Below are 112,710 nucleotides of genomic sequence, written 5' to 3' on the forward strand. Positions count from 1 at the left end.
AGATCACAACTGTAGGGCGTTGCGGACGGGCATAACCCCGACCGTTCACAACAACGTCCGCGCTAACCGAAGAATGCATGTTCATCGCTGCCTCCCTCACGCCGCCGACCTGAGGCCGACGCCCATCTCGTCGAGAACCGACGAAACGGTGGCGACGAAGTTGCGCATGTCCTGCGCACCCAGCGCCCCGATGCAGCCGATACGGAAGCTGTCGGCCACGGTGAGCTTGCCGGGGTAGATGACGTAGCCGGCATCCTTCAGCGCGTCGTAGAAGCGCTGGAAGACGAAGCGCTCATCCTCCGGCATATGGAAGGTGACGATGATCGGGGCCTGCCGGGCCGCGGGGAGCAGCGTGCGGAAGCCGAGGGCCTCCATGCCCTCGATCAGGATCCGAGCGTTCTCGGCGTAGCGGTCGCCGCGCCCGGCGACGCCGCCTTCCGCCCAGAACTCCTGAAGCGCCGCGTGGAACGCCACGATGACGTGGATCGGCGGCGTGAAGCGGTATTGGCCGGTGCGCTCGAAGGTGGCGTGCTGATCATGCAGGTCGAGGACGAGGGTCGTGGCATTGCCCTTGGTCTGCGCGAGTGCGCTCTTGCGGGCGATGACGAAGCCGAGGCCGGGCACGCCCTGGATGCACTTGTTCGAGGAGGCCGCGACCGCATCGAAATGGACGTCGCGGCTGTCGAGCGGCAGCGCACCGAAGGCGCTCATCGAGTCGACCAGCAGGCGCCGGCCGTGCCGCTTCACCAGTGTGGCGATCGCCTCGATCGGATTGCGAATTCCGCTGGTCGTCTCGCAGTGGACCGCGAAGACATGCGAGATACCGGCATCCCCGCCGAGCAGCGTGTCGACCTCGGTCAGGTCCGGCGGCATGTCCTCGGCCGTCTCATGGACGATCACGCTACGCCCGGCGATCTCCAGGATCCGCCTGGCGCGCTGACCATAGGCGCCGTTGATCAGGACGAGCACCGTGCCGTCGCGCGGGACGAAGGTCGTCAGCATGGCCTCGACGGCGAAGGTGCCGGAGCCCTGCATGGGAACGGTGACGAACTCCGATCCGCCGTGGATGACCTTCGGCAATTCGTCCATGACGGCCTTGTTGATGCCGACGAAGGTTGCGTCGCGCGACCCCCAATCGTGGATCATGGCCTCCTTGATGGCCTTGCTGGTGGTCAACGGCCCGGGTGTCAGGAGAAGCGGATCACCGGTTTCGGAAACGGCGGGGCGGCGGGGGGCAACCATGGCGCGGTCTCGCTCTTTGCGTGTCAGCGGATGACCAGACGCTAGGCGGCCTCGACCTATCGATCCAATACGTTCTTTCCATCTATCATATTGATGAAACCTATAGATCTCAGGCCGCGGTGGGGACTGTGTCGAACAGCGATGCTGCCAGACCGGCTGGCCCGAGGGGCGGGCTGCGGTGCCGAGGCTGGGTGATCCTGCGCAGAGCCGAGCCGGCCCAGCGCGGGGGCTGGTTTCTCCGAGCGACGCCTTGTGATGAAAGTGACGTAAAGGAAGTGCTATTTTCCTTGCGGAATGATAGGAAATAATTTCTTTATCGTATACCCCCATTTGGGGAGTTTACCCTTGGTTAGAATCAGGAATAATCCCGCCGCGGCGTTGGTGATCGGCGAGCTTAATGAGCAATAAGAGTACCATCTGGGCCCAGCCGGCGATCCGCCTCCTGAATCTCACAGTTCAGAGCAAGAACATCGGCCGAAGTACGCGGTCGGCCGCTCCTGTGAGCCATGTCCTTCAAGATTCGTGCGGAATCTCCAAAACTAGAATCACGATAGAAGACTAAAAAGCGTCACGCACGATCGCGATGTGCAATTCTTGAGAATACAGCAGCCGAAATCAGAATATCTGCCGCCGCGTGCGGCCCACGGGAGCTTCCTCTGATGTCCACGATCACCGTCGATTTCTCGGCTGCCACTTTCGGCCAGGTCTTCAACCCTGGGACCCTCATCGAGGCCTTCACCGTCGATGGCAACGGTGCGCGGCCCGTGAGCCCGCTCGACGCGGTTTCACAGACCGTGACGGCGACGATCGACGGCGGGCCCGCTGAGCTGTCCTTCACCTTCAACGGTTTGAATGGCAGCCTGCCGGCCTGGGCGGCGGCGCCGACCAGCAATGATGTCTACCTGCTCGGGGGCTCGAGCTACGGCTTTCACCTGAATTCGCCCGGCAGCGTGCCTAGTTTTTCGAGCGTTCTGGCGGCTATCAATGCCATCAACAACAACGACTACCCGACGCCGCAGGCCTTCTATCAGGCGATCCTCGCGGCCCAGAACGCGTTTGCGAGCTGGGTCGCGCAGGTGCGCGATCTGACGTTCACCGACCTTACCCTGTATTCGGGGACGGAGCAGGTCGGGACACTCCAGCTCAGCGAACCCAGGTCCTTCGACCCGGGCGACGCCGTGAATGGCGTGACGCCCGCCTATCTGCTCAATCCAGCGAACAGTTTTGTCATCACCGGCGCGGCTTTCGATGACGATCTGATGGGGGGCGCCGGCAACGACACCATTTCCGGCGGCGACGGTGACGACCGCCTGACCGGTGGCGCAGGCGCCGACGTCATCGACGGCGGGAGTGACAATCTCGGCACCAGCGGGATCGGCGATACAGCTTCTTATGCGAGCTCCGCCGCCGGCGTGACCGTAGACCTGTCCCTGGCTGGTCCGCAGGTCTCGGCAGGCGATGCGGCCGGCGACACCCTGACGAATATCGAGAACATCGACGGCTCGGCCTTCAACGATTCTCTGAAGGGCGATAGCGGCAGCAACCTGATTGTCGGCGGGGACGGCAACGACCTCATCGAGGGCGGAGCCGGAGCCGACGAGCTGATCGGCGGGGCCGGGGCCGATACGCTGAGCTATGCGGGGTCGAGCGGGGCGGTCACCGTCAACCTCGCCACGTCGACGGCGACAGGCGGGGACGCGACCGGGGATACTTTCGGGGGCTTTGAAAACCTGATCGGTTCGGCTCACGACGATACCCTCACCGGCGATGCCGGCGCCAACACCATCGAAGGCGGTGCCGGGGCCGACACATTGAGCGGCGCGGTTGGGAATGACACGCTGAGCTATGCCGGTTCGAGCGGCGGGGTCACCGTCGACCTCGCCGTGCCGGCCGCGACGACTGGCGGCGACGCGACCGGCGATGTGATCAGCGGTTTTGAGAACCTGCTCGGTTCGGCCCAGGGAGATACCCTCTCCGGCGATGCCGGCATCAACATCATCGACGGCGGCGACGGCGACGACACCGTCCGCGGCGCAGCCGGCGCCGACGTGCTGCGTGGCGGGGCGGGCAGCGATACGCTCAGCTATGTCGGCTCGATCGCGGCAGTGACCGTCAACCTCGCCTTGCAGACTGCGACCGGCGGCCACGCCACCGGCGACACGATCAGCGGCTTCGAGAACCTCACGGGATCGAGCTTCGCCGACATCATCACCGCGAGCAATGCCGCCAACGCAATCGATGGCGGGGACGGCATCGACACCGTCAGCTATGCCAGTGCCACGACCGAGGTCATGATCGGCCTGATCGGTAGTGGAGGGGCCGGAGCGGCCGGGGACGTCCTGACCAATGTCGAGAACCTCATCGGTTCGGCGTTCGATGACTTCCTCGCCGGCTCCAACGGCGCGAACGTCATCGACGGTGGCGCCGGCGACGACCTCATTGTGGGCGGCGCGGGCGCTGACCGCCTGACCGGCGGCGCAAACACGGCGTTCGGCGATACCGCCGGCTACTTTAGCAGCACGGCCGGCGTCACGGTGAACCTCGCTCTGGCCACGGCACAGGTCAGCGCAGGCGATGCGAGCGGCGACATCCTGTCGGGCATCGAGAACGTCGTCGGCTCGGGCCATGCCGATACGCTGCTGGGCAGCGCCGGAAACAGCCGCCTCGAGGGGGCGGCCGGTAACGACATCATCGAAGGCGGAGCGGGCGCCGACTATCTCGACGGCGGGGCCGATATCGACACCTTGCGCTACGCCGCCTCGAACGTGGCCGTGCAGGTCAATCTCGCCGCGAATACCGCGACGGGCGGCCACGCGGCCGGCGACACGATCCTGAATTTCGAGAACGTCACCGGTTCCGGCTTCAACGACGACCTGACCGGCAACGCCGGCGTGAACATCCTCGAGGGCGGGGCCGGCAACGACATCCTGGAGGGCGGTGTCGGCGCTGACACGCTGAACGGCGGCGCGGGCGCCGATACGGCGCGCTATGCGGCGTCGGCTGCCGGTGTCACGATTGAACTTAACCTGAGCGGTCCGCAGGTCAGCGGTGGCGATGCTGCGGGCGACATCTTCATCGGGATCGAGAACGTCATCGGCTCGAATTTCAACGACAATCTGTTGGGCAGCGCGGCGGCCAACAACCTGGCCGGTGGCGATGGCAACGATTACATTGACGGTCGCGGCGGCGCTGACGTGCTCAACGGCGGCAACGGCACCGACACCCTTTCCTATGTGGGCTCCGTGGCGGGCGTCACGGTCAATCTCACGGCCAATACGGCGACCGGCGGCGACGCCACCGGTGACATCATCTCGAATTTCGAGAACGTTCTCGGCTCCAACGCCGCCGACACCATCACCGGCTCTGCCGGGAACAATATGCTGATGGGACAGGCCGGCAACGACATGCTCTCGGGCATGGCGGGAGACGATACGCTCTACGGCGGCAACGGTGCCGACACGCTCAACGGCGGCGACGGTGCCGACACGGTCCGCTACCTCGACGAACGCCTAAGCGGCGAGGGCGCCGGGCAGCGCGTGATCGTCAACCTCTCCGCGGTGGCGATCACCGTCCCCAGCGGCCCGGGAGCCGGCACGGTCGCGGCCGGCAAGGCGATCGACACTTACGGTCTGACCGACACGCTCATCGGCATCGAGCGGGTGGTGGGCACCAATGCGGCTGTCGGCGACATCATCTACGGCAATGACGCCGACAATGATTTCGTCGGCCTGGTCGGCGACGATGAGCTTGTCGGCGGCGCCGGCAGCGACACCTTTGTCGGTGGCGCCGGTACAGACAAGTTGGATGGAGGTCCAAACTACCGTGCCGGCTTCTACGATGACGATTTCGACTTTGTCGACTATCGCCGCGAAGCGAATGAAGGCGGTCGCGACTATGGTGCCGCTCCCGTGCAGGGCATCACCGTCAATCTCGACGCGGGCACCGCGACCGACACCTACGGCAATGCCGAACAACTCGTGGACATCGAAGGTGTCCGCGGGACGCAGCTCGATGACAGCTTCATGGGCTCCTCCCAGAACGATGACTTTGTCGGCTTCAAGGGCTCGGACAGCTTCAATGGCGGCGCCGGCAACGACACCGTCTATTACAACCTGGATGCCTCGGGTAACCGCAACTCCGATAATACTGCCGATGACAATGGAACGCGCGGCGTTGTGGTGAACCTCGGTAACACCAACATTGCCGATCTGCAGGGCTATCTGACCGGAATGGGGACGACGGTCACGACGTCCTATACCGACATCTTCGCCTTCCGCGCCTATGATGGCTGGGGCGATACCGATGCGTTGGTCGGCATCGAGCGTATCCGCGGCACCGACCAGAGCGACATCGTCATCGGCAGCAGCGCCAGCAACCGGGCCCGGTTGGGGGCTGGGGCGGATTTCTTCGACGGCGCCGGCGGCACCAATGACATGATCGATTTCCGGTCGAACGGTGGCACTCTCACGCTTGGGACGGTGGCCAATTTGAACGCCGGGGCGTTCACGCTGACGGCGCAGATGCTCTCCTTCGTGACCGGTGGCTATGCTCCAACGACGATCGCCGGCCAGTCCGCCCGCGACTTCTCCAACGCGATCGACGAGTTCCGCAATGTCGAGAGCATGCGCGGCTCGCAGGTCGGCGACGTTCTGATCGGCAATGGGCTCGCCAACGAGCTGCATGGCGAGGCCGGCAACGACTATCTCCTCGGCGGCCTCGGCGAGGACAGGTTCATCGGTGGGCTGGGCAACGATGTCCTCGACGGCCGCCCGATCAATGGCTCGGGCAACCTGGTCAGCGATGTCGACGACTATGACCGCGCGAACTACGGCGACGAGCAGTCGTTCGCCGGTCTCACCGGTGCGATCCTGCCGGTCGCCGTCAACCTGTCAGGCGTCGCCAGGTCGGTGACCCTTGCCGGCGTCGGCACCTTCACGCTCGCTGCGGGCACGGCGCGCGACATCTTCGGCGGTACCGATACGCTGATCGACATCGAGGAAGCCGTCGGCACGAACGGCAACGACGTCCTGATCGGCAGCAGCACCGAGAACCTGGACTATGAGGGCTTCTTCGGCCTTGCCGGCAACGACGTGATCGAGGGCGGCGCGGGCGGCTTCGACCAGGTCCGCTACGACCTGGATTGGAGTATGCGGCCGCAGAATTTGCTGAACGCGGCCCTGCCTACGGTCGGCGCGATCGTGAACCTCTCCGCGGTTTCGGTTACGGCAGGCGGCTTCACCGTCGCGGCCGGGCGGGCGCGCGACGTGACCGGGGGCACCGATACCCTCTCTGGTATCGAGGGTATCCGCGGTTCCGAGTTGGACGACTTTTTATTCGGCGGAGCGGCGGACGAATACTTCCGTGCGATGAGAGGCGCCGATCTGATCAATGGCGGCGCCGGCTTCGATTATGCCGACTACCGCTCCGAGGTGGCGAACGGCGGTACACTGGGCCTCATCGCCAACCTGTCCGCTAATGCGATCACGGTCGGGTCGGACATTGTCGGGAGCAACTTCGCTCGCGATACCTTCAACTCCTTCGATACGCTGGTCGGCATCGAAGGCATCGTCGGTAGCGACAACAACGACTTCGTCGTCGGCAGCGAGGCGGTCAACGAGCTGCGGGGGCGCAATGGCGACGACATTCTGCTCGGCATGGGTGGCGATGACCGTCTCTTCGGCGATGGCGGCAACGATACGCTGGAGGGCGGCGCCGGCCTGGATTGGCTGTATGGCGGTGGGGGCGATGATATCCTCCGCGGTGGTGCTGCTTACGACGTCATGATCGGTGGCTCCGGCTTCGACGTGTTCGACGGGACGTCCGCCGGACCGAGCGATCCCGAAGACTTCGACGCCGTCCGATACGACCTCGAGGGCGGGTCACAGGGCGTGACCGTCAACCTGCTCACCGGTGTCGCGACCGACTCCTTCGGCAATACCGATCTGCTGATCGACATCGAGGAGGTGTGGGGCACGGCCTTCGCCGACCGGTTGACCGGAGGCAATGCGGCCAACAACAACGACTGGGAGATGTTCTTCGGCTTGGCGGGCGCCGACCGGATCGACGGCGGAGTCGGCTTCGACGAGGTGCGCTACGACAAGGATGCCGTCAATGGCGGCACCAGCGGCATCGTTGCCGATCTTCAGGTCGGCACGATCAAGGACGGTTTCGGTCACATCGACATCGTCCGCAACGTCGAGGGCATCCGTGGCACCCAGTTCGTCGACACCCTGAACGGAGACGGCGGCGACAACCGCTTCCGCGGCCTTGCCGGAGCCGACGTCATCGACGGCCGCGGCGGCGTCGATACCATCGACTACGGCCGCGACGCGGCGAATGGCGGTGCTCAGGGCGTCACCGTCAATCTGGCGACGGGGATCGGCAAGGACGGCTTCGGCCATCAGGATCTGATCTTCAACGTCGAGAACGTGATTGGCACCGAGGTTGCTGATCAACTGACGGGTTCGAGCGGCGTCAACAAACTCGACGGCCGGGGTGGAAATGACACCCTGGTCGGCGGCCTGGGTGCGGACACGCTGATCGGCGGCGCCGGCAACGACGTCTTCCGCTTCACCAACGTTGCCGATGGCGGCGATTTCATCTGGGATTTCGCCAAGGGCCAGGATCGAGTCCAGATCTCCGCCTCGGGCTTCGCCGGAGCCGGCCTCGTCGGCTCGGCCGCCGGGACCATGGTGACGGCGGCGCAGTTCCTGGCCGCCGGCTCCGGCCACGTTGCGACCACCGCGGCGCAGCGTTTCATCTACGACCAGTCGACCGACCAGCTCTGGTTCGACAGCAACGGCACCGGTGCCGGCGGAGATGTGCTGATCGGGACGTTCACCAACAACCCGAACATCACCAATACGGACCTGTTCCTGATCCTCTAAAGACCCACCCGATCAGCTGGCAGCGCCGGCTGATCGACAAAATCGTCGCCACCCAAAAGCGAAAGCCGGGTCCGATTGGATTCGGCTTTCGCGCGTCTGGTGACGTGCAATCTGTCCTGCGATCCTTCCTCGCTTTACGCATCTCTTACGATTTAAACGCATAGGTTGCATATAACGAGATGATGCGCTCCATTGGACATGGCTTCTCCCGGTCCTTCAGGCGCGACGCATCGGCTCCATGACGAGGTAAGGCCACGATGCCCGGTAGCCGGATTCCCATGTCGAGCCCGCTTCGCAGCCTGAGCCTCACAAGCGCGACCTAGATGTCGCAGCTCGCAATCGAAACGCGCGCTGCGCGCAAGGGCATGGTCAGGCCGATGCGACCGTCGGATGTGCCTGCCGTCGCCCAGCTGTTCCTGAAGATATTCAGGGAAGCCGACAAGCCGGCCGATGCCGACCTGCAGGACTACCTGGCAACCTTGACCCTGGCGTCACCGTCCCATGACGACATGACAGGCACACAGGTCTACGAACAGCAGGACGGGCGCATCCGTAGCGTGCTTCTCGCCGTGCCGATGCGTTTCGTCGCCGGCGGGACCGTCCTGCCCGGGCGCCTGCTCGGCGCCTTCATGACCGATGCCGACAAGGAAGCGGCCGGAGCGGCGCAACTCATCCTCGCCCTGCGGCCTCGGCGCGCCGATTTCGCCTTTTGCGACAGCGCCTCGCCGACGAGCCGCAACCATCTTCTCGCCATTGGCGGTAAGCCGATCCCTGCGCAGAATCTCGAATGGGCCCGCAGCTTCCGCCCGATTGAGGCTCTCGCCGGACGCTTCGCCGAGCGCTTGCTTGGCGGCAAGGGGGTCGGCCTCTCCATCCTCGCGCGCCCGCTCGACGGCCTGCTGCGGCGCCTGCGGCCGGAACAGGACGCGGCGGAGCCCGGCGCTGCGAGCGTCATGAAGATGCCCGTTTCGAGCTTCCTCGAGCATGCGCCGCGGCTCATTGCCCATTATGCGGTACGGCCTCTCTGGGATGAGGCGGAGCTCTCCTGGCTGGTGTCGCTGGCGGCGCGGAACACTCGGTTGGGCGCGTTCACCATCCGCGCCGTCGCCGACCGCCTCGGGGCGATCATCGGCAGCTTCGTCTACTATGCGGCGCCGGGGCGAACCGCGCATGTCCTCAACGTGCTGTCGCTTCCCGGGCGCGAGCCTGCCGTCCTCGACGCGATGTTCCGTCATCTCGACGAGACCGGCCATGTCGAGGCGCGCGGCCGGACGCAGCCGGCCCTGATGGCCGGGCTCTCGTTGCAGCGCTGGCTCGTCTTCCGGCATCGGGCCTTCGCCTTCGTGCTGACGCGGGTTCCCGAGATCAACGACGCCGTGGCGCGTGGCGATGTCTATGTCGGCGGCCTTGCCGGCGAGGACTGGAGCAGGCTCCTCACCGATTTTCACTGAGGCAGATGCGATGACGGTGTCGGTCATCCTCAAGACGCTCAACGAGGAGGCGAGGATCGGCGCCGCGATCGAGAGCGTACTGGCGGCCCTGGGCGGGATCGGCGGCGAGATCATCGTGGCCGATGGCGGTTCGCGCGACCGCACGCTCGCCATTGCCGCGACCTATCCCGTCCGCGTCGTCCAGCTCGAACCAGCCATCCGCCCGAGTTGCGGGATCGGCCCCCAGCTCGGCTTCCAGTACAGCCGCGAGCCGTTCATCTGCCTGATGGATGGCGACATGCTGGTCGATCCTGGCTTCCTGCCCGAAGCCCTCGCCTATCTCGCCGCCAATCCCCGCGCCGCCGGCGTGACCGGCCATGTCGAGGAGATGAACGACACCAGCCTCGAATATGTCAGGCGCGGGCGCCGGGTCTCGCCGGAGAACCGGACGGGCCCGATCGATCGCATGAACGGTGGCGGCCTTTATCGCAGGGAGGCGATCGAGCAGGCCGGATACCTGTCGGACCGCAATCTGCACGGCTATGAGGAATTCGACCTCGGCCTGAGATTGCGGGCGCGCGGCTGGACCCTGCATCGTCTCGACCGCCGCTTCGTCCGGCATTTCGGCCATGCGATCAACGCCTACGCGCTGCTCCTGCGCCGTTGGAAATCGGGCTATCTGCGCGGGATCGGGGAACTGCTGCGGGCCGCGCTCGGAAAGCCGCAGGGGCGGCGGCTGTTGCAGGACCTGCCCGAGCTGAAGCTCTGGGCAGTCGTCTATGCTTGGCTGATCGCGATGATCGCGCTGCCCTTCGCGCTGCCGAGCCCGGCTTTGGGGCTCGCGATCGACGCCGTCCTGACGGCCGGCATCATCGGCATGATGAGCCTGCGTCAGCGCAGCCTGTCGCTCGGCCTCTATGGGGTTGTCGCCTGGCTGTTCCACGCCACTGCCTTGCCGCTCGGCTTCTTCCAGAGGCGCGACGCCCCGGAGGCCTGGATCGAGAGCCGGGTCGTCAGCGACGGATCATGAAGGTGCGGGACTTGCCCGGGCGGGCTCGGCCGCATGCAGGCGGCTGCGCCCGGCGAAGCGAAGCAGCACCAGCCATGCGGCCAGGACGATGGCACCGTCGATGACGTAGAGTGCGATGACGGTGCCGATCGGGGCTGCCAGCCAGGTCGCCACCGCGATCAGGGCGCTGCCCGCAAGGTTGGCGCTGTTCAGGATCCAGGCCCGCGCATCGTGCCGCCCGGAGGCACCGAGCAGGTCGACCGCGGCTGCCCAGGCGCCGACGAGGACGATGGTGCCCGAGAGACAGCGCACGAAGAACGGAAGGTCGTGATAGTCGCGGCCGAACAGGGCGGGAAGCTTGGGCGCCAGCAGGAACAGGACGAGGGAGGTCGCGACGCCCAAGGCGAGCGCCGCCGCCAGAGCCCGCTTGGCGGTGGGCAAGGCGAGATGCAGGCCGTCGCGGCTCTCGCGCGCCAGGCGCGGATAGAGCAGCCGGTTGAGGGCATCGATCGCAAGATAGCTGCTGTCCATGATCCGCCTGGCGACGCCGTAGCTGCCGACCGTCTCGATCGGGGCGAACAGGCCGATCACCAGCAGATCGACATTCGAGCGCACGGCCCGCGCGACGAATTGCGAGCAGAACAGCAGGCCGGCACGCAGTTCCTCGCGCAGGATCGCGAGCCGAGGCCGGCCGAGGGGCGAAAGCCATGCCGCTCCGACCAGCGCATAGAGAAGATTGCCGCCGCACTGCCAGAGCGCCCATTCCGCCAGGCTCGAGACCCTGAACGCCAGGCAGGCGAGAGCCGCCGTAACGGTGCGTGCGACAGCGAAGCCGACGACCGCGCGGTTGGCGGCATGAATCCGGCCGAGGGCGAGGAAGGCGGTCTCGACGAGAAGGATCACGCGCACAAGAACGACGTTGCCGAAGAACAGCAGCGCCAGGGTCGTGATGCCGACGGAAGGGCCGGAACTCATGCGGGTCCAGGACGACATCGCCGCAACCCCGCCGACGACGAGCAAGGCTCCGCTCAGGCCGATCAGGAGAAGATTGTGACCGAGCAGGCTCGGATAACTCGCGGGCTGGCGTGAGACCCTGCGCAGCAGGCAGTCGGACGCGCCGAGGCCGCAGAGCTGCACTGCGATGGCGGTCACGGCCGAAATCTGCACGAACAGGCCGAACTCGGTCGGTCCGAGCGCGCGCGCCAGAATGGCGAAGGTCACGAGCTGCGAAAGGGCCGCCGCCGCCAGGGACCCGCTCGACAGCAAATAGCTGGCGAGGATTGGGCAGGCGAGTCGAATTTTCCGGCCGAAACCTGTCAGGCCTTCTCTCAAGCAACGCTCCTATTCGTATCTAGTGGTGGAATTGAGGTGTAGGGCTACTTTGGTCGCTCTGAGTAATGTATATGAGTAAATTATACTTAGAAGACGCAATTAAATACGATTTATCTTGATAAGATAATCTTTAACTACTCCGTAGTTGCCCGGCGAGTGCTCCAGAGCCGCCACGATCGCCTGCGCGTTAAGGTAAACGCTTAATTGAAAAATATACCTAAGGTTGTGTTTCTTTAACGAAGCCGGATTATCACAACCTATAGGTGTAATCACGGAAATTCGCGAGCACGGGGAGACAGATGATCACGATTGCGGCGCCTGCCTTGTTCCGAGCCCCAGCGCGCGAGGTGACGCAAGCTCACCAGGATCGATGCGCCCCATCGGCCGCTTCCCGCCACGTCGAGCGACGGCCACCTGTCTTCTCGGGTTTCGGGCTCTGGCCTGCACGGCCCGCACAGGGCTCCGCGATGCCCGTGACAAACGCGCACTCACACTGACGCAGGCCGAGATGTACCTCACAACCGACAGCAGCAAGATGCGGCGCGAGGACGAGGCTCCTTTTCGACGAGCTGTCGACCTGGTGTCTCCGCCCATCCGCGCGGTCAGCGCCACCCATGTTCTGCGATGGCTGCTGCGTGGCTGGCTCTGGATGCCGGTCGCAGCGTTCGTCGGCGCCGTCGCGGCTGTCGGCGTCACATTTGTGCTGACGCCGCGCTTCACGGCGACGACGGAGCTGACGATCGCGCCGTCCAACCTGCTGATCGCTCCGAACGATCTCTACGCGACGAACATCCAGAGCGACAGCCAGATCCTGGATGTCGAGAGCAAGATGAGGATGATCTCCTCGGGCAACGTCCTGCGCCGGGTCGTCGACGAACTCGCCCTGAAGACCGATCCCGAATTCGCGGGCCAGCCGTCGCTGTTCAGTCTCTGGGGAGCTTTCGATCAACCCCAGTCGTACGCCGGCGGACCCGATCTCGCCGCCGTGCTGGCCAGGCGCATCAAGGTTGCCCGGCAGGAACGCTCCTATGTCGTGTCCCTGTCGGTCTGGGCAAGCGAGGCGGCCTGGGCGGCCCGGCTCGCCAATGCTGTTGCCGAGACCTTCCGCGACGAGGTCGTGCGGGCCGATGCGGAGCGGGTCGGGCGTGCGGCGCAAGGGCTGACCGCCCGGCTCGGCGAGATCAAGGCCGCCGCGACCGAGGCGGAAGACCGGGTCGAAGTCTTCCGCCGCGCCAACGGTCTGCAGCAGGGGCCTTCCCGGCAGCCGCTCAGTGCGGAGGCGCTGGAGCGTATGAGCGGCAAGCTGACCGACGCCAAGGCGCGGCTGGCCGAGGCGGAGGCGCGCTACAACGAGGTCTCGCGTGCGGTCTCGCAGCATGGCGTGCAGGGCGGCGGTCTCCAGTCGCAGACCCTGGCCGGATTGCTCGCCGACGAGGCGGCCCTGCGCCGGCAGGTCGCGGTGCTGTCCAAGACCCTGGGGCCGCGCCATCCCTCGCTGGGCAACGTGCTGACCGAGGCCGATGCCCTGGCCAAGGCGATCAGATCCGAGACCGAGCGGCTTCGGCGCACGGCGCGTATCGAGGTCGATCAGGCCAGGAAGTCGCTCGACGCGCTGACCGGAGAGACGCGCCTGCTGCGCGGGAGCGTCTCCATCGACGACCAGGCCCAGGTGAAGCTGCGCGAGCTTGAGCGCGAGGCGAGCGCCAAGACTGCGCTCTACCAGACTTTCCTGACCCGGGCAGGCGAGGCCGCCCAGCGACAGCAGATCGACGCGACAGATGTCCGGGTGATCACGGCCGCGGCTGCTCCGTCACGTGCGACCTGGCCGCCACGCCCGATCATCGCGGCCGCGGCCGGCATGGTGCTGGGACTGCTTCTCGCGGCTGGTGCGCTGCTGGGGCGCGGCTATCTCGGCGAATTTCGGTCCGGCAGGAGCGCAGCCCCATGACGCGGACGCACGATAGGCGAGGCAACGCGACTGCCGGCAGCCTGGGAGCGCTGCTCTTCACGGCAACGCTGCTGTTCTACCTGGTCACGCTGACGCCATTCATCGACCTGTCGGCAGCCGACGCGAACGCCGCTGCGGCGGCCAAGTCGAACACGATCAACCAGATCATCTATCTTGGGCTGACAGCCGCGTTGTGGCTGACCGTCTTCGCCTCGCCCGCACGCCATCTGGTGGCGCGGCCGCGCGGCATCCTGATCGTGCTGCTGCTCTGGTTCGGGCTCGCATCGGCGCTCTCGGCGCAACCCGACCTCGCGCTCAAGCGCGTCTTCCTGGCGATGCTCACCATCGTGAACGGCAGCATCCTGCTGCTGCTGCCGCGCTCCGAGCGCCAGTTCGCGGGCATGGTCGCGCTCTGCTGCCTCGGCGCGCTCGGGCTCGCCTATGGCGGCGTCGCCCTGATGCCGCAGCTTGCGGTCCATCATGCCGGCGAGGTCCGCGAGCCGATGAATGCCGGGCTCTGGCGCGGCCATTTCGCCCACAAGAACGTGGCGGCCGCGGCGATGGTGATCATCAGCTTCGCCGGGCTCTATTTGTTCAGCACCGGCCGCCGGATCGTCGGCGCGGTGATGGTGCTGCTGGCGATCGTCTTCCTGACCCGCACCGGCGGAAAATCCGCCGCTCTGGCGTTACCAGGCATCCTTGCCATCGCCTGGGTCTTCGAGCGCTGGCGCTCCGTCCGGATCCCGATGGTCGTCCTGGGGATCGCCGCGGTCAACATCCTGACGATCGGCTGCTCGGTGTCACCAGCCATGCGCGAGCTGGTCGCACAGCTCGGCATCGACCCGACCTTCACCAACCGGACCGACATCTGGAAGGTCGGCGCCGCCGCAGCCATGGACAATCCGCTGACCGGCTACGGCTTCCAGCTGTTCTGGCAGACCGACGAGATGGTCCACAAGGGCGGCGCGGCGGCGAGCTGGGCCTTCGCTGCCTTCAATGGCCACAACGCCTATCTCGACATGGCGATCACGACAGGCCTTCCCGGCCTCGTCCTGACCCTGGTCCTGCTGGTCTGGCTGCCGCTGCGCGACATCGCCCGGGCCGAGGCCACGCCGAACGATCCCGCCTTGACGCGCTTCTTCGTGCGCATCTGGCTCTACGGAATCCTGGTCGCCTGCGTCGAGAGCCTGTTTTTCCAGTCCGGCAGCCTGATCTGGTTCATGCTGGTCGTGGCGATCTTTGGCCTCCACCTCCAGGCGAACGCGCACGAGATCCGGGAACCGGCCCAGCATCGGCGCAGCATGGAGCCGGCTCATGCGTAGCGCGGCCACGTTTTCTACCCCGCCCGAGCGCCTCGCTCGCCTGCCGGCGCTGATCGACCAGTACGCCAGCCGTCTGGAGAACCGGCTGATCCGGGCCGCGCCGTGGCTGGTCATGCAGGTCCCGGCACGGGAGCCGATCGTCTCCTTTACCTTCGACGACGTCCCCGCATCGGCTCTCGATGTCGGCGCAGCGATCCTCGAGGGGGATGGCGTACGCGGCACCTTCTACATTTCCGGCGGACTGGCCGGACGGGTCGAGCCGAGGCGCGCCCTGATCGATCTTGCCGGCTGCAAGGAACTCGCGGTGCGTGGCCACGAGATCGGCTGCCATAGCCATGCGCACCGCGACCTGCGGCATGTCGACGGCAATGTCCTGATCGAGGATCTGGCCCGGAATGCGCGCTATCTCGACGCGATCGACCCGAGGTCGGGCCGGCGCAATTTCGCCTACCCCTACAATAGCGGCTCCTTCGGGAAACGAGCCATCCTCGCGGGCGCCTTCCGCACCTGCCGCGCAGCAGGCGAGGGGATCAATCGCGGCCCGACCGACCCGACCTTCCTGCGCGCGGTCGAGATCCGGCAGCCGCAGCAGCATGTGCTGGGGCTGGCGCGCTGGATCGACGCGTTGGTCGCCAATCCAGGCTGGCTGATCTTCTTCACGCACGACATCTCGCCGCGGCCGACGCCTCATGGCTGCACCGCGCCCAGCTTCCGGCTGCTCGTCGGCTATGCGCTCGCGCGCGGCTGCCAGGTGCTGACCGTCGATGCGGCGCTCGACCGCATGGGCTTGCGGGAGCAGGCGAGATGACGCGCGCTCGGCGGCTCCTGGCCATCAACAACTACTTCTATCGGCGCGGCGGAGCCGAGAGCGTCTTCCTCGACCATATCGACCTGTTCGCGGCGGCCGGCTGGGAGGTCGTGCCCTTCGCGATGCGCCATCCCGCCAACCTGCCAAGCGCCTGGTCCGAGTATTTCGTCTCGCAGATCGAATATGGCGAGGCGGGCGGGCCGATCACCAAGGCGAGGCAGGCCGCCAAGGTCGTGTTCTCGCTGGAGGCGCGCCGGAAGATCCGCGCCCTGATCGGTCGGGCGCCGCCGACGATCGCGCACGCCCACAATGTCTACCACCATATCTCGCCGTCGATCTTCGGAGCGCTCAAGGCGGAGGGCGTGCCGCTGGTGATGACGGCGCACGATCTGAAGATCGCTTGCCCGGCCTACAAGATGCTGAGCCGGGGCCGCGTCTGCGAGCGCTGCCATGGCGGGCGCATCCACAACGTGCTGCTCCATCGCTGCGTCAAGGAGTCGGCTGTCGTCAGCGGGCTGGTCTTCCTTGAGACGCTGGTTCACCGCAGCTTCGGCCTCTACCGCGACACGATCGATCGCCTGGTCGCCCCGAGCCGCTTCTATCGCGACAAGCTGGTGGAGTGGGGCTGGGACGCAGGCCGCATCGCCTACATCCCGAACTGCATCGACACCGGCCAGTACTCGCCGACGCTCCATGAAGGCGACTACTTCGCCTACGCTGGGCGGTTGGCGCCCGAGAAGGGGCTGGCGACGCTGGTGCGCGCCGCGGGCCTGTCGCGCCAGCGGCTTGTGCTGGCCGGCAGCGGCCCCGAAGAGCCCGCCCTGCGCCGTCTCGCGCAGGATCTCGGCGCCGACGTCGCCTTCACCGGCCATCTCGACAAGCCGGAACTGAAGCGGCTGATCGGCGAGGCGCGGGCGTTGGTTCTCCCCTCCGAATGGTACGAGAACGCGCCTATCAGCATCCTAGAGGCCTACGCGCTCGGGCGCCCGGTCATCGGCACGCGGATCGGCGGCATTCCGGAGCTGGTCGCCCACGACGAGACCGGCCTCCTGGTCGAGCCGGGCAGTCCGGCAATGCTGGCCGAGGCGCTCATCGCCCTTGCCGGCCTTTCGCCCACTGCGCGCGCCCGGCTGGGCGCGGCCGGCCGCGCTTGGATCAGCCGGGAATTCTCGCCCGACCGATATCGTGACCGCACCATGGCTCTCTACGAGGCGCTCGGCTGATGTACACCTTGATCCCGCCGATCGGCGCAAAGCCGCCCGAACGCACAGTGATCTTCGTCGGCTTGCGCGGCGTCCCCGAGGTCCAGGGCGGGGTCGAAACCCATGTCGCGGCGATCTCGGCGCGGCTGGCGGAGCGCGGCTGGCGGGTCGAGGTGCTCGGCCGGGCGCCCTACCTTCCCTCGCAACGGCCCTATACCTGGAAGGGCGTCACCGTCACGCCGGTCTGGGCGCCGCGCTCGCGCAGCTTCGAGGCGCTGGCGCATACGGCTTTGGGCCTCATGGTTGCCGCTGGGCGCAACCCGGACCTGGTGCATATCCATGCGATCGGGCCGGCGCTGCTGACCCCCTTCGCGCGCCTGCTCGGCCTCCATGTCGTGGTGACGCATCACGGCTTCGACTATGAACGCCAGAAATGGGGCCCCCTCGCCAGGTCGATCCTGCGGACCGGCGAGGCGATGGGAATGCTGTTCTCCCATGCCAATATCGGCGTGTCGAAGGTGATCGTCGACAGCGTCCGTAACAAGTTCAGCGTTGGCGCGACCTTCATCCCGAACGGCGTCGAGAACCCGTTCCCGAGGCTGGATACGTCCTATCTCGACCGTATCGAGGTCACGCCGCGCCGCTATGTCCTGAGCGTCGGCAGGACCGTCGAGGAGAAACGGCATCTCGACCTGATCAAGGCGTTCGCACGCCTCAGCGATCCCGGCCTCAAGCTCGTCATCGCCGGCACGGCCGACCATGCCGGGCGCTATCAGCGCGAGGTCGAGGCGGCAGCTACAGCAACGCCCCGCGTGGTGATGGCGGGTTTCCAGCGTGGCGAAGCCTTGTCCCAGCTCTACCGGCATGCGGCGCTCTTCGTGCTGCCCTCAAGCCATGAGGGCATGCCGATGGTGCTGCTCGAAGCCCTCAGCTACGGCGCGCCGTGCCTGGCCAGCGACATCGACGCCAATCTTGCGCTCGACCTCGGGACGGACTGCTACTTCCCCTTGGGCGAGGTCGAGGCGCTCGCCGACGCGATGCGGCTGAAACTCGCCGCGCCCAACCACGCCGAGAGTGCCGAGCGCGCCGCCCGGGTGCTGGATTCCTTCGGCTGGGGCGCGATCGTCGATCGCACCATGGATGTCTACGAGAGCGCGCTGCTCGGCTGGAGAGCGCGCAGGGTGCGCCATGGCGGTCCCGGCCTGCGGACCCACATCGAATTCGGAGGCCGGTGATGCCGCTCGCCCTGCGAAGCCTCGACATGACGATCCTCGGCCTCGGCTTCCTCGGCCTGGCCTGGGGCAAGAGCGGACTGCACGGCTACGCCACGCCGAATCGTGTGGCGACCTCGGATGAGGCGGGCAAGATCGCCTATCTCCTCGACATCTTTGCCGCGCTCCGCCGCTTCATGCCGCCGCAATTCGACCTGCGCGGGCGCGATGTGCTGGAGCTCAGCCCCGGCGCGTCGCGCGGCAATGGCGTGCTCTTCCTCGCGCTCGGCGCGCGCTCCTATCACGCCATCGACGTGTTCGACCTTGCTGGCGATGAGGACCCGGCCTTCTATGAGCGATTGCTCGACTGCTTCTCCGAAGGCCGCGAGGCCGACCGGGAGCGTGCGCGAGCCATCGCTCGCACCGCCAGCACACGTGAATTCGGCTATGCCGTCGGGCGCGATTTCGACATCTCACGCCTAGCGCAGGGGCGGAGTTTCGACCTGATCGTCAGTTGCGCCGCATTCGAGCACTATGACAGCCCTGCCGAAGCCATTGCGAACCTGACGCGGGTCGCCCGGCCCGGCAGCGAAAGCATCCACATCATCGACCTGCAGACGCATTCGCGCTGGATCCGCGAGCGCGACCCGAACAATATCTATCGCTATCCTGAAGCCATCTACCGGCTCTTCCGCTTTCCCGGACAACCGAACCGGCAGCGTCCCGCCGATTACATCAGCAGCTTTTCGGCCGAGGGCTGGAGCGATGTCCGCTTCGTGCCGTCGCGAACGATCGATCCCGCGCTTCGCGAGGCCTCGCTGCGGGGCCTCGCCGCGCCCTTCGCCGGCCGCGACGACATGAGCATCCTCGATGGCGCCCTGACGGCGCGCTATCCTGGACCGGACGGTGATTGGGGGATGGCGTCGTGACCAGCCGCCGCTCCGTTCTTGGTGGCCTCGCCGGCATCGCGACGCTAGCCCCCTTCGGGCCGTTGCCAGCAGCGGCTAAGTCCGGCAGCGACATTCCGCTGTTCCGCCGCGGCATCGGCGTCTCGCACGCACTGGGCTGGGCCGAGGTCGAGCCCGACGGCTCCTATGGCGCTGCGCCGTTCTCCAGCCCGCGCTTTCGCTTCGATCAGGTGCAGCGGCAGTCGATCCGGGCCGCGGGCTTCGATTTCGTGCGCCTCGCCGTCGATGTCGGCCCCTTCCTGGCCTTCTCCGGGGCGGCTCGCGACCGGCTCGATGAGTTCCTGATCGGCACGGTGCGCGACCTCATCGATGCCGATCTCGGCGTGATCGTCGACCTGCATCCGAGCGCGATGAATCCGGCCTACCGGCCGGCGGCGCTGACCGAGGGCGTCGAGACGCCGAAGTTTCGGGCCGTGCTCGCCCTGCTGCAGCGCCTGGCCGCTCGCTTGGATCGGCTCGCACAGGATAGGACAGCCAGGCTCGCGCTCGAGCTGATGAACGAGCCGGAGCTGCCGCAGGCGGCCTGGCAACCCATGCTCGAAGCCGCCTACCGCGCTGCTCGCAGCGGCTCGGCGACGCTGCCGCTCGTGCTGGGCGGTGGCTCGATTAATGCGGCCGCGGGGCTGGCTGCGCTCGACATGCGCCTGTTCGCCGGCGATCCGCGCCTGATCTACACCTATCACGACTACTCGCCCTGGCAGTTCACCCATCAGGGGGTGCGCGGCAATCCCGCTTTCGCCCTGGACGCGATCGCCTACCCGGCGCCGTCCTCGGCCGAGGCGATGATCGCAGCGGCTCGGCAGCGCATGGTCGGCCTCGCGCTAGACGGCTCGGCAGTGGAGCAGGCGAAGGCGGCGCAACAAACCCTCCCGCGCTATGCCGGCTTCGATCGCTCCGCCCTTGAAAGAACCTTCCGGCAGGTGAGCGCCTGGCGGATGGCGCAACGATTGCCGGCCCATGCCGTCCTGCTCGGTGAGTTCGGGGTCCACAGGACGCCTTATCTGCGCACCCCCGAGGGATCGACCGCCCGCGAGCACTGGCTGCGCGACATGCGCGAGCTTGCCGAGGCGCATGGTTTCGCCTGGGCCTGCTGGACCTATGCGGGGGCGGGCGGCTTTGCGCTCGCCGAGAACGAGACCGGTCCGGGTTTCGACACGGCGACCCGCCGGGCGCTGGGGCTCCTCTCCCCATGACCCCAGCCATGACGCGACGGCGCTATGCCCATCTCGACGGGTTGCGGGCGGTTGCGGCGCTTGCCGTGATGGTCGAGCACATGTTTGGCGATCTCATCAGGCAGGCCCCTTCCGCGGTGGGCTCGATGAGCACGCTCGCCCAATCCGTGGTCCAGAATGTCAGTCTCGGCCGGTTCGGCGTGGCGCTGTTCTTCCTGATCAGCGGCTTCGTCGTGCCGTTCAGCATCGATGGCGAGCGGCCGCTCCGGCATTTCGCGATTGCGCGGCTGTTCCGGCTCTATCCAGCGCTGTGGCTGGCGCTGGCGGTGCTCATTGCGGTCGCCTGGTTCGCAGGAGAGACGCCGCGGACCGCGACCGTGCTGGCCAACATGACCATGGCGCCGCCGCTCTTCGGCCAGCCCTGGCTCTCGCCGATCCACTGGACCCTGTTCATCGAGCTGCTGTTCTATGTCCTCGTCGCGCTGCTGTTCGCGGCGGGGAGGCTGAGACATATCGGCGTCCTGCTTGCCTTGAGCCTGGCCCTGATCGCCGCGACGGTCGTGCCGGTCCAGTTGCGCATGCACGGCGTCGTCAACCTGCCGGTCCAGTATCTCGGCCTACACCTGTCCTTCCTGTTCCTCGGCCTGCTGCTGCGGCTCTGGCTGGTCGAGCGGAGGCGGGGAGGATGTCTCGCGGCGCTGGTTCTCGGGCTCGCGCAATTCGCAGCGCTCCTGTCGGTCGCGCAGTTCTCCCTGGCGCGCGGCGACAATTTCGTCATGGAGGGGCTGAGGCCCGTTCTGAGCGCCTATGTGCTCGCCTTCGTGGTCTTCCTCGTCGCGATCAGGCTGGAGCGGCCGCGCTCGCATTTCCTCGCGCGGATCGGGCTGATCAGCTACTCGATGTATCTGTTTCACGGGGTGGTCAACGCGCTGGTCTATCGCGTCCTGCCGCTGACCGGGCAACCTAGCGATATCGCCACGATGCTGGCCTGCACCGGCCTGACGCTGGCGCTGTCCTGGCTGGTCTATCTGACGGTCGAGCGCCCGATGATCAGGCTCGGGCGCAGAATCTCGTCGAAGCGCAGCGCTCCGCTCGCCGAGTCCTTGTCGCGTTCAGACACGTTCAATAGACAGGCGGACCGGAGCGGCCCGCTCGCTACCTCCGATACCCGCACCGGGGCGCTGGCGCTGCCAGCGTCGGACTATCGCGCCGTTCCGACGCAGTCGGAGATCGTCGTCGAAGCCGCCTCCGAAACCCAGGCGAGCGACAGGCTCGTCGGCGCGATCCTCGGGACTGCGATCGCCGCCGTCACTTTGAGCTGGTTCGCGCTGCTCGGTTATGTCGGCTGGGCGATCGTCGAGGCGTTGTGACCGTGCAAGGCGGTCAGCCCGGAGATTGCGGCGTCATGAATTCCGCGAAGAAGGCGGCGAGGGCCACGTGATCGTCGAGTGGCAGCACGTTGGCGACGTATTGGTCGGGCCGCACGATCACCAGGCAACCACGCTCCCGATCGATGCCGCGCAGGTCGAAAATGTCCTGACCGCTGCGAAGATCGGGGCAGAACACCTTCTCATAGTCGACCAGGCCGAGGCGGCCCTTGCGCGGCAGGAGCAGCTTCGGCAAGGCCTCGACCGCAACGTCGCGATGGGGCTGCTGAAGGATCGCGCGCAGGTCGATGACCGCGTCGATATCGGCTCCCGGCCGGGTGCAACGGCGCAGGGGCGACGAGGGGGAATCCGCCAGGGCATCGCAAAGCGCACGCAGGCGTGATGATGCCGAGGACGGGTCTGTCTTGTCGGCGAAGGCGTAGAGGCGCCAGCGGCCATCGGCCTGCGCGACATGGCCGAGCTCGACGGGCTTGGCGTCGCCGAGGCGGATCACCGGCGCCGAATGGAAGCGCGCGCCGATCGGCAGCCCTGTCGCGAGGCCGGCATGGGTCGAGTGGCCTGTCAGGGGAGACGGCGCGTAGCGGGTCGCGGTGCCCGCCGTGTAGCGGCCATGCCTGACGAAATAGGCCTCGACCTCCTTGGGATCGACGCCGTCGCCGGTCTCCGAGGTCTTCAGGGGGGCGCTCAGCAGCTTCGCCCAGTCGCGATCGAAATCGATCAGCTCCCTGGCGATCGCCTGGCGCTCGGCCGAGTAGCTGTGCAGCAGCTCGGGAGGGCATTGCCCGCGCAGGACCGCCGCCAGCTTCCAGCCCAGGTTGAAGGCATCCTGCATCGAGACGTTCATGCCCTGGCCGGCCTTCGGGCTATGGGTATGGCAGGCATCGCCGGCGATGAAGACGGCCGGCAGGCGCTGCTCGACCTCATCCGCCGGTACGTCGTCGAACTTGTCGCAGAGACGCTGGCCGATCTCGTAGACCGACCACCAGGCGACCTCCTTCACCTCGAATGTGTAGGGGCGCAGGATGCGCTGCGCCGCGGCGATCAGGTGCTCCACGCCGATATTGCGGCCCGCGACCCGCTCGTTCTCACTGAGCTTGTCGAGCTCGACATAGATCCGGATCAGATAGCCGCCCTCGCGGGGTATGATGATGATCGTGCCTTCGCCGGCGGACTGGATCAGCGCCTTCAGCCGCACATCCGGGAAATCGGTGACGGCGAGGACATCCATGACGCCCCAGGCCTGGTTGGCGGAATCCCCGTGCAGCGTGCGCCCGATCGACTTGCGCACGGCGCTGCGCGCGCCGTCGCAGCCGACGACATAGCGGGCCCTGACGGTCTCGATCTCGCCCTCATGCGTGGGATCGACACGTTCCAGCTTTACGCTCACCGGGTGCGACGAGGTGTTGTCGATCTGGAGATCGAGCAGGCGCCGGGAATAATCCGGCTCCAGCCGGCTCGGCGAGCGCCGCATCACGTCGAGGAAGAAGTCGTGGATCCGCGCCTGGTTCAGGATCACATGCGGGAATTCGGAAAGCCCGTCCTCGACATCCTGGATGCGGCCGCTGCGGGTGATCGCCTCCGGCCGCGTCGCGTCGGGTTTCCAGAAGACGGTCTCGTTGACCCAGTAGCTCTCCTTCAGTACCCGCTCGGAGAAGCCGAAGGCATCGAACATCTCGATGGTGCGGCAGGCGATGCCGTCGGCCTGGCCCAGCTCCAGCGGCCCGGGCTTCTGCTCGACGATCCGCGTCGTGATCTCGGGAAAGGCCGCGAGCTGCGCCGCCAGCGTCAGGCCTGCGGGGCCGCAGCCGACGATCAGGACATCGACCTCTTGCGGCAGCGAGCCACCCGTTGAGGAAGCGGCGAGATCGGTGGCAGGCTGGGAGATAGCGGGATCGCCCGTCCGAAAACCGTTGAGATGGAATTGCATGGCGGCCACCTTCGGTGAGGCAGAGCGTTGAGGTGGTTGTCGTCGTGCCGGGCGCTGTCAGCGCCGGCGGGCACGGGCCTGTTCGAGCCACATCTCCCAGGGGCGATGGACCTGCGCTTCGATGCTCGCGACGCAGGCGCGGCTTTCGCCCTCGGTCAGATAGGTGACTTCGCCGAGCTGCATCGCCTGGAGCTGGTAGCGCGCATTGAGTTCGGCATAGACGGCGCGGTAGACCGCCTGCTTGATCGAATAGCCGACCACGGTCGAGCCATGGCCGCGCATCAGCACGATGTCGTGCCCGTCGAAATGCTCGGCGAGGGCGCGGCCGAGATGATTGTTGCTGATCAAGAGGTCGGTCGCGTCGCCGCCGGCCTCGCGAATCTCGAAGACCGGGGCGCCCTGGCCGACGAAGCCGGCCATGTGGAACATTGCCTTGAGCCGCGTGCCCTTGACGACGCTGAGCGGCACGATCGAATGCGAATGGCTGTGAATGATGGCCATCACGTCGGGGCGCTTGCGGAAGATCTCGGCGTGGATGAAGCGCTCGAGATAGACTTTGCGTCCGTTGGCATTCACCGCTTCGCCATCGAGCGTGAACTCGACGATGTCCTCGGCCGCGACCCGGCTCGGCGCCATGTTGCGCGCCAGCAGGAAACGGTCGGGCCGCTTGTCATGGCGCACGCTGATATGGCCGAAGGCATCGACGACGCCCTGGTCGAAGAGGATGTGATTGGCGGCGACGAGGTCCCCGACGATCTCAGGCGAGGGAGCGACCGAGGCGGCGGCCGTATCGGCCACGTCGACGGCGATGGGGTGGTTACCATGGTCCGAAGTGCACATTGCTCGCTCTTTCCAAAGTCGCCTTGATCGAAATTCTACAGGCCAGGCCTTGCCGACAGGGCGGTCTCGCCGCCGAACCGGGCAGATGATCAGAGCGGCAGACGGGCGCGTGAGCCGCTTTCGGCCGCGCGAGCGACGCCCGGATTCCAGCAACTGGAACCGCTGGGGCCAACCTCCCATCCGGCGATCCCTGACAGATCGTCCGTATACTGATTAACAGAATACGCCCAGATTTTTGACTGTCAACCACGCGGCGAAAAATTCGGTCACGGCGATGCTCCGCTTGAACGGAGCGGGGGAGAATGGAGGAGGGAGGACGAGCCGCGTCCGGCCCGCAGGGGAGCGGCAAGCGCTGCCGCATGCGGCCTTGACCGGGCCTCGGGGAGGTCATGCAGGCTGAGGTCTGCGATAATTTGACAGTCTACAGAATGAAAGTATACAATCTATAGTCGAAGATCGGCTGTATCGGCCTGGTAGTATTCAGCTGGGCCGGCATATGAAGAATGGGCGTTGCCTCTGTTCAAGCGGCGAGATCTGCCCGCCCTATCACCAAGGCAAAGCGACGATGGCGATGGACGATATCTATCATATGCCCGGCCATCTCATCCGGCGCGCGCAGCAGATAGCCGTCTCGCTCTTTCTCGAGGAATGCGCGCCGGTCGATCTTACGCCCGTCCAATATGCGGCGCTGGTGACGGTGCGCGATAATCCCGGCATCGACGCGACCCGCCTGTCGGCCCTCGTCGCCTTCGATCGCTCGACGCTCGGCAATGTGCTCGAGCGGATGGAGGCGAAGGAGCTGATCCAGCGCTCGGGCAGCAAGGACGACAAGCGTATCAAGGTGTTGCACCTGTCGCCGAAGGGCGAGCGTATCCTGCAGGAGGCCGGGCCGCTGGCGCAGCGGGCCCAGGAGCGCATCCTCGCCCCGCTGACGCCGGACGACCGAGAGGTCTTCATGCGCATGCTGGCGCAGCTGGTCGAGCTCAACAACGACGCCTCGCGCGTGCCGCTGCGGCTTGCGGCCGGGCGCTCGACCGAAGCGGCCTGACCCACTCCGACATTCCCCGGATGGCTGTGATCGAGGCAGCCGCGCGAGTTCCGAGCGATCGGCATTCGTGCGGCTGGTCCCGCTCGGCGTTCGCCCGGTTCAGTCCGGGCAAAGCTGCCGTTCGCCGCGGCGGCATTTGACAGCTCCAAAATGTAATGCATACTGATAATAAGTATGCGTTCTTATTCCGAGGCATGCGCGGAACAAGCGCCCGGCGGCATCCCGTCGCCGCGCCGTGCTCCGCTGCAAGCCGCGATCGGGGAGCGCGGACGGCCTTTCGAAGCAAATCCAAGAACCGCACCAACGCGGCCCTATCCGGAGGACAATCAGATGATCATCACACGACGTGCCGCCTTGATCGGGCTCGCTGGCGCAGCGCTCGCGCCCCGTGCCGCCCTGGCCCAACGCAAGATCGTCAGGTTGATCGTGCCCGCCGCGGCGGGCGGTGCGATCGACGTCATCGGGCGGCTCTACGCCCAGCGCATCGCGCCGGCGCTCGACGAATCCTGGGTGGTCGAGAACAAGGCCGGCGCCAGCAATACGCTGGGCGCAGCCGACGTCGCGAGGTCCGCGCCCGACGGCACGACCTACCTCACCAATGCCGACATCCACATCATGGCGAAGCACGTCATGCGCAGCGTGTCCTATGATCCGCTGACGGATTTCACGCCGATCTCGCGCTTCGCGACCTCGCCGATGGTGCTGATCGGCTCGAGCAAGACCCCTGCCACCATGCCGGCGCTGATCGCCGACATGAAGGCGAAGCCCACCGAGTACACCTTCGCCAATTCGGCGCTGGGCAGCATGGGCCATCTCGCCACCGAGAGCTTCAAGCGCCGCACCGGCACGAGCGCGGAACTGGTCAATTATCGCGGCACTGCTCCGGCGATCACGGATGTGGTCGCCGCCCAGGTCCCGCTGATGGTCGCCCCGCTCGGCTCGGCCCTGTCGTTCATCGCCGACGGCAAGGTGCGCGCCTTCGCGATCATGGGCGCGCAGCGCAGCAAGCTCCTGCCGAACGTGCCGACCGCGGGCGAACTCGGACTGGCGGATATCGACTTCACGCTCTGGTACGGGCTGTGGGGGCCGAAGGGCCTGCCGGCCGAAACCGTGCAGCGCGTCAATGCCACGGTGCAGGCCGCCTCGAAGGATCGCGAGATCGTCGAGAAGCTGACGGCGCTCGGCGCCGAAGCCGTGACCGAGGACCCCGCGAGCTTCGCCAAGTTCATCGAGGCCGAGATCCAGCGCGCCAACCGCGTGGTCGAGGAAGCCGGCATCAAGCCGGGCTGACCGGGCGGCTTGGCCGACGGCGCAAGCCTAACAGGCTCGGCATGTCCACACACGGCATGGTCCACGCGACAGGGAGTTGAAAACAGCCGATCACGCTTCGCATCGGGCCCGCGATCGACTAGGTTGTCTAAAATCTGAGATTCAGATGATGCGGCAGATGAGGTCGGCTTGATGGCAATCCGGTTCAATGAAATCGGTGAGCGGCTGAAAGCCTACCGTCTGGGGCGTGGGCTTCAGGCTGAGGACGTCGCCGAACAGCTCGGGATTTCGCGGGCCGCGGTCTACCGGATCGAGGCCGGAGGCGTCGTCAAGATCGAGACCCTGGAGCGGCTGGCGACGCTGCTGGAGACAACCGTCGCATCGCTGCTCGGGGCGGGGGTCGAGTATTATTCCAGCCCGGTCAGCTATTTCGAGCGCATGCGGCAGATCGAGGAGCAGGCCGACCAGGTCGTCGCGCATTTCCCGCCACTGTCCTATCTGCTGACCTCGGACGACTACTCCGCCTCCCTGCGGCAGACGCTGGTGGAGGCGTTGCCGGCCCATATCGCCCGCGAGCAGGCCGTGGCGGAGATCGATGCGATCATCGCGATCCTCGACGAGCGCAAGAAGGCCCGCAAGCGCCGCCGCTTGAGCGTCGTCAACTTCGTCAACGTCCTGGAGATCGAGCGCTGGCTCAAGCTCGGCGTCGTCGGCCGCTTCAACCTGCCGCCGGCCGAACTGGCCCAGCGCCGGCTGGCGGCGCGCGTAGAGGTCGAGCATCTGATCGGGCTGATCGAGAGCGAGCCGATGGGCGTGCAGATTGGCCTGATCGAGGAGACGCTGCCGAACATCACGTTCCAGCTCTTCCGGACCGCCGAGAAGACGCTGCTGGGCCTGAGCCCGTTCCGGCTGGGCGGCGAATTGCCGAATGTCCGATCCGGCATCGCCATGCTGACCGCCGACGAGGAGCCCGTGCGCCTCTATGAGGAGATCGCCGACGGCCTCTGGCGCCGCGCCCTCAAGGGCAGTGACGCCGGAGCGGTCCTGCGGGCCGCCCTCGACCGCTCGGGGATCGCGCAGCCGCCGATGAAAGAGCCGTCTTCGGAGCTGGTCTGACGTCCGCTCGGCATTTCGATCATCGCGGCTTTGCCTGAGCATTGTCGCAGGAAAGAGCCTGTTCGGTTGTTGGTCGCAAAATTGAGATTTAATATTGCAATTGAGATTTCAGCGTGACATAAAGTGATCGAGGGATAGCGTCGGGGTTCTCCGATGATATCGCGAATTTCTCGCGGCCGAGCCTGATGCCCTGCCGCCAAGTGGCGCGTAAAGCGCTCTGAGAAAGCGGGCCAGCGCCCAAACTCCGACGATATCAAACCGGCCGGCAGCCGCGCGCGGAAGCGCGCGCTGGTGCTTTGGCGTTTCGATACGCATCGCAAAGAAAAGCAGAACGGGGGAATTCGCCGTGAGTGACAACCAGGCAGCCGTCAGCGGCTCCATCGCCATATCCTCTCCGACCGAGGTCGACAGCAAGGCCCGCAAGGCGCTTTGGGGCGCCGCCATCGGCTATGCCATGGACGGCTTCGACTTGCTGATCCTCGGCTTCATGCTGCGGACGATCTCGGCCGACCTGCAGCTGACGCAGGGCCAGGCCGCCTCGCTCGTCACCGCCACGCTGATCGGCGCCGTGCTCGGCGGCATCGGCTTCGGCATGCTGTCGGACCGCATCGGCCGCGTCCGCGTCCTGACCTGGACGATCGTCCTCTTCGCCGTGTTCACCGGCATGTGCGCTCTGGCGCAAGGCTATTGGGACCTGCTGATCTACCGCACCATCGCCGGGCTCGGCCTCGGCGGTGAATTCGGCATCGGCATGGCGCTGGTGGCGGAAGCCTGGCCGGCCTCGAAGCGGGCGCGCGCCTCGTCCTATGTCGGCCTCGGCTGGCAGGTCGGCGTGCTCGCGGCCGCGATCGCCACCCCGATCCTGCTGCCGACGATCGGCTGGCGCGGCATGTTCGCCATCGGCATCCTGCCGGCGGTCGCAGCCTATTTCATCCGCCATTCGCTGCATGAGCCCGAGGTGTTCGTTGCCCGCAGCAAGGACCGCCCGAAGGAATCGGCGCTGCGCCTGCTGGTCAAGGATTGGGACACCACCAAGCTCAGCCTCGGCATGGTCGTGCTCTGCTCGGTCCAGAATTTCGGCTATTACGGCGTGATGATCTGGTTGCCGAACTATCTGGCGACCCGTTTCGGCTTCGCCCTGACGCAGTCCGCCGTCTGGACCTCGGTCACCATCGCCGGCATGGCGGTCGGCATCTACGCCTTCGGTCATATCGCCGACCGGATCGGGCGCCGCCCGGCCTTCTTCGGCTACATGCTCGGCGCCGCCGTGATGGTCATCGTCTATTCGCGGCTGACCGACCCGCTCCAGCTCCTGGTCGCGGGCGCGGTGATGGGCTTCTTCGTCAACGGCATGCTCGGCGGCTATGGCGCGCTGATCAGCGAGCTCTTTCCGACATCCGCCCGGGCGACGGCGCAGAACGTCCTGTTCAATATCGGGCGCGGCGTCGGCGGCTTCGGTCCGCTCGTCGTCGGGACGATCGCGGCGGCCTACAGCTTCGAGATGGCGATCGCCTTGCTGGCGACGCTCTATCTGCTCGACATCCTCGCCATGTGGTTCCTGATCCCGGAGCGGCGTGGCGCTGAGCTCTCCTGAGCGCGAGGGGATGATCATGTCAGCCCAACACGATCAGTCCCAGGCGGCCGCGCGCTTCGGCGCGGCCATCGGCGGAAGCTGCCCTTCTGCGCCGTGGAAGGCGAGCATCGTCGCCGAGCTCGCCGAGGTCGTCCGCAACGAGGCGGTGAACGCCGAGTACCGGCACCTTGTGGTCAATTGCAGCGAGGAGGCCGCCGCGGCCCAGCCGGGGCAGTTCTTCCAGCTGCTCTGCCCGCAGCCGGCGGGCGAGCAGCCCTTCCTGCGCCGGCCGATGAGTCTCTACGGCGCCGATCCCGACAAGCGCCAGGTCGAGTTCCTCTACAAGGTGACGGGCGCCGGCACGCGCGGGCTCGATACGCTGAAGCCGGGTGACCGGCTCGACATCATGGGCCCGCTCGGCGTCGGTTTCACGCTGGATCCGGGCTGGCGCCACATCGTCGCCGTCGGGCGCGGAGCGGGGCTGGCGACGCTCGCTCCGCTCGCCAGGGCCGCGAAGGCCAATGGCACGCAGGTGACCGCGGTCTTCAGCGCGAGGCGGCCGGAGCTGCTCGTCTCGGTCGAGCTCTTCCACCGCCATGGTGCCGACGTCATCGCCGTCACCGATTCCGAAGCGACCAGCGGGCCGGCCAATGTCGAGCGCATCCTGCGCCGTCATATCGCCGAGGGTCGCTGCGATGCCTTCTTCACCTGTGGCTCGAGCCGGCTGATGCGGGTGCAGCAGCGCCTGGCACGCGAGTTCGGGCTGCCTGGCCAGGTCGCGATGGAGCAGCAAATGGCTTGCGGAATCGGCCTTTGCTACTGCTGCGTGCGCGACTTCAACGTCAATGGCGAGATCGTCAACCGGCGCGTCTGCTGGGACGGCCCGGTCTTCAACCTGATGGAGGCGCTGCCATGAATGCTGCGGTGAACTCCGGCATCCGTGCCGTCACACATGTCGACCTCTCCGTCGCCATTGGCGGGCTAACCTTGCGCAATCCGGTCATGCCGGCCTCCGGCACCTTCGCCGAAGGGCTGGAAAAGGTGATGGACTTCAACCGGCTCGGCGCCTTCGTCACCAAGACGATCACGCGCGAACTGCGCGCCGGCAATCCGCTGCCGCGCGTGGTCGAGCGGCCGGGCGGGCTGATCAACGCCATCGGCATCCCGTCCAGGGGCGTGCCCTATTTCGTCGAGACAACCATGCCGCATTATGCGGCCTATGATACGCCGCTGGTGGTGAGCATCTCGGCGCCGACGGCGGAAGGCTTCGCCAGCCTCGCGGCGGAGCTCTCGATCCCCGGCATCGCCGCGATCGAGGCCAACATCTCCTGTCCGAACATCGAGGAGGACGGCAAGGCCTTCGCGATGCGCGCGGAGTCCACCGAGAAGGTGACGCGCGAGCTGCGCAAGGCGACGAGGCTGCCGCTCTGGGTCAAGCTCACGCCCAATACCGGCGACGTGCCCGAGGTCGCGCGCGCTGCCGAGGCCGCCGGCGCCGACGCGGTCGTTGTCGCCAACACCATCCTGTCGATGGCGATCGACCTGAAGACCTTCAAGCCCTGCCTCGGCAACATCATGGGCGGGCTGTCGGGGCCGGCGATCAAGCCGATCGTGCTGCGCCAGGTCTTCCAATGCGCCAAGGCGGTGAAGATCCCGGTGATCGGCTGCGGCGGCATCTCCACCGCCGAGGACGCGATCGAGTACATGCTCGCCGGGGCGAGCGCCGTGCAGGTCGGCACGGCGACCTTCCTGCAGCCGGCGGCGATGACGACGATCATCGACGGGCTCGAGGCCTTCTGCCTGCGCCGCGAGATCCCGCGCGTCGCCGATCTGATCCATGGCGTCGTGATCGAGGAGGCCGACGAGCCCGATCTTGCCTGGCTGGACCCGGTCTCGTGACCGCGCAACCGGCCGAGATGCGCAACGTCTTCAGCGGCGACGAGGGCGACCGGGTCCTCGCCGAAGCCCTGTTCGGCTCCTTGCGCGAGGCGACGGGCGACGGTGTCGGCATCACCCGCGAAGCCTATAGCGAGCGCGAGTCGCTGGCGCTCGACCTGGTCGAGGCGAAGGCGCGCGAGCTCGGCCTCGCGACGGAGCGCGACGCCGGCGCCAATCTCGTCGTCACATTGGCGGGCCGCGAGCCGGAGCTGCCCTTCCTCGCTTGCGGCTCGCATCTCGATTCCGTGCCGCAAGGCGGGAACTTCGACGGCGCGGCCGGTGTCATCGCCGGGCTCGCCATCATCGCCCGCTTCAAGGAGGAGGGCTTCGTCCCGCGCCGGACGATCAAGGTCTACGCGCTGCGCGGCGAGGAGAGTGCCCGCTTCGGCAAGGCCTATATGGGCTCCAGCGCCCTGTTCGGGAAACTCTCGACCGCCGATCTTTCCGTGCGCGATCATGCGAGCGGCCAGGCTCTCTCGGAGTGCATGCGCGCTGTCGGCGTCGACATGGCCCGCGTCGAGAGGGCTGAGCCGCTGCTCGACCCCGCCACCGTCGCGGCCTGGATCGAGCTGCATATCGAGCAGGGACCGGTGCTGGTGGCGCGGGATTTGCCAATTGGCATCGTCACTGGCATCAGGGGCAATATCCGGCATCGCGAGGTCGAATGCCTTGGCGAGGCCGGCCATTCCGGCGCGGTGCCGCGCTGGCTCAGGCGCGACGCGGTCTTCGCCACCGCCGAGCTGATCACCCATCTCGACCGGCACTGGCGCACATTGCTGGAGCGCGGCCGCGACGTGGTCATAACGGCGGGCGTGCTCGGCACCGATCCGCAGGAGCATGCCATCGCGCGCATTCCCGGTACGGTGCGCTTCTCCTTTGAGGTGCGCAGCCAGAATCGCGAGACGCTGGAGGCCTTCTACGACCTCTTCCTCTCGGAATGCGGCCTGGTCGGCGAGGAGAGGGGGGTCGAATTCCGCGTCGACCGCCGGCTCGAATCCGCTCCTGCCGTGATGGATGCCGGCTGGATCGCCAGGCTCAAGGCCGCGGCGCGCAATCTCGGCCTGCCCGACGAGGACATCCCGAGCGGGGCGGGCCATGATGCGGCTGTTTTCGCCAATGCCGGCATCCCCAGCGCGATGATCTTCGTGCGCAACCAGAACGGTTCGCATAATCCACAAGAGGCCATGGCGATCGACGATTTCCTCGCCGGGATCGCGGTGATGCGGGACGCCATCAGGGAGGCGGTGCGATGAGCGCGAACGAGACGGGCCGCGAGGTCGCGCAGCTGCTGTTCAGGGCGGGCGCCATCCATGTCAGCCGCCAGCAGCCCTTCATCCTGGCCGCCGGCTGGGCCAGCCCCGTCTATGTCGATGTCCGCCTGCTGCTTGGCGATCCGCAACTGCGCCAGGCGGTCAGCGATCTTGCCGCCCGCTATGCCGGCGCGGCCTTTCCGCCCGGCAGCCTCGACGCGATCGCCGGCGCCGAGACGGCCGGCATTCCCTTCGCGGCCTGGCTCGCCGACAGGTTGGCCCTGAAGCTGCGCTATGTCCGCAAGCGCCCGCTCGGCATCGGCCGCAACGCCCAGGTCGAGGGCGGGTCGGTCGAGGGCCTGCGCGTGCTGCTGATGGACGACCTGACCACGGATGGTGGCAGCAAGCTCAACTTCGCCCGAGGCCTGCGCGCGGCGGGGGCTGTGGTCGAGCATGTCCTGACGATCTTCTACCACGACGCCTTCCCCGGCGCCGATGCCCGGCTGCGGGAGGCAGGCCTGACGCTCCATGCCCTCGCGAACTGGGGCGATGTCCTCCGCGCCGAGGCCGGCAGCGGGCTTTCGCCAGAGGATCGCGCCGAGATCGAGCGCTTCCTGGCCGATCCCGTGTCCTGGTCGACCCGCCATGGCGGCCGCGCCAGTCTTGCTCCCAGGACCTGAAGCCGGAAGGATCGGGTGATCGCGCGAGATGAAAAAAGGACTCCGACATGGCCGATGATGCCCCCCGCCCGGACAGCGTGCAGCTCGCCACGACGCAGACCATTGCGCTGGCCGAGATCTCGACCCGCCGCGAGCATGATCTGCTCGGCGAGGCCGATGTGCCCGCCGACGCCTATTGGGGCATCCATACCTTGCGGGCGGTCGAGAATTTCCCGATCACCGGCGTCCCGGTCGGCCATTTCCCCGAGCTGGTGCGCTCGCTCGCCTTGGTCAAGCAAGCTGCGGCCCGCGCCAACCGGCGCCTCGGCAACCTGCCGGCGGCCAAGGCCGAGGTGATCGACCGCGCCTGCGATCTCATCGCCAGGGACAACCGGTACCACGACCAGTTCGTCGTCGACGCCGTGCAGGGCGGAGCCGGGACCTCGACCAACATGAACGCCAACGAGGTCGTGGCCAATGTCGCGTTGGAGCTGATGGGGCGGCCGAAGGGCGATTATGGCGCGCTCCACCCCAATGACGACGTCAACATGGCCCAGTCGACCAACGACGCCTATCCGACGGCGCTGCGCCTGGCGGTGATCTTCGCGACCGAGCCGATGATCGCAGCGCTCGACGAGCTCGCCTTCGCCTTCAAGGCAAAGGCGGTCGAGTTCGCCGATGTGCTCAAGATCGGCCGGACTCAGCTCCAGGATGCCGTGCCGATGACGCTCGGCCAGGAGTTCGACGCCTATTTCGCGACGATCAAGGAGGACGTCTCGCGCCTGCGGGAAGCGGCTGCCCTGTTCCGCGAGATCAATCTCGGCGCGACCGCGATCGGCACCGGCATCACCGCCGACGCGCGCTATGCGGCGCTCGCCATCGAGGAGCTGGCACGCTCGGCGCGCCTGCCGCTGGTGCCGGCGACGAACCTGATCGAGGCGACCTCGGACATGGGCGCGTTCGTGCTGTTCTCGGGCGTGCTCAAGCGTGTCGCGGTCAAGCTCTCGAAGATCTGCAACGACCTGCGGCTCCTTTCGAGCGGGCCGCGGGCAGGCCTCAGCGAGATCCGCCTGCCGGCGGTCCAGGCGGGCTCCTCGATCATGCCGGGCAAGGTCAACCCGGTCATTCCGGAAGTGGTCAACCAAGTCGCCTATCTCGTCATCGGCCACGACCTGACCGTCACCATGTGCGCCGAGGGCGGGCAGCTCCAGCTCAACGCCTTCGAGCCGACCATCGGCTATTGTCTGCTTTCCTCGCTGCGCCATCTCACCGCCGCGGTGACGACGCTGACGACGCGCTGCGTCAACGGCATCGAGGCGGATCGCGAACGTTGTCGGGCGCTGGTCGAGGATTCAATCGGGCTGGTCACGGCGCTGGGCCCGGCGATCGGCTACGAGGCCTCCTCGCGTGTCGCCAAGCGCGCGCTCGCCGAGAAGCGCAAGGTCGCCGAGATCGTGCTCGAGGAAGGGCTGCTCACGCTCGCCGAGCTCGACGAATTGCTGCGCATCGAGGCGATGACCGCCCCTTCGCGCGCCAAGCCGCCGACCCCGTCGCGCGCCTGAGCGCGACATCCCGCCGACCCATCGCGGTCATGATCGCAATTTCGCGGAGAGATGATGAACGAGCTTTTGAACTGGCTGCAGCAGCAGAAGGGCAGCCTGCGCACCTATGTCGAATTCCAGGATCGGGCGCTGGCCCTGCGCGCCGACGCGCCGGAACAAGCCGCTCTGCTTCGCCTGCTCGCCGATCTCACCGGCCGCTTCGTCGAGGCCTATGACCGCCAACCGCTCTCCGCCGAGATCGCGGCGCGGGCGCTGGATCAGCTCACCGAGTTTCTCGGCAAGGCCGTTGGCGGACGCACCGCGGGGCCGGCCGACCAGCTCGCCCTGCTCAACCAGATCGGGGCCAGCGAGCTCGCCTGACGGGGAACGGAGGGAGGCCGGCTTTCGCGCCGGCGCGACCCGGCTCAGCCCGCCACGCCGGCCAGTTCCTTCTGGCGGATGCAGGCGACGCTGTGGCCGGAGCCGACCTCCTCGATGGGGGGAATCGCGCTGGCGCAGGCGTCGATGACATGCGGGCAGCGCGTGCGGAAAACGCAGCCCGAGGGCGGGTTCAGCGGGCTCGGAATATCTCCCTTGAGGATCACGCGCTCGCGCCTGACGCTGGGATCGGGCACCGGCGCCGCCGAGAGCAGCACCTTGGTGTAGGGGTGGCGCGGATTGGCGTAGACCTCCTGCGCCGGGCCCTTCTCCATGATCCGGCCGAGATAGAGCACGACGATGTCGTCGCAGAGATACTCGACGACCGAAAGGTCATGGCTGATGAAGACCATGGTCAGGCCGAGCTCGCGCTGCAGCTCCTGGATCAGGTTGAGCACCTGCGCCTGGACCGAGACGTCGAGCGCCGAGACCGGCTCGTCGGCGATGATCAATTCCGGCTCGACCACGAGCGCGCGGGCGATGCCGATGCGCTGGCGCTGGCCGCCGGAGAATTCGTGCGGGTAGCGCCTTGCATGGTCGGGATTGAGCCCGACCCGGCCAAGCAGTTCGGCGATGCGCGCCTCGCGGGCCTTGCCGCGAGCGAGCCCGTGCGTGTCGATCGCCTCGCCGATGATCTCGCCGACGCGCATGCGCGGGTTGAGGCTGGAATACGGGTCCTGGAAGATGATCTGCAGGCGGCGGCGATAGCCGCGCAGCGCCTTCTCTGACAGCCCGAACAGATCGATGCCGTCGAAGACAGCCTCGCCGCCGGACGGTTCGACGAGACGCAGGATGCAGCGCCCGACCGTGGTCTTGCCCGAGCCGGATTCGCCGACGATGCCGACGATGCTGCCGCGGCGGACATCGAAGGAGACGTCCGAGACGGCGCGAACCTCGCCACCGCGCGTCGGGAAGATCTTCTGGAGATTGCGGACGGAGAGCAGCGGCGCTTCCGTCTTGTCCGCATGGGCGGGCGTGCTTGCAGCGGTCACAGCGCGTCGTGCCTCCAGCAGCGGGTGAGATGGGCGGCGGCGACGTCGATCAGCGGCGGCGCGTCCTGCGTGCAGCGCTCCTCCACCAGCGGACAGCGCGGCGCATAGCTGCAGCCGGGCGGCAGCGCGAGCGGGCTCGGGACATTGCCCGGAATGGCGTTGAGCAGGGCCCGACCCTGGCCGGGAATACGGTCGCGCCGGGCATCGGGGATGCAGGCGAGCAGGCCGCGCGTATAGGGATGGCGCTGCCGCGCGAATAGTCCGCCGACCGGCCCCTGCTCGACGACGCGCCCGGCATACATCACCGCGACCTCATGGGCGATTTCGGCGACGACGCCGAGATTATGGGTGATGAACAGGATGCTCATGCCGATCTCGGCCTGGAGCCGGCGCAGCAGATCGAGGATCTGCGCCTGGATGGTGACGTCGAGCGCCGTGGTCGGCTCGTCGGCGATCAGCAGCGATGGGTTGCAGGACAAGGCCAGCGCGATCATCACGCGCTGACGCATGCCGCCGGACATCTCGTGCGGATACTGCGCGAGGCGTCGCTCGGCCGCGGGTATCTCGACCAGCTCGAGCATCTGCTTGGCCCGCGCCCGCGCCTGGCTGCGCGACATCTTCTCGTGCAGCAGGATCATCTCCATGATCTGGTCGCCGATGGTGAAGAGCGGGTTGAGGCTCGTCATCGGCTCCTGGAAGATCATCGCGATCTCGCTGCCGCGGATGGCACGCATCCGCTTCAGTGGGACCTGCGCAAGATCGATGACCTCGCCGCTGCGCAGGCGGTAGAGGATGCGCCCGCCGACGATGCGGCCGGGATCGGCGAGCAGCCGCATGATGGTGAGGCTGGTCACCGACTTGCCGGAGCCGGATTCACCGACCACCGCCAGCGTCTGGCCGCGACGCAGCGAGAAGCTGACGCCGTCGACCGACTTGATCGCCTGCGAGCCGATGAGGAAGTGGGTCTGCAGGTCCTCGACCTTGAGCAGGATGTCGTCGCCGGCCCGGGATGCGGCGACGGGGGCGAGTTCCATGGTCGCCATCGTCACAGGTCCTTTCGCAGGCGCGGATCGAGCAGATCGCGCAGGCCGTCGCCGACCAGCTGCAGCGACAGCACGGTCAGCACGATCGCGGCACCGGGGAACAGCATCATCCAGTCGGCCTGGCCGATGTATTGGCGCCCGCCGGCGATCATCGTGCCCCAGGTCGGGACCTCCGGGCTGACGCCGACGCCGAGGAAGGACAAGCTCGCTTCGGCCAGCATCGCATAGGCGAAGATGAAGCTGGCCTGGACCAGGATCGGCGAGACGAGGTTGCGCAGGACATGGCGCGTCATGATCCGCCAGGTCGGCACGCCGAGCGCGCGTGCCGCCTCGACATAGGGCAATTCGCGGATGATCAGCGTCGAGGCGCGCACGATGCGGGCAAGGCGCGGCGCATAGACGATCCCGAGCGCAACGATCACGGTCGCGAGCGAAGGGCCGAGCGCCGCGACCAGCGAGATCGCCAGCAGGATGTCGGGGAAGGCCATCATCGCGTCGATGATGCGGGCGATGACGCTGTCCAGCTTGCGGAAGAAGCCGGCCATCAGGCCGAGCGTGATGCCGAGCACGGCGGCGAGCGCGGTCGCGGCCGCGCCCACCAGCAGCGAGAGCTGGCCGGCATAGATCGTGCGGCTGAAGATGTCGCGGCCGAACTCGTCGGTGCCGAAGAACCAGCGCTCGCTCGGCGGTTTCAGGCGGTTCACCACCGAAAGCCGGCTCGGCGAATAGGGCGCGATCAGCGGCGCGAGGATCGCCAGCAACGCGATGATGGTGAGGACGATGAGGCCGATCACCAGCGTCTTGCGCTGCAGGATCAGGCTGGCGAGCCGCGGACGGCCGGCGGGAGCGGAGGAGGCGGCCATCAGTAGCGCACCCTTGGATCGATTGCGAGGTAGAGCATGTCGATCAGGAAGTTGATCAGCACATAGAGGGCGGCAATGACGAGGAGCGCGCCCTGGATGACCGGATAGTCGCGGCGCAGCACCGCCGAGACGACGAGATTGCCGATGCCCGGCAGGCTGAACACGGTCTCCGTCACCACCGCGCCCGAGACCAGCAGCGCCGCAGTCAGGCCGACCACGGTCAGCACCGGGATCAGCGCGTTCTTGAAGGCGTGCTTCATCACCACGCCCCACTCGCCCATGCCCTTCGAGCGGGCGGTGCGGACATAGTCGTCGTTCAGCACGTCGAGCATCGAGGCGCGGGTGAAGCGGGTGATCAGCGCTGAGGAGACGATGCCGAGCGCCAGCGCCGGCAGGACGAGATGGCGCAGCCGCTCGATGAAGGAGGCGTCCGGGCCGCCATAGCCGGAGGCCGGCATCCAGCCATAGCGCACGGCGAAGACCTGTATCAGGATCAGGCCGAGCCAGAAGCTCGGAATGCTCGCGGCGAACATGGCGAAGGTGGTGGCGAGCTGGTCGAACAGCGAGCCGCGCTTATAGGCCGAGAGAATGCCGACCGGCAGCGCGATCGCACTGGCGATCAGGATCGAGAACAGGGTGAGGAAGAAGGTCGGCTCGGCCCGCTCGGCAAGCGCGCTCAGCACCGGCATGTTGAGGAAGATCGACTGGCCGAGGTCGCCGCGCAGCATCTGGCCGAGGAACAGCACATATTGCGTCAGCAGCGACTGATCGAGCCCGAGCCTGCTGCGCAGGCCGGCGATGTCGGCGGCCGTCGCATCGGGTCCGAGCATGACCGCCGCCGGGTCGCCAGGGGCGACGCGGACGATGATGAAGACGATCGTCACGACGGTGAACATCACCGCCAGCATGCCGAGGATGCGCTGCATCACATATCGCGTCATCGCGTGCCGGTTCCCCATTGCTTCATCGAGGCTTCGCCCCGGTCATGAACGCAGGCCCGTGGCCGTGCGCAGGGCACGGTCACGGGCGTCTCAGAGGTGGCCCAAAGGCCGCCTCAGCCGGTCACGGCTTGAGCGAGGCGTTCCAGAAATACGGCCAGGGCGAGGCCGTGTAGCCGGCAAGGCGCGGGGCCTTGGCGCTGAGGGCGGCGAAGTCACCGACCTTGTAGAACGGCGCTTCGTCGAAGATCAGCTTCTGCAGGTCGGCGAAGATGGCGACGCGCTTCTTCTCGTCCGACTCGGCATTGAGGGCCGAGAGCAGCTTGTTCTTGGCTTCGCTCGCCCACCAGCCGGGATAGCTGTCCGGCAGCGGTGCGATCAAAGCCGGCTCGGCCAGGAACGGGCTGTGGGTGATGAAGATGTCCCACAGGGCCGGCTCGGCCCGGCGCTGCACCAGGGTCGCCCAGTCGACGACCTGCAGGTCGACCTTGAGGCCGGCGGCCTTGAGATACTCGGCGGCGACCTGCGCCATCTTGTAGTGGAACTCGTATTGCCGGCTGGTCAGGATCCGGATCGGCGCGCCGTCATACTTGGCGGTCTTCGCCAGGGCCTTGGCCTTGTCGGCATCGCCCTGATTGTAGGCCTTGATGCCGGCGTCGCTGCGCCAGGCATAGCCTTCCGGATACATGGCGCCGTCGACCTTGTAGAATTCGGGCTTGCCGAAGGCCGCGGCCAGCATGTCCTCGGCATTGAGCGCCGCCTGGACAGCCTTGCGCATGTCCTTGGACGTCATCATGCCCTGCTTGCTGTTCATGATGAACATCGGCCAGCCGAAGCCCTGCATCAGCAACGGCTCGGTCTTGGCCTGGCCCTTCAGCCGATCATAGGCCTCGACCGGGATCAGGTCGGCGAAGTCGAACTGGCCGGCGAGTGCGCCCTCGACGCGGGTGTTGGCATCCGGCACCGGCACGAAGCGGATCTCGTCGAGATACTGCTTGCGCGCGCCGCCGAAGCCGTCGGGCTCGCCCTGGCGCTGCTTGTAGCCGTCGAAGCGGGTCAGCTGGATGTACTGGTCGGGCTTGCGCTCCTTGAGCTGGTAAGGCCCGGTGCCGATCACCTCCTTGATCGGGTTCTCCATCTTGTCCGCCGGCATGATCACCGCGGCCGAGTTGTTGAAGGCGAGCAGCGCGGTCAGCGGCGCGAACGGGGCCTTCAGCGTGATCTTGACCGTCTTCTCGTGGGACGCCTCGATTGCGGCGATGTTGTCGGCGACGAGCTTGCCGCGCGAGGCCAATTCGGTCCAGCGCTTCAGCGAGGCGACGACGTCCTGCGCGGTCATCGCCTTGCCGTTGTGGAAGGTGACGCCCTGGCGCAGCGGGATGGTGTAGACCTTGCCGCCGTCGCTGATCTGCGGAAGCGTCTCGGCCAAGAGCGGCGTCAGCGCCCAGTTCTTGTCGAAGGTGTAGAGCGTCTCGTAGAAATGCTGGGTGATCATTCCCAGCAGGTCGCCGGCCGCGACCATCGGGTCGAGCGTGTTGGGCTCGCCGATCGTGGCGACGTTAATCACTCCGCCCTTCTGCTGGGCGAGAGCCGGCGCCCCCGCGCCTACCGCAACGGCGAGTGCCGCCGCGCCGATCCGGGTCAATTTCTGCAACATTTGTCGTCCCTCCCTGTTGTTTCTTGCCTGTTGGTCTTCAAAAAAACTGCGCGCGCCGTCAGCGCAGGCGGATCGTCTCCACCACATGGGCGAGCTGCGCGGTCACGGCGGCGGTGATGGCCTCGCCCTTCTCGCGCGTGGCCAAAGACGGGTCGCCGACGACCCCGGTGCCACCGGACATTTCGTGCATCGAGCGGAACAGCGCGCCCCGCGCCGGCAGGATCATGTCGGCATTGGCCCAGTCATGGGTCTCGACATAGCTCATGCCGGAGACCAGCGCGGTGCGGACGCGATCGGGTGCGCCGAGCAGCATCAGCGAGGTCTCGAACTCGCAGGCATGGTTGACGCCGGCGAAGGCGCTTTCGCGGATCGTGCCGAGCTCCTTCGAAGCCAGTCGCCACCAGGTCAGGAAGGCGACGCGGCAGTCGCGGTGTTTCGTGCCGAAGCTCTCCAGCAGCACCTGGCCGATCGCCTGGTTGCCGCCATGGCTGTTGAAGACCACGATGTTGCGGAAGCCGTGGCGCACGACGCTGTCGAGGATATCGCCGACATAGGCCAGGAAGGTCTCGTGGCGGACGCTGAGCGTGCCGGCGAAGTCCATATGATGCTCGGAGCAGCAGATCTTCACCTGCGGCAGGATCAAGACACCGTCGCCGAGGCGCTGCTCAAGCGCCTGCAGGAAATGGTCGCCGATGACGGCGTCGGTCTCGAGCGGCAGATGCGGGCCGTGCTGCTCGATCGCGGCGACGTTCAGCACGACCGGGATGTCGCGATCGAGCGCGGCGACCTCATTGGTCGTCAGGGTTTCCCAACGCATGGATGTGAGCTCGTCTCTTTTAGGAAATCGTGCGGCCGCCGACGCGGAAGCGGGCGATGGCGGCTTCGTCGAGGACGATGCCGAGGCCCGGCCCCTCGTCGGGGATGCGCACATGCGGCGGCTCGAAGGCCAGCGGCCTGGTGAGCAGGTCGTGGCTGCGGATCATCCGGCCGAAGATGTCGCTCGGCCAGACGCAGCTCTTCGCCGCCGCGGCCTGATGGACATACATCGCCTCGAGGATGCCGAGATCGACCTCTGATCCGTGCCAGCAATAGACGCCGGCGGTCGAAGCGATGTGGTCGAGCGTCTGGAACTTGGCGAGGCCGCAATTGAAGTTGAAGCCGTCGACCGCGCCATGGGCGATAGCGTTGATCGCGTCATGCGCGCGCTGGCCCTGATAGACGTAAGGCAGCGAGACGTGCAGCACGATCGGGATCGAGGAGAAGCGGCGCAGTTCCGCGAAATCCTGCAGCATCCAGCGCGGCAGCGGGTCCTCGAGCAAGAGGACGTTGCCGACCTTCTCCAGTTCCCGGATGATCGGGCGGGCATTGCCGGAATTCTCCCAGCGCTGGTTGGGATCAAAGATCACCTTCATGCCGGGCGCATGCTGCTTGATCTGTGCGCACCAGCCGGCGACGTCGTCCTCAAGGTCGCATTTGAACTTGATGACCTTGTAGCCCTGCTCGAAATAGCGCTTCACCCAGGGGCCAACCTCCTCCTGCGTGCGATGGCTCGACCAGGCGCTGACATTGACCCGGTCGCGGATGGCGCCGCCGAGCAGCCGGTGCATCGGCACGCCGAGCGTCTTGGCATAGGCGTCCCAGATCACGCATTCGAAGCCGTCATATTCGCGGCAGAGCGGCAGCGGCAGGTCCTGCAGCGGCAGGTCGAACACCGACTGGCCGATCAGGTTGGCGCAGATCGCCTCGATGCGCGGCCACTCATGGTCGCGATAGAACTCGCCGATGCCGACGACGCCGTTCTTCAGCGTCATCCGGACGATGAGCTTGGGCAGTTCGTCGAACTGCACGCTCCAGCCAGCCTTGCCGCCGACCGGCAGCATGTGGAGCGGCTTGGCCAGGGTCTCGGAGTTGATCACGCCGGGATGGGCGGGGACGACGACCTCGTCGAACTGGAAGGAAACGATCGTCCCGTCGGCTGGCTGCATTGGCTCGGCTCGTCTTTTGGCTGGCGCATGGCGCGACGGGCCGGGAATGTAGCTAGATTACATTTACTGTCAATCTAGTCGAAGCCGTTCGCTTGGGTGACTTGCGGTATCGTCCCGAAATGATGCATGGCCCGACTGCGGACACCGAGCCGGAGCGCCCCTGCGGTCGGCGATAAATTCCAAAATATCTCATTGAGATAATCGACTTGGCCGGCATGGCCGCGCGTCGATCCGCCGCGCCCGGCGGGGCGAGCTTCCTGTTGAAATCAAAAATGTAGCAAAATTACCAACTGGCCCGCTCAGTCACCGATCGGCTGACCCTCGGTGCTGCCGTGGAGGGCGATCAGGGTCGCGCGGGCGCGCCAGAGCTTCTTCGAGACGATCTTCATGCGGCGGGCCCCGAGCAGCGTCGCCATGCAGTCGAGCAGGAAGAGCTGCCCGTAGCGGCCGCGGTTGGGCATGTAGAAGAACTTCTCCTCGTCGAATGCCTGCAGCGGCACCAGCACGCTGGCGAGCCCGGCGAGCGGGCTCGCCGGATGAGTGACGGCGATGACCCCGGCTTCCTGGCTGCGGGCGATCTCGGCACTGTCGAGCAGCGAGCGTGGCTTGCCGGTGACCGAGAAGATCAACAGCACATCCTCCGGGCCGCAGGTCGCGGCCATGACGCGTTGCTGATAGGGATCGGCCGTCGAGGATGCCGCGACATCGAGGCGGAAGAGCCGGTTCTCCGCTTCGGTCGCGACATTGGCCGAGCTGCCGCCGACGCCGAAGCAGAACACCCGTCGCGCCTTGTCGAGCACATCGACGGCCGCTTCGATCGCCTTCGGATCATGCTGGCTGAAGGCCATCGCCAATGCCTGCACGGTCGCGTTGTAGACGTGCTCGGCGACCTCGTTGCCGGTGTTGGCCGGCTGCTGGCGTTCCGCCGCGAGATACATCCGGCCGATCGCATATTCCTGCGCCAGGCGGATCTTGAAGTCGGTGAAGCCATTACAGCCCATGCGGCGGGCAAAGCGGACCACGGTCGGCTCGCTGACCTGCGCCTGCGTGGAAAGATCCCTGGTGCTGATCCGCGTTGCACCGTCGATGTCCGCCAGAATGATCTCGGCGACGCTGCGCTCGGCCCGGTTCATCTCGGGCGCGTCATGCCGCATGCGGTCGATCAGGCTGGTCACGTGGCGCATCGTCCTGTTCCCGCGCGCGCTGCTGCGCCGCCGCGCATGTCTTGGCATGTGCGGATGGATTTGGCCAAGCCAAGGTCTTCCATCCCGTGCACGGCTCTCGCGCCATTGCGGACGCTTCGGAACAAGGCCGGATGCGACGCGAAGCCCTCGGGCGCCCGACCGGCCGTATCCACAGCGCGATGACAGAGATCGTCACCTTGCTGGTCAGGGAGCGTTATTTCCTGCAGCTTGCGCAGCCGTCAGCGGAGACAGATCAGCCATGGCAATATCGAGCCTCTCGCCTGAGCTGGCGGCGAGATTCGCCGGCATCGCCCTCGGGCATGTCGGGCGCGAATATCCGAACAAGCCCGACCACACTTTGGCCGGGCCGGAGGACGCCCAGACCCCGCGCCAGCTCCATCCGGTGTTCTACGGCAGCTATGACTGGCATTCCTGCGTCCACAGCTACTGGATGCTGGCGCGGCTGCTGCGGCGCTTCCCGGAGATGCCCGTCGCCGCCGAGATCCGCGCCTTGTTCGACGCGCAGCTCGTTCCCGACAAGATCGCGGCCGAATGCGCCTATCTGGCCGCGCCGACGGCGCGCGGCTTCAAGCGCCCCTATGGCTGGGGCTGGCTGCTCAAGCTGGCCGAGGAACTTAGCCTCCAGGACGACCGGCGCTGGTCGGATCTGCTAAAGCCGCTGGCGGAGATCTTCGCCCAGCGGTTTCGCGACTTCCTGCCGCTCGCGACCTATCCGGTACGGGTCGGCACCCATTTCAACACGGCCTTCGGCCTGCGCATGGCGATGGACTATGCCGCCGCCACGGGCGACCGGGCTTTCGCGGCACTGCTCACCGAGACCGGCCTGCGCTGGTATGGCGAGGATGTCGACTGCCCGGCCTGGGGCGAGCCGAGCGGCGACGATTTTCAGTCCTCCGCGCTGATCGAGGCCGAATGCATGCGCCGCCTCCTGCCGGCGGAGGCGTTCCTGCCCTGGCTCGATCGCTTCCTGCCCCGGATCGAGCGGCATGAGCCGGCGACCTTGTTTCGGCCGGCGAGCGTCACCGATCGCTCCGACGGCAAGATCGCGCATCTCGACGGCCTCAACCTCAGCCGGGCATGGTGCTGGCGCGCGATCGCCGCTGCGTTGCCGCCGGGCGATGCGCGTCGCGGACTGGTGCAGGAGACGGCGGAGCAACACCTGGCGGCCGGCCTGCCGCATATCGCCGGCGACTATATGGGCGAGCATTGGCTCGCGAGCTTTGCGGTGCTGGCGCTGGAAGCCTGAGGCTGCCGCTTCAGATCACGAAGTCGATCGCGGGCTTGTAGGCGGCGGCGCGGCTGGCGAGATCGGCGATGGTGGTGTTGTCGACCACCGCCGCCATCGCGTCGCGCACCTCCCGCATCACCGAGCGGACGACGCAAGCCTCGACGTCGCCGCAGTCCTGGCACGGCTTGAAGGCCGACTGGCTGGCGCAGTCGATCGGCGCGATCGGTCCTTCCAGAGCGCGAATGACGGCTCCGACCTCGATGGTCCGGGCCGGCCTCGCGAGCGCGTAGCCGCCTCCCGGCCCCTTCTTGCTGCGCAGCATGCCGGCATTGCGCAGGTCCAGCAGGATCGCGTCGAGGAACTTCTTCGAGATGTTGTTGCGCTGGGCGATCTCGGCGATCTGGGCGGTTTCGCCGACCTCGAGCCTGGCGAGATGCACCATCGCCTTGATGCCGTATTTGCCCTTGCTGGTCAGCACGGCCGGTCCTCCCCGCAGAGAGGTCCACTCTATCGATCTATTTTATCGCGATTGCAAAGTGGCCGCCCGTCAGCTCGCCCGCGTCCCGTCCGATCCGGTTCTGATCGCATAGGCCACCGCCCCGGCGCTCATCAGCGCGAGACAGAACCAGGTCAGCGCGTAGATCAGATGGGTGTTGTGGAAGGCGACCTGGGTCATGCCGCCCTGCGGCAGCGGGCCGGGTTCGGTGGCGGCGTCGGCATCGATGAAATAGGGCGCGACCGCGCCGAGCTGCCGCGCCTGCGCGATCGCTGCCACATCGCGTGAATACCAGCGGCCGGCGGCGGGATCGTTGGCGCGCAGAAAACCGCCGACCGGTTCGTCCGGCCGCAGCAGCCCGACCACCACCGCCTCGCTACCAGCGACCTTGCGCCGATCCTGCGGCGCACGCCGGTCCTCCGGCACGAAGCCGCGATTGACGAGGACGGTGAAGCCGGCATCGGCCCGGAACGGCGCCAGCACCCAGAAGCCGGGGCCGCGCTCCGTCACCGCCATCGTCAGCGTCTCCGGCGCATCGAGATAGCGGCCCTGCAGGGCGATGCGGCGATATTCGTCCGCTGTGGCCGTGATCCCGGGCCATTCAGCCGGTCCGGGCGCTACGACAGGCGGCGCCTTCAGGCGCGCCTCGACGCGGGCGATCAGGTCGAGCTTCCAACTCCGCCGCTGGACCTGCCAGACGCCGAGGCCGGCGCAGACCAGCGTGACCAGGCAAAGCCCTGCGATGAAAACCGTCCGGACGATGCCGCCGCGTCGCCGTCTCTCCGCGTCCGGCGACACGGGTCCTTGCCTCACATCTTGTGCAGGTCGGGCATCATGTTGGCGTTGAGGTGGAACATCACCCAGAGCGAGCCGGCGAGCGCGATCGCCACGATGATGATCGTGAAGATCAGCGCCATCATCGTCCAGCCGCCCTCCGAGCGGCCGTTCATGTGCAGGAAATAGACCATGTGGACGACGATCTGCGTGGCGGCGAAGAGCATGATCACGATCGCTGTCAGCGTCGAGTTGCCCAGCACGTCGTTCATGACGAGCCAGAACGGGATCCCGGTCAGGACGACGGAGAGCAGGAAGCCGGTGACGTAGCCGCGCGGGCTGCCATGCGAGGCGCCGTGGGAATCGTGCCCGTCATGGTGATCGTGGCCATGGGCCTCGGCGTGGTTCTGGCTCATTTCAGCACGCCCATCAGGTAGACGAAGGTGAAGACGCCGATCCAGACGACGTCGAGGAAGTGCCAGAACATGGAGAGGCACATCAGGCGGCGGCGGTTGGCCGGGATCAGCCCGCGCCGCGAGACCTGCACCATCAGCACCGTGAGCCAGATCAGGCCGAAGGTGACGTGCAGCCCGTGCGTCCCGACCAGCACGAAGAAGGAGGACAGGAAGGCGCTGCGCATCGGCGTCGCGCCCTCGTGGATCAGGTGCGCGAACTCGTAGAGCTCGATGCCGAGGAAGGCGAGACCGAACAGCGCGGTGACCACGAGCCAGCCCTGCATCGCCGCCTGCCGGCCCTTGTCCATCGCCAGCATGGCGAAGCCATAGGTGATCGAGGAGAACAGCAGCATGGCTGTGTTGACCGCCACCAGCCTCAGGTCGAACAGGTCGGCGCCGGAAGGCCCCGCCGCGTAGTTGCGCCCGAGCACGCCATAGATCGCGAAGAGGACTGCGAAGACCAGGCAGTCGCTCATCAGATAGAGCCAGAAGCCGAGCATCGTCGAGCCGCCGGGGTGGGCGTGCTCTTCCTCGGTGACGTAGAACGCCGGGGCGGTGCCTGCGGCCTGCGCTGTCGCCTTCGCCATCATCCGCCCCTCAGGCCCGACCGAGCAGTTGCGTGCGCGCATCTTCCGCCTGAACGACCTCTTCGGCCGGAATGTGGAAGTCGCGGTCGTAGTTGAAGGTATGGATGATCACGGCCGCAATCACGCTGACGAAGGCGAGCGCCGCCAGCCACCAGATGTACCAGATCAGCGCGAAGCCGCAGATCGTCGCCAGTCCGGCGATGATCAGGCCGGCGCCGGTATTCCTCGGCATGTGGATCGGCCGATAGCCCGTGAGTGGGCGCTGGTAACCGCGCTTCTTCATATCGGCCCACGCATCGAGGTCATGCGCGATCGGCGTGAAAGCGAAGTTGTAGGCCGGCGGCGGCGAGGAGGTCGACCATTCCAGCGTGCGCCCGTCCCACGGGTCGCCGGTCGTGTCGCGCAATTGCTCGCGGCGCAGGATGCTGACGCCGATCTGGATCAGGAAGCACAGGATGCCGAGCGCGATCAGCACGGCGCCGAACGCGGCGATCACGAACCAGATCTGCAGCGAAGGATCCTCGAAGCGGCTGAGGCGCCGCGTCACGCCCATCAGGCCGAGGATGTAGAGCGGCATGAAGGCGACGTAGAAGCCGATCACCCAGAACCAGAAGGAGAGATGGCCCCAGAACGGATCGAGCCTGAAGCCGAAGGCCTTGGGGAACCAATAGGCGATGCCGGCGAAGACGCCGAAGACCACGCCGCCGATGATGACGTTGTGGAAATGGGCGATCAGGAACAGGCTGTTGTGCAGCACGAAGTCGGCGGGCGGCACCGCGAGCATGACGCCGGTCATGCCGCCGATGACGAAGGTGATCATGAAGGCAAGCAGCCACATCATCGGCAATTCGAAGCGGATGCGGCCGCGATACATCGTGAACAGCCAGTTGAAGATCTTCGCCCCGGTCGGGATCGAGATGATCATCGTCGTGATGCCGAAGAAGGAGTTCACGCTGGCGCCCGAGCCCATCGTGAAGAAGTGGTGCAGCCAGACCAGGTAGGACAGGATGGTGATGACCACCGTCGCATAGACCATCGAGGCGTAGCCGAAGAGGCGCTTGCCGCAGAAGGTCGAGGCCACCTCCGAATAGACGCCGAAGATCGGCAGGATCAGGATGTAGACCTCCGGGTGGCCCCAAATCCAGATCAGGTTCACGTACATCATCGGGTTGCCGCCGAGATCGTTCGTGAAGAAGTTGGTGCCGACATAGCGGTCGAGCGTCAGCAGAGCGAGCGTCGCCGCCAGGATGGGGAAGGTCGCGACGATCAGCACGTTGGTGCATAGCGACGTCCAGGTGAAGACCGGCATCTTCATCAGATCCATGCCGGGCGCGCGCATCTTGACGATGGTCGCGATCAGGTTGACGCCCGACAGGGTCGTGCCGATGCCTGCGATCTGCAGACCCCAGAGGTAGTAGTCCATGCCCACCCCGGGCGAGTAGGCGGCCCCCGAGAGCGGCGGATAGGCGAGCCAGCCGACCTTGGCGAACTCGCCGATGAAGAGCGAGGCCATGATCAGCACGGCGCCGCCGACGGTCATCCAGAAGCTGAAATTGTTGAGGAAGGGGAAGGCGACGTCGCGCGCGCCGATCTGCAGCGGCACGACATAGTTCATCAGGCCGGTGACGAAGGGCATCGCCACGAAGAAGATCATGATCACGCCATGGGCGGTGAAGATCTGGTCATAATGGTGCGGCGGCAGGTAGCCCTCGTTGCCGGCGAAGGCGATCGCCTGCTGGCCGCGCATCATCAGCGCATCGGCGAAGCCGCGCAGCAGCATGATCACGCCGAGGATCATGTACATGATCCCGATCTTCTTGTGGTCCACGCTGGTGAACCAGTCGTGCCAGAGATAGCCCCAGAGCTTGAAGCGGGTGATCAGGGCGACGAGCACGAGCCCGCCGAGCGCCACGGCCGCGAAGGTCGCGATCAGGATCGGCTCGTGATAGGGGATCGCTTCGAGGGTGAAGCGTCCGAAGAGAAGCTTCCACCAGTCAGGATAGGAAGTCATCGGTCCCTCGGCTCGCAGCTGCGGCTCAGTTGACGGCGCGGGCGGATAGGCCCGCGGCGCCGTAGACATCGGTCGGCGTGCAGATCGCCATCACGAAAGGACGTGGCGGCAGCGGCTGCCCGCCGCGGCGTACGCTCTTGTCGTATTCAAGTGCTGCGACGGTATGAATGCCCTCCTTGCCGCCGCCGCCCTTGGCGTCCATCGCCATCATGTCGCGCGTGCACATCTTGGCGCGGTCGACGCACATGTTGAGGATGGCCGTGAAGAGGTCGGACGGGATGTCGCGGAAATAGCGGACCGTCTCGCGCTCGCTCGGCCGCTCCAGCACGAGATATTCGTCGCGCCCGAGCGTGCTGCCATCGCGGATCGCGCCCTGCACCCAGTCGCCGAAGGCCTTGTCGTCGACGCCGCGGAAGCGGAAGCGCATGTCGGAGAAGCCGGCCCCGCTGTAATTGGCCGAGAAGCCCTCGAACTCGCCTTGGTGGTTGATCACGGCGTTGAGCTTCGTCTGCATGCCGGGCATGGCGTAGATCTGGCCGGCGAGAGCGGGGATGAAGAGCGAATTCATCACGGCGGAGGAGGTGATACGGAACTCGATCGGCTGGTCGACCGGCGCCACCACCTCGTTGAGCGAGGCGATGCCCTGGGCCGGGTAGAGGAACAGCCATTTCCAGTCGAGCGCCACGACCTGGATCACCATGGGCTGCTTCTTGATCCCGTTGCCACCTGCCTTCGCCTCGACCAGTGGCTTGCCGGCGCTGATGCGGTTGAGCGGCCGATAGGGGTCGAGCAGATGCGTGCCCATCCAGGTCATCGCGCCGATGACGATGACGATCAGCAGCGGCACCGACCAGATCACCACCTCGAGCGGCAGCGAATGGTTCCAGTCCGGATCATACTCCGCCTTGGCCGAGGCGCGGTAGCGCCAGGCGAAGAAGATCGTCAGCGCCATCACCGGGATGATGACGAGCAGCATCAGCGCGGTGGAGGCGAGCAGGAGGTTTCGCTGCTGCAGCGCGATGTCGCCGGACGGCGAGAGCAGCACCCACTGGCAGCCGCCGAGCAGGGCTACGAGCGGCAAGACCGTTGCAAGTCGAAAGATCCGCAAGAGAGTCGAAGCCTCCCCGATCAGGAATAGCGGTTCTCTAGGTCCATTCTTTCGCGCCGCACATCGGACAATCTGTCCCAGCGCGACAGTTTGACGGGTTGCTTCCATCCACCGTATCCATTTGTCAGAGGTGCGGGCAAGTCCGGTCTCTCCGGGCGCCCGCCAGCTTAGGAATCCGCGGTCATGAGCGCTGACGCGACGGTCCAATCACCGGCCCATCTGGCGGAGGATCACGGGCGGGATCACGTCAGCCCCGCCGATATCGCGCTCGGCGTCATCATCGGGCGAACGTCCGAGTATTTCGACTTCTTCGTCTTCGGCCTCGGCTGCGTGCTGGTCTTCCCAGAGCTGGTCTTCCCTTTCGTCGACCGACTCACCGGCACGCTCTACAGCTTCGGTATCTTCGCATTGGCGTTCGTGACGCGCCCGATCGGCTCGGTGCTGTTCTTCGCGATCGACCGCAATTACGGCCGGGCGACCAAGCTCACCGTCGCGCTCTTCCTCCTCGGCGGATCGACGGCGGCCATCGCCTTCCTGCCGGGCTATGCCACGATCGGCATCTGGTCCTGCGTCATCCTCGCCGCCTTCCGTCTGCTTCAGGGCATCGCCCTTGGCGGCGCCTGGGACGGGCTGTCCTCGCTGCTGGCGCTGAACGCCCCCGCCAACCGGCGCGGCTGGTACGCCATGCTGCCGCAGCTCGGCGCGCCCTTCGGCTTCATCCTCGCCGCCGGGCTCTTCGCCTATTTCGAGGGGGCGCTCGGGAAGGAGGACTTCCTCGGTTGGGGCTGGCGCTATCCCTTCTTCGTGGCGCTGACGATCAATGTCGTCGCGCTGTTCGCGCGCTTGCGCATGGTCGCGACCCATGAATTCGCCCAGCTGATGGAAACGCGCGAGCTGGTGCCGATGCCGGTATCGGAGCTCATCCGCGCCCATGGCCGCACGATCGTCCTCGGCGCCTTCGTACCGCTGGCGAGTTTCGCGCTCTTCCACCTCGTCACCATCTTCCCGGTCAGCTGGATCAATCTCTTCACCGACCGCTCGGTCTCGGAGTTCCTGCTGGTGCAGGCGGCCGGCGGCGTGGTCGGGGCCGGCGCGATCGTCACCTCCGGCCTGATCGCCGACCAGATCGGCCGCCGCAACACATTGCTCTTGTCCGGCGGAATGATCGCCCTGTTCAGCCTGTCGAGCGTGGTCGCACCGCTGCTCTTCGGCGACAGCCTCGCCGGTCAGACGATCTATGTGATCCTCGGCTTCGGCTTGCTCGGCCTGTCCTATGGCCAGACGGCAGGGGCGGTCGCCTCGAGCTTCGGCCCGCAATACCGCTACACCGGCGCGGCGCTCACCTCCGACCTCGCCTGGCTGCTCGGCGCGGGTTTCGCCCCGCTGGTGGCGCTGACGGTGTCGAGCACCTTCGGCCTCGCCTGGGTCGGCATCTACCTGCTTTCCGGCGCGCTCTGCACGCTGGCGGCGCTGGCGGTCGATCGGCGCTCGGAAGCGCGCTACGAGTGAGGCGATAGCCCCGCAGGGAAAGCGGGTGGCCGGTCCGTCACCCGGTCCTGCTCAGGAAGAGCCCGATCTCGTCGGCCAGCCAGTCGCGGACCGCGCGGAGCTTGGGGTTGTCCTGGCTGCCGGCGCGATAGACCAGATCGTAGCCGCGCTCCGCCGCGAGCTTCAGCTCAGGGAAGGGCGCGACGAGGCGGCCGGCGGCGAGATCCTCCGCCACGAGCACGCTGCGGCCCAGCACCACGCCTTCGCCGCGCAGGGCGGCTTCGATCGCGAGGCTGCCATGACTATAGGCGGGGCCGCGGCTGCGGAGCTTCGCCAGGCCTGCCAGCGCAAACCAGCGTTCCCAGTTCGCCAGCATGCGGTCCTCGTGCAGCAGGGTGCACCCCGCCAGCTCCACCGGCGACGACCAGGCGCCGGTCTTGGTCCAGTAGGCCGGGCTGCAGACGGGCGTGACGGTCTCGTCGAGGATCCGTTCCGCGACCGCGTTGGGATATGGCCCGATGCCGTAGCGGACGGCGGCGTCGATGCGTCCGTCGGCCAGATCGACATTGATGTCGGTGACGTCGAGATGGACGTCGTAGTCCGGGAGACGGACCATCAGCCGGTGCAGGCGCGGCGCCAGCCATTTGCTGGCCAGCGATACGCTCGTGCTGAGCGTCAGGCGCGTCGCCGCATTCAGGCTGCGCAGGCGTTCGGCCTCTCTGGTGAGCTCCGCAAGGTTGCGGGCGACGACCGTGAGAAACTCCGCCCCGGCCTCAGTCAGCACGATCCGCCGGGTCAGGCGCTCGAACAAGGCGACACCCAGATGCGTTTCCAGCGTCTTGACGTGGCGGCTCACCGCGCCATGGGTGACGTTGAGCTCCTCCGCCGCCAGCGTCATGCTCGAGAGTCGTCCGGCCGCTTCGAAGGCGCGGAGCGTCTGCAGGGGCGGAAGGCGGTCGAGCGGCGACATCACGCGTGAGTTTGGCTCACTCATGATGTGACGACAAATGGTTTGTCGGAAGCAGGCGGAAGACCTACAGGCTGCGATTGCGCAGTTCCCTCGCCGCGACGAATGAAGACCGTCCCATGAGCCAAACGGCCCTGGCCACCCGTTACAGCCCATCCGTCGGCAGCTTCGCGGCGATGCTGCTGCTCGCTTTGATGTGGGGCGTCTCGATTCCGATCACCAAACTCGGCCTGCTCACCCTGCCGCCGCTGACCTTGACCGCGCTGCGCTTCGCCATCGCCTTGCCACTGATGTTCCTCCTCGTCGTCGGCAAGCAGCGCCTGCCGCGCCGCGCGCTGCCCCGCGTCGCCGCGCTCGGCGTCCTCGGCATCGGCATCGGCCAGGTGGCGCAGACCTTCGGCGTCGTCGGCACCTCGGCCTCGGTCGCCACCATCATCTCCGCGACCATTCCGATCTTCGTCGTCGTCTTCGCGGCGGCGCGGCTGCGGCAATCGGTGTCAGGCTTGCAGGCCCTGGGGTTGCTCGCCGCCTTTGCCGGTATTGCCCTGGTCGCCTCGGGCCGCGGCGATGCGGCTGTCGCGACATCGCAGACCACGCTCAGCGGCGCGGCGCTGGTGCTGCTCTCGGCGCTGACGATCGCCTTCTACTATGTCTGGAGCGTCGAGCTGACCGAGCAGTACGGCACTGCGACCGTCGCCGCCTGGAGCACCGTCTTCGGCTTCCTCGCGCTCTTGCCCTGGGCGGCCTGGGAGATGTGGCATGTGCCGTTCCAGGTGACGGCGGTGGGGCTCGCGACCGCCGTCTATCTCGGGCTCGTGGTGACGGTGGCGGGCCTGTTCCTCTGGCTCCATCTGCTGCGAACGGTGCCGGCGCGCATCGCCGCAGGCATCCAATATCTCCAGCCGGTCGTCGGCGTCGCCACAGCCTCCGTCATGTTCGGCGACGAGCTGGGCCTGTTCTTCGTGCTCGGCGTCCTGCTCGTGCTCGGCGGCCTTGCGCTCACCGTCACGGAGCGGCGCAAGGCGGCGGCCTAGCCGGCTGCCTCAGCCCCCGAAATAGGCGGTGTTGCGCCCGCCGATGACGATGTCCCAGCGATAGAGCGCTTCGCCGTTCGGGCCTTGCCCGGTGAGGCTGCCGAAATGGCGGGCTTGCGCCTCGCCCAGCAGGATGAACATCGGGTCGCGGGCAAGATGTGGATCGCCCGCGAAATACATCTGGGCGATCAGCCTGGCCGAGCCGCCGCGGATCGAGACATGGACATGGGCCGGGCGCCAGCGGTCGATGTCGGGCCGCGCCAGATAGGAGCCGGGCATGATGGTGCGGAAGCGATAGCGTCCGGCTTTATCGGTCATCGTCCGGCCGAAGCCGAGGAAGTTCGGATCGAGCCGCTCGCGCACCGGGTCCTTCACATGGGTGTAGCGCCCCCATTTGTTGGCGTTCCAGACCTCGACCAGCGTGTTGCGGACCGGGCGGCCGAACTCGTCGAGGACATGGCCGGAAATCTCGATGACCTCGCCTTGCGCCTGCGGGCGGCCTGGCGCGATCCGGGTCAGGTCGTTCTCGCCGAGCTTGAGGCCGGGCAGATCACTCACCCAGGGCACGAAGCTGCGCCGCGCCGCCTCAGGGATCAGGTGCAATCGCTTGCTCGGGACGCGCCGCTCGGCTGCGCCGTCGGTCGGGCCCGGCAGCATCAGGCGGCCGCGGTCGATGATCAGGGACATCGCTTGCCCTCCGCTCAGCTCGAAAGATCGTCGAAGAAGGGCGTCTCGCCCGGGCCGCGCATCACGATCGCGATCTCGTAGACCGCCGGGCCATCCTCGGGCGCTGCAATACGTCTGGCGACGAGACGCTCGCGCAGCTCGGCCGGCAGGCTGGCGAGCAGGGGGTCCTCTCCGTTTGCCTCCGGTTCGTCGTCGAAGAAGATCTGCGTGACCAGCCGGGTGATCCCGTCGGAGAACATCGTCATGGTGATATGCGGCGCGCGCGCCGCCATGCCGCCCTCGGCGGGGAGCGCGCCGGGCTTGATCGTCCTGAAGGCGAAGGGCTCGGTCGTGGTGATCAGCCGGCCGAAGCCGTCGAAGAACGGGTCGAGCAGCGGGTGGCCGTCATTGCCGGGCGTGCGCAGGACGCCGGCGGCGTTGGCCTGCCAGAACTCGATCAGCGCGTCGTCGACGATCGCGCCGTCGCTGTCGAGCAGCCGGCCGCGCAGGATGATCTGCCGCCCTTGCGGCCCGACGCTCAGCCCGTAATGCAGGCGCGTCAGGTCGCTGCGGTCGCCGTCGATGAAGGAGTAGGGGTAGTAGGGGCCGACCGTGTCCTCGGCGAGCGGCGCGAGCCGATTGGTCGTGACAGGCGCAGCGCTCATCGCGCTACCCCGAAGGGCGATCTCTGCGGCATGCCATCCTCCCTGGTTCAAATTCGTTTATATGCAAAACTTTGTTTAATCAACGCGGCGAGCATTAGGCCTCCGAGGCTGTGCTCGCGAAGCGGCCGGGATCGAAGAGCGGCAGTTCCGGCTCGCGGCCGAGGATGAGGTCGCCCATCAGCGCGCCGATATATGGGCCGATCGTGTAGCCGCCGCGCACGCAGCCGAGCAGGAAGGCATTGTCGACTCCGGGCGCCGCGCCCGCGAGCGGATAGAAATCCGGCACATTGGCCTCGAAGCCGGTCCAGGACCGTACCACCCGGAAGCGGTCGAGGCCGGGCACGGCAAACAGGGCGAGCCGCAGGTTCGGCAGCAGGGTCGCTGGATCGACCGAGCCGCGGCCCTGTTCCGGCGAGCCGGTGCCCTGCCAGCCGCCGCCGATCAGCACGCTGCCATTGGGCTTCTGCTTCAGCGTGAGCAGGCCGGTAGCGTGTCCGATGACGGTACCGACCAGCGCCGGGCCGCGCTCGGTGACCGATACGGTGTTGACGCGGGCGCGGACCGGCAGGTCGAGGCCGATCATCGCCCCGGCGCCCTTGAGCCAGGCGCCGCAGGCGAGCAGCAGCCGGGTCGCCCGGATGGGACCCGCCGGCGTCGCGAGCTCGAAGGCGCCGCCGCTGCGGTCGATCGCCGTGACCGGCGTGCGCTCGCGGATGTCGACGCCGGCGGCTTCGAGCAAGGTGCGGTAATACGCGCCGGACAGGCTGGCATTGGCGTAGCCGTCCTCGCCGCACCAGCTCGCCGCCACGACCTTGCGCGACAGATTGGGCTCGAGCTTGGCGACCCGTGCCGGCGTGATCAGTTCGACCGGTGCGCCGGCCTCGCTCTTCAGCGCCATGCGCTCGTGCAGGAGCTCGGCCTCGCGCTGGTTGAAGGCGAGTGTGATGCCGCCGGTCTTGTGGAAGCCGACGTGTTCGCCGGCTTGTTCCCAGAGCTCATGGCCCTTGATCGCATAGGGCATCAGCTTGACCCGCTTGATCTGCAGCGAAAGCGTGCCGGCATTGACGCCCGAGGCGCCGCTGCCGAGCGTCTGCTGCTCGATGACGATCGTGCGCATCCCGCCTGCGGCAGCACGGCAGGCGGCGGCGCTACCCATAATGCCGCCGCCGATGACGGCGAGGTCGTAGAGGGCGCTCATAGCGGGGCCGGGGCGGGGATGGGTAATTCGTCGTAGTCGAAGGCGGCGGCGATCGCGGCGAGCGGCACCGGGCGTAAGGGGGGCCGGGCGCTCGGCTGGCCGATCGTCTGGCGATCCCAGCCGGTCGCGGCCGCGATCAGCATCGCCGCCGCCTCGCCGCAGACGCGGCCGCCGCAGGGGCCCATGCCGCAGCGCGTCGTCGCCTTGAGGTCGGCGAGCGTCCTGGCGCCGGCCGCGATTGCGCTGTCGAGCGTCGCGCGGGAGAGGCCCTCGCAGCGGCAGACGGTCGCCCCAGCATCGATCATCGCGGCGGCGCCGGGCGGCGGCATGGCGAGCCCCGACATCGCTGCGCCGAAGCGTCCCGATCTGCGCCAGTCGGCCGCGATCGTCGCGGCCTGGCTCGCAAGATCGCCGGCGTGCCCGAGCCGGCGGGCAACGCCGAGAGCCGCAAGCTCGCCCGAGAGCGGGGCGGTATCGGCCCCGCGCACGCCGGCGCCATCGCCGGCGACGAACAATCCAGGCACGGATGTCTGCAGCGCGGCATCGACGGCGGGGACCCAGCCGCCCAGCTCCGGCTCGTAGCGATGCTCGGCACCGAGCAGCCGCGTCACCTCCGTCGAGGGTAGCAGGCCGAAGCCGAGGCAGACGGCATCGGCCGCGATCGTCGGCTCGGTACCGTCAACCGGCCGCCAGTTGCGATCGACGGGACCGATCGTGACGGTTTCGACCCCGTCCGTGCCATCGACCCTGCGGATGGCCGCGCCGGAGTGGATCGGAACCCGCGCCTTCAGCAGCGTGAGCAGCCAGCCAGCCCCCTTGGCCATCAGATCGGGCCGCGCCAGCATGGCGCCGGCCCCAGCAAGCCAGCCGGCGCGCGGCGCGGCATCGACCACGGCGGCAACCTCGCCGCCTGCGGCGATGATCTTGCTGGCGACGAGCAGGAGCAGCGGGCCGGACCCGGCGACGACGACGCGGCGCCCCGGCAGCACGCCATGGGCCTTGAGCAGGATGGTCGCGCCGGCCAGCCCGATCACGCCGGGCAAGGTCCAACCGGTCACGGGGATATGGCGCTCGACCGCGCCGGCAGCGACGATGAGATTGGGTGCTTCGAGCGTCAGCGGGCCGTCGGGGCCGATCGCGATGACGGAAAAGCCTGATGTCAGCGACCAGACGCGGTGGTTGGCGTAGAGCACGGCGCCGCTGGTGGCGAGCTTTGCCCGCAATGCGTCGCCTTTGCGTTGGTCGGCCTCGGGCTGCGTCGTGGTCCGCGCGGGAGAGGGGGCGCGGTAGACCTGGCCGCCGGCTGCCGACGCCTCGTCGAATACGGCGACGCGGAGGCCGAGGCTGCGGGCCTTGATCGCCGCGGTGGCTCCGGCCGGGCCGGCACCGAGCACGATGAGATCGTAATCACTCACCGCACCGACTCCACGACCAGCCCTTCATGCACTGGCGTGCGGCAGGCTTCGGTCAGCCTGCCGTCGATCGAGACGACGCATTCCTGGCAGACGCCCATGAAGCAGAAGGCGCCGCGCGGGCCGTCATCGTCACGGCTGGTGCGCAGCGTCCGCCGCCCCTGCGCATAGAGCGCGGCGGCGAGCGTCTCGCCTTCGGACGCGGTCAGCATCTCGCCGTCGAAGCGGAAGCTGACTTTCCGCGTCCAGGCCGAACCGATGCGCAGGTCGCCGTCCATCTCAGCGGCCGGGCAGCAGGCCGAGCTCGTCCAGCGTCGCGCGGAGCTTGTCGAGCTGGGCTCCGCCGAGCGGTAGCAGCGGGTCGCGCGGCACGCCGGCGGGCAGGCCCTGCAGGTTGAGCGCCGCCTTGAAGGAGGAGGGCCAGGTGCCGAGTGACATCAGCGTCTCGTAGACGATGGTCAGCTTGTGATGGGCGTCGACATAGTCGGCATCGGGCGCCTTGCGGCCGATCTCCATCAGCATCCCGGCCGTCTTGCCGAGCAGTTCGGGGCCGGTGGCGATGAAGCCGGGCGCGCCGAGCGCGCTGCCGACCAGGATGTAATAGGCCGGGCCGACCATCACGGCGATCCGGTCGCCCATGCGGCGGATCAGCCGGGTCAGGTGGCCGATGTCGCGGTTGGATTCCTTGATGCCGACGACGGGGGCGACGCCGGCGATCGTCTCGACATCGTCGATCGAGAGCTCGATCACGGCGCGGCGCGGCGAGTTGTAGAGCACGATCGGCATGTCGACCGCCTTGCCCAGCAGCTCGAAGCGCCGCAGCAATTCCTCGCGCGTCGCCTTCAGCACATAGGTCTGCGGCATGACCAGGATGCCACTGGCGCCGGCCTCTTTTGCCGCCTGCGCATACTGGATTGTCTGCTTCGAGCCCGGCGCGGTGCAGCCCATCATCACCGGCACGCGGCCGGCGCTGCGCTCGACGGCGACGCGGGTCAGGCGGGCGCGTTCGTCGCGATCGAGCGCCCAGCTCTCACCATTGTCGCCGGCGACGCAGATGCCCTGCGCGCCGATGCCGATCAGATGCTCGACGATGTCAGAGAATGCGTCGACCATGATCTCGCCGCGCGCGTCGAAGGGCGTGACGATGGCCGGCACGAAACCCTTGAGCGTGTCCTTCGTCAACATGGTCATGAGCGATGTCCTGAAGCAGAGCCCGCAAGAAGCGTGGCCATGGGAATGCGGAAGATGCTGCCCGTCTGCGCCTCGACGATGAACAGGACAGACTGGTCCGGCGAGAAGGCGCAGGAGGTCGTCCAGAGCCCGCCCGGCGTGTGCACCACCGCGACTGGGTCGCCGAGGGCATCGACGAGATAGAGCCGCCCCGCCTGCGCCTGGGCGATGGCGAGGCGGCCGGACGCATCGACCGCCAGCCCGTCCGGGCCGAGGCCGCCGGAGAGCTGGAGGAAAGTGCCGACCATGGGCCAGGCCGGATCGGGGGCCTCGGCCATGAAACGCCAGACGGCATTGGCGCGCGTCGCGGCGAGATAGACCAGCTTGCCGTCGGGCGAGAGCGCGATCCCGTTCGGATAGGGCACGTTCGCCAGGATCAGCTCCGGCACCGTCGCGCCCTGCCGCAGCCGATAAACCCGGCCGGTCGGGTCCGACAGGCTGGAGCGGCCGGAATCGGTGAACCAGACATCGCCGTTCGGCGCGATGGTGAGATCGCTGAGGCCGCGGAACGGCTCGGTGTTCACTCGTGCGCAGAGCGTCGTCACCGTCTTCGCCGCAGGATCGAAGGCGAGCAGGCCATGGCGGTAATCGACGATCAGCCAGCTGCCGTCACCGCGCGGGCGTAAGCCGTGCGGCTCGCCGTCATACTGGAAGGCGAGCTGCCAGCTGCCGTCCGGCGCGATCCTGAACAGGCGGCCATAGGGCACGTCGGCAAGCCAGAGATGCCCGTCCGCGTCGAAGCAGGGTCCTTCCATGAAGGAGTGCAGGCGCTGGCCCGGCCGCGTTGTGCGCACCCAGTCGGTCGGCTCGCCGGTCCAATGCAGGGCCTGCGGCAGGCGGGTGAACAGCTCGGCCTCGTGCCGGGGGAATGAGGCGCCGATCATGCGACCACGCCTCGCGCCTTCAGGGCCTCGACCTCAGCCGGCGAGCGCCCGATCTCGTGGAGGATCTCGGCGCTGTGCTCGCCGAGCCGCGGCGGGGGCCGGTCGATCGCCGGGCCGGCGGCGGCGAAGGTGAAGGGAGCGAGCGGGACAGCGACGGAGGCTGCGCCCGGCACCGCGGCATCAAGCGCGTGAAAGAAGCCACGCTCGCGCAGATGCGGCAGGCGGGCGGCTTCGTCGAGCGTGCGCACGCGTTCGGCCGGGATGCCGATCGCGTGAAGCCAGTTCTCCCACTCCGCCGCGGTGCGGGTGCGCATGATCGGTATCAGCGCCTCGCGCATCGCCTGCGCTGCGTCCCACAGCGCCGGCCAGCCATCGAGCGCGGCGAAGTCGGGCCGGCCTAGCGTCTCCCACAGGCGCCTGTTCTGTCTGACATTGAAGGCGCCAAGCATCAGGAGGCCGTCCGCTGTCTCATAGGTGCCGAGCCCGGCCTCCTTCGGGCGCGGCTGCGCGGGGCCTTCATAGAGCGCGGCGGCGGCCTCCGGCGCCATCAGCGTCAGCGCGGTGTCAAACATCGCGCAGTCGATGACCTGGCCCGTGCCGCTGGCCTGGCGCTGGAACAGCGCGGCCGAGATCGCGAACGCAGCGGCGTAGCCGGTGGCGTAGTCGATGAAGGAGGCGCCCGATTTCACCGGCTCGCCCGAGCGCCCGGTGGTGCGGGCCATCACGCCCGAGGCGGCCTGGATGATGTTGTCATAGGCGTTGACCGCCTCGCGCTCATGGCCGCGGGCGAAGCCAGTGATCGAGCAGTGGATAAGCCGGGGATTGCGGGTGCTGAGCGCCTGCGCCCCGAGGCCGAGAGCCTCCAATGCCCCGGCGCGATAGTTCTCGACCAGCACGTCGGCGCCATCGACGAGATCGAGCAGGATCGATCGGCCTTCCGCCGTGGCGAGGTCGAGCGCGAGCGAGCGTTTGTTCGAGCCCTGCACGAGATAGTTGATGCCGAGGCCGGCAGCGTTGAGGGCGTCGTCGGGCCCGCGTCCGCGCGCCGTGTCCGGCATCTGCGGCGGCTCGATCTTGACGACATCGGCGCCGAGCAAAGCGAGCTGATAGGCGCAAAACGGTCCGGCAAGCACATGGGTGAGGTCGAGAACCCTTATGCCGTGAAAGGGACGCTGCTCTGACGGGTTCAAGGCTCGGCCACTCCGTTCTTGTTTCTCATACGAAAATGTGTTTTGCATATCAACACAATTCTTCCGGTTGCGGAGAGCGGCATGTCACAACCCAGCCCCCGGGCGAGCGCATCTGCGGTCCTCCATCGCAACCTCCGCAGCACGCCGCAGCTCGCTCTAGCCGGAGACGGCGTCCACCTCGTCGATGCCGACGGCAGGCGCTATCTCGACGCCAGCGGCGGCGCGGCGGTGTCCTGCCTCGGCCATGGCCATCCGCGCGTCACCGCGGCGATCATCGCGCAGCTCGGCAAGCTTGAATACGCCCACACCTCCTTCTTCACGAATGAGCCGAGCGAGAGGCTGGCGCAGATGCTGATCGAGCGCGCGCCGCCCGGCTTCGGCCAGGGCCGCGTCGCCTTCCTCGGCAGCGGCTCGGAGGCGATGGAAGCAGCGCTGAAGCTGGCGCGGCAGTATTTCGTCGAGATCGGCCAGCCCAGGCGGAGCCGCTTCATCTCGCGGCGGATGAGCTATCACGGCAACACGCTGGGGGCGCTCGCGGTCGGCGGCCATGCCGGCCGGCGGGCGCTGTACCAGCCGATCCTGATCGAGACCTCGCAGATCTCGCCCTGCTATGCCTATCGCGACCAGCGCGAGGACGAGACGGCCGAGGCCTATGGGCTGCGCGTCGCCGACGAGCTCGATGCCGAGATCCGGCGCCTCGGCCCGGAGACTGTCGCGGCCTTCCTCGCCGAGCCGATCGTCGGGGCGACGCTCGGCAGCGTCACCGCCGTTCCCGGCTATTTCGCCCGCATCCGCGAGATCTGCGACCGCCATGGCGTGCTCTTCATCGCCGACGAGGTGATGTGCGGCATGGGCCGCGCCGGCGCGATGTTCGTGAGCGCGCAGGAGGGCGTCAGGCCCGACCTCATCACCATCGCCAAGGGGCTGGGGGCCGGCTACCAGCCGATCGCCGCGACCATGGCGAGCGAGCGCGTCGCCGGGGCGATCGAGGCCGGCTCCGGCCTGCTCGCCAATGGCCACACCTATATGAGCCATGCCGTCGCCTGCGCCGCTTCGATCGCCGTGATCGAGACGATCGAGGAGGAGGGTCTGCTCGACAATGTCGCGCGCATGGGCGCCCTGCTTTCGCGCCGGCTGGGCGAGGCCTTCGGCCAGCATCCGCATGTCGGCGACATCCGGGGCAGGGGCCTGCTCCAATCGCTCGAACTCGTCGCCGACCGGGACAGCAAGCAGCCCTTCGTCGCGAAAGAGGGGCTTGCCGCCCGGATCAAGCAGACGGCTCAGGCGCTCGGCCTGATCTGCTATCCGTCGAGCGGCACGGCCGATGGCGTCAATGGCGACCATGTCCTGCTGGCGCCGCCCTTCACCATCGATGCCGGCCATGTCGACGAGATCGTCGAGAAGCTCGGAGCAGCGCTGGCCGCGACCTTGCCTGCCGCCCGCAGCGCCGCCTGAGGAGACGCAGCCTTGTCGCGCAAGACCATCCTGACCTGCGCCGTCACCGGCAACCTGACGACGCGTGAGCAGCATCCCGGCCTGCCGGTGACGCCGGCCGAGATCGCCGCCGCCGCCATCGCGGCCGGCAAGGCCGGTGCGGCGGTGGTGCACCTGCATGCCCGCGACCCTGCCACGACGAAGGGCACGATGGACCTTCCCCTCTTCACCGAGATCGTCGACCGCATCAGGCAGTCCGGCTCCGAGGTCATCCTCAACCTCTCGACCGGGGAGGGCGGGCGCTTCGTGCCGGGCATCGACGATCCCGCGGTCGCGGCCCCGGGGACGACGCTGACCAGGCCGGAACGCCGCGTCGCGCATGTCGAGGCGCTGAAGCCGGAGATCTGCACGCTCGACCTCAACACCATGTTCTCGGGCAGCGCGGTGGTGATCAACACGCCGCGCAACGTCACCGAGATGGCGAGGCGCATCTACGCGGCCGGCGTTCTGCCCGAGCTGGAATTGTTCGACGGCGGCGACCTGCAGCTCGCCAGGGCGTTGCAGGCTGATGGGGTGCTGCGCAATCCGCTGCTGATCCAGATCGTGCTCGGCGTGCGCTATGGCGCGATCCCGAACCCGCAGACGCTGGTCTACTTCGTCTCGCAATTGCCGCCGGACTGCATCTGGGCCGCCTTCGGCATCGGCCGGCACGAATTCCCGCTGCTGGCGCAGGCCTTCCTGCTCGGCGGCCATGTCCGGGTCGGGCTCGAGGACAACGTCTACATCCGCAAGGGCGTGCTGGCGCGCGACAATGCCGAGTTGGTCGAGAAGGCCGGCACGATCATCGAGAATCTCGGCGGCGCGCTGGCGACGCCGGCCGAGGCGCGGGCGATGCTTGGCCTTTAACCCAGCCGCTCGGAAATCCGCTTGGCGGCGGCCCTGACCGCCGCGAGGTAGCGGCCGTCGATCTGGTCGAGGTCGAAGGCCGAGTCGGGGCCGGAGATGTCGATCGCCGCGACGACCGTGCCGCGCCGGTCGATGATCGGCGCCGAGATCGAGCTGCCGGCCGCCTCCATCACGCCGCGGCTGACGACGTGGCCGCGCGCTGCCGCCGCCTCTACCGTCGCGATCAGCTCCGGCGTCGAGGTCGGCGTCTGGCTGGTCAGCGGCACGAAGCGCTCCTTCCGGAAGAGCTCCTCCAGCTCCGGTTGCGGCAGGCTGGCGAGCAGGAGCCAGCCCATGGGCGAGGCGTAGGCCGGGACGCGCGAGCCGACATTCATGTTGCTGAGGAAACCCGAGCGGGTCTGCACGCAGCTCAGATAGAGCACGTCGCGCTCGTCGCGGATCGCCAGATGTGCCGAGACCAGCGTCTCGTCGCGCAGGGCCTCCAGCTCGGGGCGGGCGATCTCGATGATGTCCTTCGAGGCGAGGAAGGCGAAGCCGATATTGAGGACGCGCGGCCCGAGCGCGAACTGCTTCGACTGCTCCTCCTCGAGGAAGCCCATGTGCCGGAGCGTATAGATCAGGCGGAAGACCGAGGAGCGCGTCAGGCCGAGCTCCGAGGCGATCTCGGTGATGCTCAGGGGACGGCGCGCCGCCGCGACGATTTCGAGGACACGCAGGCCGCGATGCAGGCCGGGCACGAAATAGACCGCGTGGTTCTTGTGCTGCGTTTCCGCATCCGCCGCGTCGTCCATGCGCTGTCGACTCGCCTCAGGGGTCACCGTTCCATTTGCATGTAAAACAGTTGGGCGCTGCGGTCACGCCCGCGGCCGAGGCTGTAGCGAGCGTGATGTGCGATCGGCTGATCCTTTCGGGGCGTCAGTCCGGCAGCACCTTGCCGGGATTCATGATGTTGTCGGGGTCGAGGCTTGCTTTGAGCGTGCGCATCACCTCGACTGCAGCGTCGCCGTGCTCCTTGCGCAGGAACTTCGCCTTGCCGTAGCCGACGCCGTGCTCGCCGGTGCAGGTGCCGCCGAGTTCGATCGCGCGGTTGACCAGGAGGCCGTTCAGCCGCTCGGCCTCGCGGGTCTCCTCGGGCGAATCCATCCTGATCAGGAAGCCCATGTGGAAATTGCCGTCGCCGACATGGCCGAGGGCCGTCACCGGGAAGGGCGCGTCCTTGGCGTGCTCCCTGATCTCGGTGATGCAGGTGGCGAGCTCAGAGATCGGCACGCAGGTGTCGGTGCCCCAGCTGCTGGCGCCGGGGCGCAAGGCGAGCAGCGCGTAATGCAGGTTGTGCCTCGCTTGCCAGAGCTTGCTGCGTTCCTCGGCGCTGGTGGCAAAGCGCCAGCCCTCGCCGCCATGGCCTTCGGCGAGCATCTGCACGGTCTCTGCCTGCGAGACCACGGCCGCCTCCGTGCCGTGGAATTCGAGGAAGAGCGCCACCGTCTCGGGATAGTTCAGATTGTTGTGGCGGTTGATCGCGCGCATGCAGGTTTCGTCGAGCAGTTCGACGCGGGCGACCTGGATGCCGCACTGGATGGTCTCGATCGCGCAATTGACGGCGCTGGCGATGTCGGGGAAGGAGCAGACCGCGACCGAGCTCGCCTCGGGGATACCGTAGAGCTTCAGCGTGATCTCGGTGATGACGCAAAGCGTGCCTTCCGAGCCGACGAAGAGGCGGGTGAGATCATAGCCGGCCGAGGATTTGCGGGCTCGGCCGCCGGTCTTCAGGATGGTGCCGTCGGCGAGCACGACGGTGAGCGCCAATACATTGTCCTTCATCGTGCCGTAGCGCACTGCGTTGGTGCCCGAGGCGCGCGTCGCGGCCATGCCGCCGAGCGTGGCGTCGGCACCGGGATCGACCGGGAAGAACAGGCCGGTGTCGCGCAAGTGCTCGTTGAGCTGCTTGCGGGTGACGCCGGCCTCGACCGTGCAGTCGAGATCCTCGGCATTGACCGCGACGATGCCGTTCATGCGCGAGAGGTCGATGCAGACGCCGCCATGCAGCGCGACGACATGGCCTTCGAGCGAGGTGCCGGCGCCGAACGGGATGACCGGCACCTTCGCCTGATGACAGAGCTTCACGATCTGGCTGACCTCCTGCGTGGTCTGCGGATAGCAGACGACATCGGGCGCCTTGGTCGGGTGATAGGATTCGCCATGGCCGTGATGCTCGCGCTCGCTGTCCGAGGTCGAGCAGCGCGGGCCGAGCAGCTCGCGCAAGGAGGCGGTCAGGCCGTCGAGGGCGGTGTGCCGGGACGGCGCTGTCAGTGTGGCGGTCATTGTCATGAATATTGCGATCCCGGTCCTGGCCCTGTGCCTTCCGCCGACGCACTCTTCAGCGACAGCGCGCGTCCGGCCACGCCTTCGCTAGCATGACGGCATTGCACGCGACAGGACGCGGCGGGCGAGCGACGCCTTCTCAATCACGGAGCGGCGTCCTCGCTGAGGAAGCCACTGAGTTCGCTCGTCAACTGTCGCCAGGCCGGCTCATGCGAGAGGATGACGTGATTCCTGCTTTCGAGCGCGACGAAACGAGCATTCGCAATGCCGCGCGCCAGTGCCAGCCCCTGAGCGAATGGAACGCGGGCGTCGCCGCGTGAATGCAGGACGAGCGTCGGCATGGTGATCTTCGCCAGAAGCTCGGTGACGTCGATGTCCGCGGTTGCCCGGAATATTCGCAAGGCATTCTCCGGCGAGGTCGAAACCCGCTGCAGGTCGTTGAACCAGCCCATCTGCTCCAGCGTTCCGTCGGGGATCATCAGCGAGGTGAACACCTGGCGAAAAGCCGGGTTGTCCTGTCCCCAGCCGAGCCGGATCAGGCTTTCGAGCGCCTCGCGCTGGGTGAGCTGGCCCGGATTGCTGTAGCGGCGCCAGCCGACCGGAAAACCGCCCATCAGGATGAGCTTCGAGACACGCTGCGGATAGCGGGCTGCGTAGGCGATCGAGACGGCCGCGCCCTGGGACATGCCCAGCAGGGCGAAGCGCTCGAGTCCCGCCGCCTCGACGACGGTTTCGAGGTCGTGAACGAAGCCCTCGAAGGAAATGTCTTCCACGTCCCAGTCGGAAAGTCCGTTGCCGCGGGCGTCGTAGCGGATGAACCGGACCTGCCCGGACAGCATGTCGATGAAGGGCGCCCAGACCGGGCTCTGACGATCGAATTCGACGTGGTTCAGCCAGTTCCCGGCCTTGACCATGGGCGGACCGTTTCCGCTTGCAGCCATGGCGAGATGAACTCCGTCGCTGCTCCGGCAGAACGTAACGGTTTGCGGATGGGACTGCGCCGGCGGCGAGGTGCCTGCGGCAGCCAAATCGACCAGCAGTTCGTGGACATCGCCGATGAAACGTATGCCCCGGCGGGCGATCGTCCGGATCAAGCGTTGGGAGTGGCCGTCATCGCAGATCGCATGGCGCGCGGCGTTGATGCGGCTCGCCAGCGTCGATTCCGAAACGATCCGGCCGTTCCAGACAGTATCGATCATGTCGTCGCGGCTGACGACGCGATGGCGGTTCTCGACCAGATAGACGAGCAGATCGAACACCTGCGGCTCGACGCGGATGACCTCGCCCGCGCGCCGCAGTTCCCGGCGAGGCACATCGACAGCGAAGTCCTCGAACTGGAACAGCATGACCGCTCCGACACGACCCGGCTCCGGTGGGATTAGCAGGGCTCTCGCGGTCAAAATCAAGGTTTTCTCAAGGGCCGGTCAAAGCCGCCTCAAAGCGCGCCGGGCTTCGCAGGCGCATGGTCGCCATGCCGGGCAATGACGCCAGGCGAATGGCAGGGAGCCGGCGATGAACCCCGATCACGACCTCGTCCCCCTCGAGCCCGTCCCGCGCGAGGACGCATTCGCGACCGTGCGGCAGGATGGAAGGATCGATTTCGATTTCTACCGGGCGCAGGCGCGCGCGCTTCGCAACCAGGCTCGCTCGGATCTGCTGCGCCGAGGACTACGCCTGCCAATGGCCGGGCTCGGCCTCATCGCGCTGGTGGCCTCGCTCGTCCTGCTGCCCGCGACGCTTTGATCGTCGGCACGGCTTTGCGCCTCGCCCACCCAGCTCGCGCTGCCCATGCGGCGGCCATGTCTCGGGAGAAGGTCATGACACGATTTGCATCCGTCTTTTACGGCGTCGCCAGCTATCTGTTCTTCCTCGTCACCTTTCTTTATGCGATCGGCTTCGTCTCGGGCCTCGTCGTTCCCAAGACGCTCGACAGCGGACCCTCGACCGTCCTCACCGAAGCCATCCTGATCAATCTCGCTGTCCTTGCGGTCTTCGCCATCCAGCACAGCCTGATGGCCAGGCCGCAGTTCAAGCGTTGGTGGACGACGATCGTTCCCCCGTCAGTGGAGCGGCCGACTTACGTCCTGTTCGCGACCGCGGCTCTCGCCCTGCTGATCTGGCAATGGCGGGCGATGCCGGAGATCGTCTGGCAGGTCACGAACCCCATCCTGGCGACTGCGCTGGTCGCGTTGTCATTGCTGGGTTGGCTGATTGTCCTTCTGTCGACGTTCATGATCAGCCATTTCGAACTTTTCGGCCTGAAGCAGGTCCTGCTGCACTTCAGAGGGCGTCAGCTTCCGGCAGCGGAGTTCAAGACGCCCGGTTTCTATCGCTTCGTCCGTCACCCGATCTATTTCGGCTTCCTGGTCGCCTTCTGGTCGACGCCGGTCATGACCCAGGGACATCTGCTCTTCGCCTTCGCGACGACGGCCTACATCCTGATCGGCATCATGCTGGAAGAGCGCGACCTGGTCGGCCTGTTCGGCGATGAGTATCGGCGCTATCGCGAGCGCGTCTCGATGCTGTTGCCGTTCTGGCGGCGGAGCTAGTCCCAACCGAAGCGCGCCGAGCCAGAGGTCATGGGCTCGGCTCTCGCCCGGCGACGCCGAGCAAATACTGGCCATAGCCGCTCTTCGAGAGGGCCTGGCCGAGCGCCTGCAATTGCTCGCGGTCGATCCAGCCGTTCTCGAAGGCGATCTCCTCGGGGCAGGCGATGCGGAAGCCCTGGCGGCGCTCCAGCGTGCGCACGAACTCCGAGGCCTCGACGAGGGAATCCGGCGTGCCGGTGTCGAGCCAGGCATAGCCGCGCCCGAGCCGCTCGACGCTGAGCGCGCCGCGTTCGAGATAGGCGAGGTTGACGTCGGTGATCTCGAGCTCGCCGCGGGCCGAGGGCTTCAGCTTGCGGGCGATCTCGACCACCTCGGCGTCATAGAAATAAAGGCCGGTCACGGCCCAGTGCGAGCGCGGGACCTTGGGCTTCTCCTCGATCGAGAGCGCCTTGCCGGCGGCATCGAAGGAGACGACGCCATAGCGCTCGGGATCGCTGACGCGATAGGCGAAGACGGTGGCGCCGCTGGTCCGCGCCGCGGCGCGGTGCAGCACATCGGTGAGGCCATCGCCGTAATAGAGATTGTCGCCGAGGATCAGCGCGGACGGGCTGCCGGCGACGAAATCGGCGCCGATATGATAGGCCTGCGCCAGGCCTTCGGGCTTGCGCTGCACTGCATAGGAGAGCTTCAGACCCCAGCGCTCGCCAGTGCCGAACAGAGCCTCGAAGCGCGGCGCGTCCTCCGGCGTCGAGATGATCAGGATCTCGTTGATGCCGGCGAGCATCAGCGTCGAGAGCGGGTAGTAGATCATCGGCTTGTCGTAGATCGGCAGAAGCTGCTTCGACGTCACCATGGTCATCGGGTGAAGCCGGGTGCCGCTGCCGCCGGCGAGGATGATCCCCTTCATCGATAGCTCCTTCAGCTTCGCGGCTGCGCGAGCAGCGTGGCGACGCAGGTTTGCACGGATTCCTGCCAGGGCGGCAGGCGCAGGCCGTGGCGAGCGGCGAGCAGACTGCAGTCGAGCCTGGAATTGCTCGGCCGGCGGGCGGGGGTGGGGTAGTCGCTCGTGGCGATGCGCCTGACAGTGGCGCTCGGCCCGCCCAGTGCCGCCGAGGCGGCAAAGACGGTCTCGGCGAGGTCGGCCCAGCTTGCCTCGCCGGTGCCGGCGGCATGGAAGATGCCGCGGAGCGAGGCATCACCGGGGCGGGCGGCCAGTGCCTTCGCCATCGCCATGATGGTGTCGGCGAGGTCGAACGCGCTGGTCGGCGAACCCAGCTGGTCGGAGACGACGCCGATCTCGTCGCGGGTCTCGGCGAGGCGCAGCATGGTCTTCACGAAGTTGCCGCCATAGGGGCTGTAGACCCAGGCGGTGCGCAGGATCACCCAGTCGGAGCCGGAAGCCATGACCGCGTCCTCGCCGGCCAGCTTGGACCGGCCATAGGCGCCGAGTGGCGCCGTCGGATCGTCTTCGCGCCAGGGCCGCGACGCCATGCCGTCGAAGACATAGTCGGTGGAGATCTGGGTCAGCGGCACGCTTAGGGCCGCAGCCGCTGCGGCCACGGCACCGGCGCCAGCGCCGTTGATCCGCATGGCGAGCTCCGGTTCGGTCTCGGCCTTGTCGACGGCGGTGTAGGCGGCGGCGTTGACGATGCAATCGGGCTTGGTTGCGGCGAGGGCCTGCCTAACGCCCTCCAACTGCGCCATGTCGAGCTCGGGCCGGCCGACCGGGATGACGGTCACGCCGGCCGTCTCGGCGCGGGCGAGAAGGGATTGGACGACCTGCCCGGTCCGTCCGGTCACGGCTATGCGCATCGGGCCTTCGCCATCGGAAGCATGGCGGCCGGTCTAGAGCATGCGCCTTGTGGGCTCAACCCGCGGCCTCGAAGCGGCGGGCCTCCTCGCAGAGCCAGGCGATCAGGGTATCGAGCGCCGGGCTGCGCTCGCTCTGCGGATTGACCGTCAGCCAGCAGCCGGTCGCGCTGTCGAAATCGAGGCCGAGCGGATTGACAAGAGCGCCCGAGGCCAGCTCCTCGGCGACATAGCAGCGGGGCGCGAGCGCGACGCCGAGCCCGGCGACGGCGGCGCGGATGATCACGGAATAATAGCCGTAGCGCACGGTATGGGCCGGCACCGCGCCGCGCAGGCCATGCGCCTCGGTGAATTCGGCCCAGAAGGCCGGCATCTGGAAATGCTGCAGCAGCGTCATCTTCTGGATGTCGGCGGCGCGGGCGAAGCCTCCCAGGCGTTCGAGCGCCGCGGGTGCGGCGACGAGCGCGACCCGGCGACCGAAGAGATAATGCGATTCGAGGTCCGGCCAGGGGCCGAAGCCATGGACGATCTCGAGATCGGCCTCCTCGATCTCGTTCTCGCTGACGAAATTGGTGAACTGGACGTCGATTTCGGGATGCGCCTGGGCGAAGTCCGGGAAGCGCTCCATCAGCCAGCGCTCGCCGGCGATGGCGATCATGTGCAGGCGGATCGGCCGGCCGATCGCGGCGCGCTCGGCGAGGCGGCGGGCGCCGCGCTCCATCTGCTCGATCGCGGCCTCGGCATAGGGGCGATAGATCGTGCCGGCCTCGGTCGGTTTCAGCCCGGCGGGGCTGCGCTCGAACAGCTCCGTGCCGAGATGCTCCTCCAGCGCCTGGATCTGCTTGGAGACGGCGCTCTGGGTCAGGTGCACCTCGCCCGCCGCCTTCGCCGTCGAGCCGAGGCGGGCGACGGCGAGGAAGACCCGAAGCGCCGTGGTCGACGGCGGGAGGTTGCGACCGGCCAAACAGATATTCCTTCAGCGACTACCCTTGAGGAGATCGTTTCGTTTGCCGGTTGCGCGGTCAAGAGGGCAGTGTTTTCGATAGGGGAGAAGAACATCATGAACCAGACCACGCGTCTCTGGGGCGGCCGTTTCCGCAAGCCGCCGGATCCGCGCATGATGAAATTGTCGAGCGCGGCCGGCGCCCATGCCCGGCTGGCGCCGCAGGACATCGCCGGCGGCAAGGCCCATGCGGCCGAACTGGAGCGCGCCGGACTGCTCAGCCAAGACGAGTTCAAGATGATCGTCGTCGCTCTCGAAGCCATCGCCCGCGATCTCGCCGCCGGGACGCTCGCGCCGGAGGAGGGCGACGAGGACGTCCATACCTTCATCGAGCGCGTACTGACTACCCGCATCGGCGCGACCGGTGCCAAGCTCAGGGCCGGGCGCTCGCGCAACGACCAAGCCGCCAACAACCTGAAGCTCTATCTGCGCGCCGAGGCGCGGACCATCGGCGCGATGTTGGCCGAGCTACTCGACGCGATTGCAGGACAGGCTGAGCAGCACGCAGCCTCGGTCTGCCCGGGCTTCACCCATCTGCAGAGCGCCCAGCCTGTCACCTTCGGCCATTGGCTGATGGCGCATGGCCAGGCGCTGTCGCGCGATGCCAGCCGGTTGCAGGATTGGGAGAAGCGCTCCTCGCTCTCGCCGCTCGGCGCCGCCGCGCTCGCCGGCTCGGCGATCGCGCTGACGCCGGAATTGAGCGCCAGGGCGCTCGGCTATGATGGCCCCTGCGAGAACTCGGTCGATGCTGTCGGTGCGCGCGACCATGTCGCGGAATTCCTGTTCGTTGCGGCGATGTTGGCGACGAACCTGTCGCGGCTGGCGGAGGAGGTGACGCTCTGGACCTCGCGCCAGTTCGGCTGGGTCGTGCTCGACGATGCCTTCGCGACGGGATCCTCGATCATGCCGCAGAAGAAGAACCCGGATATCGCCGAGATATCGCGCGGCCGGGCGGCACGCCTCACCGGCGACCTCGTCGCCATGCTGGGCGCGCTGAAGGGTCTGCCGCTCGCCTATAACCGCGACCTCGCCGAGGACAAGCGCGCCGCCTTCGACGCGGTCGATGTGCTCGGCGAAGTGCTGCCGGCCTTCGCCGGGCTGGTTGCGACAATGGAGGCACGCACCGACGTGATGCGGGCGCAGGCCGGCGCCGGCTTTGCGCTCGCGACCGAAGTCGCAGATCATCTCGCCCGCAAAGGCGTGCCCTTCGCCGAGGCGCATGAGATCAGCGGCGCGCTGGTGCGCTATTGCGAGGAGATGGGCCGCGAGCTCGAAGGGCTGGAACCGGTGGAATTGCGCGCGATCGATCCGCGTCTCGACGAGAGCGTGCTGAAGGTCTTGACGCTCGATGCAGCAGTCGCGGCACGCAGCGGCCATGGCGGCACGGCCCCGGCCAGGGTCATCGAGCAGATCGGCCGCTTCCGCACCTGGCTCGCCGGCTTCTCGCAATGGACGAGGGAGGGCGGGGCATGAGCAGTGCAACCCAGACCATGCCGGATCGCGGCCTTGCCGAGATCGCCGGCCTGACCATCGTCCCCAAGCGCTTCTACGGGCGCTGGGTCGCCGCGGCGGCGATCTTGTTCGTGCTGGCCTGGATCGTGAAGGCGTTCGCGCAGGGGCAGATCGCCTGGCCGGTGGTGGCGCAATTCTTCACCGCGCCGGCGATCCTCGCCGGTCTCGTCAACACGCTGATCATGACCGCCTGCGCCATGGGGCTCGGCATCGTGCTCGGCGTCGTGTTCGCGATCATGTACATGTCGCCGAACCCGGTGCTGCGCGGCGTCGCGCTGTTCTACATCTGGTTCTTCCGCGGCACGCCGCTGCTGCTGCAATTGCTGCTCTGGTTCAACCTGGCGCTGGTCTTCCCGACGATTGGCATTCCCGGTGTGATCGAGTGGCGAACCATCGATGTGATCGGCCCGTTCATGGCGACGCTGCTCGGCCTCGGCATGAACCAGGGCGCCTATACCGCCGAGGTCGTCCGCTCCGGCATCCTCTCGGTCGATGTCGGGCAGACCGAGGCGGCCAAGGCGATCGGCATGACCCGGCTGACGACGTTGCGCCGGATCGTGCTGCCGCAGGCGATGCGGGTGATCATCCCGCCTGTCGGCAACGAGGTGATCAGCATGGTCAAGCTGACCTCGGTCGCCAGCGTGATCCAGTTCTCCGAGATCCTGCGCAATGCGCAGAATGTCTATTATGCCAATGCCCGCGTCATCGAATTGCTGATCGTCGCTGCCGGCTGGTACCTGCTCGTCGTCACCCTCCTGCAGATCGGCCAGTTCTTCCTCGAACGCGCCTTCTCGAAGGGCAGGGGCGAACGCCGCGCCAAGCCTCAAATCGCCGAGGAGGCCGCTGCGTGACCGCCTTGTCCCCGATCGTCGTCGCCGCCAGCGTCACCAAGCAGTTCGGCCGACTGAAGGCGCTGAACAATGTCTCGCTCTCGGTGATGCCGGGCGCGGTGCAATGCATCATCGGCCCGTCCGGCTCGGGCAAGTCGACGCTGCTGCGCTGCATCAACCAGCTCGAGAAGATCGATGCCGGCGCGATCACGGTCGCTGGCGAGCTGATCGGCTATCGCCGCGTCGGCAACGAGCTGCACGAGCTCAGCGACGTCGAGATCGCGCGCCAGCGCCTCAAGACCGGCATGGTCTTCCAGCGCTTCAACCTGTTCAACCACATGACCGTGCTGCAGAACATCATCGAGGGGCCGCTCACGGTGCTGAAACGGCCGCGGCGCGAGATCATCGCCGAGGGCATGGCGCTGCTCGAGCGCGTCGGCCTCGCCGAAAAGCGCGATTCCTATCCGATCGAGCTCTCCGGCGGCCAGCAGCAGCGCATCGCCATCGCCCGTGCATTGGCGATGAAGCCGCAGCTGATGCTGTTCGACGAGCCGACCTCGGCGCTCGACCCCGAGCTGGTCGGCGAGGTGCTGAACGTGATGCGCGATCTCGCCGCCTCCGGCATGACCATGATCGTCGTCACCCACGAGCTCGGCTTCGCTCGCGAGGTCGCGAACGACGTCGTCTTCATGGACAAGGGCGAGATCGTCGAGCAGGGGCCGCCGCAGCAGGTGCTGGTCGCGCCGAGCCAGGGCCGCACCCGCGACTTCATCGCTGCCGTCCTCAAGTGAATCCAAGCCTATTGAAGCCAAGCAAAGACAAGAGGGAGACCACCATGCTTCGCCTTTCGCTCGCCGCCGCGCTGCTCGCCGGCACCGCGCTCGCCGCCCAGGCCCAGGCCCTGCCGGACCGGATCAAGACCGCCGGCAAGATCGTCATCGCGACCCAGCCGAACTATGCGCCGATCGTCTACAAGGACCCGGCGACCAATACGATGGCCGGCTTCGACTACGAGCTCGGCGAGGCGATCGCCAAGGAGCTCGGCGTCAAGGCCGAGTGGCAGGACACCGCCTTCGCCCAGATGCTGCCCTCGCTGACGACCGGCCGCGTCGACATGGTGATGGCCGGGATGAGCGACCTGCCGGCACGGCGCGAGACGGTCGATTTCGTCGACTACATGGTCTCGGGCGCGCAGTTCTACACGGTCACCGCCTTCGCCTCGACGATCAAGTCGGTCGAGGATTTGTGCGGCAAGAGCGTCGGCGCCAGCCGCTCGACCAACTGGCCAAAGCAGATCGGCGAGTGGAGCGACGCCAACTGCGTCGCGAAAGGCAAGCCGGCGATCACCGTGGTCGGCACCGAAGGGTCGGTCGACGCCCGCACCCAACTCAAGACGCAGCGCCTGCAGGGCGGCGTCCAAGGCAGCGAGACGATGACGCATTTCCAGAAGCTGGAGCCCAACACCTATATCGCGCTCGGCGAGCCCTTCACCCGCTCGCTCACCGGCATCCCGTTCCCGAAGACGGCCGAGGGCGGCCAGCTGCGCGATGCGGTCAAGGGCGCGCTGGAGCGGCTGCAGGCGAACGGCACCTATGACGCGCTGGTCGCCAAGTACGTCCAGCCGAGCAACGTGCTGAAGCCGATCTCGGTCAACAAGGGCGAGTGAGGCGGAATGCCATAGGATGGCCTTCCGTTCCAGGGAGGCCGGTCGCCGGTGTCGGGTGATGTAGGCTGACTGCCGGACGCTTGTCTGTTATACATTCCGTACAACAGACAAGCTCCGGAGCGCGCCATGAACAAGCCCGAGAAGCCTGCCGGCGAACAGGCCATGGTCCTGCAGGTCCGCAAGATCGGCAATTCGGTCGGCATCATCTTGCCGAAGGAATTGCTGGCGCGGCTGAAGTTGGCGGAAGGCGACAAGCTGACGGTGGTCGAGCAGCCGGAGCTCGGCCTGAAGCTGACGCGCTATGACGATACCCACGCGCGCGGGCTCGAAATTGCCCGGCGCTCGTTCAAGACCTACGCCAACACCTACCGCGCCCTGGCGAAATGACCGAGCCCGTCTGGGTCAGCGTCGAGCTGGTCGTCGATATTCATGCCGAGCAGCTCGCGCTGTTCGGGGGGCCGGCCGGCATTCGCGATCACGGGCTTCTGGAATCGGCGCTGGCGCGTGCGCCGAACAAATATGCCTATGGCGAAGACGATCTCGCCGCCCTCTCTGCGGCCTATGCGTTCGGCGTTGCGCGTAATCACCCCTTTGTCGACGGCAACAAGCGGGCTGCCTTCGCCTCTATGATCGTCTTCCTCGGCCTCAACGGCATCGACTTCCTCGTGCCCGAACCGGAAGCGACTGCTGCCATCCTCGCGCTCGCCGCCGGCGAGGTCGAGGAGGAGGGGCTGACGCGCTGGATCCGCGATAACTGGCCGAAGGACGCGCCCGCATGACGACGCCGATCTGGATCGAGGCTGCGATCAACGGCTCCTGAGACAGCGTGCCTGCTGGCTTTCCCCGGTAGAGCGCCTACATCCGGTAGCAGCCCGTCATGAGCCGCGCGAGCCTCAATGTCCGAACGCGATAGCGAAGCCAATCGATTCTCCGCCCGCGCGGCGCGCTATGCCCGCGTCGGCGCCAATGTCGGAGGGGTGGCGGCGCGGATAGCCGGTACAAAGCTGTTCGGGCTGGAGGGCCGCAACGCCACCAATGCCGAGGCGCTGGCCAAGGCGCTCGGCGGGCTGAAAGGCCCGTTGATGAAGGTGGCGCAGCTCGTCGCCACCATTCCCGACGTGGTGCCGCCGGAATACGCCGCCGAACTGCAGAAGCTGCAATCGGAGGCGCCGCCGATGGGCGCGGCCTTCGTCAAGCGCCGCATGCAGGCCGAGCTCGGCGCGAATTGGCGCGAGCGCTTCAGCGAATTCGATCTCAAGCCGGCGGCCGCGGCCTCGCTCGGGCAGGTGCATCGGGCGGTATCGCTGGACGGTGCGCCGCTCGCCTGCAAGCTGCAATACCCCGACATGGAATCGGCCGTCGAAGCCGACATCTCCCAGCTCGAGATCCTGTTCGGGCTGCATCGGCGCATGGGCGCGGTGATCGACACCAGCGAGATCGCCAAGGAGATCAGCGCCCGCGTCCGCGAGGAGCTCGACTATCGCCGCGAGGCCAAGCATGTCGCGCTCTACCAGCAGATGCTGGCTGCCACGCCTGAGGTGCGCGTGCCGGATGTCGTGCCGGAGCTGTCGACGCGCCGGCTGCTGAGCATGGGCTGGCTCGACGGCGACAAGATCCTGAACCACAAGCAGGCGAGCCAGCAGATCCGCGACCGGATCTCGACCGCGATGTTCCGGGCCTGGTGGCGTCCGTTCAGCCATCACGGCGTCATCCATGGCGATCCGCATCTCGGGAACTACACGGTCTTTCAGGACGGCGGCGAACCGCAAGGTATCAATCTGCTCGACTATGGCTGCATTCGGATCTTCCCGCCGAGCTTCGTCGGCGGCGTCGTCGATCTCTATCGTGGCCTGCTTGAGGGCGAGGAGGCCCGCGTCGTCCACGCCTATGAGGTCTGGGGCTTCAAGGGGCTCAACAAAGAGCTGATCGACACCCTCAACATCTGGGCGAAGTTCATCTACGGCCCGCTGCTGGAGGATCGCACGCGCCGGATCGCCGAGGACGTCAAACCGTCGGAGTACGGGCGCAAGCAGGCCTTCCAGGTCCATTCGGCGCTGAAGGCGCGCGGGCCGGTGACGGTGCCGCGCGAGTTCGTCTTCATGGATCGCGCCGCGATCGGCCTGGGCGGCGTCTTCCTGCATCTCGACGCCGAGCTCAATTTTCACCGGCTGTTCGAGCAGGAGATCGAGGCTTTCAGCGTCGCAGGCGTGGCAAGCGAGCAGAATGTAGCACTGGCGGCGGCCGGGCTCGCAGCTCACTGATCGCCGGCATCGTCAATTTCGCGCCTGCACGGCACAATCCCTCGGTGGAGGGATGCCATGCAGGACGCGAGCAAGGACGATGCATCGCGGCGCGATTACGGCCTGTTCGTGCGGCGCAATCCCGGCGGGCTCGCGCTCAAGCTGTCGGATGAGGGCGTGGCGATCGCGGGTGATCGCCTGGTCTGGACGACCGCGACCGGCGAAGATTCACGGCTGCTCTCCGATATCAGCGCCGTGCATCTTTCGGTCGCTCACATCACCCGGCATGGCGATTTCGGCAGCTGTATCATCCACTTTGGCGGGGCTGCGCCATTGCAGGTGGTCGGCAGCAGCGCCTTCGGCTTTCCGGATGAGGAGCGCGACCCGGTCTATGCCGGCTTCGTTCGCGACCTGCACAAAACCCTCGCGACGAGGCCCACGGGTGTCGTGCGCTTCTCGGCCGGAGTGAGCGAGGGGCGGCTGCAGGTCATGCAGGTGATGCTCGTCATCGCCGGCTTGCTCTTCGCCGCGTTGCCGTTGATCCTGCTGCTGCTCACCGGTGACCTCGGCATGCTGGCCGTCGCTGTGGCGGGCGGCCTCTTCGTCGCCGGTCTCTATGGCTGGACGCAAAAGAATCGGCCGCGCGGCTATGATCCGCACCATGTTCCGCCGGAGCTGCTGCCATAAGTCGCGCCGTCTATTTTCGTGACCTGATCGCGCATTAATCGGCCGCGGCTGCGCATTTTCCCTCTGTTGTGCTGCTATCGTCCAGAAAATGGTCGTCGCAGCTCCGGCGCTCCGTTGCCGACCCTTTTCAGGTGCGCTACAGGGCGTCACGACAGGGTTTGAACTCGGGACTTTCTTCATGGCCGACCACGGACACGCCGCCGACGCTCCGCAGATGGATTATCCGGAGCATGAGCGCACCTATGTGGGCTTCGTTCACTTCGCCGAAGTCGGCACGCTCGCCTGCCTCGCCATCGTCGCGGCGCTCGCCGTCGGCGGCACCAAGCATGCCTGGGGCACCGCCATTATCGGCACCCTGTTGACCCTGGTCGGCACCGGCGTCGGCATCGCCGCCCCGTCGATCGGCTGGCGCGCCACGTTCGTGCCCTTCGCCCTGATGCTGCTGGCGCTCCTGCTCTACTGAGTCCGGAAAGTCTGGCACTGACGGAATCGTCGAGGCGCTGGCCCATCCGGGCCGGAGCCTTCCGTCATCGGAACGTCGTAAAGGGTCGGCTCGATGCCGGCCCTTTTTCGCTTTGGGCGGCGGCCGAAGGTAGCGGGTGATGCGCAGGATCCTGAAGTTTCTCGCCGTCGGCGCGCTCTGCGCCTATGGCGCCGTGCTGGCGCTGCTCTACGTCAAGCAGCGCGAGATGATGTATCCGCGCAATCCGGCCAGGGCCGAGATCGCCAGCGCCAACCTGCCCGGCGTCGAGGAAGCCACGCTCACCGCTGCCGACGGCGAGAGGCTGGTCGCCTGGGTGGTGCCGCCGCGCGAGGGCAAGCCGGTGCTATTGTTCTTCCACGGCAATGCCGGCAATTTCGGCCGCCCGATCCGGCAGACGCGCTTCCGCGCCCTGACGCAGGACGGCACCGGCCTGTTCGCCGTCAATTATCGCGGCTATGGCGGTTCGACCGGTTCACCGACCGAGGACGGGCTGGCGCTGGACGCACGCGCCGCCTATGCCGCGGCCGTAGCGCGTTTCGGTGCGGAGAGGCTGGTGGGCTATGGCGAGTCGCTCGGCACCGGCGTGGTGCTGAAGCTAGCCGCGGACGCCCCGCTCAAGGCCGTAATCCTCGAAGCGCCTTATCTTTCGACCGCCGCCGTGGCGCAGCAACTTTATCCCTTCATCCCGGTTGGCCTGGTCATGCACGACCAGTTCCACTCCGACCGGGTGATCGGCAAGGTCAAGGCGCCGCTGCTGGTGCTGCATGGCCAGCGCGACGGCGTCATCCCGTTCAGCCAGGGCGAGGCGTTGTTTGCGCTCGCCAATCCGCCGAAGCGCTTCATCCGCTTCCCGGAGGGCAATCACGAGAACCTGCCGGCGCATGGCTCGGTGCCGGAGATCAGGCGCTTCCTCGCCGATCTCAATACGAGCCGCCTGGCCGGGAGCCAGACGGTGACCGCCGCGGCGGGGCGGTAGGCGAGGTGCGTCAGAGGCGGAACATGCCGCCACCGCCGCCGAGGCGGGCGGAGCCGGAGCGGGCGATCTGATTGTTGCCGTCGAGGCCGAGAGCGCGCTGATAGGCTTCGCTCGCTTCGGTCTTCTTGCCTTGCTTCTCGAAGGCGAGGCCGCGGCCGGCCCAGGCGGCGGCATTGCGGTTGTCGACATTGAGCGCGGCGGTGAAGTCCTCGAGCGCCGAGTCGTATCTGCCGAGGGCGTTGAGGCTCTCGCCACGGGCGATATAGGGCGGGGCGGTATAGGGATTGCGGTCGATCACCGAGTCGAAATCGGTGACGGCCTGCTGGTGCTGGCCTTCCTTCTGGTAGACCAGCCCGCGGGCGTGGAAGGCTTCCGCCGATTCCGGGTTGAGGCGGATCGCGGTGTTGAGGTCGGCCAGCGCCTGCTGGCTGTTGCCCTGCAGGCGCAACAGGTTGGCGCGGGCGACGAAGGCCGGGGCGTAGCTCGGATTGGCGGTGGCGGCGCGGTTGAAGTCCTGCAATGCCGCGTCGTTGCGCCCGCTCTGGCGCAGCGCCAGGCCGCGATTGGTGTAGGCCGGCGCGAAATTGGCGTCGATCTGCACCGCCTTGGTGAAATCGGAGATGGCGTCGGAATAGCGGCCGACGCGGGCATAGGCGGCGCCGCGCGTGTTGTAGGCCTGCGGATCGTTCGGGTTGCGGCTCACCACTTCGCTGAGCGAGCCGATGTTGACGCTCGCGGCCTCGGCGTTCTCGGTCTGGAGTTCGGCGACGCCGGCCCCGGAGCTCATGCTCACCGTGTCGCAGCCTGCGAGCGCGAGCGCGAGGCCCGTCGCGATCAGCCAGTTCCTGCCCGTGAACATGCTCTTATCCATTGCCTCGAACTCTCGCCTGCCATGCGCTACGCCCGCTCCGGTGCGCGGCCCATCCTCCAAAACGCCCAACCCCTCACAAGGTTTGGTTAACAAGTCTACAAAAACAACTGCGCCCGGAGAAGCTCCAGGCGCAGATATCAGAATGGCACTGGGGCGGCGGTCGCCGAGCCTCTTGCGCGGTCAGACAGCCGCCGGGCGGGCGGGCCGCTCGGGGCGCTTCGGCTTCACCGGCGCCGGCAGCAGGCCTTCGCGCTGCAGCTTCTTGCGGATCAGCTTGCGGGCGCGGCGGACGGCCTCGGCCTTCTCGCGCGCCTTCTTCTCGGACGGCTTCTCGTAATGGCCCCGGAGCTTCATCTCACGGAAGACGCCCTCGCGCTGCAGCTTCTTCTTCAGCGCCCGCAGCGCCTGGTCGACATTGTTGTCGCGAACGAGAACCTGCACGGGATTGTCCGTCGTTGTGGGTGGCTCAGAATCCGGGCGGCGACCTGCCGTTCTGAAGACCGCCGCGAAGGCCGTGCGGATACCAGAATTCGCTCGGGCTGTCCACGCTGCAGCGCGGCAAAACCCGCGTAAATACGCGGTTTTCGGGGCTGCTACAGCGCTGTGCGGCTCACCCGGCCTCGGGGAGCACGCGGGTGACATGGCCCATCTTGCGGCCGGGTCTTGCGTCGCGCTTGCCATAGAGGTGCAGATGCGTGCCCGGCTCGGCCAGGATGGCGCGCCAGTCATTCGCCTGATCGCCGATCAGGTTCTGCATGGTGACGTGGCCGCGCCGCGTCGTCGCACCGAGCGGGAAGCCGCAGACGGCGCGGACATGCTGGTGGAACTGCGAGGTCTGCGCCCCTTCGCTGGTCCAGTGTCCGGAGTTGTGGACGCGGGGGGCGATCTCGTTGACGACGACCTGCTCGCCGCTCGTACCTTCGACCAGGAAGAACTCGACGGCGAAGACGCCGACATAACCGAGCGCCTCGCCGATCCGGCGTGCGGCCTCGACGGCAGCTTCCGCAGCAGCCGGGGCGATGCGCGCAGGCACCTGCGTCAGTGCCAGGATGTGGTCGCGATGCTCGTTCTCGCAGACGTCGAAGGCGGCGAAGGAACCGTCGACGGCGCGGGCGGCGACGACAGAGACCTCGCGCGCGAAAGTGACGAAACCTTCGAGGATCGCCGGGAAATGCCCGATCTCGTCCCAGGCCTGGGCGAGATCGACGCCGTCGGCGATCTTGACCTGGCCCTTGCCGTCATAGCCGAAGCGCCGCGTCTTCAGCACGGCGGGACGGCCGAGCCTGGCGACCGCCTTTTCCAGGTCGGCGAGCGAGTCGACCGGCTCGAACGGCGCCACGGCAAGGCCGAGATCGGCGACGAAGCGCTTCTCGGTGAGGCGGTCCTGCGTCACTGCGAGCGCTCGCGCTCCCGGGTACAGCGGGGTGCGGGCGGCGAGGAAGGCCGCCGTCGCGGCCGGGACGTTCTCGAACTCGTAGGTCACGACATCGACGGCGTCGGCGAAGCTGGCGAGCGCCGCCTCGTCTTCATAGGCGCCGATGGTGTGGCGGGCGGCGACCTCATAGGCCGGGCTGTCGGCGTCCGGCGCGAAGATGTGCACGCGCACGCCGAGATCGGCCGCGGCCAGCGCCAGCATGCGGGCGAGCTGGCCGCCACCGAGGATGCCGAGGACGGCGCCGGGACCGAGGCCGCGTGGATCGGGCTGGCTCATGCCTCGTCCTTCGGGCGTTCGGCGACGGCGTTGCTCAGCCGGGTGCGCCAGGCGTCGAGGCGTTCGGCGAGATCGGAGTCGGAGAGGGCGAGCACGGCGGCGGCGAGCAGGGCTGCGTTGATCGCGCCGGCCTTGCCGATGGCGAGCGTGCCGACCGGAATGCCGCCCGGCATCTGCACGATCGAGAGCAGGCTGTCCTGACCGGAGAGCGCCTTGGATTCGACGGGGACGCCGAAGACGGGAAGGGGGGTGAGCGAGGCCGTCATGCCCGGCAGATGCGCGGCGCCGCCGGCGCCGGCGATGATGACCTTGAAGCCTTCCGCCCGGGCGCCCTTGGCGAAGGCGTACATCCGGTCCGGCGTGCGATGGGCCGACATGATGCGCGCATCGAAGGGGATGCCGAGCTCGCCCAGCGTATCTGCAGCGTGACGCATCGTCGCCCAGTCGGACTGGCTGCCCATGATGATGGCGACGGGAGGAGTCGGCTCGGCCATGAAATGCGCGCTTCCCGGCAGGAGGGAGGAAGCGCGCGATCTAGACCGGCCGCAACGTCACAGGCAAGCGCGGAATCGGGATTTGCTCGGAATTCCGGTAGCCTAGGCGATAATATCAGGCGTTAGCTGGTCTTCGAGATAGGAGATGCGGTCGCGCAGATAGAGTTTGCGCTTCTTCAGGCGCTGGATCTGGATCTGGTTGACCGGGCCGAGCCGCTCGAGTGCGTCGATGGCGCTGTCGAGATCGCGATGCTCTTCGCGCAACCGCGCCAGCTCCGCCTCCAGGACCTCGATTTCCTCCTGGCTCAGTTCGAATCCCATGAAGCCGTCTCATCATCGCCGCGATCGGGCGCGACTATGCGCAGGCACGGGCGGCGCGGCAAGGGTGTCGCCCGGGCGAATGCAGGGCTGGCTTGCTCGCATTCATGCGCCTCGGGAAAGGTCTCGGAAGGGATCACAGAAACTCATGGTGCAGTGCACGTCTGCCCCGCAGACGCAAAGCCGGCTCTGTGTCAGACTTTACCTTGCCAGAACGCTCATCAGGAGGATCCAGATGTCGCTGCAGACACATCTCGCCGAGCTTGAACGCAAGCATCGCCAACTCGAGGACGCTATCGCTCAGGCGGTATCAAGCCCCTCGTCGAACGATCTCAGCGTGGCCGAGCTGAAGCGAAAGAAGCTGCTGCTGAAGGATGAGATCGAACGCGTGCGGCTGACCATGCCGTCACCGACATTGCACTGAGATGACAGGCGGGCCGCGGCGGCCCGTGACGATTTCGCGCAAGGCGCGACGCCGGCCCCGAAAGGGGCCGGCTTTTTATTGTGTGGTTCGCGTCTTGCCGGCCGCCCGCTTCGAGATCGAGCGGAAGTGATCGACGAACCGCCCGAGGGACCTCATGATGGAGAGCAGATGGGTCGAGGGAACTGCGTGATGGCGCGCATCGATATGCGCAACAGGAGCCGATATTGGAACGCACCCGGCGTCGACGGCCTCAGCTGCCTTCACGCCGACTTCACGACGCATGACTACGCGCCGCATCAGCACGACGCCTTCGTCATTGCCGTGACAGAAAGCGGGGGCTCCGAATTCAAGAGCCGCGGCCGCAGCGACGAAGCCCGTGAGAGTGTCCTTCTGGTCTTCAATCCAGCCGAGCCGCATTCCGGCCGGATGGGCTGGAGCAAAGGCTGGCGCTACCGCTCGATCTATCTGACGCAGCCTGCCATCGACCAGGTGACGGCCGATCTCGGGATCGCCCGGCCGGCCTATTTCATGCGCAATGTCCTCGGCGATGCCGATCTGATCGCGGCCTTCACGCGGCTGCACCGCAGCCTCGACGATGGCCGGGATCCGCTCGAAGAGCGTGAACTCCTCGTCGCCAGCTTCGGTCAGCTCTTCGCCCGCCATGGCGACGGTGCCCGGTCGATCCCGATCGCGCCTCGGGACGAGGCCGCGGTTTCGCGCGTTGCGAAGCGGATGGCTTCGCGGCATGCCGAGAGTCGGCTCAGCCTGAACGAGATGGGGCTTTGGGTCGACATGACCCCGTTCCAGCTCATCGGTCTGTTCAAGCGTACGGTCGGGCTGACGCCTCACGCCTATCTGACCCAACTCCGCTTGAAGGCGGCAATCCGACAGCTGAAAGCAGGCGCGCCTATCGCAGACGCGGCTCTGGCCAGTGGTTTCTACGACCAGAGCGCGCTGACCAGGCACTTCAAGCGCTCGTTCGGGATCACGCCGCTTCAGTACCAACGGGCCGGCTCTGCCAGCTGAGCGATCAATTTCCGCCAATACCGTGCTGAAGCAGCTCGCCAGGCTCCTTGTCGAAAAGGAGCCTTCGCGTGACGCGTTATTTCTGTCTGGACGAGCCGGAGGTGTTCGACCTCGAAACCGCGGTCGTGGCTGCCGAGCCGGGCCGCGTCCGGCTCGATCGCTCGCCGTTCTATCCTGGCGGTGGCGGCCAGCTCGCCGACAGGGGAACATTGCACTGGTCCGGCGGCGAGGTCCCGATCGCCGGCTTCGAGATTCTAGGCGACGGCATCTGGCACCTGCTTGCCGCGCCGGTGATGCTTTCGGGCGCCGTCGCTGCGCAGGTCGACCGCCCGTTCCGGCAGCTGATGCGCGAACTCCATACCGATCTGCACATCGTCAATGCGCTGGTCTACCAGCGCTTCGACGGCGCGCTCGTGACCGGCGTCCAGATGAACGAGGACGGCACGGCGCGGATCGATTTCGACTTAGCCGAAGCCGACAATGAGCGCCTGCGCAGCCTCGAAGGCGCCATCAACGACGTGATCAGGCAGGACCTGCCGGTCGGCGAAACCTATGTCGGTGAAGACGAAGCGTTCGACGAGCCTGGCCTGATCCGCTCGCGCTCGGTCACGCCGCCGCCGACGGCCGATGGCAAGATCAGGGTCGTCGAGATCGTCGGGCTCGATCGCCAGGCCTGCGGCGGCACGCATCTGGCGTCGACGGGAGCGTCGCGCCCGCTGCGGATCCTGAAGATCGACAACAAGGGCCGCCATAACCGGCGCCTTCGCATCGGCCTCGACGGCGTGTGAGGCCGGCGATGTCAGCGCTGTTGAAAGGGTTTTGGGCGCGTCCGCTTCTGCTGCTCTGGCTGCCGCCGCTGTTCTGGGCAGGCAATCTCGTTCTCGGCCGCGCGCTCGGGCCAAGCTTTCCGCCAGTCTCGCTCGCCGTCGGGCGCTGGCTCGTCGCGCTGGCCTGCCTTGCCCCCTTCATCGGCCGGCAGGCCTGGCGTGAGCGCGGGCTGCTGCGGCAGCATCTTGCCCTGATCGTCGCCTGTGGCGCCTTCGGTGTCGCCGGCTACAATGCGCTGGGTTACCTCGCGCTGCGGACGACGCCCGCCGCCAGCGTCGCCTTCCTGAACTCGACCTTGCCGCTGATGGTGCCGCTCGCGGCCTTCGCACTCGGGGTCGAGCGCGTTTCCGGCCGGACGCTTGCGGGCATCGCGCTGTCCTTTGCTGGGGTGATCTGGATCGTCGCACGCGGCGACCTGCAGCAGCTGCGCGGATTGCGGGCCGATGGCGGCGAGTTGCTCGTGCTCATCGCCGTCGCAAACTACGCGGTCTACTCCGTCCTGCTGCGGCGTAAGCCGGCAGCCTTGAGCCCGCTCGTCTTTCTGGCGGCAACGATGGCGGCCGGCCTGTTGGTGCTGGCGCCGTTCTGGGCCTTCGAGCTGGCGCAAGGCGCGCGCATTCCGACCGATGCGGGCTCGGTCGCGGCGGTTCTCTATATCGGCGTGTTCGCCTCGCTCATCGCCTTCATCCTCTGGGGGCACTGCGTGGCGACGCTCGGGCCCAGCGTCACCGGGGTGTCGTTCCATCTGGTGGCGCTGTTCACGGCCTTGCTTGCGGTCGCGGTTCTGGGCGAGCCGGTGCACGGCTTCCACCTTGTCGGGATGGCTCTGATCCTCGCCGGATTCTTCCTCCCGACCGGGACCTGGGGGAGCGCTCGACTACGACCAGCACGGCAACCCGGCACATCCCGGCTCTGAGAAGCGCCATGGATACGATCGAGATTCTGCAAAAGCTCGTGGCCTTCGACACCACCTCGCAGCGCTCCAATCTCGATCTGGTCCACTGGGCCGCCGATTACCTCGAGAGCGCTGGCGCGCGGGTGCGCCTGACCAGCGACGCCTCGGGCGAAAAGGCCAACATCCTGGCGACGATCGGGCCGGATCAGCCGGGAGGCATCGTCCTCTCCGGGCATACCGATGTCGTCACCGTCGACGACCAGGATTGGGCGAGCGATCCGTTCGCGCTCGCCGGCCGGGATGGGCGCCTGCATGGCCGCGGCGCCGTCGACATGAAGGGCTTCGTCGCGGCCTGCCTCGCAGCTGTCCCGGGCTGGCGGGCCAGCGAGCTGCGGCGGCCGATCCATCTTGCCCTGTCCTATGACGAGGAGGTCGGCTGCCTTGGCGTGCCGCTGTTGATCGCCGACATGCTGGCGCATGGCCCGCTGCCGGCGCTCGCCATCATCGGGGAGCCGACGCAGATGCACATCGGGCTCAGCCATCGCGGCTTCTATGGCTATCGCAGCGTCTTCCATGGCCGCGCCGCCCATTCGAGCGACCCCCTTCTCGGCGCCAGCGCGATCGAGCCGGCGGCGGCACTCGTGGCCAGCCTTACCGCCCTCGGGGGAGGGCAGAGCAGCGGTCGAACAACTGTCAACATCGGCAGGATCGAGGGCGGGAATGCCATCAACATCATTCCCGAACGCTGCGAGGTCGTCTGGGAGTTCCGGCCGCCCGATGAAGCTGCGGCACGGGCCGTGCTCGCCGCCGTCGAAGACCTGGCGGCTGGGCTGGCTGCCGGGGTGAGCGTCGAAACGGCCTCGCTAGCGAGCGTGCCGCCGCTCGACTGCGCGGCGGGCAGTCCGGCTGCCGGAGTGGTACGCGAGCTCGGGGGCTTGTGGCCGCCGATCGCGATGCCGTTCGGGACCGAGGCAGGCTTCTTCCAGCAGGCGGGCATCCCGGCTTTGGTCTGCGGTCCGGGCTCGATCGCACAGGCGCATCAGCCGAATGAGTGGATCGCCATGACTGAACTCGACGCGGCGGACCAACTTCTGACGCGCGTCGGTGCCTGGGCGGCCGCAGAGAGTTGAGATCGGTCAGGCGGGCGCTCCTTGTCTCAAGGCGCAGCGGAGAAGGAAATCTCACCGCGTCACGGGGCGAAACTGACCACCGGAGCTTCGACGCGGCAGGTTTCTTCGACCGATGGTTTGGTGGCGGTTCTCGTCAGTTCGAATCTGGAGCACAGATTGCCGTAGCCGGGTGTTGCCACCGTGCCCGACATGTTGGTGCCGCCTTGCCCGACCCGCCCGTGCAGGTCGACGGTGATGTAGCCGGCCGGTCGCTTGATCCAGGTGGAGCCGATGATGTCGACCGCGCCGCCACTCCTGATGCGGCCTGAGACCGTGAAGCAGCCATCAGGCACGGTGATGTTCTCGCGCACGGCGTAGAACTGGAACACGCCGGAAAATTCGCGGCCATCTTGCGGGTCGATCGTTAGGGTCAGCCCGGTCTTCCCCTGCGCGCAGACATAGGTGCCTTGCCAGTTTCCGGTGAGTGCGGCGGAGGCGTCCTGGGCCCGAACCGACGGTGCCAGCATGGCCATGAGCGCCAGCGCCGGAGCCGTGATCACATAAGCAACCGCCGGCCTGCCCCAGCGGGCCGTGAAGGGAGCCGTTTGCCTCCGCGCTATCACAATGCCCGCGCCATCTCGCGCAGCTTGAACTTCTGGATCTTGCCGGTCGAGGTCTTGGGCACCTCGGTGAAGACCACCGTCCGCGGGCATTTGAACGAGGCGAGCAGGGTCTTGCACCAGGCGATGATCTCGTCCTGCGTGGCGCTCTGACCGGGCTTCAATTCGACGAAGGCGCAGGGGGTCTCGCCCCATTTCTCGTCGGGGCGGGCGACGACAGCGGCGGCCTGCACCGCCGGGTGCTTGTAGAGCGCATCCTCGACCTCGATCGAGGAGATGTTCTCGCCGCCGGAGATGATGATGTCCTTGGAGCGGTCCTTGAGCTGGATGTAACCGTCGGGATGCATCACGCCGAGATCGCCGGAGTGGAACCAGCCGCCCGCGAAGGCGGCCTTGGTCGATTTCGGGTTCTTGAGATAGCCCTTCATCACGACATTGCCGCGGAACATCACCTCGCCGAGCGTCTGGCCGTCATGCGGCACGGGCTCCAGCGTCTCGGGGTCGCGGACATCGAGCCCTTCCAACGCCGGATAGCGCACGCCCTGGCGCGCCTTGAGCGCCGCCTGCTCGCCGCCGGACAGGGCGTCCCAGGCGCCGTTCCACTCGTTGACCACGGCGGGACCATAGACCTCGGTCAGCCCGTAGAGATGGACGACGTTGAAGCCGGCCTGCGCCATGCCGGCGAGCACTGCTTCGGGCGGCGGCGCGGCGGCGGTGAAGAAATTGACCTGCTGGGCGAAGCTGCGCCGCTCCGCCTCGGGCGCGTTGAGAAGCGCCGACATCACGATCGGCGCGCCGCACATATGGGTGACGCCATGGTCGGCCAGCGCATCGTACATCGCCTTGGCCCGGACCTGGCGCAGGCAGACATGGGTGCCGGCGAGCAGCGAGATCGTCCAAGGGAAGCACCAGCCATTGCAGTGGAACATCGGCAGGGTCCAGAGATAGACCGGGTGCCTCCCCATGCCGCCGGTGAGCACGTTCGAGGTCGCGAGCAGGTTGGCGCCGCGATGGTGGTAGACCACGCCCTTGGGATCGCCGGTGGTGCCGGAGGTGTAGTTCAGCGCGATCGCGTCCCACTCGTCCGATGGCATCAGCCAGTCGAAATCGGGATCGCCCTGCTTGAGCAACTCCTCGTACTCGATGCTGCCGAGGCGCTCGCCCGGCCCGTCATAGACCGGGTCGTCATAGTCGATGACGAGCGGCTTCACCTTGCAGAGCGCCAGCGCCTCCTTGACCGTCTTCGAGAACTCGCGATCGGCGATCAGCACCCTGGCCTCGCCATGGTCGAGCGAGAAGGCGATGATCGCGGCATCGAGGCGGGTGTTGAGCGTGTTCAGCACCGCCCCGCACATCGGCACGCCGTAATGGCATTCGAGCATGGCCGGGGTGTTCGGCAGCATCGCCGCCACCGTGTCGTTCTTGCCGATGCCGTGCTGCTTCAGGGCCGAGGCGAGACGGCGGGTGCGGGCGTAGAGCTCGGCGTAAGGCCGCTTCAGCGGGCCATGGACGACGGCGACATGGTTCGGGAAGACGCTGGCGGCGCGCTCGAGGAAGGGCAGCGGCGAGAGCGGCTGGAAGTTCGCCGGGTTGCGATCGAGATCGGTGTCGTAAGGGGAGATCGGCATGGCGTTCGGCGTTCCCGGCTGGTGTTGCCGACCAGCCTAGAAGCGCGTCCCGCCTCCCGCAATCAGCCGAAGAGCGGACGCAGGCCGTCGAAGACGAGTTTCACGCCGACTGCGATCAGCAGCCAGTAGATGATGGTGTAGAAGCGCTCGGCCGGGACGCGCCTGACCAGCCAGACGCCGGCGATGGTCGAGAGGATCGCGACCGGGGCGAGTGCGGCCGAGGCCATCAGGTTCTGCGGGCTGAACTGGCCGAGGACGAAATAGGGCAGCACCTTGATCCAGTTCATCAGCGCGAAGAACAGCGCGCCGGTGCCGACAAAGACCGCCGGCGGCAGGCGTTGCGGCATGGTGTAGATCTGGAAGGGTGGGCCGCCGGCATGGGCGATCATGCTGGTGAAGCCGCAGATCGCCCCCCAGAGCGTTCCGGCCGCATAGTTCGCCTTGGTCACCGGCTGGGCTGCCGTCTTGCCGGCGAGGAGGCGGCGCAGCGCGAAGCCGATCGAGATCATCCCGACCGCGAGGCCGACGACGGCATCGGAGACCTTCGCCGCCAGGAGATAGCCGACGAGCACGCCGAGCAGCATGCCGGGGATCAGGGTGGCGAGGTTGCGGCGATCGAAGTCGCGGCGATAGGACCAGACCGAGACGACGTCCTGGATGATCAGGATTGGCAGCATGATCGCCGCCGCCTGCACCGGCGAGACGATCAGCGCCATCAACGGCAGCGAAAGCAGGCTCAGGCCCGCAAAGCCGCCCTTGGACAGCCCCATCAGGATGACGGCCGGCACCATGATGGCGAAGAAGGTGAGGTCGAAGGTCATCGTCCCGCGCGGCTGCCGGCTGGGCCGGCTGTGCAGCACAGCCCATGCGGTTGCGCTGAAAGTCTGACAGAGGAGCGCTTGCACGCAAGCGGCGGACATGGGCACGATCCCGCGCCAAATCCGGCCCGCAGACGGCCAGCCCTGAGCGAAGCTCTAGGCCCAATACCAGGCGAAGAGGAACGCTTTTGATGACTGCCAGCCATGCAAGCCGCTATGCTGAGATCTATGCCGCCTGGCAGCGGGACCCGGAAGGCTATTGGGCCGAGATCGCGGGGGGCATCGAGTGGATCAAGCCGCCGCAGCAGATCTTCGACGCGGAGGCCGGCATCTATGGCCGCTGGTTCCCGGATGCGAGCTGCAACACCTGCTTCAACGCGCTGGATAGGCATGTCCGTGATGGCCGCGCCGAGCAGACGGCGCTGATCTACGACAGCCCGGTCACCGGCACCAAGCAGCGTTTCACCTACGCTGAGATGCTCGACGAGGTGTCGACCCTCGCGGCCGTGTTGCAGGACCAGGGCGTCGGCAAGGGCGATCGCGTCATCCTCTACATGCCGATGATCCCCGAAGCAGCCATTGCCATGCTGGCCTGCGCTCGGATCGGCGCGGTGCATTCGGTGGTGTTCGGCGGCTTTGCGGCGAAGGAGCTGGCGACCCGTATCGACGACGCCACGCCGAAGCTGATCATGACCGCGACCTGCGGCATCGAGCCGACGCGCGTGGTCGAATACAAGCCGTTGCTCGACGCCGCGATCGATCTTTCGACGCACAAGCCCGATGCCTGCATCGTGCTGCAACGGCCGCAGGTCGATGCCTCCATGCATGTCAGCCGCGACAAGAACTGGCGCACGCTCGTCGCCGCCGCCCGCGCAAACGGTCGCAAGGCTGACTGCGTCGAGGTCGCCGCGACCGACCCACTCTATGTGCTCTACACTTCCGGCACGACCGGCAGACCCAAGGGCGTGGTGCGCGACAATGGCGGTCACATGGTCATGCTGCTGGCGACGATGACGCAGCTCTACGACGTCAGGCCCGGCGAGGTGATGTTCACGGCGTCCGATGTCGGCTGGGTCGTCGGCCACAGCTATATCGTCTACGGCCCGCTGCTGCTCGGCGCGACCTCGATCCTCTACGAGGGTAAGCCGGTCGGCACGCCCGATCCCGGCGCCTATTGGCGGGTGATCGCGGAGCATAAGGCGGTGGCGATGTTCACGGCGCCGACCGCTTTCCGGGCGATCCGCAAGGACGACCCGCAGGCGACCTATCTCAAGAACTACGATCTCTCGCAGTTCCGCACGCTCTTCCTCGCAGGCGAGCGGGCCGATCCCGACACGCTGAAATGGGCCGAGGAGGTGCTGAAGGTGCCGGTGGTCGACCATTGGTGGCAGACCGAGACCGGCGCCTGCATGGTCGGCAATCCGGTCGGCCTCGGCCTTCTGCCGATCAAGCACGGCTCGCCGAGCGTGCCGCTGCCGGGCTACGACATCCAGTGCCTCGACGAAGGCGGCAAGCCCGTGCCGGCCGGGACGATGGGCGCGATCGTCGCCAAGCTGCCGCTGCCGCCCGGCGCGCTGCCGACGCTTTGGCAGGACGATGCCCGCTTCCGCAGCGCCTATCTCGAAACCTATCCCGGCTTCTACAACACCTCGGATGCCGGTTTCATCGACGCGGACGGCTATGTCTTCATCATGGGCCGCACCGACGACATCATCAACGTCGCCGGCCACCGTCTCTCGACCGGTGGCATGGAGGAGGTGCTGGCCTCGCATCCGGCCGTGGCCGAGTGCGCCGTGGTCGGAATCAGGGACGGGCTCAAGGGCGAGCAGCCCTGCGGCTTCGTGGTGATGAAGGCCGGGGTGACGCAGTCGCCGGCAGAGGTCGAGAAGGAGCTGGTCGGGCTGGTGCGCGACAGGATCGGTCCCGTCGCCGCCTTCAAGCTCGCGATCACGGTGGCGCGCCTGCCGAAGACGCGCTCCGGCAAGATCCTGCGCGCCACGATGAAGAAGATCGCCGATGGCGAGGAGTACGCCATGCCGGCGACGATCGAGGATCCGGCGGTGCTGGCTGAGATCGGCGTCGCGCTGAAGGGCAGGGGGCTGGGCTGAAGTTGCATCGTGCAATTCGGCGACAATACAACTTTACGTTGCTTTAAATAGAATCGTTCAGGATCGCAGGCGCTTATCCTGCCGGATCTAAACGATGGCGTTTCGCCCACGCATCGGACTGCTGGCTCTGGCGATCGGTGCGCTGCTCGCGCCGGTCGGCGTCATCCTTGCGCCGCGCGACGGTGCGACCGTTCTCGTGCTCGCGGCAAGCTCTGTTGCCGCGGCCGAGGCCGTGAGCCTTGCTGACGGTGTCATCCTCGCACCGGTCGGCCGTTTCGGCTTGCTGGCCCGCTCGGCCGTCCCCGGCTTTTCAACCCGCCTCTACAGCTCCGGCGCCGCGCTCGTCCTGGCCGGGCTGGGCGGCGGCTGCTCCGGCCAGGCGCGCGATCCCTTCATCTCAGCGAGACGGTCCCCATGAGCCAGAGCCTCGAGACGTTCCGCGGCGCCTTCGCCAAGCCCTTGATGACAGGGCAGTGGCTGCTGGTGCCGGTGACCTGCGCCGTCGCCTGGTTTGCCGGGCATCCGGCGCTTTTCGCGATCGGGCTGGTCTCGACCCTGCTCGCCGCGGCCACGACCCTGGCCTGGCGTTCGGATGGGATCGGCCTGTCGACCCGCCTGGTCTCGACCATCGCGATCAACGGGCAGGTCGCTCTGCTGGTCTTCGCCTGCGAGGGCACGCGCTACCAGATCGACCTGCACATGGCCTTCTTCGCCGCGCTCGCGGTGATGACGGCGTGGTGCTGCTGGCGCTCGATCCTGGCGGCGACGGTGGTCGTCGCGGTGCATCATCTCGTCCTGAACTTCGCCTATCCAGCGGCGGTGTTTCCCGATGGCAGCGAGTTCGCCCGTGTCGTCGTCCACGCCGTCATCCTGCTGGCCGAGGCGGGCGCACTGATCTGGATCGCGCAGCGGCTCGCCGCGGCGCTCGATCAGGCCGACGAGGCGGCCTCGACCGCTCTACTCAACCAGGAGCGCGCCGAGATATTGCGCCATGACAATGTGGCAAGCGAAGCCGAGCGTGTCGCGATCGAAGCGCACTTGCTCGAAGCCGTCGCCGGCGTGGTCGATGCGGCCAAGCGCGGCGATTTCTCGGTTCGAACCGTCCGCACTGCCGACCTTGGCCGGTTCGGCGCGCTGGTGAGCGGCATCGACGAGCTGACCGACGCTTGCGAAGCTTTCCTGGACGAGGCCGATCGTGCGCTCTCGGGGCTGGCCGACGGCGATCTGAGCACGCGGATGTCGACCGGCTTCGAAGGGCGGCTCGCTGCCGTCGCCGGCAATTTCAACCGCTCGGCGGAGGCGCTCGCTGGAGCGCTGGCGGCAGTCGCGAGCAACGCAGTCCAGACGCGAGCTGCGGCCGAGGACATCCTCTCGGCGACACTCGACCTGTCGCAGCGCGGGCAGAGCCAGGCCAATGCGCTTCAGGACACCTCCAGCGTCATCGAGGAGATCGCCGCTACTGTCCGCCAGACCTCCGACATCGTCCAGGCGGCGGCGCGCAAGGCGCGCTCGACCGCCGACGATGCCGGCGCGGGCGTCGCGGTCGCGGGCCGCGCGGTCGAGGCGATCGACAAGATCGACCAGCAGGCACGCCGGATCGTCGACATCGTCGAGGTCATGGACGGGCTCGCCTTCCAGACCAATCTGCTGGCGCTGAACGCCTCGGTCGAGGCGGCGCGGGCGGGCGATGGCGGTCGCGGCTTTGCCGTGGTCGCGACCGAGGTCCGCCGGCTCGCCCAGCAATCGGCCGATGCGGCGCGCGACGTCCGGGTGCTGATCAGCGAGACCAAGGTCCATGTCGACGAGGGGGTGAGGCTGGTGCGCGAGACCGGCGCCAGCCTCACCGCCATCTCCGGCGAGGTCGAGGAGGTCGCGCAGGCCTTCGGCGAGATCAGCCAGGCGACGGCGGAGCAATCGCAGGGCGTCGGCGCGATCGAGCGGGCGCTGGTCGAGATCGATGCGGCCACGCAGGACAATGCCCAGGCGGCGGAACGCACCGCCGCGGCAGGGCGAGGCATGGCGGAGGCGGCCGAAGCAGTCGCGAGGCTGGCTGGCAGCTTCCGGCTCGATGGCGGGCAGGCCAGTGCGGGATTGCGCCGGGCGGCCTGAGCCGCATCGCGATCAGAACCCCAGCGCCGCGCCGTTCCAGCGCAGCAGCCGCGCCGGCAGCTCCAGCCGCATCAGATCCTCGCCGACGATCAGCGGCCCGGCATAGCCGCCCGCACGGATCTCGGAAAAGAGCGCCGCGGTGTCGGCTCCCGGCGGAACGAGATGGGTCAGCGCCAGCGCCTTGACGCCGGCGCGCTCGGCAAGGCCGCCCACGACTGCCGGGGTCATGTGATAGCTCTGCACCGACGCCACGGTCTCGGCCGAGCGCACGCCGGCGGCGACAGGCATCTGGCTGTCGATGAAGACCTCGCAGATGAGCAGGTCGCAGCCCTGCGCAGCCTGCTTCAGTGACGGCGTCAGGCGCGTATCGCCGGAGAAGACGATATTGTTACCTTCTGCCGATAGTTTGAGCCCGAAGGCCGGCTCGACCGGCTTGTGGTCAACGAGGAAGGCCTCGACCACAAGAGCGCCCAGCCCGGCGACCGGGCCCTCGCGCAATTCCTCGAAGACGACCTCGAGACCGGTGGCATCCGGTCGCTTCTCGAAGGCGATGCGCAAGGCCCGCTCGCGGGCGAAGGCCTCGTACTGGCCGCGCATATTGGCGAGCGCCGGCTGCGGTGCGAGCACGCGCCAGGGCCGGCTGCGGCCCTGATGCCAGGACGAGACGACGAGCTGGTAGAAATCGACCAGATGGTCGGAATGCTCATGGGTGACGATCAGCGCGTCGATCTGCGCCCCGGCATGACCGGCGGCGACGAGGCGCTGGCTGACGCCGGAGCCGCAATCGACCAGAACCTTGACGCCACCCGCCTCAACGAGATGGGCGGGGCCGGCGCGGCGCAGGCTGACCGGAGGGGCACCGGTGCCGAGGAAGGTGAAAGCGAGATCGGTGGCCACGGTCACTCGTCTCCAGCTTCGATCGTTTGGAGCACTGCTGCGCTTCTTCGAAACGGGGTAGTGCTCCAACCCTTTATTCTATCGCATTTTCTTCACGCGAACCGGTGGCCACTTCGCTCGAAAATGCTCTCGTCGGGCTCAGTAGCCGCCGTCGTCGTCCTCTTCCGCCGGGCGCTTGAGCTGCTTCAGCTTGGCGAAGACCGAATCGACGTCGATCTTCTCCTCTTCCTCGCGCTTCGGCCGGCTCATGTCGGCGAAGGGCTGCGAGGCCGGCGCCGGCTGCGGCGCGGTCGTCACCTCGGCCGGGAGCAGGGTCGAGCCAGTCTCCTGCAGGACCATCGCGGGGCGCTCCTTGGCGGCGCGGGCCACTTCGAAGTCGAGGTCGATCTGCGAGGACAGGCCGAGGCTGACCGGATCGATCGGCTGCAGTTGCTGGGCGTTCCAATGCGTGCGGTCGCGGATCTGGGCGATCGTCGTCTTGGTCGTGCCGATCAGGCGGATGATCTGCGCGTCCTTGAGCTCGGGATGGTTGCGCAGCAGCCAAAGGATCGCGTTCGGGCGGTCCTGGCGTTTCGAGACCGGGGTGTAGCGCGGGCCCTTGGTGCGCTTGATCTCCGGGACCTTGACCTTGCGCTCGGCGAGCTTGAGCTGGTGAGCCGGGTTCTTGGCGGCGCGCTCGAGCTCCTCGCGGGTGAGCTGGCCGGAGGTGATCGGGTCGAGGCCCTTGATGCCGGCCGCGACCTCGCCGTCGGCGATGCCGCGCACTTCGAGCGGATGCAGTTTGCAGAACTCGGCGATCTGCTCGAAGGTCAGCGAGGTGTTCTCGACCAGCCAGACCGCAGTGGCCTTGGGCATCAGCGGCGTTTGTGACACGGGCCGTCTCCTGGAATGTCGCGGGCAATAGCTCTCAGGCGCCGACCGGCCGCCCCGGCCGGTCATCCAAATCATCGATGATGAGGAGGATGGCGCGCGTTATAGGCAAAGCCGCGATTGCTGTCCAATCAAACCAATGGATCAGATTGTCAGCACGATCTTGCCGATATGGGCGTTGCTCTCCATCAGCGCATGCGCCTCGGCTGCCTGCGCGAGCGGGAAGCGGGCGTGGATCACCGGCTTGCAACGCCCTTCCGTCAGCAGCGGCCAGACCTTCTGCTCGAGCTCGCGCGCGATTGCCGCCTTCTCGGCGATCGTGCGCGGGCGAAGCGTCGAGCCGGTATGGGTCAGCCGCTTCATCATCAGACGGCGAAAGTCGACCTCGGTCTTCGGACCGTTGAGGAAAGCGATCTGGACGATGCGGCCGCTTTCGGCTGCGGCATCGTAATTGCGGTTGATGTAGTCGCCGCCGACCATGTCGAGGATCAGGTCGACGCCCCGACCTCCAGTCGCCGCCTTCGCCGCGGCGGCAAAATCCTCGTTTCGGTAGTTGATGGCATGGTCGGCGCCGAGTTCGCGGCAGGCGGTGCATTTTTCGTCCGAGCCCGCGGTTGCCAGCACGGTCGCGCCGAAGGCCTTGGCGAGCTGGATCGCGGTGGTGCCGATGCCCGAGGTGCCGCCATGCACCAGGAAGCTCTCGCCCTTCTTCAGGCCGCCGCGCTGAAAGACATTGGTCCAGACGGTGAAATAGGTCTCAGGGATCGCGCCGGCCTCCTCCAGCGACAGGCCGGCCGGGATCGGCAGGGCATTGTCCTCATGGACCACGGCATATTCGGCATAGCCGCCGCCGGCGACGAGCGCGCAGACCTGGTCGCCGACCTCATAGCGCGAGACGCCTTCGCCGAGGGCGACGATCCGGCCGGCGATCTCGAGACCGGGAATGTCGGAGGCGCCGGGAGGCGGGGCGTAACCGCCCATGCGCTGCAGCACGTCGGGCCGGTTGACGCCGGCGACCGAGACATGGACCAGGACCTGGCCCGGACCGGGCTGCGGCACCGGGCGCTGCCGGGCTTGAAGGACCTCCGGGCCGCCGGGGGCATCGAAGCCGATGGCGGTCATCATCGCGGGCAGGGCAGTCATGGGCATCTCCTCGCCTGTGGTGCTGGCGTTCGTGTCCGATTAAGCTCCCGCGCTCGTAGGATGCAAGGCGAGGCTACGATGGCTGGATTTCTCGATGATGATCGCCCGGCGCCGAAGCGGGCTCACGAGATCGGGCAGGACCTGTCGCAGCTCGCCGTCGCCGAGCTCGACGAGCGCATCGCGCTGCTGGAAGCCGAGGTCGCGCGGCTGCAGGAGGCGCGGGAGAAGAAGGCGGCGTCGCGCTCGGCCGCCGATGCCTTCTTCAAGGCGAAGGCCTGAGGCGAAACCGCGGCAGTCAACAGCAAAGGCAGAGCCGGCGGCACTTGGCGGGACGGTTGAGTCCTTCCTGCCACGCGACAAGATGCGCCAGCGGATGAACGGATATTCATCTTCGCATCGCGGGCCGACGCGCCTATCCTGAGGACGTGGACAGAAGGCGGCGAGATGCCGCCCGCCCGCGCCGACGCGACGTCTCGGCCGGGGCCGCTTCCGACAATGACAGTCAGGTGGAAACGAGCGGACAGGCGGCTGGAAGCCGTCGCCGATCGCGTGCCTGCCTTCGACGACAGGAGAAAGACGATGCGCTTCGTCGCGCTCGCCATGGCCTTGCTCGGCGCCACGCCGGTTGCCGCCATAGAGGATACCGCCCGAGTCGGGCTGCGCGAGGACGGGGGAAAGCCGCTCGCCGCCCTGCAACTGCGCTGGCCGCAGACCATCGTGATCATGCAGGCGCCGGTCACCGTGCTCGGCGGGCACAGCATCGAGATCCGGCGCGAGATCGCGCCCAGCGTCAGCTTGGGCGGCACCTATCGCTATTCGTTGGGCGAGCGATTCGTCAGCGAGCGCTTCGGCCTGAAGCTGACGGTGACCCGGTAGCGAGCTGGCCGGGTCAGGATCGTTCGAATTTGTCGCATTTTCGGGCGCCGTTAACGGTCGCTTAACGATTCCAAAGTATGAATCGCATCATCCAGTTTGTCTGGATGTCGAGTGGCTCCTGCCCACTCTGTTTGACGCCTCCCTGTTGACCTTCGAGCCGCCTTCGGGGCGGCTCTTTTTTTGTCCGCGCCCGGATTTCCGGGCGGGGCAGGGGCATCGACGGCCCGGACCATCGCACCGTTAACCTTAACGACACGTTACCACAGCGCCGACAAGCTCATGGCGTTATCCTTGCGATGTCCCGGCCAGAACCGGCGTCGCGTCCTTCGACCGCACGCCACTGTGCCGATTGGAGACATGGGATGACCGATTTGACGATGCTGAGGCCTGTGGCCGAGGACGGCGCGATCTCGTTTGCACGCGGCTTCGTCAAATCGGACGCGTTCATGCAGCTGTTCCGCGAGGGGATGGGGCTGGTCGAGGCGACCGCCTCCTATCTCGACGGGGAAGGGCGGGCCGAATCGGCGGCGCTGCCGCGCGAGGTCTCGCTGACCTATGCGACCGAGAGCATGCGCCTGACGACACGGCTGATGCAGATCGCCTCCTGGCTGCTGGTGCAGCGCGCCGTCGCCGAGGGCGAGATGAGTACCGACCAGGCACGTAACGAGCACAACAAGGTGCGCATCGCCGAGCCGATGCTGCAGCCGAGCAGCGCCGAGGCCGCGCGCCTGCCGCAGCGCCTGCGCGACCTGATCGGCCATTCAATCCGCCTGCAGGAGCGCATCCGCAATCTCGACGAGCAGATGTCGGGCGCTGTCCGGCCAGCTGCGGCGAACCCGGTGCGCGGCCAGCTCGAGAGCCTGCAGGCCCGGCTCGGCCTGCTGCGCTGATATCGGGCGTCATGCTCGGGCTTGTCCCGAGCATCTCAGGCCGGAAGAGCCCCGACCGGGGGCCCTCTCGTGATGAGATTCCTGGGCCTGCGCTTCACTGCGCCCGAGAATGACGGCACTTTCCAGCCGCGGCCTATCGTCGCCATCAATGCAAAAAGCCCGGCCGTGAGGCTGGGCTTTTCTGTCGTGCTCGCCGGCCCAGAAAGGCCGCGAAAACGCGAATTACTTCTTGGCGAGGGTGCCCAGCGCACCGAAACGCGAGTTGAAGCGCGAGACGCGGCCGCCACGGTCCAGCATGTGCTGGGTGCCGCCGGTCCAGGCCGGGTGGGTCTTCGGGTCGATGTCGAGGTTGAGGGTGTCACCCTCCTTGCCCAGCGTCGAACGCGTGAAGTATTCGGTGCCATCGGTCATGACGACCTTGATGGTGTGGTAGTCGGGATGAATGCCGGTCTTCATGGCGAAATCCTCAATTGTCGAAAAGCGGGCTGCCGGAACTCGGCGCGCATCGCCGGCTCTTCGAACAATTCGTACGAGCCTGTTGTGAAGTCGGCTGCCCATAGCGCAGCCGCAGCGACGGTGCAAGCTTTTCGGGATAGGTGAGCGTGGCGAACGAGAACAACGAAGACAGCAAGGCGCGGCCGGATTTCAGCGCGCTGCGCTCGTTCTGGCCCTATGCAATGGCGCAGAAGCAGCGGATCGCTTTCGCGCTCGTGGCCCTGATCGTCGCTTCGCTCGCGACGCTGGCGCTGCCCATGGCGGTCAGGCGCGTCATCGATGTCGGCTTCTCCGGCGGCGAGCAGCAGCTGGCGAACTCCTATTTCGCCATCCTGATCGCCGTCGTCGCGGTGCTGGCGCTGGCGAGCTCGTTCCGCTTCTATCTGGTGATGACGGTCGGCGAGCGCGTCGTCTCGCAATTGCGGGCCGACGTCTTCGCGCATCTGACCCGGCTCGAGCCGGCCTTCTTCGACGCCAGCCGGGCCGGCGACCTGGTTTCGCGCCTGACGGCCGATACGACGCAGATCAAGTCGACCTTCGCCTCGACCGCCTCGATAGCCCTGCGCAACGCCATCATGTTCCTCGGCGCGCTGGCGCTGATGATCTTTACCAGCCCGCAGCTCTCGGCGATCGTGATCGGTGCGATCCCGCTGGTCGTGTTGCCGCTGGTGTTCTCGGGCCGCAGCGTGCGCAAGCGCGCCCGCGCCGCGCAGGACCGGCTCGCCGACGCCTCCGCCTTCGCTGCCGAGGCGATCGGGGCGATCCGGACCATGCAGTCCTTCGGGGCGGAGCGCGCCACGACGCTGCGCTTCCAGGGGGCCTCGGATGGCGCCTATGACGCTTCGCGCGATGCGACGCGCTCGCGTGCCTGGCTTTCCGGCATCGCGATCTTCCTGGTCTCGGCCAGCGTCGTGCTGGTGCTCTGGGTTGGCGCGACCGAGGTCTTCGCCGGACGGATGAGCGGCGGGCGCCTGTCGCAATTCGTGCTCTACGCCGTGCTGGCGGCGAGCTCGCTCGGCCAGCTCTCGGAAGTCTATGGCGACATTTCGGCCGCGGCCGGCGCCGCCGGAAGGCTCGGCGAGATTCTTGCGACCAAGCCGGCCATCACCGCACCGCCCCATCCCAAGGCGTTGCCCACGCCGCCGGTTGGCGCGCTCAACTTCGAGGGCGTCTCCTTCCGCTATACCGGCCGCAGCAATCTCGCGCTGGCGGATCTCGACCTTGCGATCAAGCCGGGCGAGCGCGTCGCGCTGGTCGGCCCGTCCGGTGCCGGCAAGAGCACGGTGCTGCAACTGGCGCTGCGCTTCTACGATCCCTTCGCCGGCCGCGTCGTGGTCGATGGCGTCGCCGGGCCGGAAGCTGATCCGACCGATTGGCGGACTCGCTTTGCACTCGTGCCGCAGGAGCCGACCGTGTTCGGCGTCTCCGTCGCCGACAACATCGCCTATGGCCGCCCCGGAGCGAGCCGGGCGCAGATCGAAGAGGCAGCGCAGCTCGCCGCAGCTGACGGCTTCATCCGGGCCCTGCCTGAGGGCTACGACACCGTCATCGGCGAGCGCGGCGTCACGCTCTCGGGCGGCCAGCGCCAGCGCCTCGCCATCGCCCGCGCCGTGCTGAAGGACGCGCCGATCCTGCTGCTTGACGAGGCGACCTCGGCGCTCGATTCGGAAAGCGAGCGCGCCGTGCAGGACGCGCTCGACCGGTTGATGCAAGGGCGGACCACGCTGGTCGTGGCCCACCGCCTCGCCACCATCCTCTCCGCCGACCGCATCCTGGTGATGGAGGACGGGCGGGTGGTCGAGGAAGGCACGCATGCCGCCCTCGTCGCCAAGGGGGGGCTCTATGCACGCCTCGCCGCGCTCCAGTTCGGGCTGGAAGCGGCCTAGTCAGCCTGCCGGCTGGAGAGCCGCTTCAAGCAGCGTCGCGGTGTCCAGCAGCCCCTGCTTGCGCGCCGCCTGCGCCGGCGTCAGCCCTTCCGCGTTCCGCATCGCTGGATCGGCACCCGCCGCCAGCAGGAATTCGGCGAGATCGCAGGCGCTGGTGTCGTGATCAGGCAGGCAGAACAAGGGCGGCTCGCCTGAGCGGGCCGACGCATTGGCGAGCGCAGGAGCCTCGGCGAAGAGCGTCTCCAGTCGCTCGATCTCGCCGGCCTGACACAGGGCTTCGATGTCGTGACTGCGCGAGGCCAGATAGATCTGCGCAGCGCTGGCGCCCTGATGACGCGCCCAGCCGAGCGGCGTCGAGCCATAGCGGCGCTCGATCGGATCGATCTCGGCACCCGCCTCGACCAAGAGCGCGACGATCTCGATCGCGTCGCTGCCGGCCGCCTCGTGCAGGGCGCGAACGCCGTCGCGAGTCTCAGCATCCGGCGAAACGCCGAGGCGCAGCGCGAGGGCCGCGATCTCCGCCTTGCCCTGCCGGATCGCGACCAGCAGCGGGGCCGGGCTGAGCAGGAAGTCCAGATTGCCGTCGAGAAGCCGGCGCGCCTCGGCTTCTTCGCCGCGGGCAACCGCGGCGGTGAAGGCCTCCTGCCCGCTGAGCTCGACCGGGCTGGCGCCATTGTCGACGAGCAGGCCGACGAGATCGCTGCGGCCGTCGATCATGGCCTGCTTGACCAGGCTCTGCTTCGAATAGGCGTTGAGCACCTGCGCCCGGGCGCCATGGGCGAGGAGCCAGGCGGCGCGTTTCGGCTGGCGCGGCACGGCGTTGCCGAGCAAATAGTCGAGCGGCGGCGCCGGCAATTCGCGTACAGGCTCGTGCCAGCGCCCGGTCTCGCCGCGCTTTTCCGTCTCACTCCAGAGCAGATCGAGCCAGAACACCTCGTCAGCGCCGAGCGACGAGTTGTAGAGCGCCTGGCCGTTGAGCGGGTCGGCGCCGCGAGCGATCATCAACTGCGCCAGCGCCTCTGCCTGCGGATGCGGCGGCTGATTGCCTTCGCCGCCGCCGATGACGCCGGTCAGTGGCGTGAAATGGTTGCTGCCGTCGCTGAACAGTGCGTTCGGAGCGGCGCCATGGTCGAGCAGGAGCTGCGCGATAGCGACGGCGTTGCGCGACAGGGCCTCGTTCGGCAGGCGGGTGAAGGCGAGACGGAGCAGCGGCTTCCAGCCGTCGAAATCGCTCGGTCTGTCCGCCAGTGCCGCGTCCTTGCCGAGAAAGCTGCGGACAGCGTCAAGGTCATGCGCGGCGACGGCGGTGTGGATGCTGTCGCCGACGATCTCGGGGTGGCGTTCGAGCAGGCGCTGCGCCAGCGCGCCGCGCGCCGGCCGATCAGCCTCGTATGTGCCCCAATTTTGCGTGCCCGGCCTGACGCCGTAGCGCAGCACCGACTTCTCCAGGAACAGCGCGACGAGCGCGGCACGGCCGCGCGCCGCAGCCTCCCGCGCAGCGAGTTCCTGCTTCAGCGCTGCCCAGTTCGCCAGCCCGTAGTCGCGGGCGAGCGCGTGCTGGACCTCGCGCAGCTTTGCCGCACCGGCGTGGTTCGGGATCAGCTTACGGAAACGGGCAAGGGCCTCGGTGTCGCCGGCCTCGATCTCCTTCAGCCAGCGCTTGGCCTGGCGACGGATCGTCTCGAGGGTCGAACGGGGCGTGAGTTCACGGGTGGGATCAGACATGGGTCTTCCTTCCGAGGAAAGCCTGATGTCCGCTCGACAGGCCGGAAGAAAGCGAGATGCGATGTCTTCGCTTCAGATTATGGGTGGGAGCAGGCTCCCTTGCCGCGGACTGGTGGCGCCCCATGCGCTCTACGGCGATGAAAACCGCATGACGCCAGCGAAGTCAATCGCCGTCGGTGCGGGCTGCGAGCCGCATTCGTCCTTACCGCCTGGTCGCTCCGGACAATGCCTGCGCAGCCTAGCCGGTTTGCCCCGGCAGCAGACTCCTCGCCACACCCTCGATGCGCTCGGCTGCGGCGTTGAGCACGGCTGCGGCCTTCTCTTCCAATTCGCCGGCGCGCTGGTCGGCGAAGCCGGCATCGCCCTGCAGCGACTGCAGGCGGCCTTCCAGCGTCTCGACCTTCTTCTTCAGCTCGGTGACCTCGTCGGCGACCATCAGCGCCGCCATGACGTGCAGGCGCATGTCGCCGATCTCGCCGAAGGCCTGGCGCATCTCCTCGATCTTGCCGTCATAGAGCTGCGCGAGCGCCTCCAGATGCGGCTCCTCGCCCTCGCCGCAGGCCATGCGGTAGGCCTTGCCGGAGATGGTGACGTTGACCTGGGGCATCAGGCGTCCTGCTCGGCTTCTTCGTCGGGGTGGGCTTCGACGCGCGCGATCACTTCGGCGAGCGCCGTCATGGCGCGGTCGAGCTTGCGATCGACCTCTTCCGCGACGCCCTGGACCTGGCCGACCCGGGCCATGGCACCGTCCAATTCGACGGCGAGGCGAGCGCGATCGTCCTGCATCAAAGTGAGTTCGGTTTCGAGATTGGCCCGGCCACGCTCGACCTCGAGCCGCCTGCGAGCAGCTGCCTCGAGTTGGCCGAGCGCGCTTTCGAGGCGCGACAGGGCGTGATCCAGTCCTGGAGACGCCACGCTTCTTCCTCTGCAGGCCGGCCGGAGCCGGTTCATCCGATTCGGAAGCCTAGTTTAACAAATGTGAGCGTGGAAAGCGCTTTAGGTGTCTCCGCGATCCGCGTGCCCTGTTGGCAGTGGATATCCGGCCGTCTCAGGCGAATTGACTCCGCTTGAGCGGGCAGCCTATCGAACGCGCGACCTTTTCCATGTTCGCCGCTCGCTGCCGGCCGGCACCGGCGCGAGCCCTTGTCCCGTCCGCCGGAGAGATTCCATGACGACGTCCGCGATCGACCGCGCCCAGCACGAGCGGCTCGCCAATGCCATCCGCTCCCTCGCCATGGACGGCGTCGAGCAGGCGAAGTCCGGCCATCCCGGCCTGCCGATGGGCGCAGCCGACGTCGCCACGGTGCTGTTCACCCGCATCCTGAAATACGATGCGGCCGAGCCGCGCTGGCCTGATCGCGACCGCTTCGTGCTCTCGGCCGGCCATGGCTCGATGCTGATCTACGCGCTGCTCTATCTCACCGGCACGCCGGGCCTGGAGCTTGACGACCTCAAGAAGTTCCGCCAGCTCGAATCGAAGACGCCCGGTCACCCTGAGAACTTCATGACCGCCGGCGTCGAGACCACGACCGGTCCGCTCGGCCAGGGTCTCGCCACCGCCGTCGGCATGGCGATGGCCGAGCGCATGCTCGCCGCCGAGTTCGGCAAGAAGCTGGTCGATCACAAGACCTACGTCCTCGCCTCCGACGGCGACCTGATGGAGGGCATCAGCCAGGAGGCGATCGCGCTCGCCGGTCATCAGAAGCTGAACAAGCTGATCGTATTTTGGGACGATAACGGCATTTCGATCGACGGCCCGCTCTCGATCTCCGACTCGGTCGATCAGGTCGCGCGCTTCAAGGCCTGCGGCTGGAAGGCCGAGCGCGTCGACGGGCATGATCCCGATGCGATCGAGGCGGCGGTCCGCCGCGCCCAGAAGTCGAACAAGCCGACGCTGATCGCCTGCAAGACCGTGATCGGCTTCGGTGCGCCGAAGAAGGCCGGCACTTCCAAGGCGCATGGCGAGCCGCTCGGCGCCGAAGAACTCGCCGCCGCCAAGAAGGCGCTCGGCATCACCGGCGGGCCGTTCGAGGTCGCGGCCGACGTGCTCAAGGCCTGGCGCGGCTTCGGCGCCACCGGCTTCGCCGAGCGCAAGGACTGGAATACGCGCCTCGCGGCGCTGTCCGAGCGCAAGCGCGGCGAGTTCGAGCGCCGCCTGTCGCTGACCCCGCCGGCCAAGCTCGCCAAGGCGCTCGTCGCCCACAAGAAGGCGCTGGCTGCGAGCCCGGTCACGGTCGCGACCCGCAAGGCCTCGGAGCTGGCGCTTGAAGCCATCATGCCGATCATGCCGGAGCTGGTGATGGGCTCGGCCGACCTGACGCCGTCCAACAACACCCGCACCAAGGCGGCCGAGGACTTCACGCCGAAGACCCCGAAGGGCCGCTATGTCCGCTACGGCATCCGCGAGCACGGCATGGCTGCGGCGATGAACGGCATCACCCTGCATGGCGGCTTCCGCACTGCCGGCGGCACCTTCCTGGTCTTCGCCGATTATGCCCGCCCGTCGATGCGGCTCGCCGCGCTGATGGGGCTGCCGGTCGTCTACGTCATGACCCATGATTCGATCGGCCTCGGCGAGGATGGCCCGACCCATCAGCCGGTCGAGCAGATCGCCAGCTTGCGCGCCATGCCGAACATGCGCGTGCTGCGCCCCGCCGATGCGATCGAGACGGCCGAAGCCTGGCAGATCGCGCTGGAGCGCACCGACGGACCGACCGTGCTGGCGCTCTCGCGCCAGAACCTCGCGCCGGTGCGCACCGACGGCACGGCGACGAACCGTTCGGCCAAGGGCGCCTATGAGCTTTTGGCGGCCGAAGGCGGAAAGGCGCAGGTCTCGCTCTTTGCCTCGGGCTCCGAGGTCGAGATCGCGGTCGCTGCCCGCAAGCTCCTGGCCGACAAGGGCATTCGCGCCCGCGTGGTCTCGGTGCCGTCGCTCGAAGCGCTGCTGGAGCAGGACGAGGCGACCAAGGCTGCCATCATCGGCGAGGCGCCTATCAAGATCGCGGTCGAGGCCGCCGTGCGCTTCGGCTGGGATGGCGTGATCGGCGCCGATGGCAGCTTCGTCGGCATGTCCTCCTTCGGGGCGAGCGGCCCCTACAAGGAGGTCTACAAGCATTTCGGCATCACGCCGGAGGCGGTGGCCGAAGCCGCGATCAAGCGTCACAACGGCTGACCTCCTTGAAATTTTTAAGGCCTGCCCTTGCGTTCCGCCATGGTTTGGCCGATTTGCCCGCGTGAATGACGCCGGCTTAAGCCGGTGAACGGCGAAGGAGAGGATTGAGATGACGGTCAAGGTGGCGATCAACGGCTTCGGCCGTATCGGGCGCAACGTTCTGCGCGCGATCATCGAGTCGAAGCGCAAGGACATCGAGGTCGTGGCGATCAACGATCTCGGCCCGGTCGAGACCAACGCGCATCTCTTCCGCTTCGACTCCGTGCATGGCCGCTTCCCCGGCACGGTGACCGTTTCCGGCGACACGATCGATGTCGGCCGCGGCCCGATCAAGGTGACCGCGATCCGCGATCCCAAGGATTTGCCGCACAAGGCGCTCGGCGTCGACATCGCGCTGGAATGCACCGGCATCTTCACCACCCGCGAGAAGGCGGCGGCCCATCTCGCCGCCGGTGCCAAGCGCGTGCTGGTCTCGGCCCCCTGCGACGGCGCCGACCTGACGGTGGTTTTCGGCGTCAACAACGAGGCCCTGACCAAGGACCACGTCGTCGTCTCGAACGCCTCCTGCACCACCAACTGCCTGGCCCCGGTGGTCAGGGTGCTGCATGACGCCGTCGGCATCGACAAGGGCTTCATGACCACGATCCATGCCTATACCGGTGACCAGCCGACGCTCGATACGATGCACAAGGATCTCTACCGCGGCCGCGCCGCCGCGATGTCGATGATCCCGACCTCGACCGGCGCCGCCAAGGCGATCGGCCTCGTCATTCCCGAGCTCAAGGGTCGCCTCGACGGCACCTCGATCCGCGTGCCGACGCCGAACGTCTCGGTCGTCGACTTCAAGTTCATCTCGAAGCGCAAGACCACGGTCGAGAAGATCAACGAGGCCATCATCAAGGCGAGCAAGCGCGGCGCCCTGAAGGGCATCCTCGCCGTCACCGACCAGCCCAACGTCTCGATCGACTTCAACCACGACCCGGCCTCGTCGACCTTCGCGCTCGATCAGACCAAGGTCCTGGACGAGAAGTTCGTCCGCATCCTGACCTGGTACGACAACGAGTGGGGCTTCTCGAACCGGATGAGCGACACCGCCGTCGCCATGGCGAAGCTGATCTGACCCACATTTCTGCTGCGGCCGCGCCTTCCCGGAGCGGCCGCGCCTACCCCGCCGAGGAACGGACCGCGCAATGAACAAGATCGAGCCGACCGTCGCCACGCCGACCACGCCCGTCGAGACCATCGCCGTGCCGCCGGCCCCGAGCATGGCCGAGATCGCCGCAGCCCGTGTCCCCGAGCCGAAGCCGGCTGAGCCGCTTGCGCCGAGCGACCCGCGCAAGCTCGACCAGCTCTCGCGCATCGAGGACAAGACGGCGCGGATCGAAGAGAAGTTCGCGCGCTACGAAGCGGTCCTGACCCGCGCCGAGGCCTCGCTGGAGCGCAGCGCCCAGAAGGTCGACCTCGCCGCCGGCACCATGGACTTCGCCGGCCTGCGCGAGGAACTTTCGTCGCTGCGCCAGCGCGTCAACGCCACGCCGCGTTTCGGCGCGCTGCTGCTCACCGGCATCGTCACGGCGGTCCTGACCGTCATCCTGACGGTGATCGTGCTGAAGGCCGGCGTCCCCGGCGTGCTGCCGCCGATCCTGCCGCGATGAGCTTCCGCCCGGCCGCCGATCTCGCGGACGGGCGCAGTGTCCGCTGGCGGGCGCTGGAAGGCGACGGGCTCGAGCATCTCACGCTGCGGACGGATACGAACGGCCTTCGCGCCGAGGCGGCGCTGATCGGCGAACGCGACGGCCAGCGCTACGGCGCGACCTATCGCATCGACTGCGATCCTGACTTCACGGTCCGGGCCTTCGATATCGCGGCGACTGATGGCCGCAAGCTCGCCATGTCGAGGCGGGGCGGCGGCTGGCACGACAGCGAGCGCGGCCATTTGCCGACCTTCGACGGTTGCGTCGACATCGACCTCTCCGCGACACCTTTCACCAACACGCTGCCGATCCGCCGCTGCGCCTGGCAGGCGGGCCAGCAGCGGCGGATCGCTATGCTCTTCGTACCCTTCGACAGTTTCGAGCCCTTCGTCACCGAGCAGGTCTATACCTGCTTCGCGCCGAGGCTCTTCCGGTTCGAGACGGCCGATGGCAGTTTCAGCGCCGAGCTTCCTGTCGACGAGGACGGCCTCGTCATAGATTATCCCAGCCTGTTTCAACGTCTTTGAGAGAGCCCTCCATGCCCGCTTTCCGCACCCTCGACGACGCCGATCTCGCCGGCAAGCGCGTCCTCGTCCGTGTCGATCTCAACGTGCCGACGGAGGAGGGCAGGGTCACCGATACCACCCGCATCGACCGCATCCTGCCGACGATCCGCGAGATCGCGCAGAAGGGCGGCAAGGTCATCCTGCTCGCGCATTTCGGCAGGCCGAAGGGGCGTGACGAGAAGAACAGCCTGCGGCAGGTGGTGCCGGCGCTGGCGCATGCGCTCGGCCAGCCGGTGATCTTCGTCGGCGACTGCATCGGTGCGGAAGCGCCGAAGGCGATCGCCGCCGCCAAGAATGGCGAGATCCTGTTGCTCGAAAACACCCGCTTCCACGCCGGCGACGAGGCGAATGATCCCGACTTCGTCAAGGCGCTCGCCGCCAATGGCGATCTTTATGTCAACGACGCCTTCTCGGCGGCCCATCGCGCCCATGCCTCGACGGAAGGACTCGCGCATCTGCTGCCAGCCTATGCCGGGCGCACCATGCAGGCCGAGCTGGAGGCGCTCTCGGCCGGGCTCGACAACCCGGCGCGGCCGGTGATGGCGATCGTCGGCGGCGCCAAGGTCTCGACCAAGCTCGAGCTGCTCGGCAATCTCGTCAAGAAGGTCGACGTGCTCGTCATCGGTGGCGGCATGGCCAACACCTTCCTCGCCGCGCGCGGCGTCACTGTCGGCAAGTCGCTGTGCGAGCACGACCTCGCTGGCACCGCCCGCGAAATCGAGGAAAAGGCCAAGGCGGCCGGCTGCGAGATCATCCTGCCGGTCGATGCGCTGGTTGCGCGCGAGTTCAGGGCCAATCCCGGCCACCGCGTCGTCTCGATCGGCGAGGTCGGACCGGACGAGATGATCCTCGACGCCGGCCCGCTCAGCGTCGCCGAGGTCGTGCTCAAGCTCAACACCGTGAAGACCATGGTCTGGAACGGGCCCTTCGGCGCCTTCGAGCTGCCGCCTTTCGACACCGCGACGGTTGCGGTGGCGAAGGCGGTGGCGGAGCGCGTCCAGAACGGCAAGCTCGTCGCGGTCGCCGGTGGCGGCGATACGGTCGCGGCGATGAACCATGCCGGCGTCGCCGAGGACCTTACCTATGTCTCGACCGCCGGCGGCGCCTTCCTCGAATGGATGGAAGGCAAGGCCCTGCCGGGCGTCGAGGCGCTGCGGAAGAGCTGAGCTGAACCGCAGTTTCCGGTTGCGAAACGCAATGTTTATGCTATGTTCTCGCGCATGAGCGAGAACGTGCAGACGGCAATGTACGAGATCCTGAAAAAGATTCAGGCGCAGCTCTCCGAGCACGACAAGCGCTTCGACGCCGTGGACAAGCGCTTCGACGAGCTCGGCGACCTCGTTCGCAAGCAGCGGCGAGACACTGCTGGTTTGCTGGTTATGGCGAAGTCCGTAACTGGCAATTTCGCCGAGGAACTCGCAGCGATCGAGGAACGTGTCCGGGTCCTGGAAGCGCGCGGGCGTTGATCGCGTTCACGTTTTCAGCCGGTTTCGCTTTGCGTCCGCCACAGTTCGATTCTAAACCCTCCGGATAAAGCAGAGCCCAACCGGAGGATCATCGTGGCCCGCATCACGCTTCGCCAATTGCTCGACCATGCCGCCGAGAACGACTACGGCGTTCCGGCCTTCAACATCAACAACATGGAGCAGGCGCTCGCGATCATGGCCGCGGCGGATGCGACGGACGCGCCGGTGATCATCCAGGCCTCGCGTGGCGCGCGCTCCTACGCCAACGACATCATGCTCAAGCACATGATGGACGCGGTCACCGAGATCTACCCGCACATCCCGGTCTGCGTGCATCTCGACCACGGCAACGAGCCGGCGACCTGCATGACCGCGATCCAGGCCGGCTTCACCTCGGTGATGATGGACGGCTCGCTCAAGGCCGACGGCAAGACCCCGGGCGACTGGGACTACAATGTCGGCGTGACCAAGACCGTCACCGACATGGCGCATCTCGGCGGCATCTCCGTCGAAGGCGAGCTCGGTGTCTTGGGTTCGCTTGAAAGCGGCGAGGGCGAGAAGGAGGATGGCCACGGCTTCGAGGGCAAGCTCAGCCACGACCAGCTCCTGACCAATCCCGACGAAGCCGTGAAGTTCGTCGCGGAGACCAAGGTCGATGCGCTCGCCATCGCCATGGGCACCTCGCACGGCGCCTACAAGTTCACCCGCAAGCCCGACGGCGCGATCCTGGCGATGCACGTCATCGAGGAAATCCACAAGAAGCTGCCGAACATGCATCTCGTCATGCACGGTTCCTCTTCGGTGCCGCAGGACCTGCAGGACGTCATCAACCAGTACGGCGGCAAGATGCCCCAGACCTGGGGCGTGCCGGTCGAGGAAATCCAGCGCGGCATCAAGCACGGCGTGCGCAAGATCAACATCGACACCGACAACCGGATGGCGATGACCGGCCAGATCCGCAAGATCCTGTCCGAGAACCCCGGCGAGTTCGATCCGCGCAAGTACCTGAAGCCGGCGATGGAGGCGATGACCGCGCTCTGCAAGAAGCGGCTGGAGGAGTTCAACACCGCCGGCCAGGCCTCGAAAATCAAGCGCGTCATCACGCTGGCGGACATGGCCAAGCGCTACGCCAAGGGCGAGCTCGACCCGACCTTCGGCGCCAAGAAGGCGGCGTGACGATCTCATAGAGCACGCGGATTACTCGGAACCACTTCGTCATCCTGGCCGAGCTTCGCTCGCCCAGGATGACGATGGTGGCTCAGTGTGAACTCAGCAGGTTCCAGGCCGATACTTCGGCTTTCGTAGACAAAACGCCCGGCTCAGGCCGGGCGTTTCTCGTTCTAACAGGGAGGCTCGGGCGCGGGGCGCCTGCTCACGCCGCGCGGTTCTGCTTCGTCAGGTTCTCGAACGCTTCGGTCAGGGTCTCGGCCTGGCGCGTCAACGCCTGGGCGAGGCCGAGCATCTCATCGACGCCGATCCCTGCGGCCTGGGCGGATTCGTTGACGCAGGCGATAGCCTGCGCGACCTCCTGCGTGCCCTGCGAGGCGAAGCTGATGCTGCGGGCGATCTCCTGGGTCGCCGCCCGCTGCTCGTCGACGGAGCTAGCGATCGTCAGCGTCGTCTGGTCCATGTCGCCGACGAAGCCGACGATGCTCTCGATGGCCTCGACCGCCTCTTGGGTCGCGGCCTGCATCGCCGGGACCTGGGCAGCGATCTCGTCGGTTGCCCTGGCCGTGCGCGCTGAGAGCTGCTTCACCTCCTGCGCGACCACCGCGAAGCCCCGTCCGGCTTCGCCGGCGCGGGCCGCCTCGATGGTGGCGTTGAGCGCCAGCAGGTTGGTCTGTGCGGCGATGTCGCGGATCAGGTCGACGATGGAGCCGATCGTCTGCGCCGACTGCGCCAGGCCCTTGACGATCGCTTCGGTCCGCAGCGCCGCCTTGCTGGCATCGTGAGCCTTGGTCGTGGCGCGGGCGACCTCCCCGGAAATCTCGCTGAGGGAGATGGACAGCTCTTCGGTGGCGCTGGCGACGCTGCCGACATTGTCGGAAGCCTCATCCGA

106 protein-coding genes and 1 pseudogene (1 of these 107 only partly in view) are annotated in these 112,710 nt (G+C 67.2%); 57 read left to right on the plus strand and 50 right to left on the minus strand.

Annotation, left to right across the window (positions count from 1 at the left end; all coding sequences use genetic code 11):
* Positions 1 to 96: 96 nt before the first annotated feature.
* A complete protein-coding gene (locus ASE66_RS15280) occupies positions 97 to 1,242 on the minus strand; it encodes a 2-aminoethylphosphonate--pyruvate transaminase (protein WP_057190572.1) in 1,146 nt (381 codons plus the stop codon).
* A 659-nt stretch (positions 1,243 to 1,901) separates the two neighbouring features.
* Between ASE66_RS15280 and ASE66_RS33700 the strand changes: the two genes are divergently transcribed.
* From ASE66_RS33700 to ASE66_RS15295, 3 genes are all read left to right on the plus strand, one after another.
* Entirely contained in the window at positions 1,902 to 8,129 is a 6,228-nt protein-coding gene (locus ASE66_RS33700) for a calcium-binding protein (RefSeq protein ID WP_057190573.1), read from the plus strand.
* 323 nt (positions 8,130 to 8,452) lie between these two features.
* A complete protein-coding gene (locus ASE66_RS15290; protein WP_057190574.1) occupies positions 8,453 to 9,580 on the plus strand; it encodes a hypothetical protein in 1,128 nt (375 codons plus the stop codon).
* Positions 9,581 to 9,590: 10 nt separating this feature from the next.
* On the plus strand, positions 9,591 to 10,589 hold the full coding sequence (locus ASE66_RS15295; RefSeq protein WP_057190575.1) for a glycosyltransferase family 2 protein: 999 nt from the start codon (positions 9,591 to 9,593) through the stop codon (positions 10,587 to 10,589).
* On the opposite strand, the gene ASE66_RS15300 is transcribed toward ASE66_RS15295, so the two are convergent.
* The gene (locus ASE66_RS15300) at positions 10,584 to 11,900 is read right to left on the minus strand and encodes a lipopolysaccharide biosynthesis protein (RefSeq protein WP_156412178.1); all 1,317 of its coding nucleotides are present in this window, start codon (positions 11,898 to 11,900) and stop codon (positions 10,584 to 10,586) included. The genes ASE66_RS15295 and ASE66_RS15300 overlap by 6 nt on opposite strands.
* A 580-nt stretch (positions 11,901 to 12,480) precedes the next feature.
* Here ASE66_RS15300 and ASE66_RS15305 point away from each other — a divergent pair.
* The 8 genes from ASE66_RS15305 to ASE66_RS15340 are packed head-to-tail and all read left to right on the plus strand — an operon-like array spanning position 12,481 to position 21,901.
* On the plus strand, positions 12,481 to 13,848 hold the full coding sequence (locus ASE66_RS15305) for a GumC family protein (RefSeq protein WP_162262495.1): 1,368 nt from the start codon (positions 12,481 to 12,483) through the stop codon (positions 13,846 to 13,848).
* Positions 13,845 to 15,170: an O-antigen ligase family protein gene (locus tag ASE66_RS15310; RefSeq protein ID WP_057190577.1), complete on the plus strand. Its 1,326-nt coding sequence runs from the start codon at positions 13,845 to 13,847 to the stop codon at positions 15,168 to 15,170. The genes ASE66_RS15305 and ASE66_RS15310 overlap by 4 nt, the downstream gene beginning before the upstream one ends.
* Positions 15,163 to 15,978: a polysaccharide deacetylase family protein gene (locus ASE66_RS15315; protein ID WP_057190578.1), complete on the plus strand. Its 816-nt coding sequence runs from the start codon at positions 15,163 to 15,165 to the stop codon at positions 15,976 to 15,978. The genes ASE66_RS15310 and ASE66_RS15315 overlap by 8 nt, the downstream gene beginning before the upstream one ends.
* A complete protein-coding gene (locus tag ASE66_RS15320; RefSeq protein WP_057190579.1) occupies positions 15,975 to 17,201 on the plus strand; it encodes a glycosyltransferase family 4 protein in 1,227 nt (408 codons plus the stop codon). Before ASE66_RS15315 ends, ASE66_RS15320 begins: the two co-directional genes overlap by 4 nt.
* Positions 17,201 to 18,415 carry a glycosyltransferase family 4 protein gene (locus ASE66_RS15325; RefSeq protein WP_082613484.1) on the plus strand — a complete coding sequence of 405 codons (1,215 nt, stop codon included), beginning with the start codon at positions 17,201 to 17,203 and terminating at the stop codon, positions 18,413 to 18,415. The genes ASE66_RS15320 and ASE66_RS15325 overlap by 1 nt, the downstream gene beginning before the upstream one ends.
* Positions 18,415 to 19,320 carry a methyltransferase domain-containing protein gene (locus ASE66_RS15330; RefSeq protein ID WP_057190580.1) on the plus strand — a complete coding sequence of 302 codons (906 nt, stop codon included), beginning with the start codon at positions 18,415 to 18,417 and terminating at the stop codon, positions 19,318 to 19,320. The genes ASE66_RS15325 and ASE66_RS15330 overlap by 1 nt, the downstream gene beginning before the upstream one ends.
* The gene (locus ASE66_RS15335) at positions 19,317 to 20,552 is read left to right on the plus strand and encodes a glycoside hydrolase family 5 protein (RefSeq protein WP_057190581.1); all 1,236 of its coding nucleotides are present in this window, start codon (positions 19,317 to 19,319) and stop codon (positions 20,550 to 20,552) included. The genes ASE66_RS15330 and ASE66_RS15335 overlap by 4 nt, the downstream gene beginning before the upstream one ends.
* 8 nt (positions 20,553 to 20,560) lie before the next feature.
* On the plus strand, positions 20,561 to 21,901 hold the full coding sequence (locus ASE66_RS15340; RefSeq protein WP_057190582.1) for an acyltransferase family protein: 1,341 nt from the start codon (positions 20,561 to 20,563) through the stop codon (positions 21,899 to 21,901).
* 13 nt (positions 21,902 to 21,914) lie between these two features.
* Here ASE66_RS15340 and ASE66_RS15345 read toward each other — a convergent pair whose 3' ends face one another.
* Positions 21,915 to 23,846: an FAD-binding monooxygenase gene (locus ASE66_RS15345; RefSeq protein WP_057190583.1), complete on the minus strand. Its 1,932-nt coding sequence runs from the start codon at positions 23,844 to 23,846 to the stop codon at positions 21,915 to 21,917.
* A 57-nt stretch (positions 23,847 to 23,903) separates the two neighbouring features.
* Positions 23,904 to 24,686, minus strand: a complete 783-nt coding sequence (locus ASE66_RS15350; protein ID WP_057190584.1) for a class II aldolase/adducin family protein — start codon at positions 24,684 to 24,686, stop codon at positions 23,904 to 23,906.
* Between the two features lie 571 nt (positions 24,687 to 25,257).
* Here ASE66_RS15350 and ASE66_RS15355 point away from each other — a divergent pair.
* The 10 genes from ASE66_RS15355 (at position 25,258) to ASE66_RS15400 (ending at position 35,461) form a co-directional block, all read left to right on the plus strand.
* Complete coding sequence (locus ASE66_RS15355; protein WP_413814275.1) at positions 25,258 to 25,734, plus strand: MarR family winged helix-turn-helix transcriptional regulator; 477 nt, start codon at positions 25,258 to 25,260, stop codon at positions 25,732 to 25,734.
* Between the two features lie 330 nt (positions 25,735 to 26,064).
* Positions 26,065 to 27,024: a Bug family tripartite tricarboxylate transporter substrate binding protein gene (locus tag ASE66_RS15360; protein ID WP_057190586.1), complete on the plus strand. Its 960-nt coding sequence runs from the start codon at positions 26,065 to 26,067 to the stop codon at positions 27,022 to 27,024.
* 171 nt (positions 27,025 to 27,195) lie between these two features.
* Positions 27,196 to 28,119: a helix-turn-helix domain-containing protein gene (locus ASE66_RS15365; protein ID WP_057190587.1), complete on the plus strand. Its 924-nt coding sequence runs from the start codon at positions 27,196 to 27,198 to the stop codon at positions 28,117 to 28,119.
* 346 nt (positions 28,120 to 28,465) lie between these two features.
* Entirely contained in the window at positions 28,466 to 29,713 is a 1,248-nt protein-coding gene (locus ASE66_RS15370; protein WP_156412179.1) for an MFS transporter, read from the plus strand.
* Between the two features lie 16 nt (positions 29,714 to 29,729).
* On the plus strand, positions 29,730 to 30,608 hold the full coding sequence (locus tag ASE66_RS15375; protein WP_082613534.1) for a dihydroorotate dehydrogenase electron transfer subunit: 879 nt from the start codon (positions 29,730 to 29,732) through the stop codon (positions 30,606 to 30,608).
* Complete coding sequence (locus ASE66_RS15380) at positions 30,605 to 31,591, plus strand: dihydroorotate dehydrogenase (RefSeq protein ID WP_057190588.1); 987 nt, start codon at positions 30,605 to 30,607, stop codon at positions 31,589 to 31,591. Before ASE66_RS15375 ends, ASE66_RS15380 begins: the two co-directional genes overlap by 4 nt.
* Complete coding sequence (locus ASE66_RS15385; RefSeq protein WP_244494937.1) at positions 31,588 to 32,883, plus strand: Zn-dependent hydrolase; 1,296 nt, start codon at positions 31,588 to 31,590, stop codon at positions 32,881 to 32,883. Before ASE66_RS15380 ends, ASE66_RS15385 begins: the two co-directional genes overlap by 4 nt.
* Positions 32,880 to 33,560, plus strand: coding sequence for an orotate phosphoribosyltransferase (locus ASE66_RS15390; RefSeq protein ID WP_057190589.1), 681 nt, complete (start codon positions 32,880 to 32,882; stop codon positions 33,558 to 33,560). The genes ASE66_RS15385 and ASE66_RS15390 overlap by 4 nt, the downstream gene beginning before the upstream one ends.
* Positions 33,561 to 33,607: 47 nt before the next feature.
* The gene (locus tag ASE66_RS15395; protein ID WP_082613487.1) at positions 33,608 to 35,101 is read left to right on the plus strand and encodes an aspartate ammonia-lyase; all 1,494 of its coding nucleotides are present in this window, start codon (positions 33,608 to 33,610) and stop codon (positions 35,099 to 35,101) included.
* Positions 35,102 to 35,155: 54 nt separating this feature from the next.
* Positions 35,156 to 35,461, plus strand: a complete 306-nt coding sequence (locus ASE66_RS15400) for a hypothetical protein (protein ID WP_156412180.1) — start codon at positions 35,156 to 35,158, stop codon at positions 35,459 to 35,461.
* A gap of 44 nt (positions 35,462 to 35,505) precedes the next feature.
* Here the strand turns inward: ASE66_RS15400 and ASE66_RS15405 are convergent, their stop codons facing one another.
* The 8 genes from ASE66_RS15405 to ASE66_RS15440 form a co-directional block, all read right to left on the minus strand.
* Positions 35,506 to 36,510: an ABC transporter ATP-binding protein gene (locus ASE66_RS15405; RefSeq protein ID WP_057190591.1), complete on the minus strand. Its 1,005-nt coding sequence runs from the start codon at positions 36,508 to 36,510 to the stop codon at positions 35,506 to 35,508.
* Positions 36,507 to 37,553 (minus strand): ABC transporter ATP-binding protein, encoded by a 1,047-nt coding sequence (locus ASE66_RS15410; RefSeq protein WP_156412182.1) that lies wholly within the window; start codon positions 37,551 to 37,553, stop codon positions 36,507 to 36,509. The genes ASE66_RS15405 and ASE66_RS15410 overlap by 4 nt, the downstream gene beginning before the upstream one ends.
* Before the next feature lie 2 nt (positions 37,554 to 37,555).
* Entirely contained in the window at positions 37,556 to 38,416 is an 861-nt protein-coding gene (locus tag ASE66_RS15415; RefSeq protein WP_057190592.1) for an ABC transporter permease, read from the minus strand.
* Entirely contained in the window at positions 38,416 to 39,357 is a 942-nt protein-coding gene (locus ASE66_RS15420) for an ABC transporter permease (protein WP_057190593.1), read from the minus strand. The genes ASE66_RS15415 and ASE66_RS15420 overlap by 1 nt, the downstream gene beginning before the upstream one ends.
* A gap of 121 nt (positions 39,358 to 39,478) precedes the next feature.
* Positions 39,479 to 41,011, minus strand: coding sequence for an ABC transporter substrate-binding protein (locus tag ASE66_RS15425; RefSeq protein ID WP_082613489.1), 1,533 nt, complete (start codon positions 41,009 to 41,011; stop codon positions 39,479 to 39,481).
* A 58-nt stretch (positions 41,012 to 41,069) separates the two neighbouring features.
* The gene (locus tag ASE66_RS15430; protein WP_057190594.1) at positions 41,070 to 41,828 is read right to left on the minus strand and encodes a creatininase family protein; all 759 of its coding nucleotides are present in this window, start codon (positions 41,826 to 41,828) and stop codon (positions 41,070 to 41,072) included.
* Positions 41,829 to 41,847: 19 nt separating this feature from the next.
* Positions 41,848 to 42,996: a mandelate racemase/muconate lactonizing enzyme family protein gene (locus ASE66_RS15435; protein WP_057190595.1), complete on the minus strand. Its 1,149-nt coding sequence runs from the start codon at positions 42,994 to 42,996 to the stop codon at positions 41,848 to 41,850.
* A gap of 299 nt (positions 42,997 to 43,295) precedes the next feature.
* Complete coding sequence (locus ASE66_RS15440; protein ID WP_057190596.1) at positions 43,296 to 44,180, minus strand: MurR/RpiR family transcriptional regulator; 885 nt, start codon at positions 44,178 to 44,180, stop codon at positions 43,296 to 43,298.
* A 259-nt stretch (positions 44,181 to 44,439) separates the two neighbouring features.
* Here ASE66_RS15440 and ASE66_RS15445 point away from each other — a divergent pair, with 259 nt between their 5' ends.
* Positions 44,440 to 45,447 carry a DUF2891 domain-containing protein gene (locus ASE66_RS15445; RefSeq protein ID WP_057190597.1) on the plus strand — a complete coding sequence of 336 codons (1,008 nt, stop codon included), beginning with the start codon at positions 44,440 to 44,442 and terminating at the stop codon, positions 45,445 to 45,447.
* Positions 45,448 to 45,457: 10 nt separating this feature from the next.
* Here ASE66_RS15445 and ASE66_RS15450 read toward each other — a convergent pair whose 3' ends face one another.
* The 6 genes from ASE66_RS15450 to cyoA form a co-directional block, all read right to left on the minus strand.
* A complete protein-coding gene (locus tag ASE66_RS15450; protein ID WP_057190598.1) occupies positions 45,458 to 45,907 on the minus strand; it encodes an RrF2 family transcriptional regulator in 450 nt (149 codons plus the stop codon).
* A 69-nt stretch (positions 45,908 to 45,976) separates the two neighbouring features.
* The gene (locus ASE66_RS15455) at positions 45,977 to 46,723 is read right to left on the minus strand and encodes an SURF1 family protein (protein WP_413814270.1); all 747 of its coding nucleotides are present in this window, start codon (positions 46,721 to 46,723) and stop codon (positions 45,977 to 45,979) included.
* Positions 46,724 to 46,734: 11 nt separating this feature from the next.
* A complete protein-coding gene (cyoD, locus tag ASE66_RS15460; RefSeq protein WP_057190599.1) occupies positions 46,735 to 47,115 on the minus strand; it encodes a cytochrome o ubiquinol oxidase subunit IV in 381 nt (126 codons plus the stop codon).
* Complete coding sequence (cyoC, locus tag ASE66_RS15465) at positions 47,112 to 47,744, minus strand: cytochrome o ubiquinol oxidase subunit III (protein WP_413814276.1); 633 nt, start codon at positions 47,742 to 47,744, stop codon at positions 47,112 to 47,114. The genes cyoD and cyoC overlap by 4 nt, the downstream gene beginning before the upstream one ends.
* A gap of 7 nt (positions 47,745 to 47,751) precedes the next feature.
* Complete coding sequence (gene cyoB / locus ASE66_RS15470) at positions 47,752 to 49,752, minus strand: cytochrome o ubiquinol oxidase subunit I (RefSeq protein ID WP_057190600.1); 2,001 nt, start codon at positions 49,750 to 49,752, stop codon at positions 47,752 to 47,754.
* A gap of 25 nt (positions 49,753 to 49,777) precedes the next feature.
* Positions 49,778 to 50,833 carry a ubiquinol oxidase subunit II gene (cyoA, locus tag ASE66_RS15475; RefSeq protein ID WP_413814271.1) on the minus strand — a complete coding sequence of 352 codons (1,056 nt, stop codon included), beginning with the start codon at positions 50,831 to 50,833 and terminating at the stop codon, positions 49,778 to 49,780.
* Positions 50,834 to 51,043: 210 nt separating this feature from the next.
* Here cyoA and ASE66_RS15480 point away from each other — a divergent pair, with 210 nt between their 5' ends.
* Positions 51,044 to 52,369 (plus strand): MFS transporter, encoded by a 1,326-nt coding sequence (locus tag ASE66_RS15480; RefSeq protein ID WP_057190602.1) that lies wholly within the window; start codon positions 51,044 to 51,046, stop codon positions 52,367 to 52,369.
* A gap of 37 nt (positions 52,370 to 52,406) precedes the next feature.
* On the opposite strand, the gene gcvA is transcribed toward ASE66_RS15480, so the two are convergent.
* Positions 52,407 to 53,318: a transcriptional regulator GcvA gene (gene gcvA, locus ASE66_RS15485; RefSeq protein ID WP_057190603.1), complete on the minus strand. Its 912-nt coding sequence runs from the start codon at positions 53,316 to 53,318 to the stop codon at positions 52,407 to 52,409.
* 116 nt (positions 53,319 to 53,434) lie between these two features.
* Here gcvA and ASE66_RS15490 point away from each other — a divergent pair, with 116 nt between their 5' ends.
* On the plus strand, positions 53,435 to 54,349 hold the full coding sequence (locus ASE66_RS15490; RefSeq protein WP_244494938.1) for a DMT family transporter: 915 nt from the start codon (positions 53,435 to 53,437) through the stop codon (positions 54,347 to 54,349).
* Between the two features lie 9 nt (positions 54,350 to 54,358).
* On the opposite strand, the gene ASE66_RS15495 is transcribed toward ASE66_RS15490, so the two are convergent.
* From ASE66_RS15495 to ASE66_RS15530, 8 genes are all read right to left on the minus strand, one after another.
* On the minus strand, positions 54,359 to 55,036 hold the full coding sequence (locus ASE66_RS15495) for a hypothetical protein (protein WP_057190604.1): 678 nt from the start codon (positions 55,034 to 55,036) through the stop codon (positions 54,359 to 54,361).
* A 14-nt stretch (positions 55,037 to 55,050) separates the two neighbouring features.
* Entirely contained in the window at positions 55,051 to 55,680 is a 630-nt protein-coding gene (pcaG, locus tag ASE66_RS15500) for a protocatechuate 3,4-dioxygenase subunit alpha (protein ID WP_057190605.1), read from the minus strand.
* 94 nt (positions 55,681 to 55,774) lie between these two features.
* Positions 55,775 to 56,878 (minus strand): NAD(P)/FAD-dependent oxidoreductase, encoded by a 1,104-nt coding sequence (locus ASE66_RS15505; protein WP_057190606.1) that lies wholly within the window; start codon positions 56,876 to 56,878, stop codon positions 55,775 to 55,777.
* Complete coding sequence (locus ASE66_RS15510; protein ID WP_057190607.1) at positions 56,875 to 58,293, minus strand: NAD(P)/FAD-dependent oxidoreductase; 1,419 nt, start codon at positions 58,291 to 58,293, stop codon at positions 56,875 to 56,877. Before ASE66_RS15510 ends, ASE66_RS15505 begins: the two co-directional genes overlap by 4 nt.
* Complete coding sequence (locus ASE66_RS15515; protein ID WP_057190608.1) at positions 58,290 to 58,568, minus strand: (2Fe-2S)-binding protein; 279 nt, start codon at positions 58,566 to 58,568, stop codon at positions 58,290 to 58,292. The genes ASE66_RS15510 and ASE66_RS15515 overlap by 4 nt, the downstream gene beginning before the upstream one ends.
* Position 58,569: 1 nt before the next feature.
* Positions 58,570 to 59,481 carry a dihydrodipicolinate synthase family protein gene (locus ASE66_RS15520; protein ID WP_244494939.1) on the minus strand — a complete coding sequence of 304 codons (912 nt, stop codon included), beginning with the start codon at positions 59,479 to 59,481 and terminating at the stop codon, positions 58,570 to 58,572.
* Positions 59,478 to 60,404 (minus strand): SMP-30/gluconolactonase/LRE family protein, encoded by a 927-nt coding sequence (locus ASE66_RS15525; RefSeq protein WP_057190609.1) that lies wholly within the window; start codon positions 60,402 to 60,404, stop codon positions 59,478 to 59,480. The genes ASE66_RS15520 and ASE66_RS15525 overlap by 4 nt, the downstream gene beginning before the upstream one ends.
* The gene (locus ASE66_RS15530; protein WP_057190610.1) at positions 60,401 to 61,594 is read right to left on the minus strand and encodes a CaiB/BaiF CoA transferase family protein; all 1,194 of its coding nucleotides are present in this window, start codon (positions 61,592 to 61,594) and stop codon (positions 60,401 to 60,403) included. The genes ASE66_RS15525 and ASE66_RS15530 overlap by 4 nt, the downstream gene beginning before the upstream one ends.
* An 81-nt stretch (positions 61,595 to 61,675) precedes the next feature.
* Here ASE66_RS15530 and ASE66_RS15535 point away from each other — a divergent pair, with 81 nt between their 5' ends.
* Positions 61,676 to 63,049 (plus strand): aspartate aminotransferase family protein, encoded by a 1,374-nt coding sequence (locus ASE66_RS15535; protein WP_057190611.1) that lies wholly within the window; start codon positions 61,676 to 61,678, stop codon positions 63,047 to 63,049.
* A gap of 12 nt (positions 63,050 to 63,061) precedes the next feature.
* A complete protein-coding gene (locus ASE66_RS15540) occupies positions 63,062 to 63,934 on the plus strand; it encodes a 3-keto-5-aminohexanoate cleavage protein (protein ID WP_057190612.1) in 873 nt (290 codons plus the stop codon).
* On the opposite strand, the gene ASE66_RS15545 is transcribed toward ASE66_RS15540, so the two are convergent.
* From ASE66_RS15545 to ASE66_RS32730, 4 genes and pseudogenes are all read right to left on the minus strand, one after another.
* On the minus strand, positions 63,931 to 64,725 hold the full coding sequence (locus ASE66_RS15545) for an IclR family transcriptional regulator (RefSeq protein WP_082613491.1): 795 nt from the start codon (positions 64,723 to 64,725) through the stop codon (positions 63,931 to 63,933). The two genes, ASE66_RS15540 and ASE66_RS15545, sit on opposite strands and share 4 nt — an antisense overlap.
* A 124-nt stretch (positions 64,726 to 64,849) precedes the next feature.
* A complete protein-coding gene (locus ASE66_RS15550) occupies positions 64,850 to 66,262 on the minus strand; it encodes an FAD-binding oxidoreductase (RefSeq protein ID WP_057190613.1) in 1,413 nt (470 codons plus the stop codon).
* 137 nt (positions 66,263 to 66,399) lie between these two features.
* Entirely contained in the window at positions 66,400 to 67,197 is a 798-nt protein-coding gene (locus ASE66_RS32725; RefSeq protein WP_244494972.1) for an alpha/beta fold hydrolase, read from the minus strand.
* A gap of 177 nt (positions 67,198 to 67,374) precedes the next feature.
* Positions 67,375 to 67,602 (minus strand): annotated as a pseudogene (locus ASE66_RS32730) (winged helix-turn-helix domain-containing protein); the annotation flags it as partial.
* A 166-nt stretch (positions 67,603 to 67,768) separates the two neighbouring features.
* Between ASE66_RS32730 and ASE66_RS15560 the strand changes: the two are divergent.
* Positions 67,769 to 67,999: a hypothetical protein gene (locus tag ASE66_RS15560; RefSeq protein WP_057190615.1), complete on the plus strand. Its 231-nt coding sequence runs from the start codon at positions 67,769 to 67,771 to the stop codon at positions 67,997 to 67,999.
* 74 nt (positions 68,000 to 68,073) lie between these two features.
* Positions 68,074 to 68,805 (plus strand): methanethiol S-methyltransferase, encoded by a 732-nt coding sequence (mddA, locus tag ASE66_RS15565; protein WP_082613492.1) that lies wholly within the window; start codon positions 68,074 to 68,076, stop codon positions 68,803 to 68,805.
* Between the two features lie 28 nt (positions 68,806 to 68,833).
* On the opposite strand, the gene rfbA is transcribed toward mddA, so the two are convergent.
* Genes rfbA through ASE66_RS15580 form a run of 3 tightly spaced genes read right to left on the minus strand, consistent with a single transcriptional unit; the run spans position 68,834 to position 71,578 of the window.
* Positions 68,834 to 69,712 carry a glucose-1-phosphate thymidylyltransferase RfbA gene (gene rfbA, locus ASE66_RS15570; RefSeq protein WP_057190617.1) on the minus strand — a complete coding sequence of 293 codons (879 nt, stop codon included), beginning with the start codon at positions 69,710 to 69,712 and terminating at the stop codon, positions 68,834 to 68,836.
* A gap of 11 nt (positions 69,713 to 69,723) precedes the next feature.
* Positions 69,724 to 70,617, minus strand: coding sequence for a dTDP-4-dehydrorhamnose reductase (gene rfbD, locus ASE66_RS15575; protein WP_057190618.1), 894 nt, complete (start codon positions 70,615 to 70,617; stop codon positions 69,724 to 69,726).
* Positions 70,618 to 70,672: 55 nt separating this feature from the next.
* Positions 70,673 to 71,578: a LysR family transcriptional regulator gene (locus ASE66_RS15580; protein ID WP_057190619.1), complete on the minus strand. Its 906-nt coding sequence runs from the start codon at positions 71,576 to 71,578 to the stop codon at positions 70,673 to 70,675.
* Positions 71,579 to 71,674: 96 nt separating this feature from the next.
* Between ASE66_RS15580 and argH the strand changes: the two genes are divergently transcribed.
* The 10 genes from argH to ASE66_RS15630 all read left to right on the plus strand — a co-directional run bounded on the left by argH (position 71,675) and on the right by ASE66_RS15630 (position 80,012).
* Entirely contained in the window at positions 71,675 to 73,090 is a 1,416-nt protein-coding gene (gene argH, locus ASE66_RS15585; RefSeq protein WP_057190620.1) for an argininosuccinate lyase, read from the plus strand.
* Complete coding sequence (locus ASE66_RS15590; protein ID WP_057190621.1) at positions 73,087 to 73,980, plus strand: amino acid ABC transporter permease; 894 nt, start codon at positions 73,087 to 73,089, stop codon at positions 73,978 to 73,980. The genes argH and ASE66_RS15590 overlap by 4 nt, the downstream gene beginning before the upstream one ends.
* Before the next feature lie 5 nt (positions 73,981 to 73,985).
* A complete protein-coding gene (locus ASE66_RS15595; RefSeq protein ID WP_057191084.1) occupies positions 73,986 to 74,750 on the plus strand; it encodes an amino acid ABC transporter ATP-binding protein in 765 nt (254 codons plus the stop codon).
* 44 nt (positions 74,751 to 74,794) lie between these two features.
* The gene (locus ASE66_RS15600; protein WP_057190622.1) at positions 74,795 to 75,625 is read left to right on the plus strand and encodes an ABC transporter substrate-binding protein; all 831 of its coding nucleotides are present in this window, start codon (positions 74,795 to 74,797) and stop codon (positions 75,623 to 75,625) included.
* A gap of 126 nt (positions 75,626 to 75,751) precedes the next feature.
* Entirely contained in the window at positions 75,752 to 76,012 is a 261-nt protein-coding gene (locus ASE66_RS15605) for an AbrB/MazE/SpoVT family DNA-binding domain-containing protein (protein ID WP_244494940.1), read from the plus strand.
* On the plus strand, positions 76,009 to 76,404 hold the full coding sequence (locus ASE66_RS15610) for a type II toxin-antitoxin system death-on-curing family toxin (RefSeq protein ID WP_057190623.1): 396 nt from the start codon (positions 76,009 to 76,011) through the stop codon (positions 76,402 to 76,404). Before ASE66_RS15605 ends, ASE66_RS15610 begins: the two co-directional genes overlap by 4 nt.
* 117 nt (positions 76,405 to 76,521) lie before the next feature.
* Positions 76,522 to 77,886 (plus strand): ABC1 kinase family protein, encoded by a 1,365-nt coding sequence (locus ASE66_RS15615; protein WP_057190624.1) that lies wholly within the window; start codon positions 76,522 to 76,524, stop codon positions 77,884 to 77,886.
* A 57-nt stretch (positions 77,887 to 77,943) separates the two neighbouring features.
* Positions 77,944 to 78,552: a hypothetical protein gene (locus ASE66_RS15620; protein ID WP_057190625.1), complete on the plus strand. Its 609-nt coding sequence runs from the start codon at positions 77,944 to 77,946 to the stop codon at positions 78,550 to 78,552.
* 178 nt (positions 78,553 to 78,730) lie between these two features.
* On the plus strand, positions 78,731 to 79,015 hold the full coding sequence (locus ASE66_RS15625; protein ID WP_057190626.1) for an aa3-type cytochrome c oxidase subunit IV: 285 nt from the start codon (positions 78,731 to 78,733) through the stop codon (positions 79,013 to 79,015).
* Between the two features lie 139 nt (positions 79,016 to 79,154).
* On the plus strand, positions 79,155 to 80,012 hold the full coding sequence (locus tag ASE66_RS15630) for an alpha/beta hydrolase (RefSeq protein WP_057190627.1): 858 nt from the start codon (positions 79,155 to 79,157) through the stop codon (positions 80,010 to 80,012).
* 10 nt (positions 80,013 to 80,022) lie between these two features.
* On the opposite strand, the gene ASE66_RS15635 is transcribed toward ASE66_RS15630, so the two are convergent.
* The 5 genes from ASE66_RS15635 to ASE66_RS15655 all read right to left on the minus strand — a co-directional run bounded on the left by ASE66_RS15635 (position 80,023) and on the right by ASE66_RS15655 (position 83,409).
* Positions 80,023 to 80,871: a tetratricopeptide repeat protein gene (locus ASE66_RS15635; protein ID WP_082613493.1), complete on the minus strand. Its 849-nt coding sequence runs from the start codon at positions 80,869 to 80,871 to the stop codon at positions 80,023 to 80,025.
* A 192-nt stretch (positions 80,872 to 81,063) separates the two neighbouring features.
* Positions 81,064 to 81,324 carry a 30S ribosomal protein S21 gene (rpsU, locus tag ASE66_RS15640; RefSeq protein WP_057190629.1) on the minus strand — a complete coding sequence of 87 codons (261 nt, stop codon included), beginning with the start codon at positions 81,322 to 81,324 and terminating at the stop codon, positions 81,064 to 81,066.
* A 169-nt stretch (positions 81,325 to 81,493) separates the two neighbouring features.
* Complete coding sequence (locus ASE66_RS15645) at positions 81,494 to 82,594, minus strand: 5-(carboxyamino)imidazole ribonucleotide synthase (protein ID WP_057190630.1); 1,101 nt, start codon at positions 82,592 to 82,594, stop codon at positions 81,494 to 81,496.
* Positions 82,591 to 83,088, minus strand: a complete 498-nt coding sequence (purE, locus tag ASE66_RS15650; protein ID WP_057190631.1) for a 5-(carboxyamino)imidazole ribonucleotide mutase — start codon at positions 83,086 to 83,088, stop codon at positions 82,591 to 82,593. Before purE ends, ASE66_RS15645 begins: the two co-directional genes overlap by 4 nt.
* A 102-nt stretch (positions 83,089 to 83,190) precedes the next feature.
* Positions 83,191 to 83,409 (minus strand): YdcH family protein, encoded by a 219-nt coding sequence (locus ASE66_RS15655; protein ID WP_057190632.1) that lies wholly within the window; start codon positions 83,407 to 83,409, stop codon positions 83,191 to 83,193.
* Positions 83,410 to 83,641: 232 nt separating this feature from the next.
* On the opposite strand from ASE66_RS15655, the gene ASE66_RS15660 reads away from it, so the two are divergent.
* The 5 genes from ASE66_RS15660 (at position 83,642) to argE (ending at position 87,709) form a co-directional block, all read left to right on the plus strand.
* Positions 83,642 to 83,830, plus strand: a complete 189-nt coding sequence (locus tag ASE66_RS15660; RefSeq protein WP_057190633.1) for a YdcH family protein — start codon at positions 83,642 to 83,644, stop codon at positions 83,828 to 83,830.
* 126 nt (positions 83,831 to 83,956) lie between these two features.
* Positions 83,957 to 84,856, plus strand: coding sequence for an AraC family transcriptional regulator (locus ASE66_RS15665; RefSeq protein ID WP_200964606.1), 900 nt, complete (start codon positions 83,957 to 83,959; stop codon positions 84,854 to 84,856).
* Between the two features lie 68 nt (positions 84,857 to 84,924).
* A complete protein-coding gene (locus ASE66_RS15670; protein ID WP_057190635.1) occupies positions 84,925 to 85,644 on the plus strand; it encodes an alanyl-tRNA editing protein in 720 nt (239 codons plus the stop codon).
* An 8-nt stretch (positions 85,645 to 85,652) separates the two neighbouring features.
* Entirely contained in the window at positions 85,653 to 86,600 is a 948-nt protein-coding gene (locus tag ASE66_RS15675; protein WP_057190636.1) for a DMT family transporter, read from the plus strand.
* Positions 86,601 to 86,608: 8 nt separating this feature from the next.
* Positions 86,609 to 87,709 carry an acetylornithine deacetylase gene (argE, locus tag ASE66_RS15680; RefSeq protein ID WP_057190637.1) on the plus strand — a complete coding sequence of 367 codons (1,101 nt, stop codon included), beginning with the start codon at positions 86,609 to 86,611 and terminating at the stop codon, positions 87,707 to 87,709.
* A 59-nt stretch (positions 87,710 to 87,768) separates the two neighbouring features.
* Here argE and ASE66_RS15685 read toward each other — a convergent pair whose 3' ends face one another.
* The 3 genes from ASE66_RS15685 to ASE66_RS15695 form a co-directional block, all read right to left on the minus strand.
* Positions 87,769 to 88,221 carry a hypothetical protein gene (locus tag ASE66_RS15685; RefSeq protein ID WP_156412185.1) on the minus strand — a complete coding sequence of 151 codons (453 nt, stop codon included), beginning with the start codon at positions 88,219 to 88,221 and terminating at the stop codon, positions 87,769 to 87,771.
* 86 nt (positions 88,222 to 88,307) lie between these two features.
* Positions 88,308 to 89,936 carry an acyl-CoA synthetase gene (locus ASE66_RS15690; RefSeq protein ID WP_057190639.1) on the minus strand — a complete coding sequence of 543 codons (1,629 nt, stop codon included), beginning with the start codon at positions 89,934 to 89,936 and terminating at the stop codon, positions 88,308 to 88,310.
* Positions 89,937 to 89,998: 62 nt separating this feature from the next.
* A complete protein-coding gene (locus tag ASE66_RS15695; RefSeq protein ID WP_057190640.1) occupies positions 89,999 to 90,757 on the minus strand; it encodes a sulfite exporter TauE/SafE family protein in 759 nt (252 codons plus the stop codon).
* A gap of 188 nt (positions 90,758 to 90,945) precedes the next feature.
* On the opposite strand from ASE66_RS15695, the gene ASE66_RS15700 reads away from it, so the two are divergent.
* The 3 genes from ASE66_RS15700 (at position 90,946) to ASE66_RS15710 (ending at position 94,971) form a co-directional block, all read left to right on the plus strand.
* A complete protein-coding gene (locus tag ASE66_RS15700; protein WP_057190641.1) occupies positions 90,946 to 92,862 on the plus strand; it encodes a propionyl-CoA synthetase in 1,917 nt (638 codons plus the stop codon).
* A gap of 94 nt (positions 92,863 to 92,956) precedes the next feature.
* Entirely contained in the window at positions 92,957 to 93,280 is a 324-nt protein-coding gene (locus ASE66_RS15705; RefSeq protein ID WP_057190642.1) for a hypothetical protein, read from the plus strand.
* Positions 93,277 to 94,971 carry a methyl-accepting chemotaxis protein gene (locus ASE66_RS15710; protein ID WP_057190643.1) on the plus strand — a complete coding sequence of 565 codons (1,695 nt, stop codon included), beginning with the start codon at positions 93,277 to 93,279 and terminating at the stop codon, positions 94,969 to 94,971. Before ASE66_RS15705 ends, ASE66_RS15710 begins: the two co-directional genes overlap by 4 nt.
* Positions 94,972 to 94,983: 12 nt before the next feature.
* Here ASE66_RS15710 and ASE66_RS15715 read toward each other — a convergent pair whose 3' ends face one another.
* From ASE66_RS15715 to ASE66_RS15725, 3 genes are all read right to left on the minus strand, one after another.
* Positions 94,984 to 95,868 (minus strand): MBL fold metallo-hydrolase, encoded by an 885-nt coding sequence (locus tag ASE66_RS15715; protein ID WP_057191086.1) that lies wholly within the window; start codon positions 95,866 to 95,868, stop codon positions 94,984 to 94,986.
* 138 nt (positions 95,869 to 96,006) lie between these two features.
* Complete coding sequence (locus tag ASE66_RS15720; RefSeq protein ID WP_057190644.1) at positions 96,007 to 96,741, minus strand: DUF1013 domain-containing protein; 735 nt, start codon at positions 96,739 to 96,741, stop codon at positions 96,007 to 96,009.
* 141 nt (positions 96,742 to 96,882) lie between these two features.
* A complete protein-coding gene (locus ASE66_RS15725) occupies positions 96,883 to 97,881 on the minus strand; it encodes an NAD(P)H-quinone oxidoreductase (RefSeq protein ID WP_057190645.1) in 999 nt (332 codons plus the stop codon).
* Between the two features lie 78 nt (positions 97,882 to 97,959).
* On the opposite strand from ASE66_RS15725, the gene ASE66_RS15730 reads away from it, so the two are divergent.
* The 3 genes from ASE66_RS15730 (at position 97,960) to ASE66_RS15740 (ending at position 99,647) form a co-directional block, all read left to right on the plus strand.
* Entirely contained in the window at positions 97,960 to 98,160 is a 201-nt protein-coding gene (locus ASE66_RS15730) for a DUF1192 domain-containing protein (RefSeq protein ID WP_057190646.1), read from the plus strand.
* A 300-nt stretch (positions 98,161 to 98,460) separates the two neighbouring features.
* Entirely contained in the window at positions 98,461 to 98,757 is a 297-nt protein-coding gene (locus ASE66_RS15735; RefSeq protein WP_057190647.1) for a hypothetical protein, read from the plus strand.
* A 362-nt stretch (positions 98,758 to 99,119) separates the two neighbouring features.
* A complete protein-coding gene (locus ASE66_RS15740; RefSeq protein ID WP_057190648.1) occupies positions 99,120 to 99,647 on the plus strand; it encodes a DUF1465 family protein in 528 nt (175 codons plus the stop codon).
* Positions 99,648 to 99,869: 222 nt separating this feature from the next.
* On the opposite strand, the gene rpmE is transcribed toward ASE66_RS15740, so the two are convergent.
* Positions 99,870 to 100,103 carry a 50S ribosomal protein L31 gene (rpmE, locus tag ASE66_RS15745; protein WP_057190649.1) on the minus strand — a complete coding sequence of 78 codons (234 nt, stop codon included), beginning with the start codon at positions 100,101 to 100,103 and terminating at the stop codon, positions 99,870 to 99,872.
* Positions 100,104 to 100,249: 146 nt separating this feature from the next.
* Here rpmE and ASE66_RS15750 point away from each other — a divergent pair, with 146 nt between their 5' ends.
* On the plus strand, positions 100,250 to 102,028 hold the full coding sequence (locus tag ASE66_RS15750; protein WP_057190650.1) for an ABC transporter transmembrane domain-containing protein: 1,779 nt from the start codon (positions 100,250 to 100,252) through the stop codon (positions 102,026 to 102,028).
* On the opposite strand, the gene ASE66_RS15755 is transcribed toward ASE66_RS15750, so the two are convergent.
* From ASE66_RS15755 to ASE66_RS15765, 3 genes are all read right to left on the minus strand, one after another.
* Positions 102,029 to 103,753, minus strand: coding sequence for an ankyrin repeat domain-containing protein (locus ASE66_RS15755; RefSeq protein WP_057190651.1), 1,725 nt, complete (start codon positions 103,751 to 103,753; stop codon positions 102,029 to 102,031).
* A gap of 238 nt (positions 103,754 to 103,991) precedes the next feature.
* Positions 103,992 to 104,360, minus strand: coding sequence for a cell division protein ZapA (locus tag ASE66_RS15760; RefSeq protein ID WP_057190652.1), 369 nt, complete (start codon positions 104,358 to 104,360; stop codon positions 103,992 to 103,994).
* Positions 104,360 to 104,668, minus strand: coding sequence for a DUF4164 family protein (locus tag ASE66_RS15765; protein WP_244494941.1), 309 nt, complete (start codon positions 104,666 to 104,668; stop codon positions 104,360 to 104,362). The genes ASE66_RS15760 and ASE66_RS15765 overlap by 1 nt, the downstream gene beginning before the upstream one ends.
* A gap of 253 nt (positions 104,669 to 104,921) precedes the next feature.
* Here ASE66_RS15765 and tkt point away from each other — a divergent pair, with 253 nt between their 5' ends.
* The 7 genes from tkt to fba all read left to right on the plus strand — a co-directional run bounded on the left by tkt (position 104,922) and on the right by fba (position 111,827).
* Positions 104,922 to 106,925 carry a transketolase gene (gene tkt, locus ASE66_RS15770; RefSeq protein WP_156412186.1) on the plus strand — a complete coding sequence of 668 codons (2,004 nt, stop codon included), beginning with the start codon at positions 104,922 to 104,924 and terminating at the stop codon, positions 106,923 to 106,925.
* 109 nt (positions 106,926 to 107,034) lie between these two features.
* Entirely contained in the window at positions 107,035 to 108,045 is a 1,011-nt protein-coding gene (gap, locus tag ASE66_RS15775) for a type I glyceraldehyde-3-phosphate dehydrogenase (RefSeq protein WP_057190654.1), read from the plus strand.
* Positions 108,046 to 108,115: 70 nt separating this feature from the next.
* Complete coding sequence (locus ASE66_RS15780) at positions 108,116 to 108,580, plus strand: hypothetical protein (protein WP_057190655.1); 465 nt, start codon at positions 108,116 to 108,118, stop codon at positions 108,578 to 108,580.
* Entirely contained in the window at positions 108,577 to 109,146 is a 570-nt protein-coding gene (locus tag ASE66_RS15785; protein WP_057190656.1) for a putative glycolipid-binding domain-containing protein, read from the plus strand. The genes ASE66_RS15780 and ASE66_RS15785 overlap by 4 nt, the downstream gene beginning before the upstream one ends.
* A gap of 11 nt (positions 109,147 to 109,157) precedes the next feature.
* The gene (locus ASE66_RS15790) at positions 109,158 to 110,351 is read left to right on the plus strand and encodes a phosphoglycerate kinase (protein WP_057190657.1); all 1,194 of its coding nucleotides are present in this window, start codon (positions 109,158 to 109,160) and stop codon (positions 110,349 to 110,351) included.
* Between the two features lie 54 nt (positions 110,352 to 110,405).
* Complete coding sequence (locus ASE66_RS15795) at positions 110,406 to 110,651, plus strand: hypothetical protein (protein WP_156412187.1); 246 nt, start codon at positions 110,406 to 110,408, stop codon at positions 110,649 to 110,651.
* 93 nt (positions 110,652 to 110,744) lie between these two features.
* Complete coding sequence (gene fba / locus ASE66_RS15800) at positions 110,745 to 111,827, plus strand: class II fructose-bisphosphate aldolase (protein ID WP_057190659.1); 1,083 nt, start codon at positions 110,745 to 110,747, stop codon at positions 111,825 to 111,827.
* 196 nt (positions 111,828 to 112,023) lie between these two features.
* Here the strand turns inward: fba and ASE66_RS15805 are convergent, their stop codons facing one another.
* A protein-coding gene (locus tag ASE66_RS15805; RefSeq protein WP_057190660.1) for a globin-coupled sensor protein crosses the window boundary here: on the minus strand, positions 112,024 to 112,710 show its 3' portion. Its footprint extends 666 nt past the window's final position; the window shows 687 of its 1,353 coding nt (coding positions 667-1,353); the start codon falls outside the window, past its right edge; it ends in the stop codon at positions 112,024 to 112,026.

Origin of the sequence: Allobosea sp. Root483D1, from assembly GCF_001429505.1 — a bacterium.
Classification (GTDB): domain Bacteria; phylum Pseudomonadota; class Alphaproteobacteria; order Rhizobiales; family Beijerinckiaceae; genus Allobosea.

Coding starts and splice junctions, on each gene's coding strand:
- ASE66_RS15655 (WP_057190632.1), bottom strand. CDS start 83,409: ATGGGATTCGAACTGAGCCAGGAGGAAATCGAGGTCCTGGAGGCGGAG.
- ASE66_RS15330 (WP_057190580.1), top strand. CDS start 18,415: ATGCCGCTCGCCCTGCGAAGCCTCGACATGACGATCCTCGGCCTCGGC.
- ASE66_RS15625 (WP_057190626.1), top strand. CDS start 78,731: ATGGCCGACCACGGACACGCCGCCGACGCTCCGCAGATGGATTATCCG.
- ASE66_RS15420 (WP_057190593.1), bottom strand. CDS start 39,357: ATGACGCGATATGTGATGCAGCGCATCCTCGGCATGCTGGCGGTGATG.
- ASE66_RS15345 (WP_057190583.1), bottom strand. CDS start 23,846: ATGCAATTCCATCTCAACGGTTTTCGGACGGGCGATCCCGCTATCTCC.
- ASE66_RS32725 (WP_244494972.1), bottom strand. CDS start 67,197: ATGGCTGCAAGCGGAAACGGTCCGCCCATGGTCAAGGCCGGGAACTGG.
- cyoB (WP_057190600.1), bottom strand. CDS start 49,752: ATGACTTCCTATCCTGACTGGTGGAAGCTTCTCTTCGGACGCTTCACC.
- ASE66_RS15315 (WP_057190578.1), top strand. CDS start 15,163: ATGCGTAGCGCGGCCACGTTTTCTACCCCGCCCGAGCGCCTCGCTCGC.
- purE (WP_057190631.1), bottom strand. CDS start 83,088: ATGGCCGAGCCGACTCCTCCCGTCGCCATCATCATGGGCAGCCAGTCC.
- ASE66_RS15785 (WP_057190656.1), top strand. CDS start 108,577: ATGAGCTTCCGCCCGGCCGCCGATCTCGCGGACGGGCGCAGTGTCCGC.
- ASE66_RS15675 (WP_057190636.1), top strand. CDS start 85,653: ATGTCAGCGCTGTTGAAAGGGTTTTGGGCGCGTCCGCTTCTGCTGCTC.
- ASE66_RS15350 (WP_057190584.1), bottom strand. CDS start 24,686: ATGTGCACTTCGGACCATGGTAACCACCCCATCGCCGTCGACGTGGCC.
- ASE66_RS15725 (WP_057190645.1), bottom strand. CDS start 97,881: ATGACTGCCCTGCCCGCGATGATGACCGCCATCGGCTTCGATGCCCCC.
- ASE66_RS15440 (WP_057190596.1), bottom strand. CDS start 44,180: ATGCGCCACGTGACCAGCCTGATCGACCGCATGCGGCATGACGCGCCC.
- cyoC (WP_413814276.1), bottom strand. CDS start 47,744: ATGATGGCGAAGGCGACAGCGCAGGCCGCAGGCACCGCCCCGGCGTTC.
- ASE66_RS15735 (WP_057190647.1), top strand. CDS start 98,461: ATGCGCTTCGTCGCGCTCGCCATGGCCTTGCTCGGCGCCACGCCGGTT.
- ASE66_RS15445 (WP_057190597.1), top strand. CDS start 44,440: ATGGCAATATCGAGCCTCTCGCCTGAGCTGGCGGCGAGATTCGCCGGC.
- ASE66_RS15535 (WP_057190611.1), top strand. CDS start 61,676: ATGTCACAACCCAGCCCCCGGGCGAGCGCATCTGCGGTCCTCCATCGC.
- ASE66_RS15480 (WP_057190602.1), top strand. CDS start 51,044: ATGAGCGCTGACGCGACGGTCCAATCACCGGCCCATCTGGCGGAGGAT.
- ASE66_RS15795 (WP_156412187.1), top strand. CDS start 110,406: ATGAGCGAGAACGTGCAGACGGCAATGTACGAGATCCTGAAAAAGATT.
- ASE66_RS15740 (WP_057190648.1), top strand. CDS start 99,120: ATGACCGATTTGACGATGCTGAGGCCTGTGGCCGAGGACGGCGCGATC.
- ASE66_RS15290 (WP_057190574.1), top strand. CDS start 8,453: ATGTCGCAGCTCGCAATCGAAACGCGCGCTGCGCGCAAGGGCATGGTC.
- gcvA (WP_057190603.1), bottom strand. CDS start 53,318: ATGTCGCCGCTCGACCGCCTTCCGCCCCTGCAGACGCTCCGCGCCTTC.
- ASE66_RS15590 (WP_057190621.1), top strand. CDS start 73,087: ATGAGCAGTGCAACCCAGACCATGCCGGATCGCGGCCTTGCCGAGATC.
- ASE66_RS15545 (WP_082613491.1), bottom strand. CDS start 64,725: ATGGACGACGCGGCGGATGCGGAAACGCAGCACAAGAACCACGCGGTC.
- ASE66_RS15400 (WP_156412180.1), top strand. CDS start 35,156: ATGAACGAGCTTTTGAACTGGCTGCAGCAGCAGAAGGGCAGCCTGCGC.
- ASE66_RS15410 (WP_156412182.1), bottom strand. CDS start 37,553: ATGGCGACCATGGAACTCGCCCCCGTCGCCGCATCCCGGGCCGGCGAC.
- ASE66_RS15340 (WP_057190582.1), top strand. CDS start 20,561: ATGACGCGACGGCGCTATGCCCATCTCGACGGGTTGCGGGCGGTTGCG.
- cyoD (WP_057190599.1), bottom strand. CDS start 47,115: ATGAGCCAGAACCACGCCGAGGCCCATGGCCACGATCACCATGACGGG.
- ASE66_RS15630 (WP_057190627.1), top strand. CDS start 79,155: ATGCGCAGGATCCTGAAGTTTCTCGCCGTCGGCGCGCTCTGCGCCTAT.
- ASE66_RS15660 (WP_057190633.1), top strand. CDS start 83,642: ATGTCGCTGCAGACACATCTCGCCGAGCTTGAACGCAAGCATCGCCAA.
- ASE66_RS15600 (WP_057190622.1), top strand. CDS start 74,795: ATGCTTCGCCTTTCGCTCGCCGCCGCGCTGCTCGCCGGCACCGCGCTC.
- ASE66_RS15710 (WP_057190643.1), top strand. CDS start 93,277: ATGAGCCAGAGCCTCGAGACGTTCCGCGGCGCCTTCGCCAAGCCCTTG.
- ASE66_RS15700 (WP_057190641.1), top strand. CDS start 90,946: ATGACTGCCAGCCATGCAAGCCGCTATGCTGAGATCTATGCCGCCTGG.
- ASE66_RS15610 (WP_057190623.1), top strand. CDS start 76,009: ATGACCGAGCCCGTCTGGGTCAGCGTCGAGCTGGTCGTCGATATTCAT.
- rfbA (WP_057190617.1), bottom strand. CDS start 69,712: ATGAAGGGGATCATCCTCGCCGGCGGCAGCGGCACCCGGCTTCACCCG.
- ASE66_RS15430 (WP_057190594.1), bottom strand. CDS start 41,828: ATGCGTTGGGAAACCCTGACGACCAATGAGGTCGCCGCGCTCGATCGC.
- ASE66_RS15645 (WP_057190630.1), bottom strand. CDS start 82,594: ATGAGCCAGCCCGATCCACGCGGCCTCGGTCCCGGCGCCGTCCTCGGC.
- ASE66_RS15505 (WP_057190606.1), bottom strand. CDS start 56,878: ATGAGCGCCCTCTACGACCTCGCCGTCATCGGCGGCGGCATTATGGGT.
- ASE66_RS15390 (WP_057190589.1), top strand. CDS start 32,880: ATGAGCGCGAACGAGACGGGCCGCGAGGTCGCGCAGCTGCTGTTCAGG.
- ASE66_RS15790 (WP_057190657.1), top strand. CDS start 109,158: ATGCCCGCTTTCCGCACCCTCGACGACGCCGATCTCGCCGGCAAGCGC.
- ASE66_RS15435 (WP_057190595.1), bottom strand. CDS start 42,996: ATGCAGCCAGCCGACGGGACGATCGTTTCCTTCCAGTTCGACGAGGTC.
- ASE66_RS15780 (WP_057190655.1), top strand. CDS start 108,116: ATGAACAAGATCGAGCCGACCGTCGCCACGCCGACCACGCCCGTCGAG.
- ASE66_RS15395 (WP_082613487.1), top strand. CDS start 33,608: ATGGCCGATGATGCCCCCCGCCCGGACAGCGTGCAGCTCGCCACGACG.
- ASE66_RS15755 (WP_057190651.1), bottom strand. CDS start 103,753: ATGTCTGATCCCACCCGTGAACTCACGCCCCGTTCGACCCTCGAGACG.
- ASE66_RS15520 (WP_244494939.1), bottom strand. CDS start 59,481: ATGACCATGTTGACGAAGGACACGCTCAAGGGTTTCGTGCCGGCCATC.
- pcaG (WP_057190605.1), bottom strand. CDS start 55,680: ATGAGCGCTGCGCCTGTCACGACCAATCGGCTCGCGCCGCTCGCCGAG.
- rfbD (WP_057190618.1), bottom strand. CDS start 70,617: ATGCGCATAGCCGTGACCGGACGGACCGGGCAGGTCGTCCAATCCCTT.
- ASE66_RS15375 (WP_082613534.1), top strand. CDS start 29,730: ATGTCAGCCCAACACGATCAGTCCCAGGCGGCCGCGCGCTTCGGCGCG.
- ASE66_RS15620 (WP_057190625.1), top strand. CDS start 77,944: ATGCAGGACGCGAGCAAGGACGATGCATCGCGGCGCGATTACGGCCTG.
- ASE66_RS15690 (WP_057190639.1), bottom strand. CDS start 89,936: ATGCCGATCTCCCCTTACGACACCGATCTCGATCGCAACCCGGCGAAC.
- ASE66_RS15320 (WP_057190579.1), top strand. CDS start 15,975: ATGACGCGCGCTCGGCGGCTCCTGGCCATCAACAACTACTTCTATCGG.
- ASE66_RS15355 (WP_413814275.1), top strand. CDS start 25,258: ATGGACGATATCTATCATATGCCCGGCCATCTCATCCGGCGCGCGCAG.
- ASE66_RS15685 (WP_156412185.1), bottom strand. CDS start 88,221: ATGGCCATGCTGGCACCGTCGGTTCGGGCCCAGGACGCCTCCGCCGCA.
- ASE66_RS15695 (WP_057190640.1), bottom strand. CDS start 90,757: ATGACCTTCGACCTCACCTTCTTCGCCATCATGGTGCCGGCCGTCATC.
- ASE66_RS15550 (WP_057190613.1), bottom strand. CDS start 66,262: ATGACAATGACCGCCACACTGACAGCGCCGTCCCGGCACACCGCCCTC.
- ASE66_RS15415 (WP_057190592.1), bottom strand. CDS start 38,416: ATGGCCGCCTCCTCCGCTCCCGCCGGCCGTCCGCGGCTCGCCAGCCTG.
- ASE66_RS15605 (WP_244494940.1), top strand. CDS start 75,752: ATGAACAAGCCCGAGAAGCCTGCCGGCGAACAGGCCATGGTCCTGCAG.
- ASE66_RS15635 (WP_082613493.1), bottom strand. CDS start 80,871: ATGTTCACGGGCAGGAACTGGCTGATCGCGACGGGCCTCGCGCTCGCG.
- ASE66_RS15280 (WP_057190572.1), bottom strand. CDS start 1,242: ATGGTTGCCCCCCGCCGCCCCGCCGTTTCCGAAACCGGTGATCCGCTT.
- ASE66_RS15360 (WP_057190586.1), top strand. CDS start 26,065: ATGATCATCACACGACGTGCCGCCTTGATCGGGCTCGCTGGCGCAGCG.
- ASE66_RS15760 (WP_057190652.1), bottom strand. CDS start 104,360: ATGCCCCAGGTCAACGTCACCATCTCCGGCAAGGCCTACCGCATGGCC.
- ASE66_RS15325 (WP_082613484.1), top strand. CDS start 17,201: ATGTACACCTTGATCCCGCCGATCGGCGCAAAGCCGCCCGAACGCACA.
- ASE66_RS15615 (WP_057190624.1), top strand. CDS start 76,522: ATGTCCGAACGCGATAGCGAAGCCAATCGATTCTCCGCCCGCGCGGCG.
- argH (WP_057190620.1), top strand. CDS start 71,675: ATGAACCAGACCACGCGTCTCTGGGGCGGCCGTTTCCGCAAGCCGCCG.
- ASE66_RS15705 (WP_057190642.1), top strand. CDS start 92,957: ATGGCGTTTCGCCCACGCATCGGACTGCTGGCTCTGGCGATCGGTGCG.
- tkt (WP_156412186.1), top strand. CDS start 104,922: ATGACGACGTCCGCGATCGACCGCGCCCAGCACGAGCGGCTCGCCAAT.
- mddA (WP_082613492.1), top strand. CDS start 68,074: ATGACACGATTTGCATCCGTCTTTTACGGCGTCGCCAGCTATCTGTTC.
- ASE66_RS15425 (WP_082613489.1), bottom strand. CDS start 41,011: ATGTTGCAGAAATTGACCCGGATCGGCGCGGCGGCACTCGCCGTTGCG.
- ASE66_RS15380 (WP_057190588.1), top strand. CDS start 30,605: ATGAATGCTGCGGTGAACTCCGGCATCCGTGCCGTCACACATGTCGAC.
- ASE66_RS15495 (WP_057190604.1), bottom strand. CDS start 55,036: ATGTCCCTGATCATCGACCGCGGCCGCCTGATGCTGCCGGGCCCGACC.
- ASE66_RS15525 (WP_057190609.1), bottom strand. CDS start 60,404: ATGATCGGCGCCTCATTCCCCCGGCACGAGGCCGAGCTGTTCACCCGC.
- argE (WP_057190637.1), top strand. CDS start 86,609: ATGGATACGATCGAGATTCTGCAAAAGCTCGTGGCCTTCGACACCACC.
- rpmE (WP_057190649.1), bottom strand. CDS start 100,103: ATGAAGACCGGCATTCATCCCGACTACCACACCATCAAGGTCGTCATG.
- ASE66_RS15560 (WP_057190615.1), top strand. CDS start 67,769: ATGAACCCCGATCACGACCTCGTCCCCCTCGAGCCCGTCCCGCGCGAG.
- ASE66_RS15365 (WP_057190587.1), top strand. CDS start 27,196: ATGGCAATCCGGTTCAATGAAATCGGTGAGCGGCTGAAAGCCTACCGT.
- ASE66_RS33700 (WP_057190573.1), top strand. CDS start 1,902: ATGTCCACGATCACCGTCGATTTCTCGGCTGCCACTTTCGGCCAGGTC.
- ASE66_RS15730 (WP_057190646.1), top strand. CDS start 97,960: ATGGCTGGATTTCTCGATGATGATCGCCCGGCGCCGAAGCGGGCTCAC.
- ASE66_RS15515 (WP_057190608.1), bottom strand. CDS start 58,568: ATGGACGGCGACCTGCGCATCGGTTCGGCCTGGACGCGGAAAGTCAGC.
- ASE66_RS15310 (WP_057190577.1), top strand. CDS start 13,845: ATGACGCGGACGCACGATAGGCGAGGCAACGCGACTGCCGGCAGCCTG.
- gap (WP_057190654.1), top strand. CDS start 107,035: ATGACGGTCAAGGTGGCGATCAACGGCTTCGGCCGTATCGGGCGCAAC.
- ASE66_RS15490 (WP_244494938.1), top strand. CDS start 53,435: ATGAGCCAAACGGCCCTGGCCACCCGTTACAGCCCATCCGTCGGCAGC.
- ASE66_RS15295 (WP_057190575.1), top strand. CDS start 9,591: ATGACGGTGTCGGTCATCCTCAAGACGCTCAACGAGGAGGCGAGGATC.